This window comes from Rathayibacter sp. VKM Ac-2759 (genome assembly GCF_009834225.1).
Lineage (GTDB): Bacteria > Actinomycetota > Actinomycetes > Actinomycetales > Microbacteriaceae > Rathayibacter.
Window position 1 is genome coordinate 679230 of record NZ_CP047176.1, and the last position, 113677, is coordinate 792906.

Below are 113677 nucleotides of genomic sequence, written 5' to 3' on the forward strand. Positions count from 1 at the left end.
GCGCGGCGAGGGGGCGGAGACGTGGGAGCCGCGGTTCACCTTCCACGGCTTCCGCTACGTCGAGGTCGACGGCTGGCCGGGCGAGCTGGACGCCTCGGCGCTGCGCGCGATCGTCGTGCACTCCGACATGACCCGCACGGGCTGGCTCGAGACCTCGAACCCGCTGCTGAACCAGCTGCACTCCAACGCCGTCTGGTCGATGCGCGACAACTTCGTGGGCGTCCCCACCGACTGCCCGCAGCGCGACGAGCGCCTCGGCTGGACCGGCGACATCAACGCCTTCGCCCCGACCGCCGCGTTCCTCTACGACGTGCGCGGGGTCCTCGGCTCGTGGCTGCGCGACCTCGCGGTCGAGCAGGAGGAGAAGGGGTTCGTCCCGTGGGTCGTCCCCGATGTCCTCTCCACTCCGTCCTCCCCGACGGCGCTGTGGAGCGACGTCGCCGTCAGCCTGCCCTGGGCGCTGTACCGCGAGTACGGCGACGAGAGGATCCTCGCCGACGCCTACGGCTCCATGACCGCCTTCATCCGGCAGGTCGCGGGGCTGCTCGACGAGAACGGACTGTGGAGCACGGGGTTCCAGTACGGCGACTGGCTCGACCCCGACGCGCCGATCGACAACCCGGCCGGAGGCAAGACCGATCGTCACCTCGTGGCCGCCGCCTACCTGTGCCGCACGACGCGCGAGATGACCGACACGGCCCGCATCCTCGGCCGGGCCGACGACGCCGCGGAGTTCGGCGCGCTCGCCGACCGGGTGCGCAGGGCGTTCCTCGACGAGTACGTCAGCCCGAACGGCAGGCTGGTCGGCGAGACGGCGACCGCCTACGCGCTGGCCATCACCTTCGACCTCCTCGACGAGGCGCAGAAGATGCGCGCGGGCGATCGGCTCGCCGACATCGTCGCCCGCGCCGGCTACCGCATCTCGACGGGCTTCGCCGGGACTCCGCTGGTCACCGACGCCCTGTCGGCGACCGGCCACCTCGGCGAGGCGTACCTGCTGCTCCTCGAGACCGGCTGCCCCTCGTTCCTCTATCCCGTGACCATGGGGGCGACGACCATCTGGGAGCGGTGGGACTCGATCCGCCCCGACGGCACGATCAACCCCTCGGGCATGACGTCGCTGAACCACTACGCGCTCGGTGCCGTGGTCGACTGGATGCACCGCACGATCGGCGGTCTGACCGCCGTCGAGCCCGGCTACCGGCGCATGCGGATCGCCCCGCTCCCCGGCGGCGGGCTCACCTCGGCGCAGCTGCGCCACACGACCGTTCACGGCGAGGTCGGCATCGCCTGGAGCCTCGACGGCGGTACCGCCACCCTCGACGTGAGCATCCCCGAGGGCACGTCCGCGCAGGTCGTCCTCCCGGGCGTCCTGGACACCGCCCCGCTCGAGGTCTCGGCGGGCGAGCACCACTGGAGCTACGAGATCGAGGTCGCGGCCGCGTCGAGCTCGTTCGACCTCGACTCCACGCTGGGCGCCGTCGCGGCCGACCCGGCCGCCTGGCGGCGGTTCACCGACGTCTTCGCGCGCTACTACCCGGGCGTGCCGCTCGACGGCCGCGCACCGGAGGCGGCGGTGATGCCGATCCGCACCCTCCTCGACTACATCCCCGGCGTCTCGGACGAGTTCCGCTCCGACCTCGGCCACGCCCTCACCCCGGCCTCGACAGGAGCCTCCGCATGACGATCGACATCAGCACCCTCACCCTCGAGCAGAAGGCGTCCCTGCTCTCGGGGCGCGACTTCTGGACGACGAAGGCGATCGAGGAGGCCGGCATCCCCTCGATCATGCTCACCGACGGGCCGCACGGCATCCGCAAGCAGGACGGCGACGCCGATCACCTCGGCATCAACGACGCCCTCCCCTCGACCTGCTTCCCGCCCGCCGTGGCGGTCGGATCGAGCTGGGATCCGGAGGTCGCCGCCCAGCTGGGCGCGGCCGTCGGACGCGAGGCTCTCGCCGCCGGCGTCTCGGTCGTCCTCGGCCCGGGAGTGAACATCAAGCGCTCGCCGCTGTGCGGCCGCAATTTCGAGTACTACTCCGAGGATCCGCTGCTCTCGGGAGTGCTCGGCGCGGCGCACGTGCGCGGGCTGCAGGAGGTGGGCCCCGGCGCCTCCGTGAAGCACTTCGCCGCGAACAACCAGGAGCACGAGCGGATGCGCATCAGCGCCGACGTCGACGAGCGCACCCTGCGCGAGATCTACCTCCCCGCCTTCGAGCGGGTCGTGAAGGAGTCGGCGCCCGCGACGGTGATGGCCGCCTACAACAAGGTCAACGGGGTCTACGCCTCGCACGACCCGTGGCTGCTCACCGAGGTGCTGCGCGAGGACTGGGGATTCGAGGGCGCGGTCGTGTCCGACTGGGGTGCGGTCAGCGACCGCGTCGCCGGAGTCGCCGCGGGGATGGATCTCGAGATGCCCGGCAGCGGAGGCGGCACCGACCGGCAGATCGTCGACGCGGTCCGCTCGGGCCGGCTCTCCGAGGAAGCGGTCGACGCCGCGGTGCGCCGCGTCCTCGCGCTCACCGAGCTGCCGCACGAGGCGACGGGCGCGGTCGACGTCGACGCCCACCACGCCCTCGCCCGCACGCTCGCGGCCGACTCCGTGGTGCTGCTCAAGAACGACGGCGTCCTGCCGCTCACCGCCCCGCGCATCGCCGTGATCGGCGTGTTCGCCGTCGAGCCGCGCTTCCAGGGCGGCGGCAGCTCGCACCTCACCCCCACGCGTGTCGACGTCCCCCTCGACGCCGTCCGCGATCTCGCCGTGGCGCGCGGGTCGGTGGTCGAGCACTCGCTAGGCTTCGTGCTCGGCGAGGACCCGGAGGCGGCCGAGCGCCGCGATCGAGCCGTCCGGACCGCGGCCGGGGCCGACGTCGCGATCGTCTTCGCCGGACTCGGCGACAGTGAGGAGTCGGAGGGCTTCGACCGCAGCACGCTCGCTCTGCCGGCCGCGCAGGTCGAGGTGATCCGGGCGGTCGCGGCCACCGCCGCGCGCACGGTGGTCGTGCTCTCGAACGGCGGAGTCGTCTCGCTCGAGGGCTGGCACGACGACGTCGACGCGATCGTCGAGGGGTGGCTGCTCGGCCAGGCCGGAGGCTCGGCGATCGCCGACATCCTCTTCGGGGTGGTCACCCCGTCGGGGCGTCTCGCCGAGACGATCCCGCTCCGGCTCCAGGACACCCCGAGCTGGCACAACTTCCCGGGGGAGCAGGGCCACGTCCGCTACGGCGAGGGTGTGATGGTCGGCTACCGCCACCACGAGACCGCCCAGGTCGCCGTGCGCTACCCCTTCGGGCACGGCCTCAGCTACACGACCTTCCGCACCGCGGAGCTGGTCGTCGAGCAGACGGGGGACGACTCGGTCCGGGTCGCCGTCTCGGTCGAGAACACCGGAGCTGTCGCCGGCAAGCACGTCGTGCAGGTCTACGTCGCGACGGACGCGGGGCCGGTGCGCCGCCCCGCGCGGGAGCTGCGCGCCTTCGCCAAGGTCGCCCTCGAGCCCGGCGAATCGCGCACCGTCGAGTTCGATCTCGACCGCCGTGCCTTCGCCTACTGGGACATCGAGCTCTCGCAGTGGGTCGTCTCGGCCGGGAGCTACGCGGTGCAGATCGGCGAGAACGCCTCCGAGATCGTCGCCGCCGAGTCGGTCGTGCTGAGAGGTGACGTCCTCCTCCGCCCGCTCACGCTCGACTCGACGGTGGGCGACTGGTTCGCCCACCCCTCCGTCGGCCCCGCCCTGATGCAGGGCCTGGCCGCCGCGATGACCCCGGAGCAGTCGGCCCAGGCCGAGGAGAGCGGTGACGCGCTGCGGATGGTCGAGTCGATGCCGATGCAGCAGTTCCTGGCCTTCACGGGTGGCGCCCTGCCGATGGAGTGGCTGGAGCAGCTGATGGCGTCGAGCGCGGGCGACGAGGTGGCTGCGTGAGCACGCGCCGCCGCGTCGTCCTGACCGGCGCGACGGGCAACTGGGGCCGCGCGGTGCTCGAGGCGTTCCGCGAGCGGTCGGAGACGTTCGACGTCGTGGCGCTCGTCCTGCCCTCTCCGGGCGACCTCGCCGTCATCCGCCGGTTCGAGGACATGGAGAACCTCGACGTCGTGTTCGGCGATCTGACGGACTACGCCGCGGTCGAGCGCTGCGTCCGCGGAGCCGACGTGGTCCTCCACATCGGTGCCGTGGTCTCGCCCTTCGCCGACGACCACCCGGAGCTCGCTCACCGCGTCAACGTCGGCAGCATCCGGAACATCGTCCGTGCGGTGAAGGCGCAGCCGGACCCTGGAGCGATCGCCGTCGTCGGGATCGGGACGGTCGCCGAGACGGGCGACCGCACGCCTCCGCACCACTGGGGCAGGGTCGGCGACCCGCTGCGCGTCTCCCGGTTCGACGAGTACGGGCAGAGCAAGGTCGTCGCCGAGAAGGAGCTGGTCGACTCCGGACTTCCCCGCTGGACCTGGCTCCGCCAGACCGGCATCCTCCATCCCGGCATGCTCGAGATCCGCGACCCGATCATGACCCACTCCACGCTCGGCGGCGTCATGGAGTGGGTGACGGTCGAGGACGCCGCCCGCCTCATGGTGAACGTGTCCGAGGCCGGCGTCCCCGATGAGCTGTGGGGCGGGGTCTTCGACATCGGAGGCGGCGAGCAGTGGCGACTGACCAACTGGCAGCTGCAGTCGCGCATCGCGGGCGCCCTCGGGGTCGGCGACCCCCGGGCCTGGTACGAGCGCTCCTGGTTCGCGACCCGCAACTTCCACGGGCAGTGGTACAGCGACTCCGATCGGCTGCACGACCTGGTGCCGTTCCGTCAGGACACCCTCGATGAGGCGCTGGCGAGGGCCGTCGCGCAGAACCCCCGGCTCGCCCTCGCGGGCCGGACCCCGCCGTGGATCGTCAAGAACCTCGTGATGAAGCCGCTCACTCTGAAGCACCGCGGCACCATGGGCTACCTGCGCGACGGGAACGAGGAGGCGGTCGCCGCCTACTTCGGGTCGCGGGCCGAGTGGGACGCGATCGGCGACTGGAGCACGTTCTGGCCTCCGCGACCGAGCCGCACGCCGGTCCTGCTCGACCACGGCTACGACGAGAGCGTGCCCGCTGCGCAGTGGGACGAGCGCCTCCTCGCGGGCGCGGCCGAGTTCAGGGGCGGGGAGCTGCTCTCGCCCTCGGTCGAGCCCGGCGACATCGCGACTCCGCTGCGCTGGCGGTGCGCCTCCGGTCACGACTTCACCGGGAGCGCACGACTCGTCCTCACCGCCGGTCACTGGTGTCCGGTGTGCGTCCGCGATGTCGCGGGGTACGCCGAGCAGGCGGAGCGCAACCGGTTCCTGGCGCAGCTCGAGCCCGGCGACGAGGAGACCCCCGTCGGCGCAGGCGGCACGGAGGCGGCTCTCGCCGGCTGAGGAAAGGACGAGGGAGCGGCACGGGGCCGTCGCGCTGATCGGCGTGGTGCTGCTCGCCCGGGCGCTGCGGTCCGGGGCGCTGCGGACTCGCGCGCTGCGGGGTCGGGCGCTCCCGCCTCAGGCCCGGTCGTGGAGGGTGACGTGGTAGCCGTCCGGGTCGGCGAAGGTGAAGGTGCGGCCGAACGGGCCGTCGATCGGAGCCGCGACGATCCGGTGTCCGTCGGCGACGAGCGCGTCGTGGATCGCCTGGACGTCGGTGGCGTGCAGCCAGATCGCGGCGCCGATGCCGGGCTGGGCGACGGCGCTCAGGTCGGTGCCGGGAGCGAGGTCGCGGAGGGCGAACGCGATCGGGGCGGTCTCGAAGACGACGGCGTGCGGCGGGCCGGCGGGCGAGCGCACGAGGCCGAGGTACTGCTCGTAGAACGCCTGCGACGCGGGCAGGTCGCGGGCCTGGAGGGAGATGAAGTCGGGTCCGGTGACGGGCATGTGGGGCTCCTCTGGTCTGTGTCAGTTGGCTGACATCCAGAACTCTATGTCAGACTACTGACATGAGTCAAGACGGGATCGACCTCCCCACCTCGCTGGGCTACCTGCTGAAGGAGGCGTCGAGCTCGCTCCGCGCGGCCATGGAGGCGGTGCTGCGCCCCCTGGGGATGACCGTGACGCACTACTCCTGCCTCGAACTGCTCGCCCAGCGGCCGGGGCTGTCCAACTCCGAGCTCGCGCGGGGTGCGTTCGTGACGCGGCAGTCGATGAACGTGCTGCTGCAGTCGCTCGAGCGCGAGGGCGACGTGATCCGTCCTGCCGAGGCGCGCGTCGGCAAGATCCTGCCGACCGAGCTCACCCCGCGCGGTCGGCAGCGCCTCGAGGCGGCGACCGTCGCGGTCCGGGGCGTCGAGCTCCGGATGCTGGCCGGCATGACCGCGGAGGAGCAGGCCGTCGCCGCCGGGCTGCTGCGCGGCATGATCCGCTCTCTGCGCGACGACGCGTAGCTGTCGGCCCGATGTGCGCCTCCTGAATCCGCACGGAGGAGCGCGACGTAGGCTCGGGGAATCGCATTCCGGTCCCCGGTGCCCTGAACGTCGTTCGGGGGCACAGACCGAAGGACGACACCATGAAGACCCTCTCCCACACCGGCGGTTCGCTCGTGCTCGAGGACGAGACCGCCTCGGCCGTGGTCCGCTACTCGATGGCACTCGCTCAGCAGCGCGAGATGAGCACCGTCACGCTCGAGGACGCGGGGACGCCCGCGCCGCACTCGCAGGTGCTGCTCGTCGTCGGCCACGGCGTCCCGCTCTCGGTCCGCACGGCCCGAGGCGTCGCGGGCGCCTCGGTCGGCTCCGAGTGCGGAGGCGACCTCGACGTCCGGACGGCCGCCCTGACCGCCCCGCACCGCCCGGTCACGGCCTCACCCGAGGACGCCCGGCAGGACGACGCCGCCTCCGACCTCTACTTCGACCTGCTCTGACGCTCCGGCCGCGCGGAGGACCGCAGGAGCCCCCTCCGCCGGTCCCGCGGCCGTGCTGCGGCCCGCGGAGGTGTCGTTACGCTGGACGGCGGAGCGACCCGTGCTCCGTCCCACCCCCGAGGAGTCCGCGGCATGGCCCTGCGCAGCAGCCTGATCGACGACCTGACCGGCGCGCCCATCGCCGACGGCCGGGGCGGCACCGTCAGCTTCTCGATCGACGACGACGCGTACGAGATCGACCTGACGGCGGCCAACATCGGCAGGCTGCACCTCGCGCTCGCCCGCTACGTCGACTCCGCCCGCCTGCTCTCGCCCGGAGGCGCGGCCCCGCGCATCACGACGGTCGCCGCGAGCGCGGGCCGCAAGAGCCCCGAGATGCTGGCCGCCATCCGCCACTGGGCGAAGCGGCACGGCTACGAGGTGCCGCCCTCGGGCCGCATCCCGGCCGAGGTGCAGAGCGCCTACGACGCGGCGCACTGATTCACAGTCGCGCGAGCGTCGTCCGCGCCATCAGGAACGCGCCGTACTGGATGACTCCGAGGCCGACGACGACCAGCGCGGCGGTGCCGTACGGCGGGACCGCGAGGAAGCGGAGGGCGCCGTCGAGCCCCGATGCCCGGTCGGCGTCGCCGGTCGCCGCCGCCACGAGGAAGATGCCGCCGGCGAGGCCGACCGCGACCCCCTTCGCCACGTAGCCGGAGACGCCGAGAGTCGACACGAGGCGACCGCGCCGGCCCGGGGGCAGCCGGACCAGCCTGCGGAAGCCGCGGCGGACGCCGATCGCGATGAAGCCGATGCCGCTGCCGAGCACGATCGCCCCGGTCAGGGCGAGGACCACGAGGCCGGCCGTGGTGGCGACCAGCTGCTGGTTGATCGTCCGGATCGTCGTGGACGAGCTGGTCGAGCCGCCGAGCGCGAAGACGAGGACCGTGCCGGCCAGGGCGAGCGACGCCAGCCCCTTCCCCGCCTCGACCAGGCGGCGGCCCCAGCGCGCCGCGCGGCGCGGGCTGTCGGAGGCGCCGCCGATGGTCAGCTGCCAGAGGCCCAGGGCGAGCACAGCGCTGAACGCGGCCCAGATCGCGACGCTGCCGAGCGGGGCGCCCGTGAGGCGGGCGATGGCGCCGGACGGATCGGCCTCCACCGCCGAGGTGTCACCGAAGGCCAGCCGGATCGCGATCGCGCCGATGACGAGGTGCAGCAGCCCGTTCACCGCGAAGCCGAGCCGGGCGAGCCGTCGGAACCGCCGGATCCGGGAGCCCGGGAGGCGGCTCGGCGTGAGGTCCGTCGGCACGCTCCCACTGTCTCACGGGGAGCGCGGGCGGCTCGGCCGAGCCGCTGGGCGAGGGCGACGGTGATCCCCTCCGGCCCGATCGCGCAACGGAGCAGGTGAGCCCGCTGACCACCGCCTCCACCGGGCACAGACACCCGGCGCCGATCCGTCACGAACGGTCTCCTGAGATCGGACGACACGACCGTTCGCGACGGATCGATCGGCTCCTCCCGGGGAGAAGAGGGTGTCTCAGCCCCGCCGGCCTGCGAACAGCGCGTGCAGCAGCGGCAGCACCGACGCGACGAGGAGCACCGTCCCGAACGCCCCGTCGTCGGGGCGCACGATCGCCCCCGCGATCAGCAGTCCGGCGAACAGCACCGCCGAGACGACGCGGCGCACCGTGCCCTCGAGCACCGTCAGGCGGCGCTCGACCGTCGGGACGGTCACCGCGAGGGTGCCGTTCTCGAGCGTCGTGGCCAGCTCGTCGAGCCGGCGGGGGAGCCGCCAGACGAGGCCGAGGGTGTCGAGCGCCTGCCGGCCGACGTCCTGCGCGACGTTGCCGCGCTCCTCGCGGATCAGCTGCTGCGCGTACGGCTCGACCGAGTCCCACAGGTTGAAGGCCGGGTCGAGGGCGCTGGCGACGCCGGACGTCAGCGACATGGCGCGGACGATGAGCAGGAAGTTCTCGGGCAGCTGGAACGGCAGGGAGCGCACGACGTCGCCGAACTGGACCGCGAAGTCGCGGAACTCGCGCGGATCGACCTCGCGCAGCTCCGCGAACCCCATGCCGCCGAAGCGGGCGAACAGCTGGGTCATCGCCCGCTCGAGCTCGCGGGAGTCGGCGGAGGGGAGCAGCACGCCGACCTTCCGCGCCGCGTCGACGAGTCCCTTGCCGTCGCGGGAGGCGGCCGCGATGAGCATCGCGCGCAGGCCCGCCCGGGTCGTCGGCGGCACCTCGCCCATCATCCCGAAGTCGATGAAGGTCAGCTGCCACGGCAGCTCGGCGCCCGGGGTCGGGGTGACGAAGACGTTGCCGGGGTGCGGATCGGCGTGGAAGTAGCCGTTCGTGAACAGCTGGTCGAACATGACCGCCGCGAACACCGGAGCGACCTCCGCCGGGTCGATCCCGGCGGCGCGGAGGGCGTCGGCGTCGGTGATCTTGATGGCGGTGACGTCCTGCAGGGTCAGCACCTTGCGGGTCGAGCGCTCCCAGACGACGTCGGGGACGCCGACGCGGGCGTCTCCCGCGAAGTCGGCGGCGAAGCGGACCGAGTTGGCCGCCTCCTGCAGGTAGTCGATCTCCTCGAGGCTCGTGACCGCGAACTCCTCGACGAGCGCGGGAGCGTCGACCCGATCGGAGACGAGCCGGACGTGGGTCAGCCAGCCGCCGACGCGGCGCAGCGCCGCGAGGTCGACGTCGACGATCTCGTCGATACCGGGTCGCTGCACCTTGACGATCGCGGACCCGAACCCGGTGTCGGCGGCGTCCATCGGGTTCAGTCGGGCGCGGTGGGCCTGCCCGAGCGAGGCCGCGGCGACGGGGGACTCGTCGACTCCCGCGTACGCGCGATCGAGGGGCATCCCGAGCTGCGACTCGGCGAGTGCGCGGATCCGCGGGAAGGGCACGGGCGGCACCTCGTCCTGCAGGCCCTCGAGCTCGCGGGTGATCTCGGGCGGCAGCACGTCGAGGCGCGACGACATGAACTGCCCCACCTTGATCATCAGTCCGCCGAGCTCGACGGCGAGCACGTGGAAGCTGCGCGCGAAGCGGCGCATCCGAGCCGGACGCGTGCGCAGGGCGATCGACGACAGACCGATGCGGGGCAGCAGCAGATCGAAGAACCAGGTCACCGCGAGGTGCCAGGAGGCGAAGCGCAGGATCCGGCGGTAGCGCCGCTGATCACTGCGCGCGCGGCGGCGGCCCGGGCCCTCGGGGCCCGGGCGTACCGGCGCCACCCGGGTCAGTCCTGCGCGAGGATCGCGTACAGCCTGCGGCGCGAGTCCTCGAGTTCCGTGATGGCCTTGCGGATCTGGTCCGGAGTGCCCGATCGGCCGACCTGCGCGGCGGCCTGCGCGAGCTCGACGCCGGCCTTCGGCAGGGCGCCGAAGTCGACGGGCTCTGGCTCGCCCGCGAAGGGGGCGGAGCTGCCGGAGGCGGCGACCTGCGCGCGACCCGCCTCGGTGAGCGAGTAGGTCTTGCGGCCGTTCGACTCGTCGGCGGCGATCAGGCCCTCGTCGGCGAGCAGCTGCAGGGTCGGGTAGACGGAGCCGGGGCTCGGCTTCCAGCTGCCGGAGCTGCGCTCCTCGATCTCGTGGATGATCTGGTAGCCGTGCATGGGCTGCTCGGCGAGGAGCGCGAGCACCGCCGCGCGGACGTCGCCGCGGCCGACGCGGGTGCCGGAGCGCTTCTCGAAGCTGGAGCGGACCTGCTCCATGGCCTGCCAGATGCCCTCGATGGGGTTGCCGGAGCCGAAAGCACCGGTCGATGACGAACTGTTCATGATGACCTCCCGTTTCTGCGAACGATACTCAGCGATATGTGCGGCGACTGTGAACGACTGCCCGCTCTTCCTGGGAAGTCAATGCCCCGAGCCCATTTCCGTCGGCGGGTGAGACTGGATCCATGAGTGAATCCGGCAGCAGCCAGACCCTGAACGCCGGCCGTCCGGCCAACTTCATCCGCTGGGTCCGCACGCGCGACCGCTGGTTCCCCGAGATCCTCCGCGGCCGCTACCTCGGCACCACGGCGGAGGGCTGGGAGGTCAGCGCCGACGGCGAGACCCGCTTCCTCGACCAGTCGGTCTGGGCGGTCTACAAGTAGCGGCTCCTCGGGGAGTCCTGCGTGCCGTCCCGTCGCTAGCCGAGTAGGTTCCCCTCGACGAGACGCCCGGCAGCGTTCGCCTCATCGACCAGTGCCGCTCGTTCGTTCCCGCTCAGGCGGCATCCGGTCACGAGGTAGTCGTCGCAGCCCTCGCCGATCCGGATGCCGAACTCGTTCATCCGCCGGACGTCCGGAGTGCTGGGCAGCCGGCCTCGGCCCGCGGAGTGACCGGTGATCGCGAAGCTCGAGGTGCCTTCGACGGCCTCGATCCCCGACTCCTCGTTCTCGACGGAGTAGCCGCCCGTTACGGACCAGTTGGTGATTCCGGAGCCCGACACCGAGAGACCGGAGCGTCCGTTGCGGAGGAAATGGCAGTTCGAGAGCGACAGCCCCTCGACGATCGCGTTCTCCCGTGCGTCCGCCGCGACCCGCAGGCCGTGGCCGGCCTCGGACAGCCCGAACCAGCAGTTGGCGAACATCGTCGCGCGGACCTCTCCCTTCGGAGTGATCTCGGCGGAGGAGGCGTTCCGATCGCCGACCACGCCGCCCGCGGAGTCGAACAGGCAGTTCGTCGCCTGGAACGCCCAGCAGGACTCGTCCGCCTCGGTCGCGATCAGCAGTGCGGCACCGTGCGACGTGATGTTCGTATCGGAGACCATCGCGGTGTCGCCGGTGCCCACGCGGATTCCGAACAGGCACTGCCGACTGAGCTGCGAGATCGAGGACATGACGCAGCCGGTGATGACGGTGCTCGCGAAATTGACGAGATCGATGGCGCCGGAGGCGGATCCGGTGTGCGGAGATCGGAAGCTCAGGCCGGAAAGCGAGGTGCTCACCGCTCGGACCGCTCTCGTTCCGACGCGGATGCCGACGAAGTATCCAACGAGGGTGCACCGCTCGACGACGCACTCGTTGCCGTCGATGCCGATGAGAGCGCCGGCCTCCCGCGACGAGCCGACCGGACTGAGAGTGAGGTCAGAGATGCCTGCGGCGTGCGCGAGCGTGACGGCGTCGCCGCGGACCCGATCGTCGATGTGGAGGACGGTCGCGGCGGTCGCTGAACCGCGGAGGACGACGCCGGTCGGCACGTCGAGGCGGGAGGCGATGCGGAAGTGCCCCGGGCCCAGCACCAGGAGACCTCCCTCCGCGAGCGCCTCGAACGCGGCGCGGATCTCTAGCGCGTCATCGACGACACCGCCGGAGTCGGAGGGACGCAGGAGCCTGACGAAGCTCGCGGACTCGACCGTGGTGCCCGGGGCCGCCTCGCCGTCTGCTTCGGTACCGTTGACCACAGCTGACGCGAGAAGCGGCCCCCCTACCGCGACGGCGGTGGCGACTCCTGTGAAGCGGAGGAACTGCTTCCGTCCCGGTCCCCGAGTGTCCTCGGGGGGACGCGGCTGATCCGCGTCGAGCGTGGGCATGCGGACATCCTAGGCGGCCGGGGTCCGCAGGAGCTCAGCCCGCGCCTCCGCTGTCGAGGATCTCTCGGAGGGCCTCCTCGGCCCGGACCAGCCCGTCCGCATCTCCGGTCGCCGTGGAGTAGCGGGCCAATGTCCGCCAGATCGTGACATCGGTGGGGGCGAGCTCGGCCGCGCTCTCGAGGAGGACTCCAGCCCGCTGAGTCTCACCGAGCGAGAAGAGGAGAGTGCCGAGGCGGTGCCGCGTCTCGGGATCGTTCGGCGCCCGCTCGTCGAGAGCCGTGAGCGTCGCGATCGCGGCCCCGGGGTCGCCGGCGAACTGCTGGGCCGCGGCGAGTGCCTTCGCTGCCACGACGGAGCCGGGGACGCGCGCGAGGGCGTCTGTGCTCCGTTCGACCGCAGCCCGGGCTGCTCCGGAAGCTCCGGCCGACGCCGCAGCGGTGAGCGACTGCGCTGCGATGGAGGTCACATCGGCATCCCACGGCCGAAGTGCCTGCGCTGTGTCGAAGGCCCTCTCCGCAGCGGTGATCCGTCCGCGTCCCGATGCCTCGATCCCCTCCTGGAGCGGGAGCTCCGCCGCCGTCGTCAGTGCGAGGAGACCGACCCAGGCGGCGAGCCCGACCGTCCGCGCCGTCGAGCCCCACCGCCGCTTGCCGGCGGGCGACGGAGGGGGCGTCGCGGAGACGGCCGCTCCGAGCAGCACCGCCATCAGCAGCGTGTTGCCCGGCGTCGTGAAGTGCGTGCTCAGACTCGTCACGTACCCGAGGGAGGCGGCCAGCGCACTGAGCAGGAGCGGCCGCCGACCGGCCGCGATGCGGTCCCCCGCGGACGCGGCACCCCAGGCGCGCAGGATCGCGAGAAGCGAGAGCACGCAGAACGCGATCAGGAGGACAGCCAGTCCCACTCCTCCTGCTGTGGCGGACTGCAGGAGCAGCGAGTGCGGGGAGTCGACGGTAGTACCGACTCCGTTCGCGGCGAACCAGTTCGGGCCGTGCGTCGTCGAGGCGGCGTCCATGAATCCGTTCGGACCGACGCCGAGGAGCGGATGAGCCGACACGACTCGCAGCGTCTCGGCCCACAGGGTCGTCCGCCCCGCGGCGGACGAGGAGGCGAGCGGGCTCAGTCCGAGCAGCCGCTCCCGAGTGAGGGGGATCGCGAGGACCAGGCCGGCGAGGCCGACGGTGGCAGCGCCCGCGAGGAGGAGGAGCCGTCGGCGGTCCTTCGCGTCAGTCGTGACCAGCGCGCCGATCAGGACGACGACGAGGGCCATCGCCAGTCCCAGCAGGGCTCCGCGGGACGCGGACAGCACGACAGCGGCGAGCGCCGAGGCGAGGCCGATGGTGAGGAGCACTGCGTCCGGACTCCTCCGAGACCAGGCCCGGTGGGCGGCGGGCGCCAGGAGTGCGACGACGACCACCCCGAAGACGCCCTGGTCGCTCGCGTTGCCGAGCAGAGATCCCGGCCGGGCGAGATCTCCGGGCACAGGACGCAGGCCGAGTGATTCGAGCGCGGCGAGCCCGGCCACCGCCGCGGCGGCGACGGAGGCGCTGTGCAGGAGGACGTCGAGCAGGTGCGGATGCGACCGAGGCCCGAGCAGCCGAGCGCCGAGCCAGAAGGCCCCGAGGTAGACGCCCACCGTGATCGCGCCTTCGTAGCGCGGCCAGCGCCCCAGGAGCTGCACGAGCGGAGCCGCGCCGAGGAGGGCGGCAGCCGCGAGCATCGCGATCGCCGTGCCGACGACCATCACGAGCCTCCGGGGCAGGCTACCGGTCGCCGTCGCGACCGACGCCAGGACGACCGCCGCCGCCATGACCAGGTCCTTCGGCAGCACCCACCGGTTCATCGCGCCGGGGAGGAGCACGACCGTGGACAGCACGGCGAGGAGGATCGCGAGCACCGCGACCGGCCGGAGGGGGACTACTGCTTCCCCCCTCCGGACCGGCTCGTCGACGGCTCCGCGGCGGGTCAGAGGTTCCCGTCCGGTGATCCGGCCTGCAGGTCGTTGCGGTAGAGGAAGGCGGCCATCGCCTGGCGGGTGACGTTCTCCAGCGGGTGGTACGTACCGTCCGGATAGCCCGTCGACAGACCGGAGGTCTTCATCCAGTTGACGTAGCCGAAGAACGGATTGCTGCTCGGCACATCGCTGAACTGCGCGGGACCGGGGTTCGAGACGTCCTCCTTGTTGAGGCGTCCGAGGAACGCGGCCATCGCCTGCCGAGTGACCGCATCCTTCGGCCCGTAGGTGCCGTCCGCATTGCCGGTCGTGATGCCCTCGGCCTTCATCCACTCGATCGCCGTGTAGAACTCGCTCGCTGCAGGCACGTCCGAGAAGGACGGAGTCGCTGGCGGCGTGAAGGTGACTCCGGAGTACCGGTACAGGAAAGCGGCCATGGCCTCGCGGGTGACGTCGATCGCGGGCCGGTACTCCTTGGTACCGCCCGGTCCGGGGAACCCGTTGGAGAGCCCGGTGTCGCCCATCCACTGGATCGGACCGTAGAAGGCGTGCGCCTCGGGCACGTCGACGAAGATCTGATCGAGGTAGTCGACCGGGCGCAGGGTGCCGTTCACACCCGTGCGAGTCTCCTCGTCACCGAGGACGATCGACGTCGCGGCCTCCCGAGAAGGAGCGCGGTCGAACCACTCTGGGGTGTAGGAGATCGTCGCACCGGTGAGGTAACCGGTGAAGGCGACTCGGTATGTCCCTGTCTCCCAGGCCCGGAGGGAGTAGCTGCCGTCCTCCAGAGAAGTGGTCCGTCCGCTGGTCACGTCGCAGCTCGCCGGGTCCGCCGACCGGCATCGATAGGCATTGATGTCCGCGATCGTGCCCTTCGGCGCAGGGTTCCCGTACTTGTCGAGGATGCGCACGCTGCCGGTGATGTACGGGTAGACGATCTTCTCGAGCGCTTGATCGGCCGTCGTCGTTCGGCCCGCGACCACATCGAGCACAGTTGCGCGCTCCCGCGTCTCCGTGACTCCGGCGCCGTACCAGGCGAGCTCGTACCCGGACTTCGCGAACTGGATCTGGTACGCGCTCGCTCTGACCTGGAGTGAGTAGCGTCCGTCCGCAGCCGAGAGTCCGGAGGCCACGGTCGAGGTCACCCCGGGCGAGAACGCGGAGACAGACACGCCCTCCAGTGGATCCCCCGACCGGGAGTCCGTCACGATCCCCGTGATCGTACCCGGCTCCTCAGCAGCTGCCGTCACCTCCGCCGGAGCAGCGAACGCTGCGCCCGATGGAGCGAGGACGACCGCGACTCCGACCAGTACCGCGATCGCCACCGACACCTTCGACTGTCGCTGCGACGAGCGCGTTGATCGCTCGGGCGGCTCCCATCCCAGATAGCGCAACACGGAGTCGATCGTCTTCATGGCGGTGGTCCTCTCGGTGCGGGATGTGGAGGTCACTATGTGTGCTGAGGTCGTTCCTGACAAGTGGAAGGGATGCCGTGTCTCCACTGCCGCGCGGGCTGCGCACCGAGCCGTCAGGCGCTCAGCGCGGAGCGCCGCCCCTCCCCGTCGAAGGACAGACGCATGCCGGCGTCGCTCTGGGTAGCCTGTCGAGAGCCGCGCCATCGTCCTGTGGTGCCGATCGAGAGTCCTGCCATGCCGCTGCTCCGCGCCCTCCGGGTGATGCTCCTGCTCCTTCTCTGCACCGCGGTCGGTGCGGGTCTCGTTGCTCCCGTGTCCGCAGCCGCCCCGACAGCGATTGTCACCGGCCGCGTGACCGACGAATCGGGTGCGGGGCTCGCCGGAATCCGTGTCGAGGCGTGGGCGAGCTCTGTTCCGGAGGGCCGCTACTCGGCAGGCGCGGGGGGAGAGCTCGCGCGAGCGAACAGCGACGAAAGTGGGCGGTACCGCCTCGCAGGCGTCTCCGGCGACTTCGTGCTCCGGTTCGTCGGGCGCACCGACCCGGCGACGGGCGCAGGTCCTCTCGACGCCTACTGGCCTGGAGTCCACGCCCGACGCAGTGCCACGATCCTCTCCGCATCGGCCCTGTCCGCGGGCGGGTTCGACGTCCGCATGGTCGAGGCGGGGAGCATCTCGGGCCGAGTGACGGATGCCGCGGGGACAGCCCTGCAGCAGGTCACGGTCCGGTGGGCCGTCGACGGTGGTGAGGCGCTCGCGTACACCTACTCGGTGACGGAGGACGGTCGGTACGTCTTCCGCGGCCTCGAGCCGGGCCGCTACGAGATCCAGGTCGAGGACCAGACCCGCGACCACGCATCGAGCTGGTACGGCGGCGCACTGCGTAGTCAGTCGACCGGGATCGTCGTCGGCGAGGGCACGGACGTCACGGGAATCGATCTGGCGCTCGCCGACGGAGCCGCTCTGACCGGAGACCTGCGAGCACCGGGCTTCCCCGACTGGTCCGCGTACCCGAATGAGTCACTGCGCGTGTCGGCGATCGACGCCGACGGCATCACCGCCGGGTCTGCGTCGGTCGACAGCACTGCGGATTCGGGACGTTACGAGATCAGGGGGGTTGTCGGCAGGTGGTTTTACTCTGTTCTTCTCGTCGGCCGGCGGCCGGTACCTCGACCACTACTGGCCGCACGCGGCGACCGAGGCTGCCAGCACACCGGTCACGACCCGTGCCGGCAGCGCGACCTCCGGTATCGACGCCGACTACGTCCTGGGGGGCTCGCTGACCGGGCGCGCTGTCCCTTCCGACGGCAACGGCTCGGATGTCGGCGGGTGCCGGGCGCTCGTCGTCCTCTACGACGCCTCCGGAACGCAGGCCGGAGACACCTGCGGCGACAGTGCGTGGCGGATCGACGGGATCCCAGCGGGCTCCTACACTCTGCGAGTCGTCCCTCAGGGTTACCGCGCGACCTGGTTCGGCGGTTCCGCGGATCGCGCCCGAGCACGGCCGATCCAGGTGACGCCGGGGCAGACGGTCGATGTCTCCGTGGTCCCGAGCGAGCGGGCGCCGATGCTGTCCGGCTCCGCCTCCATGATCGATCAGTGCGGCGTGCCCGCGTTCTGGCCGGGCGCGCGAGTCGAGGCGGTCGACGCCACAGGCTTCGTCAGCGCCTCGTCCCCGCGCACCGACTGGTACATCTTCGACTCGCTGCCAGCAGGCGTCTACCGGCTCCGGATCGTCGCGGACGACTTCCCGGAGGGGGTGTGGATCGGCGGTGACGACTTCGCCTCTGCCGACACGGTCGACGTCGCCTCGTCCCGCATCGACCTCGATGTGTCGGCGACGGAGCCGCGCACCTTCACGGATGTCGTCGCAGGGCAGGCGTTCTGCGCGGACATCGTCTGGATGCACCGCGAGGGCATCACGACCGGGTACCCCGCGGCGGGCGGTGGGCTCGAGTACCGTCCCACCGAGAACGTCTCGCGTCAGGCGATGGCCGCCTTCCTCTACCGGATGTCGGGGGAGTCCTTCAGTCCTCCGTCGCGTCCTTCGTTCAGCGACGTGCCGACGAGCAACCCGTTCTACACGGCTGTCGAGTGGATGAAGGCGAAGGGGATCACCACCGGCAACGCCGACGGCACGTATGCTCCCGACCAAGACGTCTCGCGGCAGGCGATGTCGGCGTTCCTCGCCCGTCTCGCGGTGAATCCGGGATTCGCGCGGCCGAGTGCGAGCTTCTCGGATGTCCCGGCGGCGAACCCGTTCTTCGCGCAGATCGAGTGGATGAAGGCCGAAGGCATCACGACCGGCAATGCAGACGGCACCTTCGCGCCGCTCGCTCCGGTCTCGCGCCAGGCGATGGCCGCCTTCCTGCACCGATACACGCAGCACTGGGAGTGATGCGGGAGCGCCGTCGCTCTCGTTCTGGCCCTCGTTATGGTGTCACAACCGATCTTCCCGAGGCCGCTACTGTTGCGACACGGTGTCGCGGCCTTCGGGCGCCGGCCTCTGCCTGCACCCGATTCGGAAGTAGCCCGCATGCCCCACCGCACCTCCTCTGCCCTCCGCTGCTTCGTCACCACGGTCGTCGTGGCGGCGCTCGCGCTCGGCACGGCCGGCCCCGTCTCCGCTGCGGACGCCGCCGACGAGACCGGCACCTTGACGGGCCGAGTGCTCGGCGAGGGCGACGGTGGACCCGACGCGGACATCGACTCGGTCTACGTCGACCTCATAGACCCTGATCGACCGGGATACGACACCGGGTACTTCGATGAGTCGACGGATGGAACCTTCACGATCGCCGGAGTCGAGCCGGGCGACTACCAGGTGAAGTACACCCCGAACGATTCCGTCCACCTGGCGCGGTGGCTCGGCGGCACACGGGAGCCGTCGGCCACCGTCGCCGTGGTCGCGGATGAGCGGACGGCCACCCCTCTGCAGGTCCTCCCGCTCGGCGGCACGATCAGCGGAGTGGTGACGTACGGCGGCCCCGACGCCCCGTCGCCGACTAGCATCACCGTCAATGCAGGGTGGTACGCGTACTACTGGGGAGGTGAGGCGACACCGGACGAGGACGGCCGGTACACGATCCGCGGCCTGGAGCTGCAGGACTACCACGTCTCCTTCGAGGGGATCCCCGCGTACGTCCCCGAGTACTGGAACGGCGCTCCCGATCAGCGGACCGCGCAGGTGACGACGGTGACCGAGACGGGTCAGGCGATCTTCGGGCGCGATGCCGTGCTCGAGAAGGGCGGGTCTCTCTCGGGTCGGGTGACTGCGGCGGATACGGGACAGGGACTGAACCAGGTCCCGGTCACCGCTCACCGCGTTGCCGACGTCGCCGATCCCGAGCACTACCCGGAGGGCTACGACGGCTTCGCCCTGGTGACCACCGATGCCGAGGGTCACTACGAGATGGAGGGGCTCCGCGCCGGCACCTGGCGGATCGAGGCCGATGCCCGCGAGGTGACGTTGCGCAATCAGCTCGACGTCCTCCCCATCGACCAGTGGTACGGCGGCACGGCGGACGAGTCGAAGGCCCGCGGGGTCGCCGTCTCCACCGGCGGCGCTCGCTCTGGAATCGACATCGCGATGCCCTCTGTCCCTGCGCTGCACGGGCTCGTCGCCACTCGGGAGTTCCTCGAGTCCTACACCGACGTGACGGTGACCGCGGAGCAGGTGTGCTCGGACGCCCCCTGCCTCACCCGCTCTGTCGAGGTGGACAGCGCAGTCGGCAACGAGTACGCGTTCACGGATCTCCCGGCGGGTCAGTACCGCATCCGGTACGACACCGCGACCGATCCCGACGAGGGAGCGGAGGCGGCGCGCTACCTGTCCGGCTACTGGATCGGCGACAGGACGCGCCAGGACGCGACCGTGGTCGACTACCCCGCGGGCGGGACGGTGACGGCCAACATCATGCTCACCGAGGAGGACGCCCCCCGGTTCTTCACGGACGTCGAGCCCCGGAGCACCTTCGGGCGCGAGGTCACCTGGATGGCGGGCAAGAACCTCGCCCAGGGATACGTGGAGGCCGACGGCAGCAAGACCTACCACCCCGTCGAGGACGTGTCGCGGCAGGCGATGGCGGCGTTCCTGTACCGCTACGACCGGTACCGCTTCTGGCCGACGGAGTTCGTACCCCCGGCGACGGCGTCCTTCAGCGACGTGCCGGTGACACACCCGTTCTTCACCGAGATCGAATGGATGAAGTCGGAAGGGCTGACAACGGGCAACGCCGACGGTACCTTCGCGCCGCTGGAGCCGGTGACACGGCAGTCCGCCGCGGCGTTCCTCTCCCGGCTCTCCGGAGAGCCGCACCCCGTCTCGACGGTGTTCACCGATGTCCCCGCCGCGAACCCGTTCGCCGGGGAGATCGCCTGGCTCGACAGGACGGGTATCACGACGGGATACCCGGACGGCGGCTTCCACCCGCTCGAGCCCGTGTCGCGGCAGGCGATCGCCGCCTTCCTCTACCGGTACGACGCGACGCAGTGAGCGCGGATCCGGCGCCCCGTCGGCGGGCGGGTCGACGCGCAGACCTCCACCCCTGCGCACGCGCGGTGAGTCACGGTGTCGCTACGGCCCGGTCGGAATCGACCCCGCCCCTAGGATGGAGCGCCGCGGGCCCCCGCACACCATCGGCAGAGCTCTTCTGCTCGGCGGATCGAGCGGGGGGCGGCAGCGGGGCCGGGGCGCCGCAGCGAGAACGAGAGGGACGATCCTGAGCAACGAACGAGTCCTGGTCACCGGATCGACCGGGGTCATCGGCACAGCGATCGTGCACGAGTTGCGCGAGCACGGCTACGACGTGTTCGCTGCCTCGTCGGAGCAGGCGGACCTGCGGGACGAGTCCGCGACCGCTGCACTCCTCAACACGGTCGCGCCCGACTCCGTGATCCACCTCGCGGCACGCGTGCACGGATTGATGGGCAACCTGCGCAGCCCTGGGGAGATGTACTTCGACAACGCTCGCATCAACACGAACGTCGTGGAAGCCTCGCGTCTCGCCGGCGTGCGGAAGATCGTGGCAATGGGCTCGGTGGCGATGTACAGCGACGGGCTCCGGATGCCGATGCGCGAGAGTGACATCTGGATGGGTCCTCCGCATGCATCGGAAGCCGGGTACGCGCACGCGAAGCGCGGCATGCTCGCCCAGCTCGAGGCGTACGCCGAGCAGTACGGCGTGGACTACGCCATGGTGCTCTCGACGAATCTGTTCGGTCCGGCCGACCGTTTCGACGAGGAGCGCGGGCACGTGCTTCCCTCCCTCGTCTCGCGCTTCCACCGCTCCGTGCGACTCGACCAGCGCATGGTGGTCTGGGGCGACGGGAGTGCGCAGCGCGACTTCCTCTACAGCAAGGACGCGGCGACCGGCCTGCGCATCCTCCTGGAGCGGGGCTCGGGCGTCTACAACCTCGCCTCGGGCAGGGAGACCCGCATCCGCGAGGTCGTCGACACCCTCGCCGGCGTCTCGGGCTACCGCGGCGAGATCGAATGGGACACGAGCAAGCCGAACGGCCAACGCGAGCGCTCGTACGATGTGTCCCGGCTGACCGGTCTCGGCTGGACGCCTCGCTACGGCCTCGAGGAGGCGCTGCGCGAGACCTACGAGTGGTTCGACGCGAACGCGTCCCTCGTCCGTCGCTGAAGTGAGCGTCCGCTTCGCCGCCGGCACCATCGTCGCGCGCAACTACATCCCGCAGGCGCGGGTCCTTCAGGAGACCTTCGCGGTGAAGAACGCCGAGGTCGGTTTCGCGACCCTCGTGGTCGACGGGACGGAGGCGGACCGGTCGACGACCGGAGTAGGTTCGGTCCTGCTGCCGCAGGACCTCGGGCTCGACATCGCGGTCCTCCACCGGATGATGACCGTCTACGACGTGATGGAGTTCGCGACGGCGCTGAAGCCGGCGCTCCTGGCGACTCTCCTCCGCGGCGGCGCGGAGGCGGCCGCGTACTTCGACCCCGACATCCAGGTGTTCGACGACCTGGCCGACGTCTTCGCCGACGCGGTGGAGCACGGCATCGTCCTCACCCCGCACGTGCTCGACCCGCTGCCACGCGACGGCAAGCTCGTCTCGGAGCAGATGATCATGCTCGCCGGGATCTTCAACCTCGGGTTCATCGCGGTGGGCGTCTCCTCGCACCTGTTCCTCGCCTGGTGGAACGACCGGCTGCGCGATGATGCGATCTCGGACCCGCAGAACGCGCTCTTCACCGATCAACGCTGGATCGACTGGGTTCCGGCTCTCTTCCCCCACCGGATCTCCCGCGATCGGGGGCTGAACGTGGCCTACTGGAATCTCCACGAGCGACCGATCGGCCGCGTGGGGGACATCTGGACCGCGGGCGGCGAGCGTCTGCGATTCCTTCACTTCAGCGGCTACGATCCGCGCACGCCGTGGCTGCTCTCGAAGCACGCCGCGGCCGAGCCGCGAGTGCTCCTCAGCCGGACCCCGCTCCTCCGACGTCTTGCGGAAGGGTACGGCGAGCGACTCCTCGCGCACGGTTTCGGCGACCACCGAGACAGTGAGTACCGATTCTCGCGCTTGAGCAACGGGGTGGCCCTCGACTACCCTGTGCGGCGCCTGGTCCGCTCGGTGCTGACCGGTGCGACAGCGGCCCGGTCCGCACCGCCGGACGCCTTCGCGGACCCGGACGGATTCGCCCGCTGGCTGCTCTCGCCGCAGTTCGGCCACCGGCTGGCACCTCTGGCCCCGATCGAGTACGCGCTGTGGGCGGCTCGGAGCGATCTGCAGTGGGCGTACCCCGAGGTCCTGACCGCAGACGGGCGGGCGTACCTCGACTGGTTCAGCGCCGACCCCCGTGCGGCCGCCTCACGCGCCGCCGTCGAGGAGGTCCTTCCCGAGGCGGTGATCGACTCCGGTGCTCTGAGGGTGACGGCGTCGGCGGAGGGCTGGCTCGTTCTCGTGCTGACGGTTCCCGGAACCGAGGAGGACGTCGTCGCCCGTCGGTTCTGCCGCGCGTTCTCGGCGACCGGTGCTCCGGTGCATGTCGTCGGTCTCGACGAGCCGGCGAACCCGCGGCGCATCGCCTCCCGCGCCGTCCACCCGAACGTCCTCGTGCTCACTCCGGCCGGAGCCGCCGTGCTGAGCGACGCGATCGTCGTCCTCGAGCAGGCGCAGGGCCGGAGGATCGTCGCAGTCATCGGCGATGGAGACGACTCGCTCCCGGACGTGGACGAGGTCTGGTCGATCGGGGCAGACGGACGTCGCTCCGACGCGGTCGCTCTGCCGTACCCGATCGACCTGGATCAGCGGCCGCCGCTCGTGCCCCGAGAGGCGCTCGGCCTGCCGGAGTCGGGCTCGCTCGTCATCGCCGACGCCGGACGCAGCGGTGGCGCGGCGGCCGAGGACGCGCTCCAGACCATGGAGGTGTTCATCGCCGCGACGCGATCGAGCGGTCCGGATCCGGTCGGCACCGTCCTGGTCCTCCTGGCGGGGCAGTTGAGCACGGCGGAACGCGAGCGGCTGATCCACGGCGGACGAGGGCGCGAGGACATCGTCGTCCTCGATCGGCGGTTCTCCCTCGCTCAGCTCCGGACGGTCGCCGCACACGCCACGGTCGTCCTCTCGCTCCACGCAGCTCCGGTCGCGAGCCTCCTCCCGGCGACGGCCCTGAGTGCCGGCACGGCCGTCGTCGCCTCCGGCGGCCCGGCCGCTCTCGTCGGCATCACCGCCGACTCGGCCTCACTCGTCCCTCTGCGGACCGACGGCGCGGGTCGCGGGATCGATGTCGCCCACGCCGTGCGCGCGCTCCGCGTTCTCCTGCACAGCCCCGGGGCGCGGACGCACCTGCGTCGCACCTCGGCCGAGAGGATGCGGGCCGACTACTCGACCGCGGCGATCGCTCGACTCCTCCGGAAGCGGCTCGAGGGCTCCGATGCGCTCGGAACACACGACGACCACGACGAAGACGAAGAAGAGGCATGATGCGGCTCATTCTGATTGGCGATGTCGGAGCACGAACCGACTACCACGCCGGCGACGAGGCGATGCTGGAGGCATTGCTCGACGAGCTCCGGCAGCGGACCGAAGTGGACGCGGTGATCGTGTCGGGCGCCCCCGAGGACTCCGCCGTCCGTTACCGAGCAGAGGCGATCGCGCGCATCGGGTTCGACGAGGGGATCACGCCGACCCGCGCAGCCAGGGAGGATCGCCTCGAGCGGGTGACCCGCGCCGCACACGGCCATGTCGACGCTCTCCCAGCAGACGACCCGGCCTGGCAGGTGATCGAGGCCGTGCCGGACGCGGACGGCGTCATCATCGCCGGCGGTGGCAACCTGACCACTCCTTTCTCCGAGCACGTGTACGAGCGCGCTGCCCTCGCACGGATCGCGGCTGTTTTCGAGCGGCCGCTGGTCGTGACCGGTCAGTCTCTCGGTCCCGTCCTCGCGCCCCGCGATGCTGAGCTCGTCACCGAGATCCTCGGATCCTCGGTCCTCGTCGGCGTCCGAGAGGCGGAGTCCGCGCGCGCCGCGCTCGAACTCGGCATTCCCGGCGTCGTCCACACGATCGACGACGCCAGCTTCCTCGTCGATCCTCAGGAGTTCGGAGACGACGGGCTCCCAGGGCTGCCGCAGGGTGGGTACCTCGCCGTCAGCTTCCCGCCGTACTCCGGGCCGACCGATCTCGACGACTACGCGTCGGATCTCTCCCGCATGCTCGGTGCAGTGGTCTCGGAGACGGGAGCGTCGATCCTGTTCCTCCCGCACCAGTCCTCACTCGATCCGGCCGCACCGGTCGCAGACGACCTGATGCATGCGCGCCTCGCCGCCGCTCTCCTGGAGGAGGTGCCCGACGCCCGAGTCGTCGTGGCCGGTCAGCTGACCGCTCGGCGGATCGCGCAGCTCACCCGCGGCGCGGCCCTGTCCGTCTCGGGTCGCTACCATCCGATCGTCTTCGCTCTTTCGGCCGCTGTGCCGGCGATCGCGGTCACCGTCGACGACTACACGCGCCGCAAGATCGTGGGCGCCATGGCGAACTTCGGCGTCTCGGAATGGGCGCTCCCGTCACTCGCCGTCGCCTCGGACGACGCGACCGCGGTCATCCTCGAGACGTGGACTCGACGCGCGGAGATCGCCTCTCATCTCGCCCAGCGGGTCGCGGTCGAGCGGACGCGCGCGTCCGAGTGGTGGGGAGCCGTGGTCGCCGCCCTGCAGGGAGCCGTCATCGAGTCGCCTCCACGGGAGCAGGGAGCCGAGCTGTCGCTCCACGACCGTGCTGTCGTGGCGCGGATCCAGCGTCTGGCGACTCGCGAGGCCGGCTTGACCGCCTCTGTCCCGCGCCTGCGTGAGCAGCTCCACCTCGCAGCGGAATCCGCGGCGGCCGAGTCGCGCGCGCAGGAGGAGGCGCGGATCGCCGCTGAAGAGCGCGCCGAGGTCGCGGAGGCTCGCGCCCACCTGGCCGAGGAGGCCCTCGGCAGACTCGTCGCGCACGACGCCGAGGATCCGCCCGCCGCGGACGACCCCGAGGAGCGCTATCGCGCCGGGCTGCTGCTCGAGCTCGAGAGTCTCGAGCAGCAGCTGTTCGAACGCGAACGCCACGTTGCGTTCCTGGCCCACCGAGTGCACGAGCTGCTCCACGCTGCTCCGGCCGTCGAGGATCCGGCCCTCGCAGGCGAGGTCCAGCGCCTTCAGGACGAGATTCGTCGTGCGCAGGAGACGATCGGCCATCAGCAGTCCCGTATCGAGGAGCTGGTGGCGAGCACGTCTTGGAAACTGACGATGCCTCTGCGCGTAGTGAGGAATCCGGCCCCCTACGTGCGGAAGCTGCGCGCCCGATGACTGTCACGACATCGCCGGGCGTCCTCGTGATCGGACGCTCCGACTTCCACACCGGAATCGGCACGGTCACGGCCGCGGCGCTCGAGCTGTTCTCCCGCCACTTCGAGGTGGGCTTCTTCGCTCCGCGCGAGCCGCACCTCCAGCCCGGTCGGTCCGTCGTGCTGCCGAGCGGGCGGAGCGTCCCCGTCGTCGCACCGGGAGAGGCAGCGGTCTACGTCTTCACCGACGTCCTCTGGAACGGGTTCACCGACTACAACTACGCGACGATCCCCGACACCGGTCTCCGGATCGCGCACATGGCCTACGACTCCGACGCACTGCCCGAGCAGTGGGTGCGGATCTTGAACGACCGGTTCGACATCGCGTTGTTCTCGAGCGCGTACCTCGTCGAAGTGGCGGAGCGAAGCGGAGTCCGCATCCCTGTCGGAACCCTTCCGATCGGGCTCGAGCTCGAGCCGCTGCTGGCCCGCCGGTACCGCTCGCCGTTGCCCTCGCGCACCCGTTTCGGCACGGTCTCGGCGTACCACTCTCGCAAGGGCCTCGATCTGCTGGTCGAGGCGTTCCTCCTCGCATTCGGTCACGACTCCAGCGTCGAACTGGTGATCCACTCGAACCTCGCGATGGGCGACACTCTCGAGCGGGTGACCGCACTCGCCGCAGACGCGCCGGTCGACAACATCCGCCTCTCGACAGGGAATCTCAGCGAAGCGGACAAGAACGGCCTCATCGATTCGTTCGACGTGTACGTCAACGTCTCGGCGGGGGAGGGCTACTCGATCGGGCCACGTGAGGCCCTCGCGCTGGGCAAGCCGCTCGTGCTCAGCCGCATCCCGCCCCACCTCGACATGGAGGGGCCCGCGGGAGTGCTGTTCGTGGACCCGATCGGTTCGAGGCCTGCGCAGTATCCCGAGATCGAGAACCTGGTGATCGGGCGCCAGGCCCTGCTGCGTCCGGTCGACATCGCCGACGTGCTCACGGATGCCAGGGCCTTCGTGCAGTCGGACGAGGCGGCTTCGACGGCGCGCGAGCGACGCGACCGAGCCGCGGAGTTCTCGTACAGCCGTCTGTCGCAGGTCTACGCGGAACTGCTCGACCCGGACGACGCCTCGGTGAAGACCGCCCGTCCGCGGTCGCGTTTCCGCGAGCTGCCGGCGGAGGCGCCCGCGCTCGCTCGCTCGGCCGGCGGCCGGCACGGTGCGGGACTGGGCCGCACTCGCCGCGTCATCCCACTTCATGACGGCGGGTTCTTCTCCGTCTTCAACACGTTCCTCAGCCACCTGGTGTGGGGCGAGCGCGATGACGACGTCGCCATGGTGCTCCCCGACTGGGACGCCGGACGCCTGATCCAGCGGTTGGACGCTCCGCCGGTGAGCTACTGCTACAGCCGTCCCGACGACGGCAACATGTGGCTCAAGCTGTTCGAGCCGCTGTACGACCTCTCCGACGACGAGATGAACGATGAGGAGTTCCTCTACCGCCACGCGGACATCCCGTCGCATCAGTTCAACCAGGACCGCGAGCCGCTGCTCACCTACGTGAACGCGCACGACCTCTACCTCTCGCCCGGCTTCCTCCGGATCCGCAAGCAGTACGCCGCTGTGCTCGATCGGCACGTCCGCCTCCGACCGCACTACCGGAAGGAACTCGACTCGGTTATGGCCGCACAGACCGCCGGCCGCTTCACCGTCGGCGTGCACGTCAAGCATCCGAGCCATGCCATCGAGCAGCCCGGTCAGGCGATGGCCGACCGCTACGCGTATGTCGCGCGGGTGAGGCAGGAGCTGGCCGACAGCGGAGTGCGTGAGAGCGATGACGACTGGGGTGTCTTCGTCGCTACCGACCAGGAGAGGGTCGTCACGCTCTTCGACGAGGAGTTCGGAGACCACGTCATCCGTTTCGACGATGTCACGCGGTCGAGCGCTGAGACGGACGCCGCTTTCGACACGCTGACGGAGGGCGAGAAGCTCGAGGAAGGGCACCAGCTCCAGCATCAGATGGCGGCCGACACCGATCGTTGGTCACACCGACTGGCGTGGGAGGTGTGGCGGGACGCCGAGGTACTCGCCTCGTGCACGTCGCTCATCCACGCGGTGAGCAATGTCGCGACAGCGGTGTCTTTCATGAGCCCCGAGGTGCGGATGCGGTACTTCGAGGTCTGAGTGTCCGCGTCGGTCGAGTAGTTCTGCTCACTGCACGGCGGACGACGGGGGAACGGCCTGTTCCCCCGTCCTCGGATTCGACAGGCGACGATCCGGTGCGGCCGCGCAGCGCCCGGTCGACCCCGGCCCGGGCCGTCGTGGCGGTCTGTTCGTCGAGAGGGCGCCCTGATAGTCGGAAGGGAGGGCGGGTCGTTCGAGGCGAGGTCGACCGTGATGTCGTTCTCGCGCCTTTCCACCGAGTGGAATGCCGAACGAGTATCAGGGACAGAAGTAGAGACCGTGTCACCGCCGGTGTTACCGTTCGCGCCCGGAGTTCAGAATTCCGACACCACGAGGCTTCAGTCCTCTGCCACTCTCGTCTTCAGTGTTCGATGGCGGAGGCTCCGGCGTCGATGACCGGGGGATCAACGAATGTCTTCTCTTTCGCGCCTTTCAGGACGAGCTGCGCTCGCAGGCCTCATTGTGGCCGCGCTGACAGTGATCGGTCTCACGCCATCGGGGGCGGCGACCCTCGAGCAGACGCCTTCACCGGGTGACAGTGCGCCGGCATTCCTCGATGTCGGTGAGGACAATGTCTTCTTCTCCGATATTCAGTGGATGTCGGAGATGGGCCTCTCCACGGGCTACATAGTCGCGGGCGGGGCCGAGTACCATCCCGTCGAGGACGTCTCCCGGCAGGCGATGGCAGCATTCCTCTACCGGTTCTCCGGAGAGGATTTCACTCCTCCATCGACTCCATCGTTCTCCGATGTTCCGCAGAGCAACACCTTCTATGCCGCGGTCGAGTGGATGAAGGAGCGGGGGATCACGACCGGGTATGCGGACGGCGGCTTCCATCCGATCGAGAGCGTCTCGCGACAGGCGATGGCGGCTTTCCTCTCCCGCTACGGAATCGTTCCTCCGACGACCGGCAGCGGCACGTTCTTCGCTGATGTGCCGACTGCCAACCCGTTCGCACAGCAGATCGAGTGGATGCGTCTCAGCGGCATCACGACGGGGTACATCGAGGATGACGGGACCACCACGTTCCATCCGGAGGAGAGCGTCTCGCGTCAGGCGATGGCAGCCTTCCTGCACCGCTACGTCCTGCGACCCGCGGAGTCCACGCCGACGGAGTACACCCTCGATGCGGGCGCGACGGAGGCGGCAGTCGAGACGGTCACGGCAGTGAGCATCGGCGCACCCACGACGAGTGACGGCGACGGTGACGGGGTCGTCGACGGCCCCGACACGGCGACGAGCGCTGTCACCCTCGCGCCGGGGGCGGCGGCGCCGACGGTCGGCTCGGGGTTCGTTCTGCCCATCGGCACCACCGGCGCAGAGTCGGGGCTGGTCGGTCGCGTCGGCGCGGTAGCGGCCACTGCGGAGGGTGGCACCGTCGTCACGGTCGAGCCGGCACCGCTCGACTCGGTGTTCGACACCCTGACTCTGGCGTACGACGGGCCGGTGGAACTCGACGTCGTCGTTCCCGGGCAGCCGTTCGCGACGACACTGGCACCGGAATCGCTGGGACGCGCTGCATCGCCGGGGGAGTGGGCAGAGGCGACGACGCGCCAGTCCGACGCCGCGACTCCGGGAGTCACCTGCCTCGACGCCAAGGGGCAGCAGGTCGCGTTCACGAACAAGAACAGCATGGAAGTCGGTCTCGAGTTCGAGAACACTCGTGTCAGTTTCGTGCTCGACCTGGGTAATCCGGTGGTCGGCCCGTCGATGGACTTGAGGCTCTACACCGAGCCCGTGGTGTCACTCGAGGCGAAGCTGACCGTCGCGCTGAACTGCCGAGTCGAGGGGATGCCGAAGCCGGAATGGTACTTCGCAGGTGGCGCGGTCTCGGTCGCCGTAGCCCCGTACATCACGTTCTCGGTGAGCGGTTCCGCCTCGTTCGTCTTCGAGAAGCGCTTCTATCGCACCGCGGGATTCGCGGTAGAGCCCGACGGCAGGGCAGTTCCGTACAGCTCGGCGCAATCGGCACCGATGACGGCTGAGGTGACCGCCTCGGCGACTCTGACGATGACCGCAGGAGGTCAGTTCGAGATCCGCGCGTTCGGAGTCGCCGCTGTCTATCTCAAGGTCGGTCCGGAGGGGAAGGTGACGGCGACCGCAGTCGCAGGCAGTGATCCCTCCCTCTGCCTCCATGCCGAGTACTCGCTCGCTGTCGCGACCGGCGCGTACCTCGACGTCTGGGTCAAGAAGTGGCAGTACTCGTTCTCCGATCAGAAGTTCCCGTTGGCATCTGAGGAGTTCTGCTGGCGCGGTGCGGACCTCCCCGATCGGTCCGCTCCCACGATCAGCGCAGTCTCGCCGGGCACGATGCCGCTCGCGGGCGGCCGCGCGAGGATCACCGGCACTGGTCTCTCGGACATCGTCACTGCGTCCGTCGGGGGCGTGGAGGCCACCTCGATCCGAGTGAGCTCCGACACGTCGGCGCTGGTCGTTCTTCCGCCGATGGGCGAGGGCACGTACCCGTTGGTCCTCACCTCTCCACAAGGCTCCTCCGACGAGTTCAGCCTCAGCTATTCCGCGTCGGTCGCGCTCAGAGAGGTGAAGTTCTCCGACGTCTCCGCGGGAGAGTTCCAGTCCTACGCCGTCGACCGGGACGGCGACGTGTGGGAGTGGGGTATCCGCGGGACCGACGAGGGAAACGCGAAGCCGGGCGACGGCATCGTCTTTCCTCAACCGATTCTCGGACTGAGTGACATCGTCGAGGTGTCCGGGGGCTACTCGCACGGTCTGGCCGTGGACGGAAACGGCCGCGTCTTCGGATGGGGATCCAACGGCAATGGAGAGGTCGATGAGGAGATCAGCCCGTTCACCTACTACCGGGCCGCCGTACCGATCGACGGTGTGCCGACGGCCGTCGCCGTCGCCGCCGGCGCCAACATCTCGTTCGCGGTGACCCGCGACGGCTCGGTCTACGGCTGGGGGACGGGAGTCGGGGGGACGCCGACCCGGATCGAAGGCCTCGCGCGGATCGTCGACATCGATGCGACAGACGGCCACGTGGTGGTGGTCGACGCGGACGGGCTGGTCTTCCACTGGGAGGAGGACGTCGATCGTGGGGGGATCGCCAGCGGACTGGGCGTGGGCGGGAACGGCCCGTCCGTGGTCGCAGGGCTACCCCCGATCGCTTCGGTCACTGCCGGAGTGGGGCGTACGGTCGCCGTTGCGCGAGACGGCTCGACCTATTCCTGGACGGTGAACGTCTACAACGGAGCAGAAGGCGGCTCGATCCGTTCGGATCCGGTTCCCGTCGGGCTGAGCGATGTCGCGAAGGCTGATGCGGGCTGGGGTGCCCAGAACATGGCGATCTCCTCGACCGGCTCGTTGTCGGCGTGGGGAGAGGGCGCCCTGGGAACAGGCAATGCCGTGGAGCCGACCCCGGCGCTCGTCGGAGGACTGCCTCCCGTGGTGGCTGTCGGCGCCGGAGGGAACTTCACCACGGCGATCAGCACTGGGGGTGACGTCTACACGTGGGGATCTGCCGATCGACTCGGCGACGGATCGACGTCCGATCGACAGACCCCCGGGCGCATTGTGGTGACCACGGCGGGGTGATCCTCGGGCCCCGCCGCTCTGCCGCTCGCGGGGACCTGCGCCGAGGGAACCCGTTCCGGCCGAGGTGCCGCGTCCGTCGCGGTGTCTCGGCGAGAACGGGTTCCCTCGTCCGCGTCAGGCCTTCCACTCCCCGGCGGCACGGAGGCGCTGGATCTCGTCCTTCAGGGCGCTGGTGCGTCCCGGGAGCTCGTTCTCGAGCGCGGAGCCGCCGCCGTCTCCCCAGAAGTCGTCGACCGAGCTGCCCGCGAGCTGTCCGCGGCGGGTGTGCACGTCGAGCGCGTACTCGGGGATCTCGAACGGCTTCTCGGACGCGTTGATGAGGTGCAGCGTCAGGTTCGCGAGCTCGTCGGAGGTGCGGTCCTTGGTCCGCTCCGAGAGGAAGCGGATCGCGTGGGTCGCGAACAGCCAGCGGTCGCCGAACGTCCGATCGAGGCGCTCGTGCATCTGGTACAGGCTGTTGACGACGACGGGCTCGGCGTAGCTGCCGTCGCCGACGTCCTCGCAGGAGATGACGTTCAGGCGCGCCCACATCATCTCCTCGAGATCGGCGCTCGACTCGTACATCTCGCGGCCGACGAGCAGCGCGAGCTGCGTGTCTCCGCGGCGGATCGACTTCTGCAGCGTCGAGATGAGCTCGTCGGCGGCGTAGCCGCGGGCCGAGGTGACGCGGGTCCAGGGGTCTTCGGAGTAGTGCACGGGCATGGGTGTTCTCGCTTTCGAGCGGGTCTGGCGTGCGTCGACCGCCGACGCGGAGGAGGAGGCGCGCGAGGGCGTCGCGCGCAGAACGGAACGGCCGGGCTCAGCGAGCGGCGGGGGCTCGCGAGTTCGACAGCCGCCACGTGCCCAGGCGCCAGGCGCCGCTGAGGCGGCGGAGGGGCGCGGACTCGGGCACGGCAGGACTCCTCGGGTCGGGGTTCTCTCGGACCCTATCCGCACTCCTCCGGGGCCCGCGCCGCTTCCGGCGAGTGTTCACACGGCGGAAACGTGCCGCGGCGGAGGTTCCTCCACGCCCGGCACCCGCGCCGGTTGTCCACAGATCGGGCGGGCGGCCCGCGGCCACACGAAAGTGAGCATTACTCTCCTGGCACGGGGCTGACGTGAACCGTCGCCGGCGCTGAGCGCCGAGCGGCTGAGGAGAGGACATCGGATGAGTCGAACGGAACGGTCGGGGCCGGCTGGCCGTCTAAGGCGGGAGGCGAGAGCCGTCCGCGCGTTCGCGGGGACGACGGCGGGCTGCGCGCTCGTCGGCGGGCTGCTCGGCGGCGGGGTGGCGGCGACGCCCGCCGCGGCCGTCGACGCACCGCGCACGACGATAGAGAACACCCTGCTGCACGGCGGAGCGACCAACGCCGGAGTGACGACGGTGTCGGTCTGGGTGCAGAAGGGCGAGACGCTGCAGGTCGATCTCCACCCGTTGAAGGCCGGGTCGGGGTCGGGCGAGGGCGAGAGCGGAGGCGGCACGGCGGCGATCACGGCGCCCGACGGCTCCGTCCTCGACGCGCAGGCGTTCCCGCGCGGCGCCCCGCCGAGCGAGGCGGCGGGCGGATCCTTCGTCGCCGCCGAGACCGGTGTGTTCCGCGTCGGGGTGACCGACGACGACGTGACCGCGCCCGTGAACCTGGTGTGGAGCATCGGCGTCGCCGACGGCTCGGGCCAGGCGGTCGCCGGCCGGGTCTGGTCCGACTCCTACGCGATCCAGTCGGGAGCGCGGGCGAGCTACACGACCCCGGGGGAGCGGAGCTCGTCGTTCACGCTCTACGCCGTCACCGAGACGGGCGCGCGGTACGACATGACGCTGCGCGGCTACGACGGAGTCGCCTCGACGCTCCAGGCGACCAACAAGGGCAACGTGCGGGTCGGGTCCTCCGATCCGTCCTACCTCTCGGTGCCGATGCCGCAGTCGAGCGAGGCGGGCGGGGTCGGAGCGCAGTACGTGCAGGCCTCCGGGCGCTCCGGCATCGCCGGACTGCAGACCTACAAGCTGTTCCTCGATCCGCCGTCGGAGGATCTGCCCCCCTCGATCGCGCCCGACTACCTCGCGCCGACCATCGAGGGGCTGGCCTACCGGCGGGCCGGGTCCGCGTCGAACGCGGGATCGCTCACCGGGACGCTCGGCACGCAGCCGGGAACGGTGACCGTGGACATCGACGCCGACGGTGACGGCGACTACGAGGGGGCCCGCGACGTCCGGCTCACCGAGATCGTCGCCGCTCCCGGCCCGTTCTCCGTCGACTGGGACGGCCTGGACGCGCAGGGCGCGGCGGTCGACACCGCCGACCCCGACGTCGGTTTCCGCGCGACGATCGGCCGGACCAACGAGTTCCACTTCACGCGCGTCGACGCCGAGACGTCGTCGGGCGGCATCTCGATCCTGCGCTCGACCGGAGGCGGCACCGACCCGTCGGTGATCCACTGGGACGACACCCTGTTCTCGGCCTCGAACGGGCAGCGCTACTCCGCCACCGCCGAGGCGGCCTCGAGCGATGACGGTGCCGACTCGTCGGCCGGGGTGCACCGGTGGGAGGCCGACGACTCCGGTGAGGGCCGCGCCCCGAACGCCAACGACTCGGTCCACGGCTCCTACGGCGATCTGCGGGCCGTCGACGACTACGCCTTCGGCTCCGACGAGGCGGTCGCGATCGCGGGTCTGGACGCCCTGGCCCCGCACGTCACGATCGCGAAGAGCTCGACCGCGGCGTCCGACGTCCCGCTGCTCCCGGGGGCCCGCGTCCCGTACCGCGTGACCCTGACCTCCGACGGCTCCGGCGACTACGCCGACGCGTCGGTCGTCGACCACCTCGACGAGGGCGTGCTCGACGACGCCGATCTCGACGCGGCCTCGATCCGCACCACGCACGGCACGGCCACGATCGACCCCGCCACGGGCCGGATCGACTGGGCGGCCGGGACGCTCCCGGTCGGGACTGTCGCCGAGCTGACCTTCGACGTGGTCGTCCGCGCGGGCGGCGACGGAGAGCTCGTGAACACCGCGTGCGTCGCCGGCGCGCCGCTCGTCCCGTCCGACTCGGGCGTCGGCACCGACGCGAACCCCTGCGCGACCGTGCCGCACACCGTCGGCGAGGGCCGGCTCTGGCTGCAGAAGACGGCGTCCCAGCCGTCGGCCGCGCACGGCGGGGAGGCCGGCTTCGACGTCGTGATCGGCAACTCGGGCTCGGTCGAGGCGACCGGGGTCACCGTGACCGACGTCCCGTCGCTCGAGCACCTCTCCGACGCGACCATCGAGGACGGCCGGGGAGGCGTCCAGCCGGCGTCCGAGCCCGTCACGGGGCTGAGCATCCCGGCCGGCGGGCAGATCGCGCTGCATGTGAGCGGGCGGGTCGCCGACGGCGTCGACGCCCTGACGATCCCCAACCGCGCGACGATCTCCGACCAGCCCGAGGGCTTCACCCCGCCGACGGTGCAGAACCCCTGTGCCGACGACGCGGCGTTCTCGTGCGCCGAGATCCCGGTGCCGCCGGCCGGCGGCCGGCTCGAGATCGAGAAGACCGCGCTCCGGGAGTCGGTCGCCCACGGCGGCCGGGCGGGCTTCGAGATCGAGGTCGCGAACATCGGCGATCGGCCGGCCGAGGGAGTCACCCTCACCGATCTGCCGACGCTCGCGCACCTCTCCGACGTGACGATCTCGCGCGACGGCGGTCCCGCCTCCTCCGATCTCTCGGTGGAGGGGCTCGACCTCGCGCCCGGCGCGTCGACGACGTTCACGGTGACCGGGGTCGTCGCGGACGGCGTCGACGCCTGGACGATCCCGAACCGGGCGCGGATCGACGACCTGCCGGCCGGGTTCGAGCCGACGCTCGTCCGGAGCCCGTGCGCCGACGAGGCCACCGCGTCCTGCGCCCAGGTGCGGGTGCCGGCGATCGGACTCGTGCCGACCGTCCTCGCCTCCACGGGCGCGGCCGCCGGGCCGCTCACCGCAGGCGGCGCGCTGCTCCTGCTCGCGGGCGGCGGACTGCTCGCGACCCGCAGGATGCGCGCACTCCGCCCGATCCAGCACTGACGACGAGGGGAGGGGCTCCGCGATCGGAGCCCCTCCCCTCCCGAACCGACGCGCCCCAGGGCGCCGACACCGGAAGGCACCGCACGATGTCCCCCTCCCACGACGAACTCCCGCTGCGGGTCACCGAGCGCTTCCCGCTCCCCGACGGCTCCGTCGGCGTCAGCACCTGGTCGGCCGCCGATCCGGAGCAGCTCGAGCAGCAGCTGCGCACCCGCGCCGGGCACGCCCACCCCGAGCGCGAGCCGGGTCGCCGCCTGCACCTCACCCACCCGGCGCTCGTGCGGATCGAGGTCTGGGAGGCGGGCTCGCGGCGCCTGCTCGACCCGGCGGAGGAGGCGCTCACCGACCCGAGGTGGCAGCGCGCCCTCACCCGGTCGCGCCGTCCGGTGTGGCTCCGGCGCTTCGTCGGCCCCGCCGATCTCCCACAGACGCCGCCCCCGGCCGAGGCCGCCCGATGGACCGAGCGGCCTCCGGCGGGTGCGTGAACCGCGTCAGCCCTTCACCGCTCCGGATGTCATGCCGGCGACGATCTGGCGGTTGAAGAAGATGTACATCACCAGCGGCGGGATCGTGATGAGCAGCACGTCCATGAAGAGGAGGTTCCACGACGACTGCGACTGCGACGAGAAGTTGTAGAGCGTCAGCTGCACGGTCGCGTTGTCGTCCCCCGGGAGGAAGTACAGCGCGTAGGTGAAGTCGTTGAACACCGCGACGGCCTGCACCACGATCACCGTGACGATCACCGGCTTGAGCAGCGGCAGGACCACCGTGAAGAACAGGCGGAAGGGGCCTGCTCCGTCGATGACCGCGGCCTCGTCGAGCTCGCGCGGGATCGTCGAGACGAAGGCGCGGAACAGGAGGATGCAGAACGAGAGGCCGAACGCGATGTGCACCGCGATCAGACCGGGGAGGGTCTTGAAGAGCTCGAGTCCCTGCAGCACCCAGATCGTCGGCACCACGGCCGGCGGGATGATCAGACCGGCCAGGACGAAGCCGTTGACGAGCGGGTTCCACTTCGACCGGCGGCGCTGCAGCACGTAGCCCACCATCGCGGCGAGGACCACCATGACCGCCACCGAGACGATCGTGAGGACCGCGCTGTTCACGAAGGCGCGCAGCAGGATGAAGTCGCGCGCCTCGATCACGGCCTGCAGGTTCTCGAAGAACTGCCACTGGGTGGGGAGCGAGAAGCCGAGCAGGGACGACTCCTGCTGCGTCTTCGACGCGGTGAGGACGATGAACGCGAAGGGGACGATGAACACGATGACCGAGAGCACGATCGCGGCGATGCCGCCGCCGTACCGCCAGGCGCGCGAGCCGCGCCCGACGCCGCGCTGCTTCACCTTGGCGCGCAGGGGGTCGATGCCGAGGGGAGCGTCCTCGGTCGGGCTCGTCGCGAGCGGCGTCCTCGAGGGCGGGGTCTCCGAGGGTGGGGACGGGGTGAGCGGAGTGGTGGTCACTGCTCGTTGTCCTTCCGGTTGAGCCAGGCCGACAGCGGGAAGATGATCGCCGCCACGACGAGGAAGAGGATGACGTTGCCCGCGGTCGAGAGACCGTAGAAGCCCGCCTGGTACTGCTTGTAGATCACGGAGGCGACCACGTCGCTCGTGAAGCCCGGCCCGCCCTTCGTCATCGCCCAGATCAGGTCGAAGGAGCGCAGACCGCCGATGAGCGAGAGGAGCACGACCGTCACGGTCGCGGGGCGCAGGAGCGGCAGGGTGATGTGCCGGAAGTTGTGCCAGGCGCCGGCGCCGTCGACGCGGGCGGCCTCGAAGTAGTCCTGCGGGATCGCGACGATGCCCGCGATGTAGATCAGGGTCGCGAGACCGACGCCCTTCCAGACGTCCACGAGCGCGACCGAGAACAGCGCCCACTGCGGATCCGTCAGCCAGCCGGGACCCGCGACGCCGATCGCGGCGAGGCCCTGGTTGACGATCCCGTCGAAGGGGTCGAGCAGCACCTTGAAGGTGATGCCGATGCCGATCGTCGACACCAGCACCGGGAAGAAGACGACGCTGCGGAGGAATCCGCGGCCGATGATCTGCGAGCTCAGCAGCAGCCCCAGGGCCATGCCGAGCACGATCTTCAGGCCCGAGGTGATCGCGGCGTAGACGAAGGTGTTCACGAAGCCGGTCGAGAGCGCCGGATCCTGGAAGAACGCGACGAAGTTGTCGAAGCCGATGAAGGTCGAGTCGAACAGCGTCCAGCGCGTGAGCGAGAAGTAGAGCGAGGCGGCGGTCGGCACGAGGAAGAGCACCACGTAGAAGACGCCGGCGGGGAGGTAGAACCAGGTCGGGTAGGGGCTCTTCATGGCCCGGCGGCGCTGGGGCGGCTCCGCGGCGCGGGTGGGCGCGTGGCGCTTCTCCGTGAGTGTCGTCATGGGATCTCCGTCGATCGGGATGCGAGGGGAAGAGGGAGCGGGTGCGGCGCGGCGAGCGAGGAGGGCGAGCCCTCCGTCCCTCACCGCGCCGCGGCGCTCACCAGCCTTCGAGGCCGAGCTGCTGGGCCTGCTTGGTGACGTCGTCGTCGTACTGCTTCGCGCCCTCGGCCGCGGGGGTGATGCCCGAGCCCACGGCGACCGTGATCTGCTCGAGCGCCGGGCCCTTGATCGGCGAGAGGAACTCGAGCGCGAGACCCGTGTCACCGCTGTCGAAGTACGGCTGCATGTCGGACACGAGCGCGGGCACGTCGTCCGGCAGCGTGCAGCCGTCGATCACGAACGGACCCTGGGGCGCCGCGACCTCGCTCTGGATGTCGCAGCTCTCGGGGGTCACGAGGAACGCCATCAGCTTCTTCGCGCTCTCGAGCTTCGCGCCCTCGGTCGACTTCGGGACGTAGACGGCGTTGGGCTGCCAGACCGTCAGCGGGTTCGAGTCGGCGGAGTCGCCGGGGAGCGGGAAGAGGCCGACCGTGTCGAGGGAGTCGGGGTAGTTCTGGATCAGCGGGCCGGCCGCGAAGGTCAGCATCGGGTACTGCGCACCCTCGCCGGTCGCGACCATCCGGACGCCGTCGTCGTAGGTCGCGGAGGCGTAGTCCTCGTTGGTGAGGCCCGACTCGGCGACCTGCTGGAGGTGCTCGAAGCCCGCGAGCGCCGGCTCGTCGACGTACTTGGCCTTGTTGGCCGTGTAGTCGGCCGCCCACTCCGGGTCCTGCGCGAGCACGTTCGCGAAGTCGCCGAGCACGAAGAGCTGCGAGGTCCAGGTGTCGCCGTAGGTCTGGATGATCGGAGCCACGTCGCCGGCGGCCTTGATCGCCTCGCTGTTCGCGATGAACTCGTCCCAGGTCTTCGGCACGCTCAGGCCGAGCGAGCTGTAGACGTCCTTGTTGTAGAGCACCGCACCGCCCATCGCCTGGCCGAGCGGGATCCCGTAGAGGTCGGAGTCGGTCGAGACGACCGTGCGGAAGCCCTCGTCGAGCGAGTCGACCCAGGCCTCGTCCGAGAGCGGCGCGAGGTTCTGGTCGGGGTTGAGCGCCTGGAAGAGCGAGCCCGAGTTGTAGGCGAAGACGTCGTTCATCTCGCCGGTCGCGAGGCGCGTCTTGACGAGGTTGTCGCCCTCGCTGCCCTGGGGGCGGGTCTCGATGTCGAGGGTGATGTCGGGGTTCTCCTCCTCGAAGGCCGCCTTCAGCGCGTCCCAGAGCTCGACGGTCGCCGTCTGGTTGTCGATGAGGACGCTCAGCGTCGACCCGTCCGCGGAGTCACCGCCTCCGCCTCCGGTGCTGCAGCCGGTGAGCGCGAGAGCGAGAGCCGCTCCTCCTGCGCCGAGGGCGAGCAGGGCTCGCCGGTTCTGTCGGAACGACATCCAATACCTCCATGTATCGACAACTTCACTGTTGCGGGGGTGCCCGAGGCGCCGATCCCGATCGCTCGAAGGCGACTCGAGAAGCGGCGCAGGGAGAACATACGTCCGCTCCGTGAAACGTGTCAATCGATCTACGGAAAGTCGTGGACCGATCTACACGATCGTGAATGAACCGTTACAGTGGCGTTCGCGGCATCGCTCGGCGAGCCGTGTCCAGGCAGATTCGACCAGGCAGATTCGACCAGGTACAGGGGGGAGGCCGCGATGAGCTCGACCGACAGCGTCCGCAGCCATGCGACCATCCAGGACGTCGCCCTCCGCGCCGGCGTCTCGCGCGCCGCCGTCTCGAAGGTGATCCGCAACGCCTACGGCGTGAGCCCGGCGATGCGCGAGCGAGTGACAACGGCGATCGACGAGCTCGACTACCGCCCCAGCGTCGCCGCGCGGGCGATGCGCGGCTCCAGCTTCACCATCGGCGTCGAGGTCCCGCACCTGGGCAACGCGTTCTTCAACCGCATCGTCACGGGAGCCAGCGCCGCTCTCGAGGGCAGCCGCTACCAGCTCATCGTCGCCCCCGCGCAGAGTGATCTCGGCGAGGGGTTCCGCGCCATCGAGGCGCTCGTCGACCGGCAGGTCGACGGCCTGATCGCCGTCTCGCCGATGGTCGAGCCCGCCTGGCTCGAGCGCCTCGCCCGCCGCACCCCGATCGTGATGCTCGGCCGCCACGACGAGTCGATCGGCTACGACACCGTGACCAACGACGACGTCGCCGGCACCGACGCCGTGATGGACCACCTCTTCGCGCTCGGGCACCGCCGCATCGCGCACCTCACCGTCAGCGAGCAGATCACCGGCCGGGTGGTCGGCGCCCCGCACTCCGTCCGGCTCGTGCGGTACGAGCAGCGGATGCGCGAGGCGGGTCTCGCCGACGCGGTGCAGGTGCTGCACCTCGACCCCGTCGTCGAGAACGCGCGCGCCCGCTCGCTCGAGGTGTTCCTCTCGGACGCGCGGCCGACCGCCCTCTTCGCCGGCAACGACTCCCTCGCCCTCGACGCCCTCTGGGCGCGCGACGATGCAGGACTCACCTCCGCCGACGTCTCGATCGTCGGCTACGACGACATCGAGGTCGCCGGCCACCCCGGCATCTCGCTGACGACCGTCGACCAGCACGGCGAGGAGCTCGGCGACCGCGCCGTGCGCCTCCTGCTCGAGCGCCTCGACGGGCGGACGGAGCCGGTGCACTTCGAGCGGGAGCCGATCCTGCGCGTGCGCTCCTCCTCCGGCCCCCGCCTCTCCTGATCCACCCCTCACACCACCACGCAGAAGGACGACGATGACCGACTGGACCGCCCGCTTCCTGGCCCCCGACGACGACTTCGACGGCGCCGCCCCCCTCCTCCGCCGCGAGACCCCGCTCGAGACCGGGCACGGCGACGTCGTCTCGGCGACCCTGCGCCTCTCGGCGCTCGGCATCGTCGAGGCGACCGTGAACGGCAGCCCCGCCTCCGACGAGCTCTTCACCCCGGGCTGGACGAGCTACGAGTGGCGGCTCCGCTACTCCGAGCACGATGTCACGAGCCTCGTCTCGGGCGACTCCGTCGTCATCGGTCTCGCCCTCGGCGACGGCTGGTACCGCGGCCGGCTCAGCTGGGGCGAGGGCGCGGAGCCCTACGGCACCGAGATCGCCGGCGCGGCCGAGCTGCGGATCCGCTTCGCCGACGGCCACGAGCAGCTGATCGCGGCCGATGACTCCTGGCGCGCCGGGCCGAGCTCGACCACCGCCGACAGCCTCTACGACGGCCAGGACATCGACGCCCGCCGTGAGCCGCACGGCTGGACGAGCGCCGGATTCGACGATTCGGGCTGGGGCGGCGTGCACGAGGTCGAGGTCGACCCCGCGATGCTCGAGCCCTACATCGCCCCGCCCGTGCGCCGTCTCGCCGAGATCGCGCCGCAGAGGATCTGGACGAGCCCGTCCGGCCGCACCCTCGTCGACTTCGGCGAGAACCTCGTCGGCTGGATCCGCGTCGCGGTCAGCGGGCCGGAGGGGACCGTCGTCACCCTGCGCCACGCCGAGGTCCTCGAGGACGACGAGCTGGGTGTGCGCCCGCTGCGCGAGGCGAGGGCGACCGATCGCTTCACCCTCTCCGGAGGCGCGGACGTCTTCGAGCCGACGCTCACCTTCCACGGTTTCCGCTACGCCGAGGTCGAGGGCTGGCCCGGTGAGATCGAGCCCGGCGCCCTCACCGCGGTCGTCGTCAGCAGCGACCTGCGCCGCATCGGCACCTTCCGCAGCTCCGAGCCGCTGCTCGACCAGCTGCACGACAACGTGTTCCGCGGGATGCGCGGCAACTTCCTCGATGTGCCGACCGACTGCCCGCAGCGTGACGAGCGCCTCGGCTGGACGGGCGACATCGCCGCCTTCGCGCCGACCGCCGTCTACCTCGCCGATGCCGAGGACTTCCTCCGCGACTGGCTGCGCGACCTGGCCCTCGAGCAGCAGCACCACGACGGCGCCGTGCCGTTCGTCGTGCCCGACGTGCTGAAGCGCCGCGCGGCCGAGACCAGCTTCCCTCCCATGGACTCGACCGCCCTCTGGAGCGACGCCGCGGCCTGGGTGCCGTGGGCGGTCTGGCAGGCGTACGGCGACGAGGCGGTGCTCGAGGAGTCGTTCGAGTCGATGGCCTCGCACGCCCGCCGCGTCCGCTCCAAGCTGTCCGATTCCGGGGTCTGGGACACCGGCTTCCAGTTCGGCGACTGGCTCGACCCCGACGCGGCCCCCGACAAGCCGGCCGACGCGAAGGCCGACACCGGAGTGGTCGCCACGGCCTGCGCGTACCGCACCGCCCGCATCGTCGCCGACACCGCCGCGGTGCTCGGCCGCGACGACGAGGCGCGCGAGTTCTCCGCGATGGCGTCCGAGCTGCGCGAGGCGTTCCGCGCGAAGTACGTCGCCGACCAGCGCGTCTTCAGCGACTGCACGACCGTCTACTCCCTCGCGATCGTCTTCGGCCTGCTCGACGACTCCGAGCTGGGCTGGGCCGGCGACCGCCTCGCCGAGCTCGTCGCCGAGAGCGGCTACACGATCTCGACCGGCTTCGCGGGCACGCCGTTCATCACCGACGCGCTGTCGTCGACGGGGCACATCGACGCCGCCTACCGCCTGCTGCTGCAGCGCGAGTGCCCCTCGTGGCTGTATCCGGTGACGATGGGCGCGACGACGGTCTGGGAGCGTTGGGACTCGATGCTGCCCGACGGCACCATCAACCCGGGCGAGATGACGAGCTTCAACCACTACGCCCTGGGCGCCGTCGCCGACTGGCTGCACCGCGTCGTCGGCGGCCTCGCGCCGCTCGATCCCGGCTACTCGCGCCTCCTGATCGCCCCGCAGCCCGGCGGCGACCTCACCTGGGCCGAGTCGACGCTCGAGACCCCGCACGGCCTCGCGAGCGTGCGCTGGGACCGCGACGGCTCCGACGTCTCCCTCGCCGTCACCGTGCCCGCCGGCGCGACCGCCGTCGTCCGCGCGGCCGGCGCCCCCGACCGCGAGCTCGGGGCGGGGGAGCACACGCTGACGCTCTGAGCGGAGCGGGCCCGGCGCTTTCGAGGCGTCGGGCCCCTCGGTCATCCGGTGATGGCGATCACCGTCCAGCTCGCGCCGTGCTCTCCGCGACATGGGCGCGGACGAGATAGACGAATCGGGCCGCAGGGATGTCCGCTTCGCGAAGCATCCGGTTCGAGCGCGCTCCCCGAGCCAGCCGATGAAGCACTTCGGCGGTGTCCCGTCGCGCTCCGCCGCCGCCCGCCGTTCCGATCCTCCACCCGCCGATGGCGTCCGAAGAATGACTGTCACGTATCTCGAGCAGGTTGAAGAGATCGACGAGATCCTTCTCGGAGTGACGCGAATCGAAGGCCAGTGCCTTGAGGACCAGCGCCCCTTCGACTCGTGGCACTCGCGTCGAGAAGGCGAGAACACTTCCGCCCATCAGTGTGACCTCGATGCCGATGCGAAGCGGATCGACGAGCGCTAGATGCAGACCGGGCGCGCCGTCGAAAGCGCGACCGCCGTACTCGGCGCTCTCGAATCTGCCGGACGCCGACGTGACGAGGATGTCGATGACGCGATCGTCGAGTTCGTAGTGATTGCCGCGGAGCGCGGAGTATCCGGCGTCGACCAGTCGGTCGTGCAGAGTGCCCGCAGCCGCGATCACGGGGTCGATGCCCGCGTCGGCGTCACTCGTCCTCCGCAGGAGTACGCCTGAGCTGGGAAACGCTTCGCAGAGCAGCGCGACCATCTGGCCTCCGACGATGCATGCCTCATCGAGGTCTTCTATGGCGGCCGATGCGTCGCTGAGGGCTCGGAAGGCCGAGTCATCGGCCTGGGAGATCGAGACTGTCGTGACCGTTCTCACCGGGTCCATGCCGTCAGCTCCCTTGCCAGCAGATGATCGGCGGCTTCTTCGGCATCCGCGCCGCCGCTGTTCAGCACGTCCCACGCGGCCAGGATCGGATCTGCGGATTCCCCGCCCGGATACCACGCCTGCGCTGTGCTCCAGATCGTGCGATCCTCGGGAACGGTCACGCGGAGTGTCGCTTCTCCCGGGTCCGATTCCGCGAACCCGAGTGAGTCCAGTGGAAGGCCGCTCTCCGCGTAGAGCACAGCGAAGCGCGGCCGGCGCCAGGGGGCCACGTGATCGGCGGTGACATCTCCGGACGGCAGCGCCTTCGCTCCCGCGGCGAGCGCAGCGCGGGCCTGTTCCAGAATCGGCTTTCCCGAGTACCAGAGCTGGGAGACGCCCCCTGGACCCGGGTACTCGTCGAGGAAGCGTCTCGCGACATCTACCGGATCGCGCGCCACCCATCCCCGGTTCGACTTCTCTGCCAACGAAGGATCCGCGCGGAGGATCTTCGAGACGGCCATCTGGGAGACGCCGCACTCCTGCGCCAGATGCGCTTGGCTTCGTCCGACCGCGGTTCTGCTCAGAGCTCGGTAGAGAGCGAATCTGCCCCAGGGAGGCCGGTGTCGCTGTGCCCGTGGAGATGCCCCTGGACCTGACTGCGATGACAGGTCGCGTCCGCCGAGAATGACCACACGATCGCCCGTTCCTATCAGAGCGAGCCCGGGGTCGACGAGTGCAGCTCGCCGTGTGGCGACGCTCGTACGAGGCGTGACGTACGCGGTGATGCGCTGATCGGTCGACGCGGCGCTGCGGGTGCGCATCTCTGCTGTGGTCGGCGGCGTCGATCTGGAGATCAGAACGACCTCGGCCTCGACGATCCCCGGAACGGTGATCCAGAGTCGTCGGGCGTCGAGGACCCGGATGGCCGCCCCGGCTTCGAGCAGCACCTCACTGACGAGTGCGGACGGATCGTGGGACTGGTTCATCAGGCCATTCTAAAACCTCATCTGCATATTCACCTATGAGGTTTTAGGAGGGCGGGAAGAGCACGATTTCTGCGGAGTGTGCAAGAATGCACTCCATGACCGATAGTGCAAGTCCGAGGGTGCGCGAGCGGCGCGCGCAGCTCGGCGCGCGGGCCCGCGAGCTCGCCGTCGCGCGCGGGCTCAGCGGATTCACGATCGACGAGCTCTGCGAGGACGTCGGCGTCTCGCGGCGCACCTTCTTCAACTACTTCCCGACCAAGGAGCAGGCCGTCCTCGGCCGCCCCGAGGAGGGCCTCGAGGGCGAGGTGCTCGAGCGGTTCCTCGCGGGAGGCGGCGCTCCCGGCGCGCTGTCGGCGACCCTCCTCGACGGGCTGGTCGACCTCGCGGTCGGGCACTTCGAGGGCATCGGGCTGACCCCCGACGGCGCCCAGCAGCTCTTCGCCCTCCTCGAGCGCGAGCCCAAGCTGTTCACCGCGCTGATGCAGGCGGGCAGCGAGCGCGACCGGCTCCTCGAGCGTTTCTCGGCCGAGCGGGAGGGAGTCGCCCCCGACGACCCGCGCATCCGCCTCGCCGTGCAGCTCGTCGGCACCCTCGCTCGCCACGCCGTCGAGGAGTCGCTCGCGCACTCCGACGGCCCGCCGTTCGAAGCGCTCCTGCGCGAACGCCTCCGCCTCGCCCGCACCCTCCTGACACCCGACCCCGAGAAGGACCGATGACCACGACCGCCGCCAGTACGAAGCCGCTCCTGCTCACGCAGCGCAGGATCTGGATCATCTTCTCGGCGCTCATCGCCGGGATGCTGCTCTCGAGCCTCGACCAGACCATCGTCTCGACGGCGATGCCCACCATCGTCGGCCAGCTCGGCGGAGTCGAGCACCAGGCCTGGATCACGACCGCCTACCTGCTCGCGACCACGATCGTCATGCCGATCTACGGCAAGTTCGGCGACGTGCTCGGCCGGCGCAACCTCTTCCTGATCGCGATCGCCCTGTTCACGATCGCCTCCATCGGCTGCGCGTTCGCGGGCGACTTCTGGAGCTTCGTGGTGTTCCGCGCTCTGCAGGGGCTCGGCGGCGGCGGGCTGATGATCCTCTCGCAGGCGATCATCGCCGACATCGTGCCGGCCAATCAGCGCGGCAAGTACCTCGGGGCCATCGGCGCCGTCTTCGGTCTCTCGGCCATCGCCGGCCCGCTCCTCGGCGGACTGTTCGTCGACCACCTGACCTGGCAGTGGGCGTTCTACATCAACATCCCGGTCGGCATCGCCGCGTTCGCCATCGCCTGGTTCGCGCTGACCCTCCCGAGCAAGAGGGCGCAGAAGAGGATCGACATCCCGGGAGTCGTCCTGCTCTCGGCCGCGACCACGCTCCTGATCTTCTTCACCGACATCGGCGGCGACGCCGAGTACGGCTGGGGCGCCCCGCTGACCTGGCTCCTCGGCGCGGGCTTCCTGCTCGCGGTCGCCGGATTCGTCTGGGTGGAGTCGCGCGCGGAGGACCCGATCATCCCGCTGAGCCTGTTCCGCAACCCGATCTTCGTGAACGCCACGGCCATCGGGCTCACCCTCGGCCTCGGCATGTTCTCGGCGATCGCCTTCATCCCGACGTTCCTGCAGATGGCGTCGGGCACCTCCGCCGCGGTGTCGGGCCTCCTGATGCTGCCGATGATGGCGGGCCTGATGGGCACCTCCATCGCCTCCGGCATCCTGATCACCCGCACCGGGAAGTACAGGATCTACCCGATCGTCGGCACGATCGTCACCGCCCTCGCGATGACGGCGATGACGACCCTCGCGGCCGACACCCCGATCTGGCTGATCTGCGTCTACCTCTTCTTCTTCGGCGCCGGGCTCGGCCTGATCATGCAGGTGGTCGTCCTCGTCGTGCAGAACGCCGTGCCCGCCGAGCAGATCGGCACCGCGACCAGCTCGAACAACTACTTCCGCGAGGTGGGAGCGGCCCTCGGTGTCGCGATCTTCGGCACGATCTTCACGAACTCGCTGACCGAGAAGCTGACGGCCGTGTTCGCCGGCTCGGGCGACGCCGCAGCCTCGGCCGCGACGCTCGACCCGCAGACCCTCGCGACCCTGCCGCAGTCGGTGCAGGACGGAGTGGTCGCCGCCTACGCGGAGTCGCTCGCGCCGGTCTTCTGGTACCTGATCCCGTTCATCCTGCTCGCGCTGGTGCTCGCGATCTTCCTCAAGCAGATCCCGCTGTCGGACCAGGCGGGCATGGTCGCGCGCGGCGAGGCCGTCGGCGGCGAGGAGGCGGAGCGCCTCTCCCGCGAGGACGAGACGAGCGCTGTGCGCAGGCCCTGACCGCGGGCCACCCGTGCACGCCTCCTCGGCGTGCGCGGGTCAGGCCGCGATCTCGTCCTCGAGCGGGTCGTCCTCGAGGGGGTCGGTCGGCTCGTCGAGCGGCTCGAGCTCGCCGGCCAGCCGCGACCGCTCGACGCCCGCGATGAGCACGGCGAACGCCTCCTCGAGCGAGTCCGCGTCGCGCAGCAGCACGCGCTCGCCGCTCTCGACGTCGAGTCGCACGGTCTTGTAGACCGGTCGCGGCAGATCGGCGGCGAAGGTGATCAGGCCGAGCGCCACGCCGGTCCGGCGGGCGCGCGCGATCCAGCGGTTGGAGTGGGTGCGGAGCAGGATCATGGCCGTGCCGTTCTCGAGGCGGGGGTGGTTCAGCGGGGGAGGTGTGCGTGGATCCTCTCGAAGCTTCCTGCATGAACGTCCCCGAGTCCCGCACTTGACATCAGTGGCGCGATCCGTCATCTCGCGTCAGTCGACCACGCGGCCCCGCGCTCCGGCCGCCGCCCGCAGCGCCCGCACGAACTCGGGGACCACCGGATTGGCGCTCGAGCGCACGAGGACGCCGATCTCGCGGTGGGCGCGCGGATCGTCGATCGGGATCTCGCGCACCCCGTCGTCGATCGAGGAGGGGCTCGGCGGGAGGATCGTGATGCCCAGCCCGGCCGCCGCCAGCCCTCGCGCGGCGCGGTAGTCGCCGACCTCGAAGGCGGGCACGGGGTCGCGCCCGTCGAACGACAGGAGCCGCCGGGCCGACTCGTGCAGCCCGTAGCCGGGCGACAGCATGATCAGGTCGAGCCCGCGCAGATCCTCCACCGTCACCGATCGGCGCGCGGCGAGCGGATGGCGGTGGTGCACGACCGCCAGCAGCGGCTCGGTGTACAGGACGGTCGTGGTGGTGCCGGGCAGGGTCGGCGGGTCCGCGATGATCGCGAGCTCCGCCTCCCCGTCGCCGACCGCCCGGAGGCACAGCGCCCGCGAGCCGTGACGCAGCCCGAAGCCGACCCGCGGCCAGCGCCGGCGGAAGCGGCGGATCACATCGGGCACGTAGCTCTCGCCGAGCAGGGTCTGGAACGCGATCGAGATCCGTCCGTTCTCGAGGTCGCCCGCCTGGCGCACCTCGGCGAGACCGGCGCGGATCAGCGCCATGCCGTCCTGCGCGGCGTCGGCGAGGCGCGCGCCCGCCTCGGTGAGGACGACTCCTCGGCCCTCCCGGCGCGTCAGCGACGTGCCGACGAGCGCGGCGAGGCGGGCCAGGGAGCGGCTCGCGGTCGGCTGCGGCACGCCGAGCTCGGCCGCTGCAGCGGTGACGCTCCCCGTCTGGCCCACGGCGACCAGGACCGGCAGGAGGCGCAGGATCGCGGGCCACTCGGCGTCATCACTCATGCGCTCAGCGTATGGGTGATGGTCGGTTCGGCATTGGTCATGCGCTGCGGTGCGGACCTAGCCTCGACCCATGACCCTCCGCGAGCGCTCCACCGCGGAGGCGCCGCCCGCCTCCGAGCGCCGGCTGATCATCGCGCTCCTCGCCGCCGGTGTCGCCACGTTCGCCGAGCTGTACGCGGTGCAGAGCGTTCTGCCGCAGCTGGCGCGCGAGTGGCGGCTGACCCCCTCGGACGCGGCCCTGACCGTCTCGGCCGCCACCCTCGGCCTGGCGCTGATGGTGCTGCCCTGGGCGTCGATCGCCGAGCGGATCGGGCGGCTCGAGTCGATGCGGATCGCGGTGCTCTCCTCCGTCGTCCTCGCGCTGCTCGCCTGCGTCGCGCCCTCGTTCGAGGTGCTGCTGGTGCTGCGGTTCCTCGGGGGAGCGGCGCTCGGGGCCGTGCCCGCCCTGGCCGTCGCGGCGATCCACGACCGGGTGGGAGGAGCGGCGGCGACCGCGGCTTCCGCCGCCTACGTCTCGGGGACGACCCTGGGCGGTGCCGCGGGGCGCCTGATCGCCGGCCCGCTCGCCTCCGTCGTGGGCTGGCGGGCGGCGCTGCTGGCGGTGACGCTGGTCTGCGCGGCGGCGGCGCTCGCGTTCGTGCTGCTCGCCCCTCGCGGGGGCGTGCGCCGGGTGCCGGAGGCGTCGGGCTGGCGCGTGAAGACGGGACGAGTCCTCCGCGATCCCGTCCTCGTGGCGATCGCGCTGCAGACGTTCTTCGTGGTCGGCGTGTTCGTCGCGGTCTACAACTACCTCGCGTTCCGGCTCGAGGCGGCGCCCTTCGCGCTGCCGCCGGCGCTCGTGTCGCTCCTCTTCGTCACCTACCTCGCGGGCACCGTCTCGTCGCGCGTCGCCGGCGTCTGGGCGCCGCGCCTCGGGCCGCGGGTGCTGATGCGGATCGGGATCGCGGCGATGATCATCGGCCTCGTCGTGATGCTCGCGGAGGTCGTCGCCGTGGTGATCGCCGGGCTCGTGGTGTTCTCGGCCGGGTTCTTCGCCGTGCACGCGACCGGAGCGGCGTGGACGGGCGCGCGCGCCCCCTCGGCGCTGCGCGGCCACGCGGGCGCCGTCTACACGATCGCCTTCTACGCGGGCTCCGGAGTCGGCGGCTGGCTGCTCGGACTCGTCATCGGGGTGGGCGGCTGGGGTGCCCTGACCGCCGTGATGATCGCGGCGCTGCTGGTGGGCGCGGGCATCGCGAGCCTGCCGTCCCGCGCGAGCGTCGTCTCCGCCGGCTGATCCGCGGGGCGGTGGGGGAGAGGTGCGCCAGGATGAGGACTCGAGCGCACGAGGCGGGGGACGCATGACTGAGGGCACGGGGACGGATCCGCGCTACCACGCGGCCTACCAGCGCGGCTACGACGGCCCCGAGCCCGAGCGGCTCACCCGGGCGGAGGAGCGCTTCCGGCGCCCGCGCCGCGGTGCGGAGCCGGTCGCGGCGCCCGAGCATCCGGAGCCGGCGCCCGAGCACCCGGAGCCCGCGCCCGCCGTCGACCCGGCCCGCGCCCTCGGGTTCGACGTGCCCGCCGAGGAGGCGTCCGAGCCCGCACCCGCAGCGCCGCCGGCCCGCGCGCCGATGCTCGGGCGCCGCGTCCCCGTCGCCCTCGTGATCGTCGGGGTCGTGCTCACGATGCTCGGGTCCCTCGGCGCGTGGTGGTCCACGAACAGCATCTACAGCGCGACCGTCTACGTCGACGGAGTGGATCCCGAGCGGTACGTCCGGCTGGTGCTGCAGTTCGCGTCGGCGCCCGCTCTCACCGTCGGGCTCCTCTGCCTGGGGGCGGCCGTCATCGCCCAGCTCGTCCGGGCGTCCCGCTCGTGACCCGCCTGCGCTGGTGGTGGGCCGCGGCGATCGCGCTCGATGCGGTGCTGTGGGCGGCGCTGCTGGCGCTGCCGCTCGTGATGCTCCTGCTGCCCGACCAGTGGCAGGGCACCTCGGTGACGGTGCCGCCCGAGATCATCGTGCGCGAGACGCTCGGCCAGACGGCGCCCTCCGTGGCCACGGCCGCGCTGGCGCTGCTCGCGGCCCTGATCGTCGTGGGCGTCGCGCAGCGCGTCCCGAGACCGGCGCGGGCGACCGAGCCGGACGGGCTCGACGGCTGGAGCGAGGGCGTCGTCGTCGAGGAGGCGACAGCGCGGAGCTGACGCCCCGGCGCCGCAGCGGTGCGGAAGGATGAGGAGAACGAGCACCGGGGGGACGACTCGGGCGCGAAAGACGGGGGCGGCATGGCCGAGAGCAGCGAGACGGATCCGCGGTACCACGCGGCCTACCAGCGCGGCTACGCGGGGCCCGAGCCCGAGCGGCTCACGCGGGCCGAGGAGCGGTTCCGGCGACCGCGCCGGGGCGAGAGCGCCGAGAGCGGGGAAGCGGCGCCCGAGACAGCGGCTCCCCGCCTGCCTGAGCGGCGGCGTGAGGTCCGTGTGCCGGATGAGCCGCGAGAGGAGCCGCCCGCAGTCGAGCCGCTCCTCGCCGAGCCGCCGCACGAGGACGAGGACGAGCCCGACGGCGCGCGACCCGCGCCGGCCTCGCCGGCCGCCGACACGCGCGTTCCGCTCGCGCTCGCCGTGATGGGAGCGCTCCTCCTGATGATCGGAGCGGCCCTGTTCTGGATCGGCACGACCGCGGTGTACTACGACGCGGCGACTCCGGCCGAGCAGTTCGTTCGGAACCTGGTGAGCTTCCTGCCCGGTCCGGCGATCACCACGGGACTCCTGTCGATCGGTGCCGCGATCGCCGTGAAGGCGGCGCGCTCGTGACGCGCGACCGTCGGTGGTGGTTCCTCCTCGTGGCCTACACCGCCGTGCTGTGGGCGGCGACGTTGGCCGTCCCCCTTCTGATGACGACGCTGCCCGAGAACTGGAGCTACAGCGGAGACGTGGTCCCGCTGATCGCGATCGTGTCGAGCGCGCTCTGGACGCTCGGCTCGGCTCTCCCCGGCGCGGCCTTCGCCCTCACGGTGGCGACGGTCGCCATCGGCGTGCTGCGGACCCGTCGTGCGCCCGTCGCAGCGGTCGTGGCGAGCGACCAGCTCCAGGGCGCTCGCGATCAGGAGGATGCGACGGACGGATCGGCGCGCATCATCAGCTGAGAAGGGGGTCCCTGCCCTGACGGACGAGGCCACCCCTCCTCAGCTGATGCTGTGCGGCGCTCCTCCTTCGCGAGGGCGCTACCTTCGCGAGGGCGCTACCTCGCGAGGGCGCTACCTCGCGAGGGCCCTACTTCGCGAGGGCGCCGAAGCGGAAGAGGTACGTCGCGTCGAGCGTGTCCTCGAGGCCCGTCACTCCGGCGGCGGCGACGACCGTCTCGCGGCCCTGGAGCAGCGGGATGATCGGCGCGTCGGTCGCGGTCACCATCTGGAGCTGCTCGATCGCGGCGGCGCGGGCGTCCTGGTCGGTGGCCGTCGCCTCCGTGTCGATGAGCGCGTCGACCTCGGGGTCCGAGTAGCCGTTGGCGACCGAGGCTCCGGTCGACGAGTAGGCCGCGCGGAGGAAGTTGTCGGGGTCCGGGTAGTCCGGGAAGAACCCGAGCTGGTAGGCCGGGTAGCCCGAGTCGGGCGAGAGCTGGGTCACGTAGCTGGTCCACTCGGTCGACTGCAGCTCGACGCTGAACAGGCCCGACGCCTCCAGCTGCGACTCGATCAGCGCGTACTCCTGGTCGGAGTCGGGGCCGTAGTGATCGCTCGTGTACTGGATCGGCAGGGTCACCGGGGTCGAGACGCCGGCGGCCGCCAGGATCGACGCGGCCTTCGCGGCGTCGGGAGCGGCTCCGTAGACGTCCGAGAACGCCTCCGTCGCGCCGAGCTGGCCGTCGAGCACGACCGAGTACGCGGGGGCGTAGGTGCCGCGGTAGACCTGGTCCGCGAGCTCCTGACGGTCGACGAGCGAGGCCACGGCCTGGCGGATCGCGAGCTTCTGCTCGGCGCTGCCTCCCGGCTGCGTGTTCACGTTGAAGGTGAGGAAGCGCACCGAGCCGCCGGGGCCGTCGACGACCTGCAGGTCGGAGTTCCCCTTCAGGTCCTCGATGTCGGTCGCGGTGAGCGAGCGGTAGGCCACGTCGACCGCGCCGTTCTCGACGTCGAGGCGCAGGTTCGTCGACGAGGTGTAGGGCTTGAGCACGACCTCGGCCGTCTTGGGCGCGGTGCCGGAGGAGGAGGCGTTCGCGGTGAGCTGCAGCAGCCCGCCGTCCTCGTAGCTGCCGACGGCGTAGGGCCCCGAGCCGATCACGTCGGCGTCCTCGAGCAGCGCGTCGGCGGGGAACACCTCCTCGTCGACGATCGGCCCGGCCATGCTGGTCAGCACCGACGGCCAGGTCTGGTCGTTCGGGACCGCCAGGGTGAAGACGACGTCGTCGCCGTCCTGCGCGACCGACTCCATGTTCGCGAGCAGCGGCGAGGGGCCGGTGTCGGCGGCGATGTCGAGGACGCGCTGGAACGAGAAGACGACGTCGGAGGCGGTGAGCTCGTCGCCGTTCGAGAAGGTCAGATCCGGCTTGATGGAGCAGCGGTACGTGGTCGCGCTGTCGTAGTCGCACGCCTCGGCGATCTCGGGGACGGGCGTGGTGTCGCCGTCCTCGTAGGTGAGGAGGTGCTGGTAGATCTGGTTCTGCGGCGTGAAGCTGCCGCGGTCCCAGGCTCCGGCCGGGTCGAGCGAGACGGTCGAGTCGGTGGTGCCGATGACGAGGCGGTCGCTCGCCGCCGATCCGCCGTCGGAGGCGGCGGTGCAGCCGGCGAGAGCGACGGTGGTGCCGAGCACGGCGAGAGCGCCGAGCGCGCGGAAGGAGTGCATTCTGCTGCTTTCGTGAGGGGAGTCAGGGGGTGAGGCGGAAGCGCTCGAGCGCCTCCGCCCCGTCGACGAGATCGGCGAGCAGGTCGCCGAGCACGGGGCCGAACTTGAAGCCGTGCCCCGAGAAGCCGGTCGCGAGGGTGACGCGGCCGACCCGGTCGAGCACGAAGTCCTCGGTGGGAGTGGTGTCGTAGAGGCAGCTGATCGGGTCGGCGCTCGCCGCCTCCGCGCCGGGCACCCACTCGGCGACGTAGCGCTGCAGGCGCGCCAGCTGCGCGGGATCGGCCCGGAAGTCGCGCAGGTCGGGATCGACCGCGGTGCCGGTGCCGTGCTCGCCCACCTTCACGCCGACCCCGGGTGTCGCGAGGCCGTAGATCGTCGGCAGGGTGTCGCGGTGGTGCACGAAGCTCGGCCACTCGGCGAGCGCGGTCGCGAAGTGGGCGGGCTGCTCCTGGGTCACGCGCACCGCGGGGAGGCGGCGGCCGGCGGCCGAGACGAGGTCGTCCACGAGTGCCGGGGTCCAGGAGCCGGCGGCGACGACGACCGCGTCGGCGGTGATCGCGCCCTCGTCGGTGTCGAGGCGCACTCCTGCACCGTGCTCGCGGATCCCGTGGACGCCGACGGCCGCCCGCACGATCGCCCCGCGCGCCTCGGCCGACGCGAGCAGCGCCTCGATCGCGGCGGCGGCGTCGAGCCGGCCGCCCTCGGGGTGCAGCAGCACGTCGGTCTCGAAGCGCAGCCCCGGCCAGCGGCGCGCGGCCTCGGCGGCGTCGAGGCGCTCGACCGGGATGCCGTCGCGGGCGAAGGCCTCCTCGATCGCGAGCAGGGCGGAGGCGTCGCCGTGGTCGATCGCGCCCGTCGCGGTGAACAGGCTCCGCCCCGACTCCGCCTCGAGCCGCGCCCACTCCGTCGCGGCCCGCCCGGTCAGCGCGCGGTAGTCGTCCTCGAGGTAGCCGCGGCGGAAGATGCGCGTCTCTCCGTGCGACGAGCCCCGGTGGTGGCCGCGCTCGTAGCGCTCGAGCACGAGCACGCGGTCGCCGCGCTCGGTGAGGGCCCGGGCGGCCGCGGCTCCGACCAGACCGGCGCCGATGACGACGACGTCGCGGCCGGTCATCGGGCGTCGACCTCGCGGCGCGGAGGCATGGCCGCGAGCACCGCGGCCTCGTCGGCGAAGGGCTGCGCGGCGAAGCGCGAGGGGGCGTAGCGCGCGGCGTCGCCGAGCGACGAGCGGCCCTCGAGCACGAGCTCGGCGACCAGCCGGCCGAGGCCCGGCCCGTGCGTCACTCCGGACTCGTTGTCGCCCGCGGCGACGAACAGCCCGGGCAGCTCCGGCACCGGCCCGGCGAGGAACCGGCGGTCGGCGGTGTACGAGACGACGCCCTGCGTCCACTCCGTCTCGCGCACCGCGTCGGCGGAGGCGGGCAGCAGCCGGGCGAGGATCGGCGCGAGATGCGCGTCCATCGCCTCGACCAGGTCGGTGCGCTGCGGGCGCCGGTCGGCCTCGGCCTCGCCGAGCGGCTCGTAGCCGACGCCGTTGCCGTAGGTGAGGCCGCCCCGGTGCTCGCGGACCCAGAGACCGTCGAGCTCGGGCAGCATCAGCGTGGGCAGGAGGGGGAGGCCGAACGGCGCGGTGGTCAGGCGGCTCGCGACGACGCGGGCGAGGGGGAGGCGGCGGTCGAGTGGCGCGAGGAGCGCGTTCGTCCACGAGCCCGCGGCGAGCACGACCGCGTCGCCGGAGAACGTGCGGCCGTCGGCGGTGCGGACCCCGCTCGCACGACCGTCGGTGGCGACGACCTCGGTGACGGGCGCGTGCTCGACGATCTCGACTCCGGCCGCGCGGGCGACGGCGACGAGGGCGAGCGCCGCGTCGGGCGCGCTGATCTGGATGCCGCCGGGCTGCACGAAACCGCCGGCGACGGCCGCGGGATCGAGGCCGGGGATCAGCTCCGCCGCCTGCTGGGGCGTGAGCGAGCGCGACCCCTCCGGCCGGAGCGGGTGATCGGCGAGCGGGCCGAGATGGTCGCGCACTCCGTCGTCGGTGACGGCGAGCCAGGCGCTGCCGGTCTCGTGGAGGAGGATGTCGCCGCCGCGATCGGGGTCGGCCGCGAGGGCGCGGTAGAAGTCGATGCCGTACTGCTCGAGGTCGCGCTCCGACTCGTTCCAGTACCAGGCGTAGCCGGCGGCCCAGAGCCCGACGAAGCCGGCTCCCGCCGCGGTCGTCCCGCTCGCGGCCGCTCCCGACTCGATCAGCGTGACGCGGGCTCCCGCGCGCGTCAGGTGGAGCGCGGCGGCCGTCCCGAACAGCCCCGCGCCGACGACGACCACATCCCGACTCATGCTAGGTAGTGAACCAGTCGGTGGCAGCGGCGGTCGAATCGATGTGACGCCCGGAGTCCCTGTGCGAAACAGTTTCGGCTAGTGTCGACGCACACCTCCGACCGAAAGGCCCCCGTGGCCCGCACTCCCGACACGCGCGTCACCCTCGACGCGGTCGCCGCGCGAGCCGGAGTCTCGAAGGCCACGGCCTCGAAGGTGCTCAACGGCCGCCCCGGCGCCTCGCCGACCACCCGCGCCCGGGTCGAGGAGGCGCTGCGCGATCTCGGCTACACCCCGTCGCCGCGCGCCTCGCGCCTCGGCGGCGGCATCACCGTCGTCTTCGACACCCTGCTCAGCCTCTACTCGCTGCGCATCCTCGAGGGCGTGGTCGGAGGCGCGCAGCGCGAACGCGTCGACGTCACGACAGGCGTCCTCGCGCCCGGCGAGTCGGCGGAGGAGGGGCTGCGGTTCGACCGCGCCTTCGTCCGCTCGGTCGCGGCCAAGGGGCACCTCGGCATCCTCGCCGTCACGACCGCCATCGACGCCCGCCTCGTCGCCGCCTGCGCGGAGGCGTCGCTCCCGCTCGTCGCGGTCGACGCGCCCAACCCGCTCGACCCCTCCGTCGTGAGCATCGGCTCGAACCACTGGGTCGGCGGGCAGCAGTCGACCGAGCACCTCGTCTCGCTCGGGCACAGCCGGATCGCCTTCGTCGGCGGCGACGCCCGCAACCCGGGCCTGCGCGCCCGCTACGGCGGCTACCGCGAGGCGCTCGCCGCCGCGGGCCTCGCCGAGGATCAGGCCCTCGTCTCGGAGCACGGCATGGGATCCGCCGAGCGGATCGTGCCGGAGCTCCTCGCACTGGCCGACCCGCCGACCGCCGTCGTCGCGACCAACGACATCGACGCGTTCCAGGCGATCCGCGCGGCCGTGTCGCTCGGGCTCAGCGTCCCGGCCGACCTCAGCGTGATGGGCTACGACGACACCTTCGCCGTGCTGCCCACGGCGCCCCTGCTCTCCACCGTCCGGACCCCGATGCACGACATCGGGCGCCTCGCCGTCGACACCCTCGTCCGGATGCACGACGGCATCGCGCCGATCTCGCACCGCATCGAGCTCGCGACGACCCTCGTCGTCCGCGAGTCGACGGCGCCGCCGCGCTCCTGAGCTCAGGCCCTCGACGCCCGGCGCACGCCGATCAGCACGACGAGGCGGAGGAAGCCGACCAGCGCTGCGCCGACGAGCGCCGCGAACAGCAGCACCACACCGAGACCGGCGACCCAGGTCGTCTCTCCCGAGGCCCCCTGGATCAGGAACTCGAGGCAGAACAGCGCGAGACCGGTGTACGCGAGCACGAGCACGATGATCGTCCCCGGCCGCATCAGGCGCTGCCGCGGTGTGCGCCAGAGTGCGGGGGGCTCGAACGCGCGCCGGAAGAGGCGGAGGGTCAGCGTCCCGACCAGCCCGACGAGGGCCGTGCCGATGAGGACGATGCCCGCCTCGCCGATCCCCGAGACGGAGGAGCCGGCCAGCGAGACGACGAGCGCGACGCCCACGAAGAGGGCACCGAGCACTCCCGCACCCATCGCCGCGTACATCCCGAAGCCGCCGCGCACCACGCTCTCCTGCTCGGGCTGAGCCTCGAGTGGGGCGTCGACCACCCGATGCGGGGCGGCGGGGCGGGCGGGGGCCGCGGCGGTCGGGCCGGGGAGCGCTCCCTGCGTCTCCACGATGTTCTCGCGCACGGGGATGTAGCGCAGCGGCGCATCGATCCGCACGTCGGGTCGGCCGCGGACCACGACGGTGGCACCGACGCCGACCGTCCGGGGAAGCACGCACGGGGCGAGCATCATCGTGTCGCCGGACGCCAGCGACCACTCCGCCGCCCGCGGCTCGGTGCCGTACCACTCGCCCGCGTGGGCGCCGCCCAGCGTGATCGTGATCGGCCGCCCGTCGACGAACGTCGAGGGCTCGAGGTCCGTCCGGCCGAGGTTCCGCACCGTCGCCGACACGCGCCACCAGTCGTCGCCCGCGTGCGACAGGCGCACCTCGACGTCGACCAGCGAGGCGGGCTTCGCGCGCCGCCGCCCGACCACGACGACCACGACCGCCGCGATCGCGACGAGCAGGCCGCCCAGCAGGCCGACGAGGGCGACGATGATCTCCATCCGCCCAGTGAAGCAGACACCTCGCGCACGGCTCGGGTCGGCACCGTCTGCGCCGGTCCTCGCCCGCACCGGGGGTTTGGCCCCTCGCGGAGGGTTCTGCATACTGAAGCAGCCGCCCCCAACAGGGAGCGTTCAGCTGCGACAGCGGAGGGTGGAGCGGTGTCGACCGTGCGCAACCGGGCCCCCGCCGCCCGCCGGACCGCCAGCCCCCTGCCTCTCTGGCTGGGCGCGGCGGGTCTTGTGGCGAGCCTGGCGCTGGCTATCCTGGCCGCCTCGACGGCCGCGGCGCCCGTGCGCGTGCTCGGCGTCCCACTGCCCCTGGTCCGCGGTGGCGCGGTGTGGATGAGCGCCGTCGGCTACCTGCTCACTCCGCTGCTCGTGTTCCTCGCGGCTGGGTGGGACCTCTCCTCCCAGCGCGCGAACAGCCTCCGCGATGCGCGGCGCTTCGCCCCCGATCCGCGGCTGACGCGCTGGCTGCTGTGGCTGTCGGGAGCGGCGCTCCTGCTCGGTGCGTGGCACATCCTCAACATCAGCGTCCCGGTGTCCGAGTGGCTCGGCCTGTGATCCGCCGCGCGCTCGCGGTCGTCGTCACCGCGCTCCTCCTCGTCCTGGGCTTCGGAGCCGCGGCGCAGGCTCAGACGACCGCCTCCTCCGCCTCGCTCACCGACATCGGGCGCGGGGCGATCGAGGACCTCCGCACGTGCCTCTCCTCCTCCGACGTCCTCAACGTCTACTACCTCGTCGACAACTCCGGCTCGCTGAACACCGGCGGCGACGACGATCGCGGATCCGATCCCGATGTCGCCCGCGCCGACATCCTCGCGGGCAGCCTCGCCGAGCTCGGCGGCCTGCGCGAGGACCTCACCGTCAACTGGGGCGCCGCCTTCTTCAGCCGCGCCTTCGAGCCGGCCGTCGACTGGCAGCAGTGGACCGGCGACAGCCCGGCGGCGCTCGCCGACACCATCCGCGCCAAGACCCCGGGCGGTGGCACCAACTGGCTCGCCGGCCTCCAGGGCGTGCAGTCGGCGCTGCAGAGCCAGCCGAGCGCCGGCTCCGCCTGCCAGCTCGTCGTCTGGCTGACCGACGGTGAGATCGACCTCGGCTCGGCCCAGGCGACGGCCGACGCGACCAACGCCCTCTGCGGCGCGCGCATCGACCCCGACGGCGCCGAGCCCGGCGGCTTCGGCGTGCTCGCCGCGCTCCGCCAGGCGGGAGTCGTCGTGATCGGCACGCTCCTCGCCGACGGCGATCAGCGCGAGGAGGCCCGTGTGATGTGGCCGCTCGTCGAGGGCAGCGGGGTGTACGGAGGCGGCACCGCCACCTGCGGACCCGCGACGGCACCCGAGGGCTCCGTCCGCGGCGCGGTGGTCGACGCCTCCGATCCCGCCGCCCTCGCCTCCGTCTTCCTCGAGCTCGGCGCCCGCATCGCCGGCGGCTCGCAGCAGGCCCTCGCCGCCGACGGTACCTTCTGGATCGACGCGGGCGTCTCGCGCATCCAGGCCGTCGTCACCGATCCCGCATGGACGCTGCAGCCGCCCGCCGGCTCCGGGCTCGGCACCCTCTCGGCGGCCTCGCCCGAGGTGCAGGTCAGCGGCTCGTCGGGGGCGCAGCTCGTGCAGCTCACCGTCGACCGCCCCGAGCTGCAGGGCCAGTGGACCCTCACCGGTGCCGACAGCGTCTTCTCGTTCAGCGACCTCCGCATCGTCTTCGACGACGCCAACCGGGTCGAGCGCGCCGAGGACGGCTCGCTCGCCGCCAGCCTGACCGCCCGGGTCGAGCGCGCCGACGGCTCCGCGGCCGACCTCTCGGTCTTCGGGCAGGCCGTCTTCACCGCGACCGCGACCGCCGACGGCACCACCACGGCACTGCCCGACGCCCGCATCGACGCGGCGACCGGAGTCATCACCGTGCCGCTGCCCGCCGACGTGACGGCCTCCGAGATCCTCGTCACCGCCTCCGTCGACCCGCTGACCACCGCGGCGCACCAGGTCGCTCTCGCCCCCGTCACCACGCAGCAGACGGTCACCACGGTGCTGCCCGCCGCGTTCCCGAGCGTCTCGTCGCCGGTCGTGCTCTCCGAGCTCACCGGGGCCGAGGGCCGGGCGGAGGGGACCCTCGCGATCCAGGGACCGGCCGCGGGCGGCGACGGCCAGGTCTGCGTGACGGATCCGCCCACCGTCACGAGCGACAACGCCGACCGCGCGGACAGCTGGGTGTGGACCTTCACCGACGCCTCGGGAGCGGCCCTCGCGCCCGGCGCCTGCGTCACCGTCGCCCAGGGCGCCTCCGCCGCTCTCACGGTGACCGCCGAGAACCCCGTCGCCGCCGACTCCTCCGTCACCGCGACCCTCCCGCTCGACATCCGCACCGCCGCCGGCAGCAGCGCGCCGCAGACGGTCGCGCTCTCGTTCCCGTCGACCTTCCCCGTCAACGCCGCCGCGATCGGCCTCGTCTCGCTGGTGCTGCTCCTGCTCGGGGTGCTCCTCCCGCTCCTGCTGCTGTGGCTGTTCAACCGCCGCAACACCCGGATCGCGATGGAGGGCTCGTTCCAGCGCGGCACGATCCCGGTCGAGATCACGCCCGAGGGGGTCCGCGCCGCGCCGACGGCGACGCGCCTCGACGAGCGCTTCCGCTACCTCCGCAGCGAGACCGGCGTGCGCGAGCTCGCCGACCCCGAGCTGGGGCGCCTGCGCGCGCACGTCCCGTGGTGGCCGCTGAAGGCGCCGAGCTACCGGGTCGGTCCGCCCGCGAACGGCGTCGTCATCGCCTCCCGCACCGGCACGCGCAGCACCTCGGCGGGCCGGCCGCTCGCCGACGGCGGAGTCGCGTTCACCTCCCTCCCGCTCGACGCCTTCTGGGCGATCGTCGTCCCGGAGCAGGAGCTCGACCGCCCGCGCGGCGACGACCCCGTCCGCGCGACCGCCGTGCTCTACCACCGTGTCGACCGCGACGACGAGGGGCAGTACGACCGCCGCCTCGACGACCTGCTCCGGGACTCCGGCGCCCCCGCCTGGGTCACCGTCGACACCCTCCGCCGCGAGCGGGCGGCGAAGCGCCCCGAGCCCCAGGAGCCGCCGAGGCCCCCGGCCCCCCGCGACGGCCCCCGGCGCGCAGCAGCGTGCCCACCCGGCCGGTCTCGCCCCCGCGACCCGGCACACCGCCTCCGCGACCCGGCGGCGCCCCGGCCGCCCCGGCTCGCCGCCGCCCCCCCCCCGCCCCGGAGGCGCCACACCGCCTCCGCCGCCCGGCCGCTCCGGCCCCCGGACCCCACCGCCCCGCGGCCGCTGACAGCGGCCCTCCCCACCTCGGTCGCGTGACAGCGACCTCCTGCGACACGACGAAAGCAGATCCTCATGCTCAGACCCTTCCTCCTCATCGGAGTCGGCGGCTCCGGCGGCAAGACCCTCCGCGGCATCAAGTACCAGCTCGAGCTCAAGCTCCAGCAGCTCGGCTGGGAGGGCGGCATCCCCGCCGCCTGGCGCTTCCTGCACTTCGACACCCCGACCGTGCAGGACGGCATGGAGTACCAGGCGCCGTTCCTGCCCCGGCAGGACTACCGCGGGCTCGTCAGCACCGCGGCGACGTTCGACATCGTGCACGGCTCGATCACGAGCGCCCACTCGACCAACAACGCGATGCGGCACGACATCGAGCGCCAGCTGCCCGACCCGCGCCTGGTGAAGGTCGACGTCACGAAGGGCGCCGGGCAGTACCGCGCCGTCGGCCGCGCCGTCGCGCTCGCCGCCACGAAGGAGATCGCGCAGGCCGCCCGCACCGCCATCGGCCGCATGAACGACGCGGAGGCGCTCGCCGAGCTGCAGACGCTCGGCCAGCGCCTGCGCGCCCGCGACGACGGCGGAGACGGCAGCCCGATCGTCATCGTCATCTCGTCGGTCGCCGGCGGCTCGGGAGCGGGCCAGTTCCTCGACGTGATCGAGATCGTGAAGTCGACCGCCAAGCAGTACCCGTGGTCGAACCAGTTCTTCAGCATGCTCTACGCGCCCGACGTCTTCGATCAGCTGAACGTCACCGCCGGCATGCCCGGCAACGCGCTCGCCTCGATCTCCGAGACCATGAACGGCTTCTGGACCGACACTCCGTCGCCCGCGACCCTGGAGCTCCTGCGCACCAAGGGCGTCGCCCCCTCGTACGGCGCCGCGATGGACCGCGTCGGCGCCGCCTACCCGTTCATCGTCGGCCGCAGCAACAGCAAGGTCACCTTCGAGGACCAGAACGCCGTCTACGACGCCGTCGCCACCAGCCTCACCGCGTGGATGATCGACGAGCGCGTGCAGGACGACATGATCGCCTACTCCTCGGGCAACTGGCAGGCCCGCTCGGCCGCCAACGTGCTGCCCGACAACTCAGGCCTGATGAGCCCGGCGCACCACTCGCCCCCCTTCTCCTCGATCGGCTTCGGCCGCGTGACGCTCGGTCGCGAGCGCTTCCTCGAGTACTCGGCCGAGCGCTTCGCCCGCTCGGCGATCGACCGGATGCTGTTCGCGCACGCCGAGGAGGATCCGCAGTTCGAGCGGATGACCGAGCGCGAGTACGTCGAGAAGTCGGCCGACAGCGAGTACCAGCGCTTCCTCCGCGAGCTGAGGCTCAACGAGGAGACGGCCGAGCACAACGACGTCACCGACGCGCTGCGCGATACCGCCGTTCTCGACCTGATCAAGGCCGAGCTGCAGCGCACGGCCGACGACGAGCTCAGCCGCCCGGAGTCGCTCGACCGCCAGGGCGGCACCGACATCACCACCTGGACCGACCGCCTGGTCAACGAGTACACGCGCACCAGCCCGCGCCTCCTGCACCGCGACCGCGAGGCGCGCCAGCAGCGGCTCGACGAGTGGACGCGGACCATGCCCGGCCACATCCTCGAGACCGTGTCGCGCTACGTCGCGCAGGACGGCCTCCCGGTCGTCGTCGCGATGCTCCGCCGCCTCGAGCGCGGCCTCAAGGGCACCGTCGACGCGCTGCGCATCGACGCGCGCCAGCACGAGGAGTGGGTCGGCACGCTGAGCTCCCTCGTCTCCGACGAGCTGCGCACCTCGGCCAACCAGCAGTCGATCCGCCCCGATCAGGAGGCGGTGCAGTTCGCGATCCAGCGGCTCGGCCAGGCGCTCGAGTGGTCCTCGGAGGCGGCGCTGCGCGACTCCGCGTGGGCCCTGCTCGCCGAGCTGCGCGAGACCTTCCTCGGCCCGCTCGCCGACTACCTCGACGGCTCCCGCACGGCGCTCCTGCAGCGCGTGCACTCGCGCAAGACGAGCGACGACCGCGAGAACGCCTACGAGTTCTGGCCGCGCCGCGTGGACGAGGCCGTCCCGCGCAAGTACAGCCCGGCGCCCAACGAGCGGATGCTCATCGAGCCCGAGAAGTACCCGGGCGAGTTCCAGAAGCTGGTGCGCGCCTCGGTCGAGGGCGACGCGAAGTACCAGGACGCCGTCCTGCGGGTCATCACCGACCAGCTCGTCGGTGTGAGCCCCGACACCGAGTCGGAGGCGGGCGCCTGGTCGCTCGTCGGCAACCCGCGCACCTGGCGGCCGACCGTGACCGCCGACCCGGCCGTCGCGAACCCGGCCCAGCGCGCCTCCTTCGAGCTCGCCACCGACCCCGAGACCTACGTGGCCCGGGCCCGCGCGTGGATGAAGCGCGACGGCACCCCGTTCGCCGCCTACATCGGCGAGGACCTGCTCGGCTTCTTCGACCGCGACGTCCTCCCGCCCGACGTGTTCGCCGCGCGCCGCGACCGCTACCGCGAGCAGCTCCAGGCCGCCCTCGGCGCGAGCGAGCCGCTGGTGAAGCTCAACCCGGCGCTGCTGCGCGCCGTGCACGGCAAGGCGATCAACCAGGACACGTCGCTCGTGTTCAGCTCGATCCCGTTCCGCGCGGGCACCGAGATGTACGAGGTGACCAAGGGCGTGCTCGCGCAGATGGGCGTCTGGGACGACGCGACCAGCGAGTCGTGGTTCCAGGACCAGAAGGTCGACGGCATCGAGGTCTTCGCGATGTCGGGCTTCCCCTACCAGCCGATCGTCATGGACTCCGTGATGGAGCCCATCGCCCGCGGCTGGCTCGCGCAGTCGAACACGCAGGACAGCCGCGAGGCGTTCTGGAAGTTCAAGCGCGCCCGCCTGCTCGGCGAGAGCATCCCCGCCGACCCGCGCGCCATCGAGTCGATGATCCGCGGCTGGTACGTCGCCAAGGCCCTCGGCCGCCTCGCCGTCGACTCGTCGCAGGGCGAGAAGGGGCCCAAGCTGTCGGTCTGGGACCCGTCGACGCGCTCCTACGCCGACTTCCCGCACCCGCTGCTCAGCGAGCGCAACGCCCGCCCCGCCGACTTCCCCGGCGTCGTGCTGCAGTCGCTCGCCATCGCGATGGCGCTCTGCAACGTCGAGGGCACCCTCGCACCGCTCGCCGCCTACCGCGTGCTCACCTCGCTCGGCGGCAGCCGCGGCGAGGAGACCGAGCTGGCCGAGTGGCTGCAGAGCGGCGCACTGCCGACCGGTGCGCCGGTCCCGGAGGCGTCCCGCGCCGGTTCCGCCGACGGCGACCTGGCCTCGCGCCGCGCCGCTGTGCAGGCGTACCTCACGAACGAGCTCGCCCGCTTCGACAGCGAGATCGTGCAGCAGGACGAGATGGTGTCGGTCTACGACTACCCGGTGACGTGGGAGATGCGGGAGCAGTTCCAGGACGCGATCCGCGCGCTCGTGTCGTCGGTGCTGTCGACCGGGCCCCGGGACACCGGAGTTTGAGCATGTCCGAGCGCGCCGACGGTTTCTGGCCCGACGGCAAGGCGGCGATCGTCCTGCTGCCCAGCGGCGCGCAGGGCGAGACCCTGCTCGAGCTCGCCGCGCAGTGGACCAAGACCGGCCTCCTGGGTCAGGCGCTCTGGGTGCTGCCCGAGCACGTGAAGACGTCCGAGTACGCGCCTCCGCAGATCGAGGCCGTCGTGCTCGGGGTGGGCGCCGACCTCGAGTCGGTCGCGATCTCGGTCGACCTCTTCGAGGCGCTGGCGGAGGAGCAGCTCGCCCTGGTGCGGCTGGTCACCCTCCGCTCGGCCCTCCCCGAGCGCCAGACCGACGCCGCGCAGGACGCGGTCGCCGATCTGGTGAGCCGGTGGGTGCGCACCTCCATGCCGCTGCCGAACCCCTCCGCCACCCTCGCCGACCAGACCACGGAGCTCCGCCGGGTGACGCTGATCTGCGCGCCCACCGCGTTCCAGCTGCGCGAGCGGGTGGAGGCGCACGAGCACGGCTTCATCGTCATCGCCTCGCCCGAGGACCGCTCGAGCCCCTGGTCGGGCGACGCCTTCGTGCGTGACGACGAGCGCTTCACCGGCTTCACCCTGACGCACCTGGCGAGCGTCGCAGGTCTCTGGAACGGCGTGACCGACGGCAGCGTCGAGCTGATGAGCCGCGAGAGCGACGGCGGCGACTCCGTCTGGATCTCGCGCGTGTTCCTCAACGCGGTGCTGACGGAGTCGCTCGGCCGCCGCGTCGCCGCCGGCGTCCTCGAGAACGCGGCCCGCCCCGACTCCCTGCTGATCGATCCCAGTGTCAGCCCGCCGCCTCCCGGCACCGCCTTCATCGAGGACGGCCAGATCGCCGGCTACGTCGACGGCATGGTCGAGGGCGCCCTGCGCCTCGACGGCGGAGCGCTCACCTACGACTCCGCGGGCGCGCTCGACGTGCCGGAGCCCGCGCGGATCGGCTTCTTCGCGCAGATCGGCCGCTTCTTCGCCTTCTCGGCCGGCAAGCTCGTGCAGATGCCGCGCTGGAGCGCCCGCTGGCTCTCCTCCAGCGCCAACCGCTCGATGACCCGCGCGCTGCACACCGACGAGGGCTCGGCCGTGGTCGGCTCGTCGCTCGACGAGGTGCTCGACGTGCGCGACCGATTGCTGCTCGCCGACCTCGAGCGCCTCCACGACGACGAGGGCCGCGCCCGCGTCGAGGCCGGAGCTCCCGCCGCGATGGCGCACGTGCGCACGACCCCCGGTCTGTGGGCCGGACTCCGCGAGCTGGTCTTCGGCGCCCTCGACGGCAGCGCCGACCTGCGCGACGCGGGCTTCGTGCCCGTCGAGGGCGCGGTGCCCGTGTTCGGCCGCGTGGGCGACGTGCTCGCGCTGCCCGACGGGCCGTGGGAGGCGAGCGGTCACGACGTGCCGCCGGGGTTCCCTGCGCGGGTGGACTGGTACGCGCTGGCGCTGTCGGATCCGCGTGCGCAGCTGCAGAACTGGGTGACGGCGTCGGAGGCGTCGGTCGCTGCCGACGTGCCCGTCGTCGAGCCGGTGGCCGTGGAGGCCGACACGGTCGACCCGCCCGCTCAGGAGTCGCCGGTCGAGGCGGACGCCGAGCCCGGCGTGGTGCGCATCGAGGTCCCCGCCGAGGAGCCCGTCGTGGAGCCCGTCTCGCCCGTCGTCGACCCCGAGGCCCGCCGCTCCGGTCGCCTTCAGGCCCTCGCCGAGTACGACCTCTGGGCCGGCGCGCAGAGCTCGTCGTTCGTCTGGCGCTTCCTCGACCGGATCGCCGGCGAGCGTCGCCGCGCCGAGGACGAGGTCTCGTACCTGGTCGGCGAGATCGACGCGATCCGCCCCCAGCGCGCGGGCGAGCTGCTGTCGCTGCGCCGCGACTTCCACCGCTCGATGCTCGTCGGCTGGATCACCGTCGTCGCCCTGGCGCTCGCCGTCGGCGTCGGCATCTGGTTCGTCAACGACTACGCGACCCGCAGCGACTCCTTCGATCCGCGCATCCTGACCTCGGTGCTCTCGTGGGCGCTCGTGGGTCTCGGCGGTGCCGCACTGCTCATCACCCTCGTCTCGCTCGTGAGGTACCACGCCGGCTGGTCGCGCTTCGAGCGCCGCATCGAGGTCGAGCGCACCCGCCTCGCCCACTACGGAGCGAGCGCCCGCCGTGCCCGCGAGGAGGCCGCGCGCCTGCGCTCGGTGCACCGGCAGGCCGTCGACTGGCTGGTGCTGCTCTCGAAGGCGATCCACCGGCCGTGGCACGTGCCTCCCGTGTGGACCCAGCACGAGACCTTCGACGTCGAGCGCGGCCACATGCCCTTCGCCGTGCGCCTCGCCACCGTCAGCGGCGAGGAGACCGCCGCCGTCGCCCGAATGCGCGCCGCGATGACCTCCAAGCTCGTGAGGCGAGGATGGCGCCACGAGGCCTTCGAGTCGCTCGTGCAGGAGATGGCCGCCGACTACGGAGCCGGTCAGGGCTTCGGGCTCTCCGCCCTCGACGAGGACCTCCCGCACTCGTCGAACCACACCCGCCGGATGCTGCTGCGCGCGTTGGACGACGAGTCCCTGCTGACGCGGATCGCCGCCCCGCGCCTGGCCGACATCGTCGCCTCCGTCCAGCGCGACGAAGAGTCGATCGCCCGCCCGCGCGTGCGCCCGATGGGGGTGAATCCTCTGAACGCCCTGCGCCGCCCCGAGGACTACGAGGGCATCGAGCTCGACCTCCCGTGGGACGACTTCCTGCTCGAGTCGCTCACCCGCGCCGACCCGATGACCCCGGTGAGCGCCACGGTGCTGACCGAGCTGCAGGTGGGGGAGCGGTACCACGAGCGCGTGACGAGCTTCCTCGTGGCGCCGTCGCGTCTGCAGGAGCGGCTGCGCTTCGACCCGGCCGCGCCGATCCATGTGGTGCCGTACGAGGGGGCGACGGGTGCACCGGTCGATCTGGTGTGGCGCGTCGATGTCGTCGGCCCGGTGCCGCGCGCGGCGATCCGGCTGTGGGACGGGGCGCGCTCGGTCTCGGAGCCTGTGGTCGCACCCGAAGGCGATTCGGGGGTCTAGCGGTGGGAGCGCCTCCGCCGCCTCGCCCGGGAGCGTCGCGGCAGGTGGCGCCTCCGCTGCTCCCGGCGCGCGTCGTTCGCCGCCGGGCGCCCTGGTGGGCGTTCGTCGTCGCTGCGGTGGCCGCTGCAGCCGTCGCCTTCGCCGTGGTCGGAGTGGGCGAGACGGTCGGCGCGCCGGTCGCGACGGAGACGTCTTCGCCGGTCACGTCGGCTCCATCGATGTCGCCCGCTGCGTCTCCGACGGTTCCTGCTGCCGCAGATCCTGCGTCCGCCGCTCTCGCCGCTCTCGCCGCCCTGCCGTCCGACGATGGACGTGCCGACATCCCCTACGACCGCGACCTCTTCGGCGAATCGTGGAAGGACGTCGACCGCAACGGCTGCGACACTCGCAACGACATCCTCGGCCGCGACCTCCTCGACCCCGTCTTCAAGCCCGGCACCCGCGACTGCAAGGTCCTCTCCGGCACCCTTATCGACCCCTACGACGGCACAGCGGTGTCGTTCGTCTCCGGCTCCGACACCTCCCGCCTCGTGCAGATCGACCACGTCGTCGCCCTCGGCTGGGCCTGGCAGCACGGCGCCTGGGCCTGGACCGACGAGCAGCGCCTCGCCTTCGCGAACGACCCGGCGAACCTCGTCGCGGCCTCGGAGGCGACGAACCAGTCGAAGAGCGACGCGGGGCCGGGGGAGTGGCTGCCGCCCGCGGCGGAGCTGCGGTGCGGGTACGTCGAGCAGTTCGTGGGGGTGGTGAGCGGTTACGGGCTCGGTATCGGAGCGGAGGATCGCGCGGCGGCGGAGACGGCCCTTACTCAGTGCGCGGGACAACCCCAGTGAATATCGCGGAAAGTCCTTTGCTCCATCCGGCCAATTGACCGGAAGTGAGCAATCTTCTCGCTAACACGAACGATTCTCGGCGCTGGTAGTACGAGCCATTTCTAGCCTCGAGAAATGCCTCCCCTGACGCCAGCCGATCTTTCACTCGAACTCGGCGTGTCACAGCGCCGCATCCGAAGTGTTCTCCGCGCCGTCTATGGCGTCCTGCCCGCGCAGGAGACTCGATGGGAGTTGACGGACGAGCAGGCGCAGACCGTCCGCGATCGCCTGCTTCGGCGCGACACGAGAGACCAACGTTTCACTCTCGAGGTCGGCGATCAAGTCTTCCGCCGCTCGATCCATGCGGCTTACGGCGGGCAGCAACAGCAGGGAATCGTCACCCCCCGCTCTCTTCCAGAGATCTTTATCTTTACGGATCCTGCGAAGGGCGCGCGATACGGCTACGACCGCTACGAGGGTCTTCGCGAGGACGGTTCGTACTCGTACACCGGCGAGGGGCAGGTGGGAGACCAGGTCTTCCTCCGGGGTAACCGGGCACTGCGCGATGCCGCTCTCGACGGTCGTCTCATCCGTCTCTTCACGGTTCAGGGGACCAGGGTCACTTATGTCGGCGCCTTCACCACCGGAACGCCGACCTATCGGTTCGAGGAGATTCCGGACACCGAGGGAACCCTTCGCCGCGGCATCATCTTCACCCTCGTCCCTATTGCCGCCGACGTTGAGCGCCTCCCCACCTACGGCGGACAGCGGGTTGCCGAGGCTGCTCTGACGGAATGGTCGCCGCCTGAGTACTCCGATGTCGTCGTGGCCGGGGTAGACCTGAGTCCGGTCGACGAGCGAGTCGTCTCGAGAGTGGAGTTCGAGCTCCAGGCCGCCTTCGGTCTCTGGCTCACAGAGAACGGAACGCCGCCGAGTCGTCTGACTCTTCCCGCAGGAGCGTCACGAGTGGAGCCCGACCTCTACGTCCGCTCCAGTGGGTGGATTGTGGAGGCCAAGAAGTCGACCGCCCGCGCATACGTTCGAACGGCCATCGGCCAAGTGCTCGACTACGCGCACTTAGCGAACCGCGAGGGCCTGGCTGCAGTCCCGGTGATTCTGCTTCCAGGACGACCCGAGGAGGATCTTCTGCAGCTGATTGCACGCCTCTCGATCATCGCTGCGATCCGGACGGACGACGGCTTCGATCTCATCGACCCTTAGGCGTCACGGTGGAGCAAGTGAACGGCGGGAAGGTCCGGTGTGGCCCAGGTCACTGTCACGAGCTCGGAGGGCAGCAGCCACCTGAGCTCATCGTGATCAGTGCTCGAGGTCGGTCTTTCCTTGGCCAAGACAGCGGAGTAGCAGTGCAGGCGAATAAGGGCTGAGGGCGTCATCGTCGTGTCGACCGTGACGAGGTCGCCCACCACGATCTGCACGCCCAGCTCCTCACGAATTTCTCTCTCGAGAGCCTGCTGGGGAGTCTCTCCCGTCTCGATCTTGCCGCCGGGGAACTCCCAGAACCCGGCGGACGCCTTACCCTCGCGTCGGCGGCAGGCGAGCACGTCATCGCCATCCGTGATGATGGCGGCGACGACGTCGAGAGGCTTCACCTGATGATCTTGCCTGCTCAGCGACGACTCCGACGCGCTCCTGCGCCTCACTTCCTCAGCGGGTCGTTCCCCCAGTTCATCAGCGAGTACCGCCACTTCGTCTCGGTCACGTCGCCCGACGGCCGCTGCTTCGAGTGCCGCGCGACGTACGCCGTGACCTTCTTCATGTGCGCGTAGTCGTCATCGGTGAGGTCGGCCTGCTTGGTGCCGAGGATCTCGATGATGCGGCGGCCGCTGTGGTGGCCGGTCGACTCGCCTCCGCTTGCAGGCTTTTGCCCCACCTCCTTCGACTCGTCCTTCTCCAGCCAGTCCTCGAGCTGCTTCGCGGTCATGTTCACGGCGTCGTGGAACTCGTCGCGGATCGTGCGCTTCTCGTCGTCTGAGGTCATCGTGTCCTGCTCTGCTCACGCCCCCGGGATGGGGTACGCATCTACCCGAGCGCCCTGTCGCCGAGAGGTCAAGCCCCATGCCCTCGCGCACCCGCCGACGTAGCGTCGAAGGCGTCCGCACTCGCGTGACCACCAGCAGAGAAGAGGCAGTCATGCCCTCACGCAACACGCTCGTCCGCAGCCTCCACGACCTCGGTGCCGCCGCCTGGTTCGGAGGCTCCCTCATGGGCGCCGTCGGCCTCAACGGCGCCGCGTCCACCTCCTCCGACCCGGCGGAGCGCCTCCGCCTCGCCGCGAACGGCTGGGCCCGCTGGACTCCGGTGCAGCTCGCCGCGATCGCCGCGCACGGAGTCGGGGGCATCGGCCTCATCCTCGGCAACAAGACCCGCCTCGCCAACCAGCAGGAGAGCCGTACGAACACGATCGTCAAGACCGTCGTGACCGGCCTCGCCGGCGCCGCCTCGGTGACCGCCGCGATCGCCGGCGCGACTCAGGCGAAGCACGCCGACGAGGGCGCCGAGGGCGTCACGGAGGCGTCGTCGAGCAACTCGCCCGAGCTGACCACCGCGCTGCGCGTGCAGAAGGTGACGCAGTGGGCGATCCCCGTCCTGACCGCCGTCATCATCATCCTCGGCGCGCAGCAGGGCGAGCAGCAGCGCCCGGTGAAGGGCCTGTTCGAGACCACGGCGCGGATGTTCCGCAAGTAGGCACTGGAGCGGGGTCGAGGGCTTCTCCTCGACCTCACGGGCGCTCCAGAGTGGCGACAAGCGGTTCGGTCAGATGGCGTCGGAGCCGGGCGCGATGAACTCCACGCGGTTTCGGGGCGCGTCGGATATCGCGCGGGCCTCGGCCTCGATCGCGATGCGGAGGTCATCGGCCGCGATCCAGTACTCCGCCGGGTCGGACTCGATGGTCTCGAGGTACCGATTGCACGCCTTGTACATCGCTCGGAGCGGCAGGCGAGCGGGCGAGGTCGCGCGCAGAGACCGCATCGTCGTTCTCACCTCGTTCCGGACGCTCAGCACCGAAGCCCGCATGCGGTCGAAACCAGATCCTTCGGAGGTGTCCGGAGAGTCGATCCGAATCCGGCGCGGGACGAGGAACACGCGTCGGCGGCCGAGGTCGAGCATGAGGAGGTCGAGTGCGTTCCACTCGGCCTTCCTCTCGACCGCGGACTGATGTCTTGACTCGATGTACAGGGTCGCGCCGGCACCCACTACGGCTCCGATGATGGCGGCGAGCAGTTCATCCATCTCTGGAGGCTATCCGCCGCGACGACTACTGCGCGGCGTCGACGACGGCTCGCCTGATCTCCGACCACGGCGTCGCGCCTCCGCTCAGAGCACGAACGGCGGTCAGACCTATCGAGTCGACGGCTGCGTCCTCAAGGGCACGGCGGGAGAGAACGTGGACCTCCCACTGCGACAAGTCGAGCGGCTCGTAGTCGCTGTGCTTCAGCGCCGTCTGAGCGCAGAAGACGTAGACGGCGGCATTCAGAGTGCGCGCGCCTCGTGGACCGGTCCGCAGACCGGAGAAGACCTGTCAGCTGTAGCCGGCTTGGGGCCAGGCCTGCAGAGGAGCCGTCGACTTGACTTCGATGGTGATGCCGTCGAATTCGAGGTCGTACGCCTCCCATTCGATGCGGCGGACGTCGTTCAGTCCTAGAGCTCGCGCGACCAGGAACTCGGCGAGATAGCCGCGGGTGTTGTTCATCGTCAGGTCGCTCATCGCGAAGCGCCAGAAGTCGAGGACGCGTGCGTCGAGACCGATGAACGGCTCGTCGCCGGTCAGTGGGTCGCGCTGGTCGGGCGGTGTGATCGCCATACTGCCCCCTACGGCGTCGCCGTGCAGAGCGCCGTCGCGAAGGCGCCCGTGCTCGTCTGCTCGGCGATGACGGTGCCGTCGAGGGTGATGCGGCACGTGATGTCGCCCTCGTCGTCGGCGCCGTTGGTCGCGGTGAGGGTGAAGGCCTGGAAGGCGGCACCGGTCTGCGCCTCCAGTTCCTCGGTGAAGGGGAGCGCGACGCCGGTCGCCTGCTCGACGCCGGGATCCGCGTCGTCGAAGGTCGCGTAGACGACGGTGGCGTCGGTGCCCGCGCCGGTGACCTCGTACACGAGCGGCACGGTCGGGCCGTCGGTGGCGTTCGCCTGGGCGGTCTGGATGGCGTTCGAGACGCCGGTCGCGAAGCCGGCGGTGTAGACGATGGCGAGGACGACCGACAGGACCAGCGCGACCGCGTTCAGGATCACTCCGGCGATCGCCGTGCCGCGAGTGCGGTTCTTGAGGAACAGCGCGACGATGCCCAGCACGAGGCCGATGAAGGCGAGGAAGCCCGAGACGTAGTTGACGATCGGGATCACGGCGCCCACGAGGGCGAGGACGCCGATGATGAGTGAGGCGAGGCCGAGGCCGTTTCCCGTCTTGGCGGGAGCGGGGCCCGGACCGGGGCCGGACTCGGGGAACACGGCGGGGTTGTACTGGGTCATGAGGCGATCATCCCAGCCGTGCGGGCCCCGCGCCGCGATTGACGCCCCTATCTCTACATAGGTAGCCTCGCCGCATGACTCCGCTCTCCCGCGTCACCGCCGCCACCGCGGACGTGCTGCGCACCCTCCTCGACTCCGACGGACCCACCTGGGGGATGCTCGTCATCAAGGCGACCGGCCGCCCGGCGGGCAGTGTCTACCCGATCCTCGAGCGGCTCGAGGGCGCCGGCTGGGTGACCTCGGCGTGGGAGAAGGACACCGAGCGCAGCGGACCGCGCCGGCGGCTCTACGAGCTCACCCGCGAGGGGGCGGAGGCGGCACCCGCCGCGATCGCGCGCGTCGCGGCCCCGAGCCGTCCCCTCACCGTGGAGGCCCGCGCATGAGCGTCCTGCTCCGCCTGCTCGCCCTGCTGCTGCCTCCGCTCGCGCGCACCCGCTATCGGGAGGAGTGGCTCGCCGACCTCGCCGGTGCGGAGGAAGCGGGTCTGCCGCGGCGCTCGGTCGTCCTCGGGGCGGCTTCGCTCCTGCTGACGATCGACCGCGACAGTCCGCTGCACACCGGCGACCCCCGAGGGCTGCTCCCGCGACGCCTCGCGCGCCGCGGCGTGGCCCTGGCCGCGGCGGCCGGTGTGGTGCTGATCGGGACCTACCTCACCGGAGGTGGCATCGTTCCGGAGGCGGGGGCCGCGTCGCCGGCGGCCGTCGAGCTGCTCGGGGTGCTCGGCCGGGTCGTGGTCGGGGTCGCGCTGGTCATCGCAGGGCTCGCCATGATCTTCCTCCTCGGCGCCGCGGCGACCGCGCGGACCCTGCTGGCCCGCATCGCCTCGGCCGCCCTCGTCATCGGCCCGGTCGTCGTCGCCTTCGGGATCTACGGGTTCCAGGTGCCGGCCATCGTGCCCACCGTCGGCTTCGTGGTCTTCTTCGGCGGGATGATCTGCGGACTCATCGTGCTCATCGGGTCGCGCACGATCCACCTCGAGCGCCGGACGGCGACGCGCCGGCAGCGGGTCCCCGTCGCCCTCGGCGGCGCGGCCGGCGTCATCGCCCTCGTGGTCGTCGGAGCCGTGGACCTGCTCGTCTGGAATCCGATCGCCAAGGTCCCGGGTCTCGAGCTCTCCGCGATCTACGCCGAGATGGTGACGCGCGACGGCTTCGACATCGGCGCGAACACGGCGTGGGTGACCGGGTGGGCGGCCTTCTGGATCGCTGCCGCGATCGTCGTCGCCGTGGCGGCCCTCCCCGGGCGCGAGTCGCCGCTCACTCCGCGACGGCTGATCGTCCTGATGCTCGGGCTCATTGGCGGCGCCGTCTTCTTCCGCTTCTTCGCGGGCTTCGGATTCGGCATGTCGATCGCCGACACGTTCGGCACGAACGGCGGCGACGGCTCCTTCGTCTCGGCGCTGCTGCCGTACCTCGGTCAGCTCGCGCTGGCCGGTGCGATCCTCGCGGTCGGCTGGGCGCCGCGCGTGCCCCTCAGGCCGGTCGAGACCGCTGCGGTCGGCTGACGGGCGCACAACATCAGCTGACGAGGCACTCCCTCGGCTGTCGGGGGAGGCCGGTCACTCTCAGCTGATGATGCGCGCGCAGAAGCGGGGCCGGCGGATCACCCGCCGACCCCGCCTCCGCTGCGGTGACTACTTCTGAGCGGTCCGCCTGCGCGTCGCGGTCAGCGCCAGCGCACCCGCGCCTCCGGCCACGAGTGCGAACGCCAGGGCGGCGAGCCCGGTCGTCCCCTCGGTGCCGGTGTGCGCGAGGGCCGCGGCGGGCTTCGCGGTGGCGGTCGGAGTCTCGGACGGCGCCGGGACCACGGGGACGGCGGTCGCGGTCGCCGTGGCGGTCGGCTCGGGCGAGGCGGTGGGTACCGCCGTCGGCTCAGGCGACACCGTGGGCTCCGGCGTCGGCTCCGTCACCGGAAGCTCCGGAGTCGAGGCCGGGGCCACGCGGTGCAGCGTCGCCTGCTCGTAGTCGTACGACATCGCGAGCAGCGCCGCGTCCTGGCTGCGCGGGGCGGCCAGCTCGAGGCCCGCGGCCGCTCCGGTCGAGGTGAAGCCGGCCGGCAGCGAGACGGTCGGGACTCCGGTGTTCGCGCCGACGTCGCAGAACGTCGTGCCCGCCCAGTCCGGAGTCGCCGAGGTCGCGCTGGTCGGCATCGCCAGAGCGTCGAGATCGTTGTCGATGAAGAACTGGTCCATCGCCGCCTTGCCCGCGTCCTGAGCGGCGATCGCCGCATCGTAGGCGGGGTTCGGGATGTCCGCGTTGCTCTCGAAGAAGGCGACGTCGTCCGGCAGGAGGGAGGTCTTGCCGTCGGCCATCACGTCCGAGAACGTGAGGGCGTCGGCCGGCTCGGTGAGGGCGGCGAGGCCCTCGGGCCAGGTCGCCTCGGTGTCGGCGAAGAACGAATCGATGCCCGGGCGCATGTCGAGGTAGCCGCCGCTCACGAGCGTGCCCGAGACGAACTCGCGGGTGAACGTCGGAACCTCGACGATCTCGGCGCCCTGCGCGGCCAGTTCGGCGACGGCCTGGTCGATCAGCGCCGTCGTCTCGGCGAGACCGGGGCGGGCCGGGTCCTCCTCGTAGTCCCAGCGCACGTAGCCGATGCGCTTGCCCTCGAGGGCGGTGTCGCTGAGCCCCTCGACGTAGGTCGAGCTGTCCTGCTCGTCCGCGATGACGGTCAGCGGGTCGGTCGGGTCGTAGCCCGCCAGCACCTCCATCAGCAGCGCCGCGTCGGTCACGGTCGTCGTCATCGGACCCGAGACGTCCTGGCGGGGCGACAGCGGGACGACGCCCGTGACGCTGGTCAGGCCCATCGTGGGGCGGTAGCCGACGAGGCTCTGGTGCGCGCTGGGCCCGACGATCGAGCCGCAGGTGTCGGTGCCGAGGCCTGCGGGGGCGTAGCCGGCGGCGACGGCCGCGCCGGTGCCTCCGCTCGAACCGCTGGCACTGTTGGCCTGGTTGTAGGGGTTGTGGGTGCGGCCGCGCTCCGAGCTGAGCGTGTAGGTGCCGTGCCAGGCGAACTCGGCCATGTTGGTCTTCGCGAGGATGATCGCGCCGGCCGCACGCAGGCGCTCGACCGCGGTGGAGTCGAGCTTGGTCTGGTAGGTGTGCAGGGAGGCGCTGCCGGCGGTGGTCGGCATGTCGAACGTGGCGTAGTTGTCCTTCACCAGGATCGGGATGCCGTGCAGCGGTCCGCGGACCGTGCCGGCCGCCCGCTCGGCGTCGAGCTCGGCGGCGGTCGCGAGTGCGTCCGGGTTGGCGAGGATCACGGCGGCGAGGCCGGGCTGGTCACCGTAGGGGTCGTCGTACGCGGCGATGCGGTCGAGGTACTGCTGGGTCAGGGCGACGGAGGTGGTCGCGCCCGACTCGAGGAGCGCGAGCGCGTCGGTGATGCTGAGGTCGACCACCGCGGGGGGCGGTGGTGGCCGCGGCCTCGGTGACGGTCGAGCCGAACGCCGAGGGGGCGGCGAGGGCGGCGCCGAGGGCGAGTCCGGAGCAGAGGGCGGTGGCGGCGGAGAGTCGGGCGACCCTCCGGAGGGGGGAGTGAGACAAGCGTGAACCTTCGGATCGAGTGGGAGGGGGCTTGGAACCTCCCCAGTCTCGGGGTGGTGTGTTGCCGCCCTGTTTCCGGCCGGGGTCGATCGAGCGCGCGTGGCGTCCCCCTTCGCGGGGGTGATCGGGAGGCGTGCCCTCTCCACGACTCCGCTGCCGCCGGCGACCGGCGCACAACATGTGCTGAGAAGGGACGGCCTCCGCCGTGGGGCGAGGGACCCTGCTCTCAGCTCATGTTGTGCACCTAGCGGCGACGACGTGCCTCAGCGACAGTCGATCACGCCGTCGTCCGCCATCGACACCCCGTCGGTGCCCTTCACTCCGAGGCGGAGACGAGCTTGCTCCCCGGTCCACCGCAGGTCGTAGTCGCCGGCGCTGAAAGGCGCGTAGCCGTCGTCCGCCCAGTAGTCCTCGACCCATTCCGCGACCGCGGAGCCGGGCCGCACCACTCCCACCGATCCGCCACCCGCGCGGAGGAACCCGAACTCGCGCACGACGATGCGGCAACCGCCGTCGCTCACCGACGGGAGCACCGAGTACCAGCTCGTCGTGAACAGGAGCGAGAAGAAGACCGCGCACGGAACGCAGATGATCAGCAGGAGCGCCCCCGCGACGCCGATCGCGGTGCGGACCCAGGAATCGGCGCGCGGAGCCGCCGGGAGCACGAGGCCGACCAGCACCGATACCACGCCGCCCGCGAGGAGGACGAGCTCGATCCCGAAGAACGTCGGGACGACCGGGCCGATCACGATCGTCCCCCAGCCCAGCGCCTCCTGAACGCTCAGGTCGGCGACGCGGTAGAGGGGCGCTATGGGCCCCAGTACGCCGAGCGCGACGACGGCCACCAGCTGCACGACGCCCGCAGTGAGCAGGCGACCTCCGAGGCGCGGCGCGTCAGCGGGCTGCTCGGTCACCGCGCAGATCCGCACTGCTCCCGACGTCCTCCGGCACGTGGGTCAGGATGTCGCCCGGCTGGCAGCCGAGGACCTCGCAGATGGCATCGAGGGTCGAGAAGCGGACGGCCTTGGCGCGGCCGTTCTTGAGGATCGAGATGTTGGCGGTGGTGATGCCGACGGCGGCGGCGAGGTCGGTGACCGACATCTTGCGCTTGGCCAGCTCGACGTCGAGGTTGATCACGATCGCCATCAGACGACCTCGGCGAGCTCGCTGCGCTGCTCGACGGCGAGGTGCAGGAGGCGGCGCATCACGACCACGAGCAGGGCGAGGGCGGCGCTCGCCACGGCGACCAGGGCGAAGGCGAGCGCGGGGAGCGGGGCGGGCACGGCCGCGAAGACAGCGACGGCGCCGACCGTCGCGAGGACGGAGCCGGCGACGAAGGCGCCGATCGCGAGGTCGACCCAGAGGTCGGAGCGGTGATCGCCGGCGAACAGCGCGTCGTCGCGGGCGAGGGTGAGCAGGCGCCAGATCGACACCAGCACGACCTCGATGCAGAGCACGCCGGCGACGACCACGGCGACCAGGACTCCGTCGACGGGCCCGCCGTCGAGGGCGGTGAGGGCGACCGAGCCGACGCTGAGCTGGACCAGCAGCGAGCCGAGCAGGAGCAGGACGAGCAGCGCGCGGAGCGCGACGAGGACGGTTCGGGGCATCGGGAGCTCCTGTATCGAATATCGTGCGGTTCGTATCGATTGTCGATACTGTCACCTCTCGAGACCGGCGGCAAGGCGCCTCCGGGGACAGGTGGCACGATGGCGCGGTATCGACGACTCCTCGGCGCGGCTCTGCTCGCTGGAGCACTGCTCGCCGGCACGCTCACCGGCTGCTCGGCGGACCACGGGCCGGGGCTCGACGCGGCCCTGGCGCTGGACGACTGCGTGCTCGAGAGCGCCACGGACTCGCGGCCGCGGCCGCTGCTGTCGCGGTCGGTCCCGGCCGTGTTCGACGTCGAGGTGACCGCCTCCGAGGAGTGCACCGTCGACCAGCTGATCGCGACCGCGACGACGGTCGCGCAGGCCGCGACCGAGGCGCTCGACGGCGTCCCCGCCGGGCTCGCCTCGAGCGGGTTCACCCAGCGCATCGACGACGACGTCTTCGCGATCGCCGACGTCCACGCCGATCCGCGGGCGGTCGTCGCCGCGCTCGAGGGCTGGGACGCGCTGCGCCGCGATGTCGACGGCACCGTGGCGGTGCGGACGTTCGACGGCGACTCCGTGATCGAGGTCGGGCTCGCGGGCAGCACCGACACGGCGATCGGTGTGCTCGGGAGGTTCCTCGCGGCCGGCTCGGCGATCTCGCAGGGGGTTCCGGAGTGGACCATCGGCCGACCGGCCGGTGGCGGGCTCCCCGCGTCCGAGGTCGTCGTGCACGGTGAGCGGCCCGCGGAGGAGCTGCTCCGTCTGGCGCAGGAGATCGAGGCCGCCTTCACCGGGGCGGCATCGATGCAGCTGGGCGCGACGGTGCTCAGCTTCTCGGTCCTCGACGGCGCGGGCGGCGCGGGGCGCTCGCTGACCGACTCCGCCGCCTGGCCGTCGATCCTCGGCACGATGACGGCGATGACCGACCGGGGGAGCGGCTACGGCATCGGCGGAGTGGTAGACGCGGAGGCGGCGGACGGGTCGGGCCGGGTCGTCGACGACTTCGCCGCGGCGAGCACCGACTGCGTCGCGCCTCCGGGAGGCGGTGCGACCACCCGGGCCGCCTTCGACCACCTCGCGACCGTGATCAGGCCGGCGCACCCCGGGCAGTCGTTCCCGCAGGCCGGTCTGAGCGCCCCCGCGTGCCGGTGATCCGCAGAACCGCCTCACAACCAAGGCTGAAACGACTCGATACCCGAATTCTCGACGTTCCGCTCGATCCAGCCTCAGTTGTGCGGCCCGGCACCGTCACACCGCCCACCCCGCCTCCGCGAGCGCGAGCGCCGCGTCGGCGCGGGGCGAGTACGGCAGGTCGACGCCCCGCACCACGCGGTAGTCGGTGTCGCCGGGGCCGACCCAGAGGATGGAGTCCTCGGCGCGCGCGTCGCCGAGCGCGGCACGGACGGCCAGCGCGGGCTCGGCGACCTCGCGCACCTCGCAGCCCCGCCCGAGAGCGCCCTCGAGCAGGGCCCGGCGGATCTGCGCCGGATCCTCGAAGCGCGGGTGGTGGTCGGTGACGATCACGAGGTCGGCGCGGTCGGCGGCGGCGCGGCCCATCGGTGCGCGCTTGCTGGGGTCGCGGTCGCCGTCGGCGCCGAGGATGACGAGCACGCGACCCGGGGTCACCTCGCGCAGGGCGTCGACGGTGCGGGCGACCGAGTCGGGGGTGTGCGAGAAGTCGACGTAGAGGCGCGGCCCTCGGGCCCCGGACACGAGCAGGGTGCGGCCCGGCACCGAGACGTCGATCCCGGAGGCGAGTGCCGCGGCGATCGCGGACCGCGGGTGCCCCGCCTCCGCCAGCATCACGATCGCGAGGGCGGCGTTCGAGGCCATGTGCCGGCCGATCAGCGGGACGGAGGTGGTCATCGACCAGCCGTCGGGGGCGGTGAGGGCGAGGCGCGTGCCGGTCGCCGTCGTCGCGAGCACGTCCACGGTCCAGTCGGCGTCGCGCGTGCCGACGGTGACCACCGGCACCTCCGCCTCCGCGGCGACCGTGCGACCCGCCTCCGTGTCGACGACGACGACTCCGCGGCGGCTCCGATCGGGCCGGAAGAGCCGCTGCTTCGCCCGGAGGTAGGTGCTCAGATCACCGAAGTCGTCGAGGTGGTCGTGGCTGAGGTTGGTGAAGCCGGCGACGTCGACGACGATCCCCTCGAGGCGCGAGCGGACGAGCGCCTGCGCGCTGACCTCGATCGCGGCGGTCTCGACGCCGTCCTCGACCATGCGCGCGAGGAGCGCGTGCAGCTCCGACGCCTCCGGAGACGTGAGGCGGCTCGCGACCGCGTGCTCGGCACTGCGCCGCTCGGCCGTCGAGCTGATACCCGAGGTCACTCCGAGCTGCCGCAGCACGGCGTCGAGCAGGTGCACCGTGCTCGTCTTGCCGTTGGTGCCCGTCACCCCGAGGAGCGTCGGCCGCACCCGGTCGGTGCCGTGGACGCGGGCGGCGACGGTCCCCAGGGCGACGCGCGGGTCGGGGCTCACGAGGACGGGCAGTCCGGAGGCGCGCGCCGCGGCGGTCCCGGCCTCGTCGGTCAGCACGGCGACGGCACCCGCCGCGGCGGCTCGGGCGGCGAACTCGGCGCCGTGCGACCGGCGGCCGGGGAGCGCGGCGAAGAGCGCCCCCGCTCGCACCTCGCGGTGCGACACGGTGACGCTCGTGACCACGACATCGCCGCGGCCGCCGAGCGTGAGCCCGGCGGCCGCGGCGAGCTCCTCGAGACGGGCCCCTGCGCTGAGGCGCGGCTCGAGGAGCCGGAAGTCCGGCACCCGCTACTTCGCGGTCGGCCCGTAGAACGAGCTGATCTCGTCGAGCTCCATCTCGGCCGTCGTCTGGATGAGCTTCAGCAGATCGGGGTCCAGGCCCGGTGCGTACTCCTCGAAGCGCTCGGGGGCGATGACGGAGGGCACGCCCTCGGGTGCCTGCTCCTTCGACTCGAGATCGGTGCCGTCGTTCGACGGCGAGGCGCCGCGGAAGATCTTGCCCGCCTCCGACGCGCCCTCGAGGTCGAAGGTGTACTGCTTGCTCTGCAGTCCCAGGTCGAGGAGCTTCTTCACCTCGGGGAACTTCTCGGCGTTCGTCTTCGGGATCGGCAGGGTCTTCTTCCAGTCGATGCCGAGGGTCTCGAGCGCCTTCGCGTAGGCGTTCTCGTGCGCCTGGTCGCGGACGATGAGGTAGGCGATCGTCGAGCGGGCCGTCTTGTTGGCGGTCATCTCGTAGATGCGCGACTTCTGCAGGCGACCGGTCGACTCGAGCATGAGGTTGTAGAGCAGGTCGAGCACGAGGTTGCCGGAGTTGTAGACGTAGCTGCCGCTCCACGGGTTGCCCACGGAGTCGACCGGCAGGGCGCCCTGCGCACCGACGAGATAGTGGTGGATGTTGCTCGTGTCGAGCGCGATGTTCAGCGGAGTCGCGCCGCCGGCACCGGGCTTGTCGAGCGGGTCGGTCGGCTTGCCCTGGTACTGCGGCGAGCCGTCGAGAAGGCGCGAGATGGTGGTGCCGATCAGCTCGACGTGGCTGATCTCCTCGGTGCCGATGCCCTGGATGAGGTCGCGGTAGGGCTTCGCGTCGGCGCCGCGGAAGTTCATCGCCTGGAAGAGGTACTGCATCATCGTCCGCATCTCGCCGAACTGACCGCCGAGCCCCTCCTGGAGCGCGTTCGCGGCTGCGGGATCCGGCTCGTCCTGCTCGATGTCGTTGATGAGTCGCTGCACGTGGAAGAACACCATTGCCTCCAGAAGGATCGGGAGCCTTCAGCGTCCGTCGTGCTCCGGCCGCTTGCTAAGGGCCTTGCCAGGGAGGGGTCGGGTGACGGACACTGCCTCGCCTAGCGCAGCGCGAACGCCTCCCGGTAGACGCTCTCGAGCTCGGGGGAGTCGGGGCCGCTCAGTCCGCAGGTGAGGATCGTGCCGCCCGACGCCGCCACGAGGTAGTCGACGCCCTGCTCGAAGGTGATCGGCGCGCCGTCCACGGCCGACTCCGGCGACTGCGTGACCTCGACCGAGTCGGCGACGTCGCCGGCGTACCGGTCGACGACGCTCAGGGTGACGACGCCCCGGTCGATGCCCGTCACCTCGGCGCGGAACGCGACCTCGGCGGGCTGGAGCGCCGCCGGGTCGACGGGTGCGCACATCGCCATCGGGCCGCCGGTCGCGGGCAGCTCGAGGGTGGACGCGGCTCCGCCTCCCACCCCGAAGGCGAGCGGCAGCAGGAGGGAGGCGGCGGCGCCCGCGCTCAGGGCGCCCACGCCCGCGATCGTCCAGCGCGAGCGGCGGGTCGGCGTGTGCCGGGGGGCCTCGTCTCCGGTGGCCGCCGCGAGGTGCGCGGCGAGCTCGTCGGCGGTCAGCGGGGCCAGCGCACGGGCCGGGTCCGCGGAGCGCATCCGCCAGCGGACCTCGTCGTCGTCGATTCCGGTCATCGGGATCCTCCTGCTCTGATCTGCGCGAACAGCTCGGCGAAGCGCCGCCGGGCGCGGTGCAGCCGGATCGACGCGGCGTTCGGCGTGACGCCGAGCACGTCGGCGATCGCGCGGGAGTCGAGCTCCTCCCACGCCCAGAGGCGGAGCAGCTCGGCGTCCGATTCGCGCAGGCGCGCGAGGACGAGGCGCACGGTCTCGTCCGACTCCGAGGGCCCCTCCTCTGCGTCGACGCGGACCTGCGGCGGGTCGACCACGGCGATGCGCTGCGCGAGGAGCACCTGGCGGCGCTGCGTGCGGCGCGCGTTCTGCAGCTGCAGCCGCGCGACTCCGATCGCCCACGGCACCGGGTCGTCGGGGATGTCGTCGGGGCGGCGCCAGAGCACCGAGAGCGTCGCGGCGAGCACGTCGTCGGCCGTCGCCTCGTCGGTGCGGCGCCAGAGGTAGCGGCGGACCGGATCGGCGACCGCGGCGGCGACCGCGGCGAACCGGTCGGGGCCCGCGAGGGGAGCTGGCATGTTCCTCATGCTCCCCTGTGTCCGGGAGGCGCGCGCCGCTTTCACCCGGCGCGCCGGGCGCCTCGGAGGAGCGTCGCAGGCGGGGCCGGGCCCTCGCTACTCTGGACCGCCCCCACCCGCCTCTTCCCGCCGAGGAGCACCATGCCCATCTGGACCCTGCACGGCGACGGTCGCACCGTCGCGCCCGGCGCCGTCGTCGCTCCCGGCGAGCGGCTGAGCTGGCCCGCCACGATCGCGATCGGCATCCAGCACGTCGTCGCCATGTTCGGCGCGACGTTCCTCGTGCCCGTGCTCACCGGCTTCCCGGTCGCCACGACGCTGCTGTTCTCGGGGGTCGGCACGCTGCTGTTCCTCGTGATCACGCGCAACAAGCTGCCCAGCTACCTCGGCTCGAGCTTCGCCTTCATCGCCCCGGTCACCGCCGCGACCGCGGCCGGGGGCACGGGCTCGGCGCTCGCCGGAGTCGTGGCCGTGGGCCTGCTGCTGGCGGCGGTCGGCGTCGTGGTGCAGTTCGCCGGCCTCGGCTGGATCGACCGGCTGATGCCTCCCGTGGTGTCGGGCGCGATCGTGGCGCTGATCGGCTTCAACCTCGCGCCGACGGCGTGGCTCTCGTTCCAGCAGGCGCCCGTCACGGGCACCGTCACCCTCGCCGCGATCGTGCTCGGCAGCGTGTTCTTCCGCGGCTTCCTCGGCCGCATCTCGATCTTCGTCGGCGTCGTGATCGGCTACCTCGTCGCGCTGGTGCGCAACGAGATCGACTACTCGGCCGTCGCCGACGCGGCCTGGGTGGGGCTTCCTCCGTTCACGTTCCCCGACTTCGCGAGCGGATCGACGTGGTCGGGCATCGCGATGTTCCTCCCCGTGGTGCTCGTGCTCATCGCCGAGAACGTCGGGCACGTGCGCGGCGTCGCGACCATGACCGACTCCTCCGTCAACGCGCACACCGGCCGCGCGCTGATCGCCGACGGCCTGGCGACCACCGTCTCGGGCGCCTTCGGCGGCTCGGGCACCACCACCTACGGCGAGAACATCGGCGTGATGGCCGCGACCCGCGTCTACTCGACCGCCGCCTACTGGGTCGCCGGCGTCACGGCCGTGCTGCTGAGCCTCTCGCCCAAGGTCGGCGCCGTCTTCAACTCGATCCCCGCCGGGGTCCTCGGAGGCGCGACCACCGCCCTCTACGGACTCATCGGCGTGATCGGCATCAAGATCTGGATCGACAACCGCGTCGACTTCTCCCGCCCGGTCAACCAGTACACGGCCGCGGTGTCGCTCGTGATCGCGATCGCGGGCTTCGCGTTCTCGTCCGGCGGCTTCGAGCTCGGAGGCATCGTGCTGGGCGCGGCGGCCGCCCTGGTGATCTACCACCTGGGCAACGCGGTCGCGCGCTGGCGCGGCACAGGCGCGGACGACGGCGGGCCGCTGCCCGCGATCGGCCAGCTGGGCGGGGACGCGCAGGACCGCTGAGGCGGGGCGAGTTCTGGGTCAGGTGCCCCCGTAGGGTGCGTCACATGACAGCAGAACTGCGCCCGCCCTTGGGCTTCGTCCGCTACGACATGAGCGAGGCGGGCTCGGCAGCGGCCCTCTTCATGGGCAAGAAGGCCCTGCGGCATCTACGTCCTCGAGTTCGAGAACGGCCAGCGGTACGTGGGCCAGACGAGGAACATCGTCAGCCGCTACGCGACACACCGGCGTCACCACGGGGACGTCATCGCTCTGGCGTTCGCGCCCTGCCGGCCCGAGTTGCTCGACCACTACGAGGTGGGAGAGATTAGGCGCCAGGAGGCGGACCATAGTCTGCGCAATCTCGCCCTGACGGGCTGGCCCGGTGGGGCGGAGGACCTCGGGGTCACCGTCGAAGAAGGGCGCAGCGTCCTTCTGCCGTGGGAGCGGGAGCGGCGAGGGCTCATCGGAGACGAGGGCGGGGCGACTCTGCCCGGTCGATTCTGGGAGCTCGCGCGTCGATCCGACTACCGAGACCTGTCTCACTCGCTCGGGCGCTACGTCGGCGAGACGATCGCAGACCCTTTCGGGACTCAGCAGGCCCTGTGGACGCTGTCGGCTCTTCCTTTGACGAAGAGGACGAAGAAGGCTCGACGTCTCCTCACCCTCAGCTGCGGTGTGCTCGAGACGGTCTACGTGGGGGAGGACCTGTCGAGCGGGAGCATCGCCATCTGCGTGAACATCGATGCCCCGACTTTCGAGGCGCGCCTCGTCGAAGAAGGCGTGGAGGAGCTGCCCGCCGTCTTCGCGAACGAGTTCGAGACGCCCTACAAGAGTGCGGATGTGCTCCAGTGGGAGTTCGACGACTGGGGGCAGTTCGCTGACGCCCTCGACTTCGCTCCGTTCGTGGACGCCGCCTACAAGCTCAACACGACCCTGATGCGCCGCGGTGGCAGTCCTCTGAAGCGGCACCACAACCACTTCTTCGCCAACGACCTCCTGCGAGAAGCGGTCGTAGAGCGATCCACCTCCGGTCGGGCGCGAATCGTCCGCACCTGACACTTGCTCGGGTTCGATGTCGGTGGTCGGTGTCATCCTCCGGTCATGGCCACGATCGATCCGTACGCACCACCCGCCGGGGGCGGTCCCTCGCTGCACGCGCGCTGCGAGGAGGCGTACGGTCAGGCCCTCGACGCCGCGGCCGCTCTGCGGCGCTTCGGGGCGAGCGTCGACGCCGAGCAGGCCGAGCTGATCGAGCTCTCGAGACGCACGGCGTATGCGGTTCCCGAGGCACTCGTGCAGGTGAGCGTTCAGCAGAGGCACGAACGGCTCGAGGCGGCGGCGCGCGCGCACGTGGCCGAGGTGGCGACGACCTTCCGGCTGTCGGAGTCGCACGCGACCGCCCTCGTCGAGGAGAGCCGCCTCCTCGTCAACGAGCTGCCCGCGACTCTCGCCGAGCTGAAGGCGGGCCACTGCGCGTATGAGCACGCGAGGGCCGTGACGTCCGAGGTCGTCTCGGTCCCGGAGGAGGTGCGCCCGCGCTTCGACGAGGAGGCCGCCGTGCTCGTGACGACCTGCACTCCGCCGCAGCTGCGTCGGCGGCTCCGCGCCCTCCGCGAGAGGCTGCACCCCCAGACACCGACCGAGCGGCACCGACGCTGCCGCGACGATCGCGGGGTCTGGGTCGACGGCGACCTCGACGGAATGGCCACCCTGCATCTGCACGTGCCCGCCCCGGAGGCCTACGGCGCCTTCGACCGGATCGACCGCACGGCGCGCTCGGTGCGCGACGCGTCCGCGCGGGCGGAGGATCCTCGGACGCTGGCGCAAATCCGGGCTGACGTGGCGACAGCGGTTCTCCTCGAGGGGGAGGTCGGCGCCGAGACGGCGACGAACTCCGATCCGGGTGCGTCCGCGGATCCGGGTGCGTCCGCGGATCCGGGTGTCTCGGGCCGTGGAGGCGACATCTCCGGATCTCGCCGCCGCACCCTCGTTCCCCGCGGCATCCGCGCCGTCGTCGCCGTCACCGTTCCCGTGCTCACGCTGCTCGGCCGCTCCGACGAGTCCGCCGTCCTCGACGGCTACGGGCCGATCGACATCGAGACCGCCCGCGAACTGACCGCGACGGCTCCCGGCCTGACCCGCATCCTCACTCATCCGCTCACCGGAGTGACGCTCGGAGTCGACCGACGCCGGTACCGACCGCCCGCCGAGCTGCGCAGGGCGCTCGCCCATCGCGACGAGACCTGCCGATTCCCGGGCTGCCTCCGCACCGCGCGCAGCAGTGAGCTGGACCACACGGTGCCCTGGCAGAACGGAGGCGCGACCGACGCCGACAATCTCGCGCACCTCTGCCCGTCTCACCACCGCCTCCGGCACGTCAGCACGTGGCAGCCGGCCAACCTCGGCGGAGGGGCGGTGGAGTGGACGAGTCCGGCTGGCCGGGTACTGGTGGTCGAGGCCCCCACGGCGCAGGCACCGCCGCCGTTCTGATGCCGTGGCGGGCGGGAGCGCGGGCGAAGGAGGGCGAAGGAGGACGAGGGAGGGGCGCGAGCGCGGGAGCCAGCGCGGGGGAGTAGCGCACGGGAGTATGGACGGATCCCCTGAGGAAGAGGCGCACATGACCGGTATCGACCCGTTCTCGAGCATCGCGGAGCTGCGGGCGGCGCTCGCCGCGGGGGAGGTGTCGGCGGTCGAGGTCGCCTCCGGCCGTCTCGCGGCCGTCGCTGGGCACCCCACCACCGTGGTGGCGCACGACCCGGAGGCGGTGCTGCGCGCGGCGGCGTCGGTCGACGAGCGGAGGCGGCGGGGCGAGCCGCTCGGGCCGCTCGCCGGGGTGCCGGTCACGGTCAAGGACGCGTTCGAGGTCGAGGGGCTCGTCGGCAGCGTCGGCACGGCCGGCAGCGTGCACCGCTCGCAGGGCGACGCCCCCGCGGTCGCGGCGCTGCGGGCGGCCGACGCGGTGATCCTCGGCAAGACGAACGTGCCCGCGTTCCTCGCCTCGCTCGACACCGCCAACGACGTCTACGGGCGCACGGTCAATCCGTGGGGCGCGGGGCTCTCGGCCGGCGGCTCGTCGGGCGGCTCCGCGGCGGCCGTCGCCTCCGGTCTGTCCTGGGGCGATCTGGGCAGCGACCTGGTCGGGTCGATCCGGGTGCCCGCGGCCTGGAACGGCGTCTGCGGGCACCGCCCCAGCAACGGAGTGGTCTCGAAGCGCGGCCACCTGCCGTGGCGGACGAGCACGCGGCTCGAGCCCTCCGCCTCCGTCGCGGGGCCCATCGCCCGCAGTGCGGACGACACGGCGGCGCTCTTCGAGGTGCTCGCCGGGACGGCGTCACCAGGGCCCTGGCGGCTCGCGCTGCCGGCCCCGCGCTTCGAGACGCTCGGCGAGCTGCGGGTCGGGCTCTGGCTGTCGGAGGCGTCGGCCCCGGTCGACGACGAGACGGCGGAGGCGCTCGAGGCCCTCGCGGTCCGCCTCGGCGAGGCGGGGGCCGTCCTCCGCGTGATCCGCGACTCCGCTCTGGCGACAGAGGAGGCCGAGCGGCTGTTCGACCGGCTCGTGCAGCACGAGATCGCCTACGGGGCAGCCCTCGACGGCACGCCGGCCGGACTCGACACTGTCGGCGACCCCGCTGCGGGAGCTTCCGCCGCGCAGGTCTGGGCCGACTGGGACGCCCAGGCGAGCCTCCGCGACCGCTGGCACGACGCGATCGCCGACGTCGACGTGGTGCTGGCACCGACGGTGCCGTCCGCGGCGCCCGCGGCTCCGATCGCGCCGGAGGACGAGCGGACGATCAGCCGGTGGAGCAACCTGGCGAATGTCGCGACGGGCCCGTCGACGGTCCTCCCGATCGGGCTCGGCTCCTCCTCGGGCCTCCCGATCGCCGCGCAGCTGATCGGCGCGCACGGCCACGACCTGTCGACGCTCGCTGCGGCGCGGCTGCTCGCGGACGCAAACCTCGTGCCTCGACCCCTCAGCGCGAGCTGAGCCCCGCCAGCGCCAGCTTCGCGTACAGGTCCTCGAGCAGCAGTCGCGTGTCGACCGCGGTGTAGACGCGCACATCCGGCCCGCCGTTCCCCGGCACGTACTGCCCCTCGCCCGAGAGCCCGGGCCGCGGAACGCGGACGCTGCGGCTCGACGACGTGTCGGGCTCGAACGCCGAGAGCAGCGCCGTCGCGAGCACGAGCGGGCTGTCGCCGAGCGCGTAGGTCTCGCCGAAGCTGAGTCCGTGCGCCGCCCCCATCGCCGACACGGCGTCGAGGGCGTCGAACAGGTGGCGGCCGAGGGCTCCGGCGCCGTGCATCCGCACGCGCAGCTCGGCCGTCGAGGCGAGCACCTGGCGGTAGGAGTCGCGCGCGAACTGCTCGATGGGCAGCTCGGAGGCGAACACCTCGGCGGCGGCGGGCACGTCGATCAGCAGGTTGTACTCGATGGGCATGGCGCCGGGCGGAGGCGAGGCGAGGCCCGGGTGCTCGGGTCCGCCGATCCAGACCAGCGTCATCCTCGAGGCGATCGCCGGCTCGAGCCGCAGCGCCGCGGCGACCTCGGTGAGGCCGGCGCCTGCGCAGAGGTAGAGCGGGCGCGGGTCCTCGCGCAGCGCCTCCGCGACGATCGCGCGGGCGGCGGGCGACGCCTCCGACGACGCCCCCGGTCCAGAAGGAGGGCCCAGCGCGACGTTCGACCCCGCGATCACCGGCACCTCGGAGCGCCCGCACAGCGCGAGCACCGCGCGCGCCGCCTCCGCCGCGTTGTCGGCCGACCGGCCCGACGGGTCGAAGGGGTCGTCGGGCCGCAGGTGCGAGCCGATCACGAGCGCGAGCTCGACGGAGGGCGACAGCGCGTGCTGCGCGAGCTGCACCAGCCCGTCGGGGTCGCCGGAGTAGTCGTTGTCCGAGATCACCCGCACGCGGGGAGGCACGCCGCTCACGAGAGCACCTTCGTCAGCCGGATCGCCATGAATTGCCGGGCCGGCAGCTCCACGCGGAACGACCCCGAGAAGACACCGGGTACACGCGTCACCGTCATGCCCCAGGTGTCCACGACGTCGACGATCCACTCATCGGCGGGATCCCGCACGATCGTGCGGAAGCGCGGCCGGTTGAAGCCGAAGTAGACCAGCTGCACGCCGCCCGATCCGCCCCAGGGGGCGTCCCAGTCCGACGGCAGCGGGTCGATGCGACCACCGGGCATCTCGGCGGTGAGGCGGCGGAGGAACGCGATCCGCGCGGGAGAGTCGCCGACGAGCTCGCCTCCCTTCGACCACCAGAGCTCCTCGCGGTCGTTGAGGTACGTCTCGCCGTGACCGACGTAGCCGCCGCGGACGGCGCCCTCCCAGAAGCGGCGGGTCATCTCCTCGCCGGTGATGTTGCCCCAGCCCTGGTCGATGTCGCCCTCGTAGGCGCACTCGTCGATGACGACGGGCTTGCCCCACTCCTCGCGCCAGGCGTCGGTGTTCTCGGCGGTGCGGTAGACGTCGATCCGCTGCACGCTCGCGTGCGTGATCCACGGCCGGGAGTAGTCGTAGAAGCCGAAGCAGTTGTGGATCGAGAGCAGGTGCCCCACCGGGTCCTCGGCGACGACGATCGCCGCGAGCCGCTCCCAGTCGTCGACCGACTTCGACCAGAGCAGGTCGTACTCGTTGGCGAGCGACCACCAGACGTTCGGCTGCGCTGCCAGGCGCCGCACGACATAGCGGGTGAACAGGTCGTCGGCGGCACGGCCCATGTCCGAGAAGCCCCAGCGGTCGTAGGCGTGGAAGAGGATCAGGTCGGCCTGGATCCCGAGGGCGGCGAGATCGGCGACGCGCTCCTCGAGGTGGCGGAAGAACGCCGGCTCGGGCCGGTCGAAGTCCCACTCGCCGTCCGCACCGCGCGAGAACGGGTACAGCTCGGGCTCGTTCGTGTTGTACAGGTACGCCTTCGGGAACACGCACATGCGCACCTTCGTGAAGGGGGCCTCCGCGAGCGTCGCGAGGGTCGCCTCCTCGAGGGCCGCGCCCTGATGCGTCCAGGCATACGCGGTCGTGCCGAGGGGGAGGTGCCGGGTGCCGTCCTCGTGCGCGAAGTGGAAGGTGTCGGCGACGCGGACCGGTCCGTGCGCCTCCGGGAGCGCCTCCTCGACGACGACCGTGCCGCTCAGCCCGTCGAGCGAGCGTGCGGTCGACGAGGTGCTGACGCTCCAGACGCCCGCCTCGCGGGGGAGGAACCGGGCACGGTACACGCCGTCGCCGTCGTAGAAGCCGCCGGCGCTCACGACGAGATCCCCGAGCCGGAACTCGGCCGAGAACTCGACGTCGACGAACGGGTTGCCGTGCGAGGGCCCGTCGACGACGATCTCGCAGGTCGCCTGCACGGTGCCCGGAGGGGCGGCGCGCAGCCGTGCGGAGGAGCGGGGCGCGTCGTCGTAGTCGTCGCGGGGCACGACCGCGACGCGCTCGGGCCGCGGGGCCGCGACTCCGGAGTCGTCGACCGCGCCGAGAGCGCTCCAGAACGACTCCTCGCGGGCCGGGTCGGTCTTGAGCAGCGGGTCCATGCCGATGACCAGGCCCAGCGGCGCCGAGCGCAGCTGCACGAGCAGCGGCGAGTTGACGACTCCGGGAGCGAATCGGCGGACGACGACGGAGGCGTCGGCGTGATCGAGCACCGTGCCGAGGGTCGAATCGCGGGTGAACGCCACGGTCACACCTCCACGGTGGTCAGGGTCTGGACGGAGCGGCGGAACTCGGTCTGCATGTCGAGCGCGTCGCGCTGCAGCAGCCACTGCACCTGCAGGCCGTCCATGGTGGCGACGGTCCGGATGGCGGCGCTGCGCGGGTCGACGCCGGGCACGAGCTGGCCGCGGGTGAGCATGTCGCCGAAGGCGTCGGTGAACAGGTCGACGACGTAGCGGTAGCGGTTCGCGAAGTACTCGTGCGCCGGGTGGTCGGCGTGCGTCGCCTCGGCCGAGAGCACGCACTGCAGCTCGACGAGGCCCGGGATCTGCGTGTTGTAGGCGACCAGCTCGACGAGGGCGCGCACGGTCTCGAGCCCGGGGACGGCCTCGCCGCTGGGCACGCGGGTGATCGAGTGGTCGTCGCGGAGGGTGAGCACGGCCGAGAGCAGCTCCCACTTGTTGGCGAAGTGGTGCAGCACGCCGGCCTGGCTGAGCCCGACCTTCTCGGCGATCTCGCGGAGGGAGGCGGCGTGGTACCCGCTCGCCGAGAACACCTCGAGGCCCGCGCGGACGATCTCGGCGCGCCGGGCCGCCGTCTTGGCGTACTGCCCGCGCGGACGCCGCGGGGGTGAGGTGGGGAGTGCCATGAAGTGCCTCCTGGCGCGTCGTTGCGAGGTGGTGCTGCGGGCGCCGTGAGGCGGGCAGGGGGAGGTTCGTCGCCCCCCGGTGCGAGAAACCTAGCCCCTTGAGGTTTCCGAGTCAAAAACCTGGTGTCGATTCGGCTTTCAGGTTTCTCCCCGTCAGCGCGCAGATGCGGAGGCGCCGCATTCCCGTGACCGGTCACGAAAATCACGAAAACCTAACGCCGCGAAGTTTTTTCGATGAAAACCTAGGGGTCATCTGTTTTTCGTGTTAGCTTCCTCGGCACCGGCTCATGGAAGTGCCGGGAGAACCTGGAGACCGAAGATGTTCCGATGGAAGAGGCTGGCGGCCGCTGCGATCGCCATCACCACGATGGTCGGCTTGACCAGCTGCGCTGCCGACTCGGGAGGAGGATCCTCCGACGGCTCGGGCGGCACGCTCACTCTCGGCGCGATCCAGACCCTGTCGACGTTCGCCGCGGCGGACTCGTACTGGGCCAACGAGTCGCCCTACATGCAGGCCGTGTACGACACCGTCCTCCGGGCCGAGCCCGATGGCACGATCACCGAGGGCCTCGCCTCCGCGTGGGAGTACAACGAGGACAGCACCGTCCTCACCCTGACGATCCGCGACGGAGTCACCTTCTCGGACGGCTCGACGCTCGACGCCGACGCGGTCGCCCAGAACCTGATCCGCTTCCGCGACGGCAACTCGCCCGACACGAACAAGATGGCCGACCTCGCCGACGCGGTCGCGACCGACGCCTCGACGGTCACGGTGACCCTCAAGCAGGCCAACCCGACCTTCCTCTTCTACCTGACGCAGAACGCCGGCCTCGTCGAGGCACCCTCGGCCTTCGAGTCCGCCGACATCCAGACCACCCCCGTCGGATCCGGCCCCTACGAGCTCGACGCGTCGAAGACCGTCATCGGCACCTCCTACGCCTTCACCAAGCGCGACGGCTACTGGGACGAGGAGTCGGTCCACTACGACGACCTGGTCATCAACGTCTACAGTGACTCCACCGCTCTGGTGAACGCGATCAAGGGCGGCCAGGTCAACGCGGCCAACACGGTCGACAACAACGACCTCAAGGAGATCGAGGCGTCGGGCTTCACCGTCAACGCCTTCGAGCTCAACTGGACGGGTCTCCTCCTGCTCGACCGCGACGGCACGATCGCTCCCGCACTCAAGGACGTCCGCGTCCGCCAGGCGATCAACTACGCCTTCGACAAGGAGTCGCTGCTCACGGCCATCGGCCAGGGCTACGGCACCCCGACCACGCAGATCTTCCCGACCTCGTCGGAGGGCTACGACGAGTCGCTCGACGACGACTACCCCTACGACCCCGAGAAGGCCAAGGAGCTGCTCGCCGAGGCCGGCTATCCCGACGGCTTCGAGCTGAACATGCCCAGCTCCTCGCTGGTCGGCTCCGCGACGTTCACGCTCATCCAGCAGCAGCTCTCCGAGGTCGGCATCACGGTGACCTACACCGACGCCGGCAACAACTTCATCGCCGATGTCCTGGCTCCGAAGTACGCCGCCACCTGGCTCACGCTGCAGCAGGACCCCGACTGGGCTCTGATCAACTTCGAGCTGAGCCCGAACGCGATCTTCAACCCCTTCAAGAACGCCGACCCCGAGCTCGAGACCCTCATCGAGGCCGTGCGCACCGCCCCGGAGGCGGACTACGCCGCAGCCGTCCAGGCCGTCAACAAGTACACGGTCGACAACGCCTGGTTCGCCCCCTGGTACCGCCAGCAGTCGAGCTTCGTGACCGATGCGAACACCAAGGTCGAGACCCAGACGGGCAACGCCTACCCGTACCTCTGGAACATCACCCCGGCCTGATCCGGTGGTGAAGGGGCCGGCCCACGGGTCGGCCCCTCCCTTTCTCAGCGCTCGGGCGCTGTCTCTCCTTGATCGAAGGAACCACTGATGACCAGGTTCATCCTGCGGCGCGTCATCTCGGGGATCATCCTCGTGGTGCTGATCTCCGTCGTCGCGTACGCCCTCCTCTACCTCGGCGGCGGCGACATCGCCCGCCGCATCCTCGGACAGAACGCGACGCCGGAGGCGGTGGCCCAGCGGGCCGCGCAGCTCGGCCTCGACCAGCCGATCTGGACCCAGTACGTCGGCTGGCTCGGCCACGCCGTCACCGGCGACCTCGGCAACTCGTGGTTCACCGGGCAGGCGGTCACGACCGCCATCAGCACCCGGGTCAGCGTCACACTCTCGCTGGTCATCGGCGCCACTCTCATCTCGGCGGTCATCGCCGTGGTCCTCGGAGTGTGGGCCGCGGTCCGCCGCGGCTGGGCCGACAAGCTCGTGCAGGTGGTCTCGATCCTCGGCTTCGCGATCCCCGGCTTCCTCATCGCGCTGGGGCTGGTGACGGTCTTCGCGATCAACCTCCGTCTGTTCAAGCCGACCGGCTACGTCAACCTCACCGACTCGTTCTCGGGCTGGGTCGCCACCGTCACCCTGCCGATCATCGCCCTCGCGATCGGAGGCATCGCCGGTGTCGCCCAGCAGGTCCGCGGCTCGGTCATCGACGCCCTCCGCCAGGACTACGTGCGGACGCTGCGGTCGCGTGGTATTCCCGCCTCCCGCGTGGTCTTCCAGCACGTGCTCCGCAACGCGGGAGGCCCCGCACTCGCGGTCCTCGCGGTGCAGTTCATCGGCCTCCTCGGCGGCGCGGTGATCGTCGAGCAGATCTTCGCGATCCCCGGCCTCGGCCAGGTCGCGGTCACGGCGACCACCCAGGGCGACATCCCGCTGGTCATGGGCCTCGTGCTCATCACGGCGATCATCGTCGTCATCGTCAACCTGCTCATCGACCTGCTCCAGGGCTGGCTCAACCCGAAGGTGCGACTCTCATGACCTCCACCGCCCCGCTGCCCGACCCGTCCCTCACGGTGGGCATGGAGGAGCGAGCCGCCCGCACGCACCTCTTCCGCCGCCTCCTGCACAACCCGATCGGGCTCGTCTCGCTCGTCTTCCTCGCCCTCGTCGTGCTCTCGGCGATCCTCGCGCCCCTGCTCGCGCCTGCCGACCCGAACAAGGCGTCGCTCCAGGACGTGCTCGGGGCGCCCGGTGCCGCGCACCTGCTCGGTGCCGACAGCGCCGGCCGCGACGTGCTCTCCCGCTTGCTCTTCGCCACGCAGTTCAGCCTCGCGGGCGCCCTGGTCGCGCTTCTCGTCGCGATGATCATCGGGGTGACGAGCGGTCTGCTCGCCGGCTACTTCGGTGGCTGGTTCGACTCGGTGTCGGCCTGGACGACCGGCCTGCTGATGGCGCTCCCCGGCATCGTGGTGCTCCTCGCCGCCCGTGCCGTCATCGGCCCGTCGATGTGGCTGTCGATGGCCATCTTCGGCGTCCTGCTGTCGCCCGCGTTCCACCGGCTGGTCTACGCCTCCGTCACCGCGGTGCGCGGCGAGCTGTTCGTCGACGCCGCCCGCGTCTCGGGGCTCAGCAACGGCCGCATCATCGCCCGGCACATCCTCACCGTCGTCCGCGCTCCCGTCATCATCCAGGCGGCGCTCATCGCGGGCATCGCCATCGCGATCCAGGCCGGACTCGAGTTCCTCGGCCTCGGCGACCTGTCGATCCCGACCTGGGGCTCGATGCTCAACGACGGCTTCTCGAACGTCTTCAACGCCCCGATCCTGATGCTCTGGCCGAGCCTCGCGATCGGTCTCACCTCGATCGCGCTGACCCTCCTGGGCAACGCGATGCGCGACGAGCTCGAGCGCAGCGCCTCCGGCTCGAAGCGCTCGAAGAAGCGCAAGGCGGCCTCGGCGCCGGCCACCGTGCCGACCAGCCTCTCGACGATCGGCATCCAGACGATGCTCGACGAGGACGCGGCCCGGCCGCGGACCGTGGTGCACGAGGAGCCCGCCGGAGCGCCCAGTGCCGAGGAGATCCTCCGCGTCACCAACCTCTCGGTCGGCTACGGCCAGGGCGACGGATCGACGAAGACCGTTGTGCACGACGTCTCGCTCACGGTGCGCCGCGGCGAGATCCACGGCCTCATCGGCGAGTCGGGCTCGGGCAAGACCCAGACCGCCTGGTCGGTCCTGCGCCTGCTGCCCGAGGGCGGCCGCATCACCGGCGGCTCGATCGTCTTCGACGGATCCGATCTCGCCCACCTCTCCGAGAAGGAGATGACGAAGCTGCGCGGCAAGCGCATCGCGTACATCCCCCAGGAGCCGATGTCGAACCTCGACCCCTCGTTCACCATCGGGACCCAGCTCGTGCAGCCGATACGCGTGTGCCTGGGCCTGTCGAAGGCGGAGGCGAAGGAGCGGGCGCTCGCGCTGCTCGCCCGCGTGGGCATCCCCAACCCGCAGCGGACCTTCGACGCGTACCCGCACGAGGTCTCGGGCGGCATGGCCCAGCGCGTGCTGATCGCCGGCGCCGTCTCGTGCGACCCCGACCTGCTGATCGCCGACGAGCCGACCACCGCGCTCGACGTCACCGTGCAGGCCGAGGTGCTCGACCTGCTCCGCGAGCTGCAGTCCGAGCTCGACATGGGCATGATCCTCGTCACGCACAACTTCGGCGTCGTCGCCGACCTCTGCGACCGCGTGTCGGTCATGCGCGACGGCCGGATCGTCGAGACCGGACCGGTGCGCTCGATCTTCGCCGACCCCCGCCACCCGTACACCCGCGCCCTGTTCGACGCGATCCTCGAGGAGGGGCCCGCGCGCGGACCGCTCGTCACGGCCACGAAGGAGGCCTCGCGATGAGCGAACTGCTGTTGGACGTCAAGAACGTCGTCGTCGAGTACCCCGGCAAGGGGTTCCGCGCCCAGCCGTTCAAGGCCCTCAAGGGCGTCTCGCTCGACATCCGCCCCGGCGAGACCGTCGGTCTCGTGGGGGAGTCGGGATCGGGCAAGACGACGCTCGGCCGCGCGGTGCTGGGGCTCGCCCCGGTGACCGGTGGCGAGATCCTCTACAACGGCCGCGACATCGCGCACCTGAACCGGCGCGAGCGCCGCGGGCTCTCCTCCGAGATCCAGGTCGTGTTCCAGGACCCGTACACCTCGCTCAACCCGTCGCTGACGATCGAGCAGATCCTGGTGGAGCCGCTCACGGTGCGGAAGGTCGACGCCAAGGCCGCTTCCACCCGCGTGCGCGAACTGCTCGACCAGGTGGGCCTGCCGCAGTCGGCGGCCGACCGGCTCCCCCGCGAGTTCTCGGGCGGTCAGCGGCAGCGGATCGCGATCGCGCGGGCGCTCGCCCTCGAGCCGCGGCTGATCGTCTGCGACGAGCCCGTCTCGGCGCTGGACCTCTCGACCCAGGCGCGCGTGCTCGATCTCTTCACCGAGATCCAGGAGCGCACCGGAGTCGCGTACCTCTTCGTCTCGCACGACCTCGCCGTCGTGCGGCACCTCTCGCACCGGGTCGCCGTGATGTACCACGGCGAGATCGTGGAGTGGGGCGACGGCGACCAGGTCACCGCGCGCCCGGAGCACCCCTACACCCAGCGCCTGTTCCTGGCGGCCCCCGTGGCCGACCCCGTGCGCCAGGAGGCGCGCCGCGAGGAGCGCCGCGCGTTCGTGGCCGCCCACGCCGACTGATCGATGACGGCCGACTGATCGATGAAGAGAGAGAACTCTGTGACCGACACCTCCACCGCCCCCGTCATCCCGGCCGAAGGCCCCGACGCCGACGCGCTGCTCACCGAGCTGATCGGCCGTCTCGACCTCGAGGAGAAGGTGCAGCTGCTCACCGGCCGCGACTTCTGGACCACCTGGCCGATCGAGAAGATCGGACTGCGCCGGATGCTCGTGTCCGACGGCCCCTCCGGGGTGCGCGGCGAGGTCTGGGACGAGCGCTCGCCCTCGCTCAACCTGCCCTCGGCGACCGCGCTGTCCTCCTCCTGGGACCGCTCGATCGCGAAGCGCTACGGAGCCGCCGCCGCGGTCGAGGCCCGCCGCAAGGACGTCGACGTCGTGCTCGGCCCGACGATCAACCTGCACCGCTCGCCGCTGGGCGGCCGCCACTTCGAGGGCTTCAGCGAGGATCCGGTGCTCACCGCCGACCTCGCCGCCGCTTACGTGAGCGGCGTGCAGGAGAACGGCGTCGGGGCGACTCCGAAGCACTACATCGCCAACGACTCCGAGACCGACCGCTTCACCGTCGACGTGCGCGTCGGCGACCGCGCCCTGCGCGAGCTGTACCTGCTCGCCTTCGAGCGCGCGATCGTCGAGACCCGCGCCTGGCTCGTGATGAGCTCGTACAACTCGATCAACGGGGTCACCGCGACCGAGAACGACCTGCTCGAGACTCCGCTGAACAGCGAGTGGGGCTTCGACGGGGTCGTCATCAGCGACTGGACCGCCGTGCGCTCGGTCGACAGCGCCCGCGCCGCGCAGGACCTCGTGATGCCCGGTCCCGACGGTCCGTGGGGCGCGGCGCTCGTCGCCGCCGTCCGCGCCGGAGAGATCGAGGAGTCGGTCATCGACCGCAAGGTCCGCCGGATCCTCCGCCTCGCCGCGCGCGTCGGCGCCCTCGAGGGCTTCGCTCCCGCCGTCGCCGAGCCGGTGCTCGTCGAGGACGGCCGCGCCTTCGCCCGCGAGGCCGCCGCGGCCGGCAGCGTGCTGCTGCGCAACTCCGGCGAGCTGCCGTGGGACGCGAGCGCCCTCACCTCGGTCGCCGTCATCGGCCACAACGCCCGCGAGGCCCGCACCCAGGGCGGCGGCTCGGCGACCGTGCTTCCCGAGAAGGTCGTCACGCCCCTCGACGGCGTCCGCGCCGCGCTGCCCGGCGCCCGCGTCGACTACGCGCTCGGCGCGGTCGTGCAGGACGGAGTCGCGCCCCTCGTCCTCGAGACGATCACCAACCCGGTCACGGGCGAGCCGGGGCAGCGCGTGCGCTTCCTCGACTCCTCCGGCGCCGAGCTGTTCGTCGAGGACCGCCGCGCGACCTCCCTCGTCTGGTTCGGCGGGACGGCGCCCATCGCTGCCTCGGCCCGCGTCGAGTTCTCGACGATCCTGACCCCCGCGGCCGACGCCACGGTGCGCCTCGGCTTCGCCGTCGCCGGCACCGCCCGCGTCTTCGTCGACGGCGAGCTGTTCCTCGAGGAGACGCTCTCGCCGGTCGGCAACGACCTGGGCGCCTCGCTGCTCGCACCTCCCTCGGTCTCGGCTCCGCTCACGGTCACCGAGGGCACGCCGGTCGACATCCGCATCGAGTTCGACATCGTGCACGCCGAGGGCGACCTCGACGGGGCGCTCGGCTTCACCTACGGCCTCGAGCCCGACGACACCCCGGCCGACGAGCTGATCGCGGAGGCCGTGGCGCTCGCCCGCGACGCCGACGTGGCCCTCGTGGTCGTCGGCACCAACTCCGCCGTCGAGTCGGAGGGCTACGACCGCAGCTCGCTCGACCTCCCCGGCGAGCAGGACGCGCTCGTGCGCGCCGTCGCCGCCGTCAACCCGCGCACCGTCGTGGTCGTGAACGCCGGAGCCCCGGTGCTGCTGCCATGGCGCGACGAGGTCGCGGCCGTGCTGGTCGGCTACTTCGGCGGGCAGGAGATGGGCGACGCGGTCGCCGACATCCTCCTCGGCCGCGTCGAGCCCGGCGGGCGCCTGCCCACCACCTGGCCGGCCGCGATCGAGGACGTCCCCGTGCTCTCGACGCTGCCCACCGACGGCGAGCTGCACTACGACGAGGGCATCCACATCGGCTACCGCGCCTGGCTGCGCAGCGAGGTCGAGCCGGCCTACGGCTTCGGTCACGGTCTCGGCTACACCTCGTTCGAGCTGCTCTCGGTGTCGGAGCCGGCCCCCGCGACCGCCGGAGAGGACGCCGTGCTCCTCGTCGACGTCGCCAACACCGGCGAGCGCGCGGGCAAGATCGTGCTGCAGGCCTACGCCGAGCGGCGCGACTCGGCCGTCGAGCGCCCCGTGCGCTGGCTGGTCGGCTTCGAGAGCGCGAGCGTCGAGGCCGGAGCGACCGCGCAGATCGCGGTGACCGTGCCGACGCGCCTCCTCGCCACCTGGAGCGACGGCTGGGAGTACGAGGCCGGAGCCTTCACGATCCGCGTCGGCACCTCGCTCGAGGACGTCCCGCTGGCGACCGAGCTCGAGCTGCTGGCATGACGGGCCCTGCCTCGCACGCACGGGTGGGCGCCCCGTTCCCGAATCCGCTGATCCCCGGATTCAATCCGGACCCCAGCGTGGTCGTCGTCGACGACGTCTACTACATCGTCACCTCGACCTTCGAGTACCTGCCCGGAATCCCCGTCTACCGCAGCACCGACTTCGAGACGTGGGAGCGCATCGGCAACGTCGCGACGCGCGCCGAGCAGATCGCGGTCGACGAGGTGCCGACGGGGCTCGGCGTCTGGGCGCCGACCGTCCGCCACCACGACGGGCTCTTCCACGTGATCGTGGCGGTGCCCGCGGGGCGCGGCTGCGTGGTGTTCACGGCGGAGGATCCCGCGGGGCCGTGGAGCGACGGCCTGGTCCTGCGCTCCGGGAACGGGGAGGGCCTGCAGGGCATCGACCCCGATCTCGCCTGGGACGAGGGCGGCACCGCGTACGTCACGTACTCGGGTCTGATCCTCGACGGGCCCGACGCGGGGCAGCACCTCGGGATCCAGCAGGTGCGCGTCGATCTCGCCACCGGCGCGATCCTCGAGGAGCCCCGGTCGCTGTGGTCGGGCACGGGCGGCGGCTTCCCGGAGGCGCCGCACCTGTACCGGCGCGACTCGCGGTGGTACCTGCTCATCGCCGAGGGCGGCACGGAGCGCGGGCACGGCGTCTCGATCGCCCGCGGCGACGCGCCGACCGGTCCGTTCGAGACCGCGCCGGGGAACCCGTTCCTCACGGCGCGCGGCACGACGCGGCCGGTGCAGAACACGGGGCACGGCGACCTCGTCGAGGGGCCCGACGGCTCCACGCTGCTGGTGATGCTCGGGGTGCGTCCGCGCGGCGCGACCCGCTCGTTCTCGGCGCTCGGGCGCGAGACGTTCGCGACCCGCGTCGAGTGGGTCGACGGCTGGCCGGTCGCGGAGCCGGTGGAGCTCGCGCCGCGCGGTCCGCTCCGCGACGACGTCGACTTCACGGGGCCGCTCGACTCCGGCTGGATCGGGGTGCGGCGCCTCCCCGAGTCGCTGTCGCGCGTCGAGGCCGGCGCGCTCGTGATCGCGGGGGAGGGGCGGACGCTCCGCCACCCGCAGCCGACCTTCGTGGGCCGCCGGCAGCTGACGCAGACGATGCAGGCCTCCGTCGTGGTCGACGTGCTGAGGGGCACGGGCGGACTGGCTGTCCGCTACGACGAGGACTCGTTCTACGCGATCGAGGCCGAGTCGACCGGCTCGGGGACGCGGGTGACCGCCCGCGCGGTGATCCCCTCCTTCGAGCAGGAGTGGACCGCCGAGCTGCCCGAGGGCCCGGTGACCCTGGTGCTCGAATCCGAGCGCGACGGCGGCATCGGCTTCGGACCGGGGCAGATGACGAGCGACTTCGTCGTGCTGCGCGCCGAGGCGGGCGGGGTCTCGCGGACGCTCGCGCGCGTCGACGGCCGCTACCTCACCTCCGAGACCGCGACCTCGTTCACGGGCCGGGTGCTCGGTCTCTACGCGGTGACGGGGGTGCCGGCGTTCTCGGCGTACCGCTGCTCCGGCACCGACGACTAGAGGCCTGCGTCTACCACGTTTGCTCCCTGCCGCAACCCGGTGCACTCCCAGGCGGCTCCCGAATACCGTCGAGGAAGACGACCGCAGCTGCGGATCGCCGCCATCGAAGACAGCAAGGAGCACCACCGTGCCGCAGATCATCGAGACCGTCGACGTCAACGTCCCCGTGTCCGTCGCGTACAACCAGTGGACCCAGTTCGAGGAGTTCCCGAAGTTCCTCGACGAGGTCGAGTCGATCCAGCAGGTCACCGACACGCTGACCGTCTGGAAGGTGAAGGTCGGCCCCGTCGAGCGCGAGTTCGAGGCCAACATCACCGAGCAGCACGCCGACGAGCGCGTCGCCTGGAACAGCACCGGCGGCGAGACCGACCACGCCGGCGTCGTCACCTTCCACAAGCTCTCCGACACCGAGACCCGCGTCACCGTGCAGCTCGACTGGGAGCCCACCGGATTCCTCGAGACCCTCGGCTCGCTCGTCGGCGCCGGCAGCCACGCCGTGAAGAAGGACCTCAAGAACTTCAAGGAGTACATCGAGTCGAAGGGCTCGCCGGACGGCGCCTGGCGCGGCGACGTCGAGGCCTGAGCCATGAGCGACACGAGCAGCACCGAGCCTTCGGACGACGACGGCCTCGGCACCGAGGGCACCATCCCCGACTCCGAGGAGGGCATCGCGCTCGGCGTCTCGGGCGACTCCCACTTCAACCCCGAAGAGGACCCGCCCGCCGAGGACGACCAGAAGTGAACGGCACGAAGGGCCGGGTGGAGTGATCCGCCCGGCCCTTCGTCGTGCGGCTCAGCGCCAGGCGCGCGCGTACTGCGGGGGAGCGGTCTCGACGCCCAGCTCGTGCGCCATGCGCGTCGCGGCGTGCGGGTCGCGGAGGAGCTCCCGCGCCAGGAGCACCACGTCGGCGTCGCCCGCGGCGATCACGCCCTCGGCCTGCTCCGCCGTGGTGATCAGGCCGACGGCGCCGACCGGTGCGCCGGTCGCCCGCCGCAGCTCGCGCGCGAACGGCACCTGGTAGAGCGGCCCGACGGGGATGTCGGTGCTGCGGACCAGCCCACCGGTCGACACGTCGAAGAGGTCGACGCCCGCCTCGCGCGCCCACTCCGAGACGCGGACCGTCTCTTCGAGCGTCCAGCCTCCCTCGGCCCAGTCGGTGGCCGAGAAGCGCACCAGCAGCGGCAGCTCGCCGATCTCGGCGCGCACGGCCCGCACGATCTCGAGCAGGAGGCGCGCGCGGTTCTCGAGCGAGCCGCCGTAGGAGTCGTCGCGCCGGTTCGAGAGCGGCGACAGGAACTGGTGCAGCAGGTAGCCGTGGGCGGCGTGCAGCTCGATCACGTCGAAGCCCGCCTCGACGGCGCGGCGGGCGGAGTCGCGGAACGCCTCGACGAGCGCCGGCAGCTCCTCGACGCCGAGCGCCCGCGGCTCCGCGTAGCCGTCGAAGGCGACGGCCGAGGGCGCCACGGTGTCCCAGCCGCCCTCCGCGGCGGGGACGGAGCCGCGCCCGCTCCACTCCCGGTAGGTCGACGCCTTGCGGCCCGCGTGCGCCAGCTGCACTCCGGCGAGCGCGCCCTGCGCGTGCACGAACTCGACGATCGGCGCCCACGCGTCGCGCTGGGCGTCGTCCCAGAGCCCGGTGTCCCAGGGGCTGATGCGGCCCTCGGGAGTGACGGCCGTCGCCTCCGAGATCACGACCCCGACGCCTCCGCGCGCGATCGAGCCGAGGTGCACGAGGTGCCAGCTGGTGGGCCTGCCGTCCTGCGCCTCGACCGAGTACTGGCACATCGGCGCCGCCCAGAGGCGGTTGCGCGCGGTGCGCGAGCGGAGTGTCAGCGGCTGGAAGAGAGCGGGCCCGGGAACGTCGTCAGTCATGGAGAGGGCCAACGCGACGAGCGAGCGGGGTATGCCCGTCTCAGCGCGGCCAGGTCGACCCGGGCGCGTCCTGCCACACGTCGCTCGAGGGGGCGAGCGCACCGAGCTCGTCGAACAGCGCGTCGGGGATGTCGAGGGCGTCGTCGGCGACGAAGGCGTCGTAGTGCTCGGCGGTCGTCGCGCCGACCACCGTCGTCGTCACGCGGGGATCCCGGGTGGAGAACTGCAGGGCCGCCGCCGCGAGCGGCACTCCGGCGCGCTCGCACGCGGCTCCCATCGCGGCGACCGCGTCGACGATCGCGGCGGGTGCCGGCTGGTACGCGTAGCTGCGCACCGGCTCCGGCCAGCGGGCGAGCGCGCCTCCGCCGTACACCGCGGCGTTGACCACGACGACGCCGCGCTCGACGGAGGCGTCCAGCAGCTCCTCGGACGAGCGGTCGACCAGCGTGAACCGGTTGTGGGTGATCACCGCGTCGAACAGCCCGGTCTCGACGTAGTGCAGCAGCATCGGCGCAGGTCCCCCCGAGATGCCGATGGAGAGGGCGACACCCGCCTCCTTCATGGCCACGAGCGCCTTCACGGGGCCGTCGTTGGCGAACGCCTCCTCGTACGAGATCCGCTCGGGGTCGTGCAGGTACAGAAGAGGCAGCACGTCCATCCCGAGCCGCTCGCGGCTCTCGTCGAGGCTGCGCCGCATCCGCTCGGCCGAGAAGCTGCCGGTCTCGGGGTCGCGGTCGAGCTTGGTGACCACCGTGATCCCCTCCGGGACCCCGCCGCGGGCCCGCAGCGCCTCGCCGATCAGCCGCTCGCTGTGCCCGAGGGCGTACTCGTTCGAGGTGTCGACGACCGAGACGGCGCGGTCGCCGGGGGCCGAGTCGAGGACCCGCTCGAGGGCCGGTACGCGGTCGAGGCTGCGGACGCGCTCGGAATTCCACGAGGTGCCGAGGGTGAGCCGGGTGACGGAGGCACCGGACGGGCCGAAGGGACGGAGGCTGGACTGCGATGTCATGCCGTCAGCCTCGCAGGCTCAGTGCACCAGCGTGCTCAGCCACACCACGACGACGCCGAGCAGCGTCGTGGTCAGCGTGCTGAGGAGGCGCCGCACGAGCGAGCTGCCGCGTCGCGCCGACATCACGTAGCCGAGCAGGGCCAGGATCACGACGCCCGAGCCGAGCGCGAGGTAGTAGGCCGTGTACTCCTCGACGAGGCCGAGCGGCCCGAGCGCGAGGAACAGGGCGGGCACGATCATCGCGGCGAGCATGCCGATCGAGTGCCGCGCCGTGTCGCCGATCGCCGCGAGCACGGTGCGCGCGCTCGGCTCGGTGCTCGGCCCGGTGCTCGGTCCGGTGCTGGGCAGCCGGGCGATGGTGCCGGCGTAGAGGTGCGCGACCCAGAACACGGTCACCGAGCCGAGGAGGAACAGGAGCACCTCGAGGTCGGTGTCCTTGTCCCAGCCGACCGCGATGAGCGTGATGGCCAGGACGGTGCCGTAGATCGCGCCCTCGGTGCGCATGACGGCGACGACGGCTCCGACGGTGTCGGTCTTCTGCATGGTGCTCGGCCTTCCGCTGGGCACGGGCGACCGGCGGCGGGCACGGTCTGGTGCTCACCCTAGCGAGGGCCGGTTCAGCCCGCGCGCACCGAGACGTTCTCGCCGAGGGCCGTCCACTCGAGTCCGGGTGAGTCCTCGGGGCCGGAGCCGTCCGCGTGCAGACGGATGACGTACGCGCCCGGCTTCGAGGTCTCGAGCTCGCCGCCGCCGCAGGAGGCGACCGGGTCGGTCCCGGCGATGACGATCAGGCAGCGGGTGTCGTCGTCGGCCGAGAGACCGATGTACACCTCGAGGTCCTGGGCGCTGCCCGCGTAGCGCACCGAGTCGAGGTCGATGCCGTCGTCGACGGTGCCGAGGTCGGGGAGCACGTCGCGGTCGTCCCTCGTGCGCTCGAAGTCCGAGTACGGCGTCGGTCCGGCGCATCCCGCGAGCAGCGCCGCGGCCAGGACGGCCACCGCTATCCCGCGGATCCGAGCGCTGCTGTGTGCCATCGAGGCCCCCCTTCGTGGTGCGACCACCCTAGCGACGGCGGCGGTAGGTGACGATGCTGACCCCGGAGTCGAACGGCCGGCTGTCGATGCCGGCGTCGAGTGCGGGCGTGTAGGTGTGCCACCCCATGATCACGGTGTCGAAGCGCGAGCCGTCGGCGGTGACTCGTGCACGGGACGTGGAGCGGGTTCCGCTCGCAGCCTTCCGCAGCCGTCGGTCGAGGTCACCGCCGGGTGAGCACCAGGTGCACGACTCCGCTCGGCGACGGCGTGGCCTCGACGGCGAAGCGCTGCTCGAGCCCCTCGAGTCCGTCCCAGAGGCGCTCGCCGCGGCCGAGGGCGATCGGGACGAGGACGAGGTGCAGGTGGTCGATCAGGTCGGCCTCGAGGAACTGCCGGACGGTGGCGACGCCGCCGCCGATCCGGATGTCGCGCCCGCCCGCGAGGGCGCGCGCCCGCTCGAGCGCGGTGGCGGGGTCGGCATCGACGAAGTGGAAGCTCGTGCCTCCGTCGAGCTCGATCACGGGCCTGGGGTGGTGGGTCAGGACGACGACGGGGGTGTGGAAGACGGGGTTCTCGCCCCACCAGCCGCGCCAGTCCCCGTCCTCCCACGGACCGCGCTGGGGGCCGAACTTGTTGCGTCCCATGATCTCGGCGCCGATCCCCTCCGCCCAGCCGGAGGCGAACGCGTCGTCGACGCCGACGGACCCCCGGCCTTCGCCGTGCATCCCCATCTCGCGGAACGTCCGGGTCCCGATGGCCCACTCGAGCAGCCGGTGCCCCGCATGACCGAACGGAGCGTCGAGGGTCTGTCCCTCACCGGTGCCGAAGCCGTCGAGGGAGACCGAGAAGTTGTGCACGCGGACGAGGCTCATGCGGCCATCGTCCTCCTTCAGGACGGGCAGTGCAGCTGCGTACGCTCGCCCGAGCGGTCGATCTCGTGCTGGTCCATCGGCTTCCCGCAGAGCGGGCAGCGCGGGTCCGCGGTGGGGACGTACGGCGCCTCCGGAGAGCCGGTCCCGATGTGCGCGGGGCCGGTGAAGCTGTAGATGATGCGGTTGAACCTGTTGTAGAAGCCGGGCTTCCCGTCGAAGGGGTTCATCGGGTTCGGCGTCCTTCGTGTCATAACCCTTAGTATACTAAGCAATCGTGACGACCACCTCGGAGATCCTGGATCCGCTCGCGCTCGACCGTCAGCTCTGCTTCGCACTGGCCGTCGCGTCCCGCACCGTGATCGGTGCGTACAAGCCGATCCTCGAGCCGCTCGGCCTCACGCATCCGCAGTACCTCGTGATGCTCGCCCTCTGGGAGCGCGAGCCGCGCTCGCTCTCGGACCTCGCCGAGGTGCTCCGCCTCGAGCCCGCGACGCTCTCGCCGCTGATCAAGCGCCTCGAGGCGGCCGGCCTCGCGACCCGCGCCCGCGACCCGCGCGACGAGCGGCTGCTCGCGGTCCGCCTCACGCCCGCGGGGCGGGAGCTGCGCGCCCGGGCCGAGCAGGTGCCTCCGCAGATCGTCGCCGCGCTCGGCGTCGACCTCGACGAGCTGCTCGAGCTCCAGGCGCGCCTGACGGCCGTCATCGAGCGGATCGCGCCGGTCTGACGTCCCGCCCGATCGACACCGCCGCGGCGGACGGCACCGGGCGCCTCCACCACGTCGTCAGAGGACGATGACCCCGTCGATCACGCCCTGGGCGATGTCGGTGACCCGGGCCTGGCGCGAGCGGGCGCGCTGGCGCAGGATCGCCCACGCCGCCTCCATGTCGACGTTGCGGCTGTGCGCGATGACGCCCTTCGCCTGCTCGATGAGCACGCGTGCGTCGAGGGCGTGCTGCAGCTGGTCGCGCGCGAGTGACGCTTCGCGGACGGCGCGCTCCTGCACGAGGCCGATGGTCGCGACGTCGGCGATCGTCTGGGCGGCGGGGACGTCGTCGGGGTCGAGCCTGCCCGGCTTGTCGCGGAAGAAGTTGAGCGAGCCGATCGTCTGGCGGCGCAGTCGCAGCGGCACCGCGTGCACCGAGTGGTAGCCGGAGTCGCGCACGCCGTGGGCGAAGGCCGGCCAGCGCGTCATGATCTCCTCGAGGGAGCCGGCGGTGACGACCGCGCCCTGCTCGTACGACTCGACGCACGGCCCCTCGCCCGCCGAGAGCTGCAGGGCCTCGATGAGGCGGAGGCGCTCGTTGGTCGAGGCCATCACCACCAGCTGGCCGTGACCGTCGGCGAGGACGATCCCGACGTCGACGGCGTCGAAGATGGCGGCGCACCGGTCGACGAGATCGTGCAGGAAGTCGACGACGTCGAAGTCGTCGACCAGGGTGTCGGCGACGACGGTCAGAGTCTCGAGGAGCATCCGCTCGCGCACGGAACCAGCCATGGGGTCATCCTACTTTCGGGTCTGTTCCGCCGCGGTCGGGCGAGAAGTCGAGCTGCCGCGCCACGATCAGGCCGGCGACGTCGCGCACGCTCAGTCCCGACGTGTACGAGTAGACGCGGATCGTGAGCAGCGCCTCATCGGGGGTCGACCCCGTCTGGGCGATCACCATCCCCGTCGCCTGGTGCACTTCGCGGCGCGACAGGGAGGGATCGCGGACGACGACTCCGCTGTCGGCCTCGTCGAGCGCGCGGGCGACCACCGAGCGGGCGAGCAGGGTCGACAGGTTCGTCGCCAGCCGCAGCTGCTCTGCCTCGAGCTGCACGGCGGCGTCGCTGTAGAGCGAGACGGCTCCGATGCTCAGCGTGCCGACGAGAAGGGGGACGGCGAGCACCGAGCACACCCCGACCCGGGTCAGCGTCGAGGCGAAGAAGGGCCAGATCTCGCGGTCGTCGTCCACGCGCATGCTCACGGGCCGCAGGCTCCGGTACGCGCTCCAGCCCGGACCTTCGCCGAGGTCGATCTGGGCGCCGTCGAGCTCTGCCGCGCGCGTGCTGCTGGCGACCAGCGTCTCGACCTCGAAGGGCCGGCCGAGGGCGGAGGCGGCGGCGTCCTGGACAGGCAGCAGGGTCACGAAGGACATCAGCAGCGAGCCGAGGTCGCGCTCGGATCCACCTCCGGGAGCGGGAGAGATTTCGCCGATCACGAGACACGACCGATCACGAGAGAAGACGGTAGCGGGCTTGCGGGGCAGGGAGCACGGGAACCTTCGATCATCGTTCGATGACGTAACTCCGCGGTCTCAGGGCGCGCACGCTGCCGAGATTCTACCCCGCGATCCGAGTCCACGGCCGGATGCGGCCCGGCTCCCGGGAAAAGGCCCTGGTGCCGGCACGCGGTCTGGTCTAACGTGTCGGTCGGCGGCCCTGACCCTGTTGCCGACGTCTCGGACGACGATCGATCAGGGGGCAGGCCGATGTCGCACTCACGCAGGATCCCGACCGCACCGGTTCTCGGGCGGCGGTCCTCCCGCGTCCTTCGGGTCGACGTCCTCGAGGACGACTCCACGATGGAGGGCGCGCTCGTCGGGCTCCTCATCGCACTGCGCGTCCCGGGTGCCATCGACGCGGGTCTCGCCGCCGCGGTCTCGGCGCACGCCCGAAGTCTCCGGGCCCGGCTCGGCGAGTCCCGCGTCCTCAGAGGGTCGGCCTTCGACGGCCGCATCACCGTGGTCGAGGGCGTGCCCCTCGCGCCGGTGGCCGGGCGGCAGGACTGCGCCTAGCGGGGGCGCGTCTTCAGCGGCACCGCCGGCAGCCCGGCGAGCGCGGGGGCGACGAGGCCGATGACGTCCGAGTAGTGCTCGTCGTCACCGGAGCGCACGAACGACCAGCACTTGAGCGAGGCGGGCCGGTCGCGCAGCGGCAGCGGGCTGGCTTCCACCGCGATGACGGAGGCGGAGCGGTGCACCACGCGGACCGGGATGCTCCGGCGCCGTCCGCCGACGGTGTGCGCGGCGGTGGCACGGAGGCGGCCGCCCTGGCGGTCCACTCCGATCGAGAGCACGGAGCCGAAGTCCTCCGAGGCCGCGCCCATCCCGATCTGGAAGTCGGTTCCGGGCTCGTCGAGCAGGAACACGACGTCGAGTCCGCGGGGGTGGCGGATCGCGAACGTCGCCGTCAGCACGCCGCGGCCCAGGGTGTGCGCGTGCGCGTGGGCGTCGTCGAGGTGCTGTCGTGCGTCGTGCTCCTGCATGCGGGTCTCCTCCGAGGCTCTCCGCCCACGTTAGGGGCACTTCGCCGGGGGGTGCGCCCGAGCGCGTTCTGCGGCCGGAGCCGCTGTCACGCCTAGGCTCGCCCCGTGACCGACGAACACGATCTCGCCTCGCTGCCCACGCCGGCGCTCCTCCTCGACGAGGCGGTCCTCGACCGCGACATCGCCGCCACCGCCGCCTCGGCGCGCGAGCGCGGGCTGGCGCTGCGTCCGCACGCCAAGACCCACAAGTCGGTCGAGATCGCGCGGAGGCAGATCGCGGCCGGCGCGGTCGGCCTCACCGTCGCGACCGTGTCGGAGGCCGAGGTGTTCGCCGCGGGCGGCGTCCGCGATCTCTTCATCGCCTACCCGCTCTGGCTCGATGCGGAGCGCGCCGCGCGCCTGCGCGGGGTGCTCGCGACGGCGCGGGTGCGCGTGGGCGTCGACTCCGCCGAGTCGGCCGTCCGTCTGGCCGCCGCGGTCCCGGAGGAGGAGCGCACGGCCCTCGAGGTGATCGTCGAGATCGACTCGGGGCACCACCGCAGCGGTGTCCTGCCCCGCGAGGCCGGAGCCGTCGCGGCCGCGGCCGTCGCCGCCGGCCTCGACGTCGCCGGCGTCTTCACCTTCCCCGGCCACAGCTACGCCCTCGACCAGCGTGCCGCCGCGGCCCGCGACGAGGCCGAGGCGCTCGCCGCCGCCGTCGGCTCTCTCGCGGAGTCCGGCGTTCGGGCGCGCGTGGTGAGCGGCGGCTCGACCCCCTCGGCCGCCTTCGCCGACGCGGGAGTGCTGACCGAGCTGCGCCCCGGCGTCTCGGCCCTCGGCGACGCCCAGCAGTGGGAGATCGGCACCATGGGCGTCGAGTCGATCGCGGTCACCGTGCTCTCGACGATCGTCTCGCGCCGCGGCGACCACCTCATCGCCGACGCCGGCAGCAAGGTGCTCTCCTCCGATCGGGGCGCCGCCTCCACCGGCTTCGGGCGTCTCCCCGCGTTCCCCGAGGCGCGCATCACCGTGCTGTCGGAGCACCACGCGACGATCACGGGCGTCGACCTGCCCCTCGGCACGCGGATCCGGATCGCCCCGAACCACGTGTGCACCGCCGTGAACCTCGCCGACGAGTACCGCGTGCTCCTCGCCGGCGGAGGCATCGCCTCCTGGCCCGTCGACGCCCGCGGCCGCAACACCTGACGCCGGTCGCCCCGCTCAGGTCTGCGCGCGCCGCGAGATCCGGAGGCCGACGAGCGAGCTGAGCCCGAGCAGCACGAAGGCCGAGGCGAACGCCGCGGTGGGCGAGGCGGCGTCGGCGAGCGCGCCCGCGAGCAGCGGGCCGACCACTCCGCCGAGATCGGAGGCCGCCTGGAAGACCGAGACCGGCCGGCCACCGCGCTCGCCGGCCGCGTCGCCCACGAGCGCACCGGGTGCCGTGCCCATGAACGCGGCGGCGGCTCCGTAGGCGCAGAGCAGCACGACCAGCAGCCACAGCTCGCCGACCAGCGGCATCGCCAGCATCGCGACCGCCGCGACCGCGAAGCCTCCGATCAGCGCGGGCCGCCGGCCGACCGTGTCGACGAAGCGGCCGGCCGGGGCGAGCGCGAGCGTCTGCACGACCGCGGCGATCGCGAAGGCGATGCCCGTCCAGGCCGGATCGCCGCCGAGCCCCTCGACGACGAGCACGGGCACCAGCGTCGCCCGCACCCCCATCGCCGACCAGCCGAGGGCGAAGTTCGCGAGCACCGCGCTCTGGTAGCGGCGGTCGCGGGCGACCTCGCGCAGCGGCTTCACCGTCGCCGGAGCGGCCGCGGCCGCGTCCCGGTCGGGTCGGCGCAGCAGCACCAGCCCGACCAGGCCCGCGACGGCGAGGGTGCCCGCGTAGAAGGAGAAGGGAGCGGTCAGCGAGATCGCGCTGAGCACGCCTCCGATCGCGGGCCCCGCCATGCCGCCGAGCAGGAACCCGCCCTGGTAGAAGCCGATCGCGCGCCCCCGCCGCTCCGGAGCGGCGGTGCGCAGGAGGAGCGTCATCGCCGCGACCGAGAACATCGCCGAGCCGACTCCGCCCGCCCCGCGCAGCAGCAGCAGATGCGCGTAGTCACCGGCCAGCCCGACCAGCGCACTCGAGACGGCGACGATCCCGATACCCGTGGCGAGCACCACGCGCTCGCCGAAGCGGTCGACGAGCGGCCCGACGAACGGATTCGCGACCAGCCGCATCAGCGCGAACGCCGAGACGACGGCGCCCACCTCGACGTAGCCGACGCCGAAGCTCCGCACGAAGACGGGCAGCACCGGCACGACCACGCCGAACCCGAGCATCACGAAGAACGCGACGATGCCGAGGACCTTCACCTCGCGGGGGAGTCGCTCCGCGTCGTCACGGGACTTCCACGGAGAACGCACCCACCGACGCTACCCCGTGCGGTGAGCTCGACCCGTCGCACCTGAGCCGCGCATCCCGCGCCAGCGGTTCCCCTGTCTCGCTGCAGTGCATAGCGTCGTTATGTGTGAGTAATGCTCACTATCAACAGGGTTTGACGAGTCCGACTGATGCGGCTCGACTACCAAGGACGGTGCGTGAAGTGGTACACCGGAACGTCGACGTGTTGCCACATCTACGAGACCAACCAGCCCGAGTATCGGAAGAAAGCCTGCGCAGTCTGGGCCGCGACGGGACACATGTACGTGGAAGGCTAGGTCTCTCGTGGCACTGATGAGGAGGACCGGAGCGGTACTGCTCACGGTTCCGGTGCTCCTCGTCAGTGGGTGTGCACTGCCCGGAGGCAAGCAGGACGAGTCACTGTGCGCTCCCCTGGAGGAGTCGTGGAACGCCTTCGCAGCAGACCCGACGATCGTCAACCGTTCGTCTTTCGAGGATGCTCTGAACGCCTTCGCCTACGACTCCTCCACCTCGACGTCGACCGATGCGGCGCGCCTGGCCGAGCAGAACCTTCTCGACGGCCTCGCGGGCGACAGGACGACCAGCCGATACTTCTGGAACTCACTCGATCTCGTCGCGGCCGAGTGTGCCGAGGTGGGAGAGGCGCTCTCCTTCGACCGGCACGGGGAGCCTCTCCAGACCATCGCAGGCAGCGGCGCGGATCAGGTGACGGGCGGAACCATCGGCGCCATGACGTCCATGCGTTGACCCGCGCACCACGAAGAACGCGACGATGCGCTACCCCGTGGCGAGCGCGGGCCGGAGGGTCAGTCGGCGAGCGGCACGATCGACGCGAGGATGCCGGGGTAGCTCACGTAGTAGAGGACGTCGTCGTCGTGCACGACGCCGCGGCCCGGGTAGCTGTCGTCGGTGCCGTCGGGGCCGTTGAGAAATCCCGCGGCGGATGCGTCGTCGGCGACGAAGCCCTCGGCGAGCAGCGCGGTCTGCCGCTCGGTCCACTCGTCGTCGTCCACGGCGAGCTGGCCGACGACGACCGAGACGTCGCCCTGGCCGGTCCACCGGCAGAGGACGCCGTCGGCGGCGATCTCCTGCACGATCGGGTAGTCGAAGTCGAAGGCCGTGGCCTCGGCGGCGAGCGTCAGCCCGTCGTCCGTCAGCGAGGCGACCTCCTCCTGGGTCAGCAGCTGGTCGCACACGGTGAGCGCAGCGGCCGTCGCGGTCGGCAGTGGAGCGTCGTCCGCAGTCGGCGTCGCCGTGGCGGGTGCGGTCGCCGCCGCAGTGGCCGTCGGTGTCGTCGCGGGTGCCGCCGCCGTGCATCCCGCCAGAGCGAGCGCCACCGCCGTCGCTCCCAACGCCAGTCCTGTGGTCGTCCGTCCCATCGTGAACCCCTCGTTCCCAGGGCGGCCGATCCGAGCCCCTCGTCCGAGCCTAGGCGCGGGCTCAGGGGATCCCGCGCCGCGCAGGTGGTGCGCCACATCGGGCCACCCCGACGCGGAGCGCCCGGGCAGCCCGATCGGCACGGTCGCCCGTGCGGTGAGTGCCGGCTACTCGGTGCCGATGCGGCCGTCGACGGCCGAGACCGCGCCGTCGATCTGCTCGTCGAAGCGGCCGCCGGTCGCGGATCCCGCGGCGTCGGCGCCCTTCTCGAGCAGGTCGTCGCTGACCTGCTCCGCCTGCTCGCTGTGGAGCGCCTCCTGCGCCTTCTCGCTCCCCAGGAGCTCGCTCGCCGTGCCTGCCAGGTCGTTCAGATCCATGGTCGTCGTCCTCTCGTGGTGCGCGTGCCGTGGTCGACCGCGTCGGAGAGAGGACGCTCTTGCGCTCGTCATCGTCACGACCAGGCGCGCTCCGAGCCCGGAGGTGGCGCGCCCGGGCGGGCCCGCGAAGGCCGTGCGCGGAATGCCACTGCCACGGCGATGTTGTCCTCAGGGATGACTTCCGCAGCAGAACAGCCCCTCTCCTCCTCGTCCCGCGCCCTCGTGGTCGGCGCCACCGGTATCGGGGGCTCCGCCCTCGTCGACCTGCTCACCGAGCGCGGCTGGCCCGTCACCGCCCTCTCGCGCCGGCCGATCGCCGATCGCCCCGGCGTCACTCCGCTCTCGGCCGACCTGCGCTCGGCCGACGACCTGGCCCGCGTGCTCGTCGACGAACGGCCGACCCACGTCTTCTTCACCGCCTGGTCGCGTCAGGCGACCGAGGAGGAGAACATCGAGGTCAACGGCGGCATGGTCCGCGATCTGCTCGCCGC

Annotated in this window: 100 protein-coding genes (2 of these 100 only partly in view); 53 read left to right on the forward strand and 47 right to left on the reverse strand. The window is 71.7% G+C overall.

Annotation, left to right across the window (positions count from 1 at the left end):
- The 3 genes in view from GSU68_RS03130 to GSU68_RS03140 are tightly spaced (each overlapping or abutting the next) and all read left to right on the forward strand, a layout consistent with a single transcriptional unit that may run on beyond the window.
- Positions 1 to 1684, forward strand: the 3' portion of a protein-coding gene (locus GSU68_RS03130; protein ID WP_159905651.1) for an alpha-L-rhamnosidase. 803 nt of this gene lie to the left of the window's left edge; 1684 of the gene's 2487 nt are visible here — the last part of the coding sequence; the start codon falls outside the window, past its left edge; it ends in the stop codon at positions 1682 to 1684.
- Positions 1681 to 3924, forward strand: coding sequence for a glycoside hydrolase family 3 C-terminal domain-containing protein (locus GSU68_RS03135; protein WP_159905652.1), 2244 nt, complete (start codon positions 1681 to 1683; stop codon positions 3922 to 3924). The genes GSU68_RS03130 and GSU68_RS03135 overlap by 4 nt, the downstream gene beginning before the upstream one ends.
- Positions 3921 to 5396, forward strand: coding sequence for an NAD(P)-dependent oxidoreductase (locus GSU68_RS03140; RefSeq protein ID WP_159905653.1), 1476 nt, complete (start codon positions 3921 to 3923; stop codon positions 5394 to 5396). The genes GSU68_RS03135 and GSU68_RS03140 overlap by 4 nt, the downstream gene beginning before the upstream one ends.
- Positions 5397 to 5513: 117 nt before the next feature.
- Here GSU68_RS03140 and GSU68_RS03145 read toward each other — a convergent pair whose 3' ends face one another.
- On the reverse strand, positions 5514 to 5882 hold the full coding sequence (locus tag GSU68_RS03145; protein WP_159905654.1) for a VOC family protein: 369 nt from the start codon (positions 5880 to 5882) through the stop codon (positions 5514 to 5516).
- A gap of 62 nt (positions 5883 to 5944) precedes the next feature.
- On the opposite strand from GSU68_RS03145, the gene GSU68_RS03150 reads away from it, so the two are divergent.
- The 3 genes from GSU68_RS03150 (at position 5945) to GSU68_RS03160 (ending at position 7344) form a co-directional block, all read left to right on the forward strand.
- Complete coding sequence (locus GSU68_RS03150) at positions 5945 to 6388, forward strand: MarR family transcriptional regulator (RefSeq protein WP_159905655.1); 444 nt, start codon at positions 5945 to 5947, stop codon at positions 6386 to 6388.
- A 122-nt stretch (positions 6389 to 6510) separates the two neighbouring features.
- Positions 6511 to 6864, forward strand: a complete 354-nt coding sequence (locus tag GSU68_RS03155) for a hypothetical protein (protein WP_159905656.1) — start codon at positions 6511 to 6513, stop codon at positions 6862 to 6864.
- 132 nt (positions 6865 to 6996) lie between these two features.
- On the forward strand, positions 6997 to 7344 hold the full coding sequence (locus tag GSU68_RS03160) for an Lsr2 family protein (protein ID WP_159905657.1): 348 nt from the start codon (positions 6997 to 6999) through the stop codon (positions 7342 to 7344).
- Position 7345: 1 nt separating this feature from the next.
- Here GSU68_RS03160 and GSU68_RS03165 read toward each other — a convergent pair whose 3' ends face one another.
- The 3 genes from GSU68_RS03165 to GSU68_RS03175 all read right to left on the reverse strand — a co-directional run bounded on the left by GSU68_RS03165 (position 7346) and on the right by GSU68_RS03175 (position 10635).
- Entirely contained in the window at positions 7346 to 8155 is an 810-nt protein-coding gene (locus tag GSU68_RS03165; RefSeq protein ID WP_159905658.1) for a DUF1206 domain-containing protein, read from the reverse strand.
- A gap of 228 nt (positions 8156 to 8383) precedes the next feature.
- Positions 8384 to 10090 (reverse strand): AarF/UbiB family protein, encoded by a 1707-nt coding sequence (locus tag GSU68_RS03170; RefSeq protein WP_159905659.1) that lies wholly within the window; start codon positions 10088 to 10090, stop codon positions 8384 to 8386.
- Positions 10091 to 10095: 5 nt separating this feature from the next.
- Positions 10096 to 10635, reverse strand: a complete 540-nt coding sequence (locus GSU68_RS03175) for a PadR family transcriptional regulator (protein ID WP_159905660.1) — start codon at positions 10633 to 10635, stop codon at positions 10096 to 10098.
- A gap of 122 nt (positions 10636 to 10757) precedes the next feature.
- On the opposite strand from GSU68_RS03175, the gene GSU68_RS03180 reads away from it, so the two are divergent.
- On the forward strand, positions 10758 to 10955 hold the full coding sequence (locus GSU68_RS03180; RefSeq protein WP_159905661.1) for a hypothetical protein: 198 nt from the start codon (positions 10758 to 10760) through the stop codon (positions 10953 to 10955).
- Between the two features lie 35 nt (positions 10956 to 10990).
- Here GSU68_RS03180 and GSU68_RS03185 read toward each other — a convergent pair whose 3' ends face one another.
- The 3 genes from GSU68_RS03185 to GSU68_RS03195 all read right to left on the reverse strand — a co-directional run bounded on the left by GSU68_RS03185 (position 10991) and on the right by GSU68_RS03195 (position 15742).
- Positions 10991 to 12247 (reverse strand): hypothetical protein, encoded by a 1257-nt coding sequence (locus GSU68_RS03185; RefSeq protein ID WP_159905662.1) that lies wholly within the window; start codon positions 12245 to 12247, stop codon positions 10991 to 10993.
- A 163-nt stretch (positions 12248 to 12410) separates the two neighbouring features.
- Complete coding sequence (locus GSU68_RS03190; protein ID WP_159905663.1) at positions 12411 to 14249, reverse strand: O-antigen ligase family protein; 1839 nt, start codon at positions 14247 to 14249, stop codon at positions 12411 to 12413.
- Between the two features lie 89 nt (positions 14250 to 14338).
- Positions 14339 to 15742 carry an S-layer homology domain-containing protein gene (locus GSU68_RS03195; protein ID WP_159905664.1) on the reverse strand — a complete coding sequence of 468 codons (1404 nt, stop codon included), beginning with the start codon at positions 15740 to 15742 and terminating at the stop codon, positions 14339 to 14341.
- Between the two features lie 1114 nt (positions 15743 to 16856).
- Here GSU68_RS03195 and GSU68_RS19815 point away from each other — a divergent pair.
- The 7 genes from GSU68_RS19815 to GSU68_RS03235 all read left to right on the forward strand — a co-directional run bounded on the left by GSU68_RS19815 (position 16857) and on the right by GSU68_RS03235 (position 31256).
- Positions 16857 to 18137, forward strand: coding sequence for an S-layer homology domain-containing protein (locus GSU68_RS19815; protein ID WP_244259373.1), 1281 nt, complete (start codon positions 16857 to 16859; stop codon positions 18135 to 18137).
- Positions 18138 to 18275: 138 nt separating this feature from the next.
- Positions 18276 to 20234, forward strand: coding sequence for an S-layer homology domain-containing protein (locus tag GSU68_RS03210; RefSeq protein WP_159905667.1), 1959 nt, complete (start codon positions 18276 to 18278; stop codon positions 20232 to 20234).
- A gap of 115 nt (positions 20235 to 20349) precedes the next feature.
- Positions 20350 to 21387: a GDP-L-fucose synthase gene (locus tag GSU68_RS03215; RefSeq protein WP_159905668.1), complete on the forward strand. Its 1038-nt coding sequence runs from the start codon at positions 20350 to 20352 to the stop codon at positions 21385 to 21387.
- Between the two features lies 1 nt (position 21388).
- Positions 21389 to 23689, forward strand: a complete 2301-nt coding sequence (locus GSU68_RS03220) for a hypothetical protein (RefSeq protein ID WP_159905669.1) — start codon at positions 21389 to 21391, stop codon at positions 23687 to 23689.
- The gene (locus GSU68_RS03225) at positions 23686 to 25542 is read left to right on the forward strand and encodes a polysaccharide pyruvyl transferase family protein (protein ID WP_159905670.1); all 1857 of its coding nucleotides are present in this window, start codon (positions 23686 to 23688) and stop codon (positions 25540 to 25542) included. The genes GSU68_RS03220 and GSU68_RS03225 overlap by 4 nt, the downstream gene beginning before the upstream one ends.
- Positions 25539 to 27701: a glycosyltransferase gene (locus tag GSU68_RS03230; protein WP_159905671.1), complete on the forward strand. Its 2163-nt coding sequence runs from the start codon at positions 25539 to 25541 to the stop codon at positions 27699 to 27701. Before GSU68_RS03225 ends, GSU68_RS03230 begins: the two co-directional genes overlap by 4 nt.
- A 411-nt stretch (positions 27702 to 28112) precedes the next feature.
- The gene (locus tag GSU68_RS03235; RefSeq protein WP_208544641.1) at positions 28113 to 31256 is read left to right on the forward strand and encodes an S-layer homology domain-containing protein; all 3144 of its coding nucleotides are present in this window, start codon (positions 28113 to 28115) and stop codon (positions 31254 to 31256) included.
- Between the two features lie 114 nt (positions 31257 to 31370).
- Here GSU68_RS03235 and GSU68_RS03240 read toward each other — a convergent pair whose 3' ends face one another.
- Entirely contained in the window at positions 31371 to 31958 is a 588-nt protein-coding gene (locus GSU68_RS03240; protein ID WP_159905673.1) for an AAA family ATPase, read from the reverse strand.
- A gap of 445 nt (positions 31959 to 32403) precedes the next feature.
- On the opposite strand from GSU68_RS03240, the gene GSU68_RS03245 reads away from it, so the two are divergent.
- Positions 32404 to 35274 (forward strand): DUF11 domain-containing protein, encoded by a 2871-nt coding sequence (locus tag GSU68_RS03245; RefSeq protein WP_159905674.1) that lies wholly within the window; start codon positions 32404 to 32406, stop codon positions 35272 to 35274.
- 86 nt (positions 35275 to 35360) lie between these two features.
- On the forward strand, positions 35361 to 35759 hold the full coding sequence (locus GSU68_RS03250) for a hypothetical protein (protein ID WP_159905675.1): 399 nt from the start codon (positions 35361 to 35363) through the stop codon (positions 35757 to 35759).
- A gap of 6 nt (positions 35760 to 35765) precedes the next feature.
- Here the strand turns inward: GSU68_RS03250 and GSU68_RS03255 are convergent, their stop codons facing one another.
- From GSU68_RS03255 to GSU68_RS03265, 3 genes are all read right to left on the reverse strand, one after another.
- Complete coding sequence (locus GSU68_RS03255; protein WP_244259448.1) at positions 35766 to 36563, reverse strand: carbohydrate ABC transporter permease; 798 nt, start codon at positions 36561 to 36563, stop codon at positions 35766 to 35768.
- 167 nt (positions 36564 to 36730) lie between these two features.
- On the reverse strand, positions 36731 to 37654 hold the full coding sequence (locus GSU68_RS03260; protein ID WP_159905676.1) for a sugar ABC transporter permease: 924 nt from the start codon (positions 37652 to 37654) through the stop codon (positions 36731 to 36733).
- Positions 37655 to 37751: 97 nt separating this feature from the next.
- Positions 37752 to 39074, reverse strand: a complete 1323-nt coding sequence (locus tag GSU68_RS03265; protein ID WP_159905677.1) for an extracellular solute-binding protein — start codon at positions 39072 to 39074, stop codon at positions 37752 to 37754.
- Positions 39075 to 39338: 264 nt separating this feature from the next.
- On the opposite strand from GSU68_RS03265, the gene GSU68_RS03270 reads away from it, so the two are divergent.
- Both GSU68_RS03270 and GSU68_RS03275 read left to right on the forward strand, forming a co-directional pair.
- Complete coding sequence (locus GSU68_RS03270; protein ID WP_159905678.1) at positions 39339 to 40373, forward strand: LacI family DNA-binding transcriptional regulator; 1035 nt, start codon at positions 39339 to 39341, stop codon at positions 40371 to 40373.
- Between the two features lie 34 nt (positions 40374 to 40407).
- Positions 40408 to 42657 carry an alpha-L-rhamnosidase gene (locus GSU68_RS03275; protein WP_159905679.1) on the forward strand — a complete coding sequence of 750 codons (2250 nt, stop codon included), beginning with the start codon at positions 40408 to 40410 and terminating at the stop codon, positions 42655 to 42657.
- A 58-nt stretch (positions 42658 to 42715) separates the two neighbouring features.
- On the opposite strand, the gene GSU68_RS03280 is transcribed toward GSU68_RS03275, so the two are convergent.
- Together GSU68_RS03280 and GSU68_RS03285 are read right to left on the reverse strand one after the other, a co-directional pair.
- On the reverse strand, positions 42716 to 43495 hold the full coding sequence (locus GSU68_RS03280; protein WP_159905680.1) for a hypothetical protein: 780 nt from the start codon (positions 43493 to 43495) through the stop codon (positions 42716 to 42718).
- Positions 43483 to 44460 carry a hypothetical protein gene (locus tag GSU68_RS03285; RefSeq protein WP_159905681.1) on the reverse strand — a complete coding sequence of 326 codons (978 nt, stop codon included), beginning with the start codon at positions 44458 to 44460 and terminating at the stop codon, positions 43483 to 43485. Before GSU68_RS03285 ends, GSU68_RS03280 begins: the two co-directional genes overlap by 13 nt.
- A gap of 95 nt (positions 44461 to 44555) precedes the next feature.
- On the opposite strand from GSU68_RS03285, the gene GSU68_RS03290 reads away from it, so the two are divergent.
- Both GSU68_RS03290 and GSU68_RS03295 read left to right on the forward strand, forming a co-directional pair.
- Entirely contained in the window at positions 44556 to 45176 is a 621-nt protein-coding gene (locus GSU68_RS03290) for a TetR family transcriptional regulator (protein ID WP_159905682.1), read from the forward strand.
- Positions 45173 to 46777 (forward strand): MDR family MFS transporter, encoded by a 1605-nt coding sequence (locus tag GSU68_RS03295; RefSeq protein ID WP_159905683.1) that lies wholly within the window; start codon positions 45173 to 45175, stop codon positions 46775 to 46777. The genes GSU68_RS03290 and GSU68_RS03295 overlap by 4 nt, the downstream gene beginning before the upstream one ends.
- A gap of 39 nt (positions 46778 to 46816) precedes the next feature.
- Here GSU68_RS03295 and GSU68_RS03300 read toward each other — a convergent pair whose 3' ends face one another.
- Positions 46817 to 47113: a hypothetical protein gene (locus GSU68_RS03300; protein WP_159905684.1), complete on the reverse strand. Its 297-nt coding sequence runs from the start codon at positions 47111 to 47113 to the stop codon at positions 46817 to 46819.
- 126 nt (positions 47114 to 47239) lie between these two features.
- The gene (locus GSU68_RS03305) at positions 47240 to 48154 is read right to left on the reverse strand and encodes a LysR family transcriptional regulator (RefSeq protein WP_159905685.1); all 915 of its coding nucleotides are present in this window, start codon (positions 48152 to 48154) and stop codon (positions 47240 to 47242) included.
- Positions 48155 to 48224: 70 nt separating this feature from the next.
- Here GSU68_RS03305 and GSU68_RS03310 point away from each other — a divergent pair, with 70 nt between their 5' ends.
- The 5 genes from GSU68_RS03310 (at position 48225) to GSU68_RS03330 (ending at position 51280) form a co-directional block, all read left to right on the forward strand.
- Positions 48225 to 49430, forward strand: a complete 1206-nt coding sequence (locus tag GSU68_RS03310) for an MFS transporter (RefSeq protein ID WP_159905686.1) — start codon at positions 48225 to 48227, stop codon at positions 49428 to 49430.
- A gap of 64 nt (positions 49431 to 49494) precedes the next feature.
- A complete protein-coding gene (locus tag GSU68_RS03315; protein ID WP_159905687.1) occupies positions 49495 to 50013 on the forward strand; it encodes a hypothetical protein in 519 nt (172 codons plus the stop codon).
- Entirely contained in the window at positions 50010 to 50336 is a 327-nt protein-coding gene (locus tag GSU68_RS03320; RefSeq protein ID WP_159905688.1) for a hypothetical protein, read from the forward strand. The genes GSU68_RS03315 and GSU68_RS03320 overlap by 4 nt, the downstream gene beginning before the upstream one ends.
- A gap of 81 nt (positions 50337 to 50417) precedes the next feature.
- Positions 50418 to 50948 (forward strand): hypothetical protein, encoded by a 531-nt coding sequence (locus tag GSU68_RS03325; protein ID WP_159905689.1) that lies wholly within the window; start codon positions 50418 to 50420, stop codon positions 50946 to 50948.
- Positions 50945 to 51280, forward strand: a complete 336-nt coding sequence (locus GSU68_RS03330) for a hypothetical protein (protein ID WP_159905690.1) — start codon at positions 50945 to 50947, stop codon at positions 51278 to 51280. Before GSU68_RS03325 ends, GSU68_RS03330 begins: the two co-directional genes overlap by 4 nt.
- Before the next feature lie 127 nt (positions 51281 to 51407).
- Here GSU68_RS03330 and GSU68_RS03335 read toward each other — a convergent pair whose 3' ends face one another.
- The 3 genes from GSU68_RS03335 to GSU68_RS03345 are packed head-to-tail and all read right to left on the reverse strand — an operon-like array spanning position 51408 to position 55310.
- Positions 51408 to 52976, reverse strand: a complete 1569-nt coding sequence (locus tag GSU68_RS03335; RefSeq protein WP_159905691.1) for an ABC transporter substrate-binding protein — start codon at positions 52974 to 52976, stop codon at positions 51408 to 51410.
- Between the two features lie 22 nt (positions 52977 to 52998).
- Positions 52999 to 54087 carry an FAD-dependent oxidoreductase gene (locus tag GSU68_RS03340; protein ID WP_159905692.1) on the reverse strand — a complete coding sequence of 363 codons (1089 nt, stop codon included), beginning with the start codon at positions 54085 to 54087 and terminating at the stop codon, positions 52999 to 53001.
- Complete coding sequence (locus GSU68_RS03345; protein ID WP_159905693.1) at positions 54084 to 55310, reverse strand: FAD-binding oxidoreductase; 1227 nt, start codon at positions 55308 to 55310, stop codon at positions 54084 to 54086. Before GSU68_RS03345 ends, GSU68_RS03340 begins: the two co-directional genes overlap by 4 nt.
- A 114-nt stretch (positions 55311 to 55424) precedes the next feature.
- On the opposite strand from GSU68_RS03345, the gene GSU68_RS03350 reads away from it, so the two are divergent.
- A complete protein-coding gene (locus GSU68_RS03350; protein WP_159905694.1) occupies positions 55425 to 56453 on the forward strand; it encodes a LacI family DNA-binding transcriptional regulator in 1029 nt (342 codons plus the stop codon).
- Positions 56454 to 56455: 2 nt separating this feature from the next.
- Here the strand turns inward: GSU68_RS03350 and GSU68_RS03355 are convergent, their stop codons facing one another.
- Complete coding sequence (locus GSU68_RS03355; RefSeq protein WP_159905695.1) at positions 56456 to 57454, reverse strand: hypothetical protein; 999 nt, start codon at positions 57452 to 57454, stop codon at positions 56456 to 56458.
- Positions 57455 to 57613: 159 nt separating this feature from the next.
- Here GSU68_RS03355 and GSU68_RS03360 point away from each other — a divergent pair, with 159 nt between their 5' ends.
- The 6 genes from GSU68_RS03360 to GSU68_RS03385 all read left to right on the forward strand — a co-directional run bounded on the left by GSU68_RS03360 (position 57614) and on the right by GSU68_RS03385 (position 69292).
- On the forward strand, positions 57614 to 58018 hold the full coding sequence (locus GSU68_RS03360; RefSeq protein WP_159905696.1) for a hypothetical protein: 405 nt from the start codon (positions 57614 to 57616) through the stop codon (positions 58016 to 58018).
- Positions 58015 to 60771 carry a hypothetical protein gene (locus GSU68_RS03365; RefSeq protein ID WP_159905697.1) on the forward strand — a complete coding sequence of 919 codons (2757 nt, stop codon included), beginning with the start codon at positions 58015 to 58017 and terminating at the stop codon, positions 60769 to 60771. The genes GSU68_RS03360 and GSU68_RS03365 overlap by 4 nt, the downstream gene beginning before the upstream one ends.
- 36 nt (positions 60772 to 60807) lie before the next feature.
- Positions 60808 to 64209: a tubulin-like doman-containing protein gene (locus GSU68_RS03370; protein WP_159905698.1), complete on the forward strand. Its 3402-nt coding sequence runs from the start codon at positions 60808 to 60810 to the stop codon at positions 64207 to 64209.
- Positions 64210 to 64211: 2 nt separating this feature from the next.
- The gene (locus tag GSU68_RS03375) at positions 64212 to 67259 is read left to right on the forward strand and encodes a hypothetical protein (protein WP_159905699.1); all 3048 of its coding nucleotides are present in this window, start codon (positions 64212 to 64214) and stop codon (positions 67257 to 67259) included.
- 44 nt (positions 67260 to 67303) lie between these two features.
- Positions 67304 to 68092, forward strand: coding sequence for an HNH endonuclease family protein (locus GSU68_RS03380; protein ID WP_159905700.1), 789 nt, complete (start codon positions 67304 to 67306; stop codon positions 68090 to 68092).
- A 114-nt stretch (positions 68093 to 68206) separates the two neighbouring features.
- Positions 68207 to 69292 (forward strand): hypothetical protein, encoded by a 1086-nt coding sequence (locus GSU68_RS03385; RefSeq protein WP_159905701.1) that lies wholly within the window; start codon positions 68207 to 68209, stop codon positions 69290 to 69292.
- Here GSU68_RS03385 and GSU68_RS03390 read toward each other — a convergent pair.
- Together GSU68_RS03390 and GSU68_RS03395 are read right to left on the reverse strand one after the other, a co-directional pair.
- Positions 69289 to 69681, reverse strand: coding sequence for a (deoxy)nucleoside triphosphate pyrophosphohydrolase (locus GSU68_RS03390; RefSeq protein ID WP_159905702.1), 393 nt, complete (start codon positions 69679 to 69681; stop codon positions 69289 to 69291). The two genes, GSU68_RS03385 and GSU68_RS03390, sit on opposite strands and share 4 nt — an antisense overlap.
- Positions 69682 to 69728: 47 nt before the next feature.
- The gene (locus GSU68_RS03395) at positions 69729 to 70070 is read right to left on the reverse strand and encodes a DUF3140 domain-containing protein (protein ID WP_159905703.1); all 342 of its coding nucleotides are present in this window, start codon (positions 70068 to 70070) and stop codon (positions 69729 to 69731) included.
- Between the two features lie 152 nt (positions 70071 to 70222).
- Here GSU68_RS03395 and GSU68_RS03400 point away from each other — a divergent pair, with 152 nt between their 5' ends.
- Complete coding sequence (locus GSU68_RS03400; RefSeq protein WP_159905704.1) at positions 70223 to 70777, forward strand: hypothetical protein; 555 nt, start codon at positions 70223 to 70225, stop codon at positions 70775 to 70777.
- Between the two features lie 69 nt (positions 70778 to 70846).
- On the opposite strand, the gene GSU68_RS03405 is transcribed toward GSU68_RS03400, so the two are convergent.
- From GSU68_RS03405 to GSU68_RS03415, 3 genes are all read right to left on the reverse strand, one after another.
- Positions 70847 to 71323 carry a hypothetical protein gene (locus GSU68_RS03405; protein ID WP_159905705.1) on the reverse strand — a complete coding sequence of 159 codons (477 nt, stop codon included), beginning with the start codon at positions 71321 to 71323 and terminating at the stop codon, positions 70847 to 70849.
- A gap of 289 nt (positions 71324 to 71612) precedes the next feature.
- Positions 71613 to 71894 carry a hypothetical protein gene (locus GSU68_RS03410; protein ID WP_159905706.1) on the reverse strand — a complete coding sequence of 94 codons (282 nt, stop codon included), beginning with the start codon at positions 71892 to 71894 and terminating at the stop codon, positions 71613 to 71615.
- An 8-nt stretch (positions 71895 to 71902) separates the two neighbouring features.
- Positions 71903 to 72556: an MmpS family transport accessory protein gene (locus tag GSU68_RS03415; protein ID WP_159905707.1), complete on the reverse strand. Its 654-nt coding sequence runs from the start codon at positions 72554 to 72556 to the stop codon at positions 71903 to 71905.
- 74 nt (positions 72557 to 72630) lie between these two features.
- Here GSU68_RS03415 and GSU68_RS03420 point away from each other — a divergent pair, with 74 nt between their 5' ends.
- The gene (locus GSU68_RS03420; RefSeq protein WP_159905708.1) at positions 72631 to 72939 is read left to right on the forward strand and encodes a helix-turn-helix transcriptional regulator; all 309 of its coding nucleotides are present in this window, start codon (positions 72631 to 72633) and stop codon (positions 72937 to 72939) included.
- Positions 72936 to 74060, forward strand: a complete 1125-nt coding sequence (locus GSU68_RS03425; RefSeq protein WP_159905709.1) for a hypothetical protein — start codon at positions 72936 to 72938, stop codon at positions 74058 to 74060. The genes GSU68_RS03420 and GSU68_RS03425 overlap by 4 nt, the downstream gene beginning before the upstream one ends.
- Positions 74061 to 74189: 129 nt before the next feature.
- On the opposite strand, the gene GSU68_RS03430 is transcribed toward GSU68_RS03425, so the two are convergent.
- The 4 genes from GSU68_RS03430 to GSU68_RS03445 form a co-directional block, all read right to left on the reverse strand.
- Entirely contained in the window at positions 74190 to 75956 is a 1767-nt protein-coding gene (locus tag GSU68_RS03430) for an amidase family protein (protein ID WP_159905710.1), read from the reverse strand.
- Positions 75957 to 76364: 408 nt separating this feature from the next.
- Entirely contained in the window at positions 76365 to 77015 is a 651-nt protein-coding gene (locus GSU68_RS03435; protein ID WP_159905711.1) for a hypothetical protein, read from the reverse strand.
- A complete protein-coding gene (locus tag GSU68_RS03440) occupies positions 76996 to 77247 on the reverse strand; it encodes a helix-turn-helix transcriptional regulator (RefSeq protein ID WP_159905712.1) in 252 nt (83 codons plus the stop codon). The genes GSU68_RS03435 and GSU68_RS03440 overlap by 20 nt, the downstream gene beginning before the upstream one ends.
- Positions 77247 to 77711 (reverse strand): DUF2975 domain-containing protein, encoded by a 465-nt coding sequence (locus tag GSU68_RS03445; RefSeq protein ID WP_159905713.1) that lies wholly within the window; start codon positions 77709 to 77711, stop codon positions 77247 to 77249. Before GSU68_RS03445 ends, GSU68_RS03440 begins: the two co-directional genes overlap by 1 nt.
- Positions 77712 to 77810: 99 nt before the next feature.
- On the opposite strand from GSU68_RS03445, the gene GSU68_RS03450 reads away from it, so the two are divergent.
- Positions 77811 to 78848, forward strand: a complete 1038-nt coding sequence (locus GSU68_RS03450; protein ID WP_159905714.1) for a hypothetical protein — start codon at positions 77811 to 77813, stop codon at positions 78846 to 78848.
- 96 nt (positions 78849 to 78944) lie between these two features.
- Here the strand turns inward: GSU68_RS03450 and GSU68_RS03455 are convergent, their stop codons facing one another.
- The 4 genes from GSU68_RS03455 to GSU68_RS03470 all read right to left on the reverse strand — a co-directional run bounded on the left by GSU68_RS03455 (position 78945) and on the right by GSU68_RS03470 (position 82626).
- Positions 78945 to 80462, reverse strand: coding sequence for a UDP-N-acetylmuramoyl-L-alanyl-D-glutamate--2,6-diaminopimelate ligase (locus tag GSU68_RS03455; protein ID WP_159905715.1), 1518 nt, complete (start codon positions 80460 to 80462; stop codon positions 78945 to 78947).
- A gap of 3 nt (positions 80463 to 80465) precedes the next feature.
- Positions 80466 to 81419: a manganese catalase family protein gene (locus tag GSU68_RS03460; protein ID WP_159910101.1), complete on the reverse strand. Its 954-nt coding sequence runs from the start codon at positions 81417 to 81419 to the stop codon at positions 80466 to 80468.
- 101 nt (positions 81420 to 81520) lie between these two features.
- Positions 81521 to 82111, reverse strand: coding sequence for a hypothetical protein (locus tag GSU68_RS03465; protein WP_159905716.1), 591 nt, complete (start codon positions 82109 to 82111; stop codon positions 81521 to 81523).
- Positions 82108 to 82626, reverse strand: coding sequence for a sigma-70 family RNA polymerase sigma factor (locus GSU68_RS03470; RefSeq protein ID WP_159905717.1), 519 nt, complete (start codon positions 82624 to 82626; stop codon positions 82108 to 82110). Before GSU68_RS03470 ends, GSU68_RS03465 begins: the two co-directional genes overlap by 4 nt.
- Positions 82627 to 82767: 141 nt before the next feature.
- Between GSU68_RS03470 and GSU68_RS03475 the strand changes: the two genes are divergently transcribed.
- The 4 genes from GSU68_RS03475 (at position 82768) to GSU68_RS03490 (ending at position 88057) form a co-directional block, all read left to right on the forward strand.
- Positions 82768 to 84093: a solute carrier family 23 protein gene (locus GSU68_RS03475; RefSeq protein ID WP_159905718.1), complete on the forward strand. Its 1326-nt coding sequence runs from the start codon at positions 82768 to 82770 to the stop codon at positions 84091 to 84093.
- 180 nt (positions 84094 to 84273) lie between these two features.
- Positions 84274 to 85128 carry a hypothetical protein gene (locus tag GSU68_RS03480; protein ID WP_159905719.1) on the forward strand — a complete coding sequence of 285 codons (855 nt, stop codon included), beginning with the start codon at positions 84274 to 84276 and terminating at the stop codon, positions 85126 to 85128.
- Positions 85129 to 85173: 45 nt separating this feature from the next.
- Complete coding sequence (locus GSU68_RS03485) at positions 85174 to 86562, forward strand: HNH endonuclease signature motif containing protein (RefSeq protein ID WP_159905720.1); 1389 nt, start codon at positions 85174 to 85176, stop codon at positions 86560 to 86562.
- A gap of 127 nt (positions 86563 to 86689) precedes the next feature.
- Positions 86690 to 88057, forward strand: a complete 1368-nt coding sequence (locus GSU68_RS03490; RefSeq protein ID WP_159905721.1) for an amidase family protein — start codon at positions 86690 to 86692, stop codon at positions 88055 to 88057.
- Here GSU68_RS03490 and GSU68_RS03495 read toward each other — a convergent pair.
- The 3 genes from GSU68_RS03495 to GSU68_RS03505 are packed head-to-tail and all read right to left on the reverse strand — an operon-like array spanning position 88044 to position 91368.
- Positions 88044 to 88997 (reverse strand): nucleoside hydrolase, encoded by a 954-nt coding sequence (locus GSU68_RS03495; RefSeq protein WP_208544642.1) that lies wholly within the window; start codon positions 88995 to 88997, stop codon positions 88044 to 88046. The genes GSU68_RS03490 and GSU68_RS03495 overlap by 14 nt on opposite strands.
- The gene (locus GSU68_RS03500; protein ID WP_244259374.1) at positions 88994 to 90745 is read right to left on the reverse strand and encodes a DUF5605 domain-containing protein; all 1752 of its coding nucleotides are present in this window, start codon (positions 90743 to 90745) and stop codon (positions 88994 to 88996) included. The genes GSU68_RS03495 and GSU68_RS03500 overlap by 4 nt, the downstream gene beginning before the upstream one ends.
- A 2-nt stretch (positions 90746 to 90747) precedes the next feature.
- The gene (locus GSU68_RS03505; RefSeq protein WP_159905722.1) at positions 90748 to 91368 is read right to left on the reverse strand and encodes a TetR/AcrR family transcriptional regulator; all 621 of its coding nucleotides are present in this window, start codon (positions 91366 to 91368) and stop codon (positions 90748 to 90750) included.
- Between the two features lie 319 nt (positions 91369 to 91687).
- On the opposite strand from GSU68_RS03505, the gene GSU68_RS03510 reads away from it, so the two are divergent.
- The 8 genes from GSU68_RS03510 (at position 91688) to GSU68_RS19605 (ending at position 101753) form a co-directional block, all read left to right on the forward strand.
- Complete coding sequence (locus GSU68_RS03510) at positions 91688 to 93214, forward strand: ABC transporter substrate-binding protein (protein WP_159905723.1); 1527 nt, start codon at positions 91688 to 91690, stop codon at positions 93212 to 93214.
- Between the two features lie 87 nt (positions 93215 to 93301).
- Positions 93302 to 94243 carry an ABC transporter permease gene (locus tag GSU68_RS03515; protein ID WP_159905724.1) on the forward strand — a complete coding sequence of 314 codons (942 nt, stop codon included), beginning with the start codon at positions 93302 to 93304 and terminating at the stop codon, positions 94241 to 94243.
- Positions 94240 to 96111 (forward strand): dipeptide/oligopeptide/nickel ABC transporter permease/ATP-binding protein, encoded by a 1872-nt coding sequence (locus GSU68_RS03520; protein WP_159905725.1) that lies wholly within the window; start codon positions 94240 to 94242, stop codon positions 96109 to 96111. Before GSU68_RS03515 ends, GSU68_RS03520 begins: the two co-directional genes overlap by 4 nt.
- Positions 96108 to 96944, forward strand: a complete 837-nt coding sequence (locus GSU68_RS03525) for an ATP-binding cassette domain-containing protein (protein WP_159905726.1) — start codon at positions 96108 to 96110, stop codon at positions 96942 to 96944. Before GSU68_RS03520 ends, GSU68_RS03525 begins: the two co-directional genes overlap by 4 nt.
- Positions 96945 to 97148: 204 nt before the next feature.
- A complete protein-coding gene (locus tag GSU68_RS03530) occupies positions 97149 to 99470 on the forward strand; it encodes a glycoside hydrolase family 3 C-terminal domain-containing protein (RefSeq protein WP_244259449.1) in 2322 nt (773 codons plus the stop codon).
- Entirely contained in the window at positions 99467 to 101011 is a 1545-nt protein-coding gene (locus GSU68_RS03535; RefSeq protein WP_159905728.1) for a glycoside hydrolase family 43 protein, read from the forward strand. The genes GSU68_RS03530 and GSU68_RS03535 overlap by 4 nt, the downstream gene beginning before the upstream one ends.
- Before the next feature lie 127 nt (positions 101012 to 101138).
- Positions 101139 to 101594 carry an SRPBCC family protein gene (locus tag GSU68_RS03540; RefSeq protein ID WP_159905729.1) on the forward strand — a complete coding sequence of 152 codons (456 nt, stop codon included), beginning with the start codon at positions 101139 to 101141 and terminating at the stop codon, positions 101592 to 101594.
- A gap of 3 nt (positions 101595 to 101597) precedes the next feature.
- Positions 101598 to 101753 (forward strand): hypothetical protein, encoded by a 156-nt coding sequence (locus GSU68_RS19605; RefSeq protein ID WP_167305274.1) that lies wholly within the window; start codon positions 101598 to 101600, stop codon positions 101751 to 101753.
- Positions 101754 to 101804: 51 nt separating this feature from the next.
- Here the strand turns inward: GSU68_RS19605 and GSU68_RS03545 are convergent, their stop codons facing one another.
- The 6 genes from GSU68_RS03545 to GSU68_RS03570 form a co-directional block, all read right to left on the reverse strand.
- Positions 101805 to 102884: an NADH:flavin oxidoreductase/NADH oxidase gene (locus GSU68_RS03545; protein WP_159905730.1), complete on the reverse strand. Its 1080-nt coding sequence runs from the start codon at positions 102882 to 102884 to the stop codon at positions 101805 to 101807.
- Positions 102885 to 102924: 40 nt separating this feature from the next.
- Entirely contained in the window at positions 102925 to 103893 is a 969-nt protein-coding gene (locus tag GSU68_RS03550; RefSeq protein ID WP_159905731.1) for an aldo/keto reductase, read from the reverse strand.
- An 18-nt stretch (positions 103894 to 103911) separates the two neighbouring features.
- Positions 103912 to 104436: a hypothetical protein gene (locus GSU68_RS03555; RefSeq protein ID WP_159905732.1), complete on the reverse strand. Its 525-nt coding sequence runs from the start codon at positions 104434 to 104436 to the stop codon at positions 103912 to 103914.
- Positions 104437 to 104510: 74 nt separating this feature from the next.
- On the reverse strand, positions 104511 to 104927 hold the full coding sequence (locus GSU68_RS03560) for a hypothetical protein (RefSeq protein ID WP_159905733.1): 417 nt from the start codon (positions 104925 to 104927) through the stop codon (positions 104511 to 104513).
- Between the two features lie 221 nt (positions 104928 to 105148).
- Entirely contained in the window at positions 105149 to 105799 is a 651-nt protein-coding gene (locus tag GSU68_RS03565; protein ID WP_159905734.1) for a dihydrofolate reductase family protein, read from the reverse strand.
- A gap of 17 nt (positions 105800 to 105816) precedes the next feature.
- A complete protein-coding gene (locus GSU68_RS03570) occupies positions 105817 to 106050 on the reverse strand; it encodes a hypothetical protein (RefSeq protein ID WP_159905735.1) in 234 nt (77 codons plus the stop codon).
- Between the two features lie 23 nt (positions 106051 to 106073).
- Here GSU68_RS03570 and GSU68_RS03575 point away from each other — a divergent pair, with 23 nt between their 5' ends.
- Complete coding sequence (locus GSU68_RS03575; protein WP_244259375.1) at positions 106074 to 106523, forward strand: MarR family transcriptional regulator; 450 nt, start codon at positions 106074 to 106076, stop codon at positions 106521 to 106523.
- A gap of 57 nt (positions 106524 to 106580) precedes the next feature.
- Here GSU68_RS03575 and GSU68_RS03580 read toward each other — a convergent pair whose 3' ends face one another.
- Positions 106581 to 107294 (reverse strand): GAF and ANTAR domain-containing protein, encoded by a 714-nt coding sequence (locus GSU68_RS03580; protein WP_159905736.1) that lies wholly within the window; start codon positions 107292 to 107294, stop codon positions 106581 to 106583.
- Between the two features lie 4 nt (positions 107295 to 107298).
- Positions 107299 to 107934 carry a GAF and ANTAR domain-containing protein gene (locus tag GSU68_RS03585; protein ID WP_159905737.1) on the reverse strand — a complete coding sequence of 212 codons (636 nt, stop codon included), beginning with the start codon at positions 107932 to 107934 and terminating at the stop codon, positions 107299 to 107301.
- 333 nt (positions 107935 to 108267) lie between these two features.
- Between GSU68_RS03585 and GSU68_RS03590 the strand changes: the two genes are divergently transcribed.
- Positions 108268 to 108573 (forward strand): hypothetical protein, encoded by a 306-nt coding sequence (locus tag GSU68_RS03590; protein ID WP_159905738.1) that lies wholly within the window; start codon positions 108268 to 108270, stop codon positions 108571 to 108573.
- On the opposite strand, the gene GSU68_RS03595 is transcribed toward GSU68_RS03590, so the two are convergent.
- Positions 108570 to 109043, reverse strand: coding sequence for a hypothetical protein (locus tag GSU68_RS03595; RefSeq protein ID WP_159905739.1), 474 nt, complete (start codon positions 109041 to 109043; stop codon positions 108570 to 108572). The two genes, GSU68_RS03590 and GSU68_RS03595, sit on opposite strands and share 4 nt — an antisense overlap.
- A gap of 105 nt (positions 109044 to 109148) precedes the next feature.
- Between GSU68_RS03595 and GSU68_RS03600 the strand changes: the two genes are divergently transcribed.
- Entirely contained in the window at positions 109149 to 110228 is a 1080-nt protein-coding gene (locus GSU68_RS03600) for an alanine racemase (RefSeq protein WP_244259376.1), read from the forward strand.
- 15 nt (positions 110229 to 110243) lie between these two features.
- Here the strand turns inward: GSU68_RS03600 and GSU68_RS03605 are convergent, their stop codons facing one another.
- A complete protein-coding gene (locus tag GSU68_RS03605; RefSeq protein WP_244259377.1) occupies positions 110244 to 111434 on the reverse strand; it encodes an MFS transporter in 1191 nt (396 codons plus the stop codon).
- A gap of 301 nt (positions 111435 to 111735) precedes the next feature.
- Between GSU68_RS03605 and GSU68_RS03610 the strand changes: the two genes are divergently transcribed.
- Positions 111736 to 112179 carry a hypothetical protein gene (locus tag GSU68_RS03610; RefSeq protein WP_159905740.1) on the forward strand — a complete coding sequence of 148 codons (444 nt, stop codon included), beginning with the start codon at positions 111736 to 111738 and terminating at the stop codon, positions 112177 to 112179.
- Positions 112180 to 112238: 59 nt separating this feature from the next.
- Here the strand turns inward: GSU68_RS03610 and GSU68_RS03615 are convergent, their stop codons facing one another.
- Positions 112239 to 112811 carry a hypothetical protein gene (locus GSU68_RS03615; RefSeq protein WP_159905741.1) on the reverse strand — a complete coding sequence of 191 codons (573 nt, stop codon included), beginning with the start codon at positions 112809 to 112811 and terminating at the stop codon, positions 112239 to 112241.
- A 165-nt stretch (positions 112812 to 112976) separates the two neighbouring features.
- Complete coding sequence (locus GSU68_RS03620; protein ID WP_159905742.1) at positions 112977 to 113186, reverse strand: antitoxin; 210 nt, start codon at positions 113184 to 113186, stop codon at positions 112977 to 112979.
- A 174-nt stretch (positions 113187 to 113360) separates the two neighbouring features.
- On the opposite strand from GSU68_RS03620, the gene GSU68_RS03625 reads away from it, so the two are divergent.
- On the forward strand, positions 113361 to 113677 hold the beginning of the coding sequence (locus GSU68_RS03625) for an SDR family oxidoreductase (RefSeq protein ID WP_159905743.1). It continues 775 nt past the right edge of the window; only the first 317 of its 1092 coding nucleotides appear in the window; its start codon is at positions 113361 to 113363; the stop codon falls past the right edge of the window.

Excerpts from the sequence above, each read along its gene's own strand:
- GSU68_RS03440 (WP_159905712.1), bottom strand. The coding sequence starts at position 77,247 with ATGGCGATCGTGATCAACCTCGACGTCGAGCTGGCCAAGCGCAAGATG.
- GSU68_RS03250 (WP_159905675.1), top strand. The coding sequence starts at position 35,361 with ATGTCCCCCTCCCACGACGAACTCCCGCTGCGGGTCACCGAGCGCTTC.
- GSU68_RS03335 (WP_159905691.1), bottom strand. The coding sequence starts at position 52,976 with ATGCACTCCTTCCGCGCGCTCGGCGCTCTCGCCGTGCTCGGCACCACC.
- GSU68_RS03145 (WP_159905654.1), bottom strand. The coding sequence starts at position 5,882 with ATGCCCGTCACCGGACCCGACTTCATCTCCCTCCAGGCCCGCGACCTG.
- GSU68_RS03570 (WP_159905735.1), bottom strand. The coding sequence starts at position 106,050 with ATGACACGAAGGACGCCGAACCCGATGAACCCCTTCGACGGGAAGCCC.
- GSU68_RS03405 (WP_159905705.1), bottom strand. The coding sequence starts at position 71,323 with ATGGATGAACTGCTCGCCGCCATCATCGGAGCCGTAGTGGGTGCCGGC.
- GSU68_RS03135 (WP_159905652.1), top strand. The coding sequence starts at position 1,681 with ATGACGATCGACATCAGCACCCTCACCCTCGAGCAGAAGGCGTCCCTG.
- GSU68_RS03370 (WP_159905698.1), top strand. The coding sequence starts at position 60,808 with ATGCTCAGACCCTTCCTCCTCATCGGAGTCGGCGGCTCCGGCGGCAAG.
- GSU68_RS03550 (WP_159905731.1), bottom strand. The coding sequence starts at position 103,893 with ATGACATCGCAGTCCAGCCTCCGTCCCTTCGGCCCGTCCGGTGCCTCC.
- GSU68_RS03410 (WP_159905706.1), bottom strand. The coding sequence starts at position 71,894 with ATGGCGATCACACCGCCCGACCAGCGCGACCCACTGACCGGCGACGAG.
- GSU68_RS03530 (WP_244259449.1), top strand. The coding sequence starts at position 97,149 with ATGCTCGTGTCCGACGGCCCCTCCGGGGTGCGCGGCGAGGTCTGGGAC.
- GSU68_RS03240 (WP_159905673.1), bottom strand. The coding sequence starts at position 31,958 with ATGCCCGTGCACTACTCCGAAGACCCCTGGACCCGCGTCACCTCGGCC.
- GSU68_RS03315 (WP_159905687.1), top strand. The coding sequence starts at position 49,495 with ATGACTGAGGGCACGGGGACGGATCCGCGCTACCACGCGGCCTACCAG.
- GSU68_RS03230 (WP_159905671.1), top strand. The coding sequence starts at position 25,539 with ATGACTGTCACGACATCGCCGGGCGTCCTCGTGATCGGACGCTCCGAC.
- GSU68_RS03160 (WP_159905657.1), top strand. The coding sequence starts at position 6,997 with ATGGCCCTGCGCAGCAGCCTGATCGACGACCTGACCGGCGCGCCCATC.
- GSU68_RS03580 (WP_159905736.1), bottom strand. The coding sequence starts at position 107,294 with ATGGCTGGTTCCGTGCGCGAGCGGATGCTCCTCGAGACTCTGACCGTC.
- GSU68_RS03300 (WP_159905684.1), bottom strand. The coding sequence starts at position 47,113 with ATGATCCTGCTCCGCACCCACTCCAACCGCTGGATCGCGCGCGCCCGC.
- GSU68_RS03225 (WP_159905670.1), top strand. The coding sequence starts at position 23,686 with ATGATGCGGCTCATTCTGATTGGCGATGTCGGAGCACGAACCGACTAC.
- GSU68_RS03385 (WP_159905701.1), top strand. The coding sequence starts at position 68,207 with ATGCCTCCCCTGACGCCAGCCGATCTTTCACTCGAACTCGGCGTGTCA.
- GSU68_RS03285 (WP_159905681.1), bottom strand. The coding sequence starts at position 44,460 with ATGAACCAGTCCCACGATCCGTCCGCACTCGTCAGTGAGGTGCTGCTC.
- GSU68_RS03305 (WP_159905685.1), bottom strand. The coding sequence starts at position 48,154 with ATGAGTGATGACGCCGAGTGGCCCGCGATCCTGCGCCTCCTGCCGGTC.
- GSU68_RS03345 (WP_159905693.1), bottom strand. The coding sequence starts at position 55,310 with ATGAGTCGGGATGTGGTCGTCGTCGGCGCGGGGCTGTTCGGGACGGCC.
- GSU68_RS03415 (WP_159905707.1), bottom strand. The coding sequence starts at position 72,556 with ATGACCCAGTACAACCCCGCCGTGTTCCCCGAGTCCGGCCCCGGTCCG.
- GSU68_RS03465 (WP_159905716.1), bottom strand. The coding sequence starts at position 82,111 with ATGACCGGAATCGACGACGACGAGGTCCGCTGGCGGATGCGCTCCGCG.
- GSU68_RS03210 (WP_159905667.1), top strand. The coding sequence starts at position 18,276 with ATGCCCCACCGCACCTCCTCTGCCCTCCGCTGCTTCGTCACCACGGTC.
- GSU68_RS03295 (WP_159905683.1), top strand. The coding sequence starts at position 45,173 with ATGACCACGACCGCCGCCAGTACGAAGCCGCTCCTGCTCACGCAGCGC.
- GSU68_RS03280 (WP_159905680.1), bottom strand. The coding sequence starts at position 43,495 with ATGGACCCGGTGAGAACGGTCACGACAGTCTCGATCTCCCAGGCCGAT.
- GSU68_RS03585 (WP_159905737.1), bottom strand. The coding sequence starts at position 107,934 with ATGTCCTTCGTGACCCTGCTGCCTGTCCAGGACGCCGCCGCCTCCGCC.
- GSU68_RS03470 (WP_159905717.1), bottom strand. The coding sequence starts at position 82,626 with ATGCCAGCTCCCCTCGCGGGCCCCGACCGGTTCGCCGCGGTCGCCGCC.
- GSU68_RS03545 (WP_159905730.1), bottom strand. The coding sequence starts at position 102,884 with ATGACTGACGACGTTCCCGGGCCCGCTCTCTTCCAGCCGCTGACACTC.
- GSU68_RS03450 (WP_159905714.1), top strand. The coding sequence starts at position 77,811 with ATGGCGCGGTATCGACGACTCCTCGGCGCGGCTCTGCTCGCTGGAGCA.
- GSU68_RS03565 (WP_159905734.1), bottom strand. The coding sequence starts at position 105,799 with ATGAGCCTCGTCCGCGTGCACAACTTCTCGGTCTCCCTCGACGGCTTC.
- GSU68_RS03400 (WP_159905704.1), top strand. The coding sequence starts at position 70,223 with ATGCCCTCACGCAACACGCTCGTCCGCAGCCTCCACGACCTCGGTGCC.
- GSU68_RS03310 (WP_159905686.1), top strand. The coding sequence starts at position 48,225 with ATGACCCTCCGCGAGCGCTCCACCGCGGAGGCGCCGCCCGCCTCCGAG.
- GSU68_RS03270 (WP_159905678.1), top strand. The coding sequence starts at position 39,339 with ATGAGCTCGACCGACAGCGTCCGCAGCCATGCGACCATCCAGGACGTC.
- GSU68_RS03155 (WP_159905656.1), top strand. The coding sequence starts at position 6,511 with ATGAAGACCCTCTCCCACACCGGCGGTTCGCTCGTGCTCGAGGACGAG.
- GSU68_RS03475 (WP_159905718.1), top strand. The coding sequence starts at position 82,768 with ATGCCCATCTGGACCCTGCACGGCGACGGTCGCACCGTCGCGCCCGGC.
- GSU68_RS03260 (WP_159905676.1), bottom strand. The coding sequence starts at position 37,654 with ATGACGACACTCACGGAGAAGCGCCACGCGCCCACCCGCGCCGCGGAG.
- GSU68_RS03555 (WP_159905732.1), bottom strand. The coding sequence starts at position 104,436 with ATGCAGAAGACCGACACCGTCGGAGCCGTCGTCGCCGTCATGCGCACC.
- GSU68_RS03375 (WP_159905699.1), top strand. The coding sequence starts at position 64,212 with ATGTCCGAGCGCGCCGACGGTTTCTGGCCCGACGGCAAGGCGGCGATC.
- GSU68_RS03620 (WP_159905742.1), bottom strand. The coding sequence starts at position 113,186 with ATGGATCTGAACGACCTGGCAGGCACGGCGAGCGAGCTCCTGGGGAGC.
- GSU68_RS03595 (WP_159905739.1), bottom strand. The coding sequence starts at position 109,043 with ATGCAGGAGCACGACGCACGACAGCACCTCGACGACGCCCACGCGCAC.
- GSU68_RS03525 (WP_159905726.1), top strand. The coding sequence starts at position 96,108 with ATGAGCGAACTGCTGTTGGACGTCAAGAACGTCGTCGTCGAGTACCCC.
- GSU68_RS03150 (WP_159905655.1), top strand. The coding sequence starts at position 5,945 with ATGAGTCAAGACGGGATCGACCTCCCCACCTCGCTGGGCTACCTGCTG.
- GSU68_RS03355 (WP_159905695.1), bottom strand. The coding sequence starts at position 57,454 with ATGGAGATCATCGTCGCCCTCGTCGGCCTGCTGGGCGGCCTGCTCGTC.
- GSU68_RS03340 (WP_159905692.1), bottom strand. The coding sequence starts at position 54,087 with ATGACCGGCCGCGACGTCGTCGTCATCGGCGCCGGTCTGGTCGGAGCC.
- GSU68_RS03420 (WP_159905708.1), top strand. The coding sequence starts at position 72,631 with ATGACTCCGCTCTCCCGCGTCACCGCCGCCACCGCGGACGTGCTGCGC.
- GSU68_RS03560 (WP_159905733.1), bottom strand. The coding sequence starts at position 104,927 with ATGGCACACAGCAGCGCTCGGATCCGCGGGATAGCGGTGGCCGTCCTG.
- GSU68_RS03445 (WP_159905713.1), bottom strand. The coding sequence starts at position 77,711 with ATGCCCCGAACCGTCCTCGTCGCGCTCCGCGCGCTGCTCGTCCTGCTC.
- GSU68_RS03180 (WP_159905661.1), top strand. The coding sequence starts at position 10,758 with ATGAGTGAATCCGGCAGCAGCCAGACCCTGAACGCCGGCCGTCCGGCC.
- GSU68_RS03395 (WP_159905703.1), bottom strand. The coding sequence starts at position 70,070 with ATGACCTCAGACGACGAGAAGCGCACGATCCGCGACGAGTTCCACGAC.
- GSU68_RS03505 (WP_159905722.1), bottom strand. The coding sequence starts at position 91,368 with ATGGCACTCCCCACCTCACCCCCGCGGCGTCCGCGCGGGCAGTACGCC.
- GSU68_RS03175 (WP_159905660.1), bottom strand. The coding sequence starts at position 10,635 with ATGAACAGTTCGTCATCGACCGGTGCTTTCGGCTCCGGCAACCCCATC.
- GSU68_RS03485 (WP_159905720.1), top strand. The coding sequence starts at position 85,174 with ATGGCCACGATCGATCCGTACGCACCACCCGCCGGGGGCGGTCCCTCG.
- GSU68_RS03425 (WP_159905709.1), top strand. The coding sequence starts at position 72,936 with ATGAGCGTCCTGCTCCGCCTGCTCGCCCTGCTGCTGCCTCCGCTCGCG.
- GSU68_RS03195 (WP_159905664.1), bottom strand. The coding sequence starts at position 15,742 with ATGAAGACGATCGACTCCGTGTTGCGCTATCTGGGATGGGAGCCGCCC.
- GSU68_RS03535 (WP_159905728.1), top strand. The coding sequence starts at position 99,467 with ATGACGGGCCCTGCCTCGCACGCACGGGTGGGCGCCCCGTTCCCGAAT.
- GSU68_RS03590 (WP_159905738.1), top strand. The coding sequence starts at position 108,268 with ATGTCGCACTCACGCAGGATCCCGACCGCACCGGTTCTCGGGCGGCGG.
- GSU68_RS03215 (WP_159905668.1), top strand. The coding sequence starts at position 20,350 with ATGGAGCGCCGCGGGCCCCCGCACACCATCGGCAGAGCTCTTCTGCTC.
- GSU68_RS19605 (WP_167305274.1), top strand. The coding sequence starts at position 101,598 with ATGAGCGACACGAGCAGCACCGAGCCTTCGGACGACGACGGCCTCGGC.
- GSU68_RS03325 (WP_159905689.1), top strand. The coding sequence starts at position 50,418 with ATGGCCGAGAGCAGCGAGACGGATCCGCGGTACCACGCGGCCTACCAG.
- GSU68_RS03245 (WP_159905674.1), top strand. The coding sequence starts at position 32,404 with ATGAGTCGAACGGAACGGTCGGGGCCGGCTGGCCGTCTAAGGCGGGAG.
- GSU68_RS03515 (WP_159905724.1), top strand. The coding sequence starts at position 93,302 with ATGACCAGGTTCATCCTGCGGCGCGTCATCTCGGGGATCATCCTCGTG.
- GSU68_RS03265 (WP_159905677.1), bottom strand. The coding sequence starts at position 39,074 with ATGTCGTTCCGACAGAACCGGCGAGCCCTGCTCGCCCTCGGCGCAGGA.
- GSU68_RS03275 (WP_159905679.1), top strand. The coding sequence starts at position 40,408 with ATGACCGACTGGACCGCCCGCTTCCTGGCCCCCGACGACGACTTCGAC.
- GSU68_RS03235 (WP_208544641.1), top strand. The coding sequence starts at position 28,113 with ATGTCTTCTCTTTCGCGCCTTTCAGGACGAGCTGCGCTCGCAGGCCTC.
- GSU68_RS03520 (WP_159905725.1), top strand. The coding sequence starts at position 94,240 with ATGACCTCCACCGCCCCGCTGCCCGACCCGTCCCTCACGGTGGGCATG.
- GSU68_RS03615 (WP_159905741.1), bottom strand. The coding sequence starts at position 112,811 with ATGGGACGGACGACCACAGGACTGGCGTTGGGAGCGACGGCGGTGGCG.
- GSU68_RS03290 (WP_159905682.1), top strand. The coding sequence starts at position 44,556 with ATGACCGATAGTGCAAGTCCGAGGGTGCGCGAGCGGCGCGCGCAGCTC.
- GSU68_RS03490 (WP_159905721.1), top strand. The coding sequence starts at position 86,690 with ATGACCGGTATCGACCCGTTCTCGAGCATCGCGGAGCTGCGGGCGGCG.
- GSU68_RS03510 (WP_159905723.1), top strand. The coding sequence starts at position 91,688 with ATGTTCCGATGGAAGAGGCTGGCGGCCGCTGCGATCGCCATCACCACG.